The sequence below is a fragment of the Streptomyces sp. NPDC002573 genome, assembly GCF_042889625.1.
GTDB classification, from domain to species: Bacteria; Actinomycetota; Actinomycetes; order Streptomycetales; family Streptomycetaceae; genus Streptomyces; species Streptomyces gibsoniae.
In genome coordinates this window covers 1-109,159 of the sequence record NZ_JBIARC010000015.1, presented here as the reverse complement: position 1 = coordinate 109,159, position 109,159 = coordinate 1, and the positions used below count along the sequence as shown (strand labels likewise).

Annotated in this window: 117 protein-coding genes and 10 pseudogenes (1 of these 127 cut by a window edge); 55 read left to right on the top strand and 72 right to left on the bottom strand. The window is 69.3% G+C overall.

Going from position 1 to position 109,159, the window contains the following annotated elements:
- The 5 genes from ACFYX0_RS17000 to ACFYX0_RS16980 all read right to left on the bottom strand — a co-directional run.
- Positions 1–268, bottom strand: the 5' portion of a protein-coding gene (locus tag ACFYX0_RS17000) for a GNAT family N-acetyltransferase (protein ID WP_388970989.1). Its footprint begins 128 nt before the window's first position; the window shows 268 of its 396 coding nt (coding positions 1–268); the start codon lies at positions 266–268; its stop codon lies off the left edge, out of view.
- Between the two features lie 46 nt (positions 269–314).
- On the bottom strand, positions 315–806 hold the full coding sequence (locus ACFYX0_RS16995) for a hypothetical protein (protein WP_388970987.1): 492 nt from the start codon (positions 804–806) through the stop codon (positions 315–317).
- Between the two features lie 76 nt (positions 807–882).
- Positions 883–1,515 (bottom strand): TetR/AcrR family transcriptional regulator, encoded by a 633-nt coding sequence (locus ACFYX0_RS16990; RefSeq protein WP_388970985.1) that lies wholly within the window; start codon positions 1,513–1,515, stop codon positions 883–885.
- Between the two features lie 81 nt (positions 1,516–1,596).
- A complete protein-coding gene (locus ACFYX0_RS16985; protein ID WP_388970983.1) occupies positions 1,597–2,784 on the bottom strand; it encodes an MFS transporter in 1,188 nt (395 codons plus the stop codon).
- Positions 2,774–3,199, bottom strand: a complete 426-nt coding sequence (locus ACFYX0_RS16980) for a heme-binding protein (RefSeq protein ID WP_388970981.1) — start codon at positions 3,197–3,199, stop codon at positions 2,774–2,776. Before ACFYX0_RS16980 ends, ACFYX0_RS16985 begins: the two co-directional genes overlap by 11 nt.
- A gap of 309 nt (positions 3,200–3,508) precedes the next feature.
- On the opposite strand from ACFYX0_RS16980, the gene ACFYX0_RS16975 reads away from it, so the two are divergent.
- Positions 3,509–4,567, top strand: a complete 1,059-nt coding sequence (locus tag ACFYX0_RS16975) for an ABC transporter permease (protein ID WP_388970980.1) — start codon at positions 3,509–3,511, stop codon at positions 4,565–4,567.
- A 23-nt stretch (positions 4,568–4,590) separates the two neighbouring features.
- On the opposite strand, the gene ACFYX0_RS16970 is transcribed toward ACFYX0_RS16975, so the two are convergent.
- Positions 4,591–4,926, bottom strand: coding sequence for a hypothetical protein (locus tag ACFYX0_RS16970; RefSeq protein ID WP_388970979.1), 336 nt, complete (start codon positions 4,924–4,926; stop codon positions 4,591–4,593).
- Between the two features lie 119 nt (positions 4,927–5,045).
- On the opposite strand from ACFYX0_RS16970, the gene ACFYX0_RS16965 reads away from it, so the two are divergent.
- A complete protein-coding gene (locus tag ACFYX0_RS16965; protein ID WP_388970977.1) occupies positions 5,046–5,582 on the top strand; it encodes a helix-turn-helix transcriptional regulator in 537 nt (178 codons plus the stop codon).
- Positions 5,583–5,740: 158 nt separating this feature from the next.
- On the opposite strand, the gene ACFYX0_RS16960 is transcribed toward ACFYX0_RS16965, so the two are convergent.
- A complete protein-coding gene (locus ACFYX0_RS16960) occupies positions 5,741–6,421 on the bottom strand; it encodes a class I SAM-dependent methyltransferase (RefSeq protein ID WP_388970974.1) in 681 nt (226 codons plus the stop codon).
- Positions 6,422–6,501: 80 nt separating this feature from the next.
- On the opposite strand from ACFYX0_RS16960, the gene ACFYX0_RS16955 reads away from it, so the two are divergent.
- Positions 6,502–7,062: a hypothetical protein gene (locus tag ACFYX0_RS16955; RefSeq protein WP_388970972.1), complete on the top strand. Its 561-nt coding sequence runs from the start codon at positions 6,502–6,504 to the stop codon at positions 7,060–7,062.
- Positions 7,063–7,177: 115 nt separating this feature from the next.
- Entirely contained in the window at positions 7,178–8,398 is a 1,221-nt protein-coding gene (locus ACFYX0_RS16950) for an AAA family ATPase (protein WP_388970970.1), read from the top strand.
- Here ACFYX0_RS16950 and ACFYX0_RS16945 read toward each other — a convergent pair whose 3' ends face one another.
- Entirely contained in the window at positions 8,399–9,157 is a 759-nt protein-coding gene (locus ACFYX0_RS16945; RefSeq protein ID WP_355916605.1) for a DUF4142 domain-containing protein, read from the bottom strand. It lies immediately after the preceding gene.
- Between ACFYX0_RS16945 and ACFYX0_RS16940 the strand changes: the two genes are divergently transcribed.
- Positions 9,138–9,905: an alpha/beta fold hydrolase gene (locus tag ACFYX0_RS16940; RefSeq protein WP_388970968.1), complete on the top strand. Its 768-nt coding sequence runs from the start codon at positions 9,138–9,140 to the stop codon at positions 9,903–9,905. The genes ACFYX0_RS16945 and ACFYX0_RS16940 overlap by 20 nt on opposite strands.
- 26 nt (positions 9,906–9,931) lie before the next feature.
- Here ACFYX0_RS16940 and ACFYX0_RS16935 read toward each other — a convergent pair whose 3' ends face one another.
- Positions 9,932–10,849: a glyoxalase gene (locus ACFYX0_RS16935; RefSeq protein WP_388970966.1), complete on the bottom strand. Its 918-nt coding sequence runs from the start codon at positions 10,847–10,849 to the stop codon at positions 9,932–9,934.
- Positions 10,850–11,327: 478 nt separating this feature from the next.
- On the opposite strand from ACFYX0_RS16935, the gene ACFYX0_RS16930 reads away from it, so the two are divergent.
- On the top strand, positions 11,328–13,238 hold the full coding sequence (locus ACFYX0_RS16930) for an amidohydrolase (RefSeq protein WP_388970964.1): 1,911 nt from the start codon (positions 11,328–11,330) through the stop codon (positions 13,236–13,238).
- 83 nt (positions 13,239–13,321) lie between these two features.
- Positions 13,322–13,972 carry a hydrolase gene (locus ACFYX0_RS16925; RefSeq protein WP_388970962.1) on the top strand — a complete coding sequence of 217 codons (651 nt, stop codon included), beginning with the start codon at positions 13,322–13,324 and terminating at the stop codon, positions 13,970–13,972.
- A 275-nt stretch (positions 13,973–14,247) separates the two neighbouring features.
- Here ACFYX0_RS16925 and wrbA read toward each other — a convergent pair whose 3' ends face one another.
- The gene (gene wrbA, locus ACFYX0_RS16920; protein ID WP_311699579.1) at positions 14,248–14,865 is read right to left on the bottom strand and encodes an NAD(P)H:quinone oxidoreductase; all 618 of its coding nucleotides are present in this window, start codon (positions 14,863–14,865) and stop codon (positions 14,248–14,250) included.
- Positions 14,866–15,117: 252 nt separating this feature from the next.
- Here wrbA and ACFYX0_RS16915 point away from each other — a divergent pair, with 252 nt between their 5' ends.
- Entirely contained in the window at positions 15,118–16,209 is a 1,092-nt protein-coding gene (locus tag ACFYX0_RS16915) for a hypothetical protein (protein ID WP_388970960.1), read from the top strand.
- A gap of 86 nt (positions 16,210–16,295) precedes the next feature.
- Complete coding sequence (locus ACFYX0_RS16910; protein WP_355916623.1) at positions 16,296–16,916, top strand: TetR/AcrR family transcriptional regulator; 621 nt, start codon at positions 16,296–16,298, stop codon at positions 16,914–16,916.
- 54 nt (positions 16,917–16,970) lie between these two features.
- Here ACFYX0_RS16910 and ACFYX0_RS16905 read toward each other — a convergent pair whose 3' ends face one another.
- Together ACFYX0_RS16905 and ACFYX0_RS16900 are read right to left on the bottom strand one after the other, a co-directional pair.
- The gene (locus ACFYX0_RS16905) at positions 16,971–18,152 is read right to left on the bottom strand and encodes a YbfB/YjiJ family MFS transporter (protein WP_388971067.1); all 1,182 of its coding nucleotides are present in this window, start codon (positions 18,150–18,152) and stop codon (positions 16,971–16,973) included.
- Between the two features lie 196 nt (positions 18,153–18,348).
- Complete coding sequence (locus ACFYX0_RS16900; protein ID WP_388970959.1) at positions 18,349–18,651, bottom strand: muconolactone Delta-isomerase family protein; 303 nt, start codon at positions 18,649–18,651, stop codon at positions 18,349–18,351.
- Between the two features lie 163 nt (positions 18,652–18,814).
- Between ACFYX0_RS16900 and ACFYX0_RS16895 the strand changes: the two genes are divergently transcribed.
- The 3 genes from ACFYX0_RS16895 to ACFYX0_RS16885 all read left to right on the top strand — a co-directional run bounded on the left by ACFYX0_RS16895 (position 18,815) and on the right by ACFYX0_RS16885 (position 21,203).
- On the top strand, positions 18,815–19,738 hold the full coding sequence (locus tag ACFYX0_RS16895; protein WP_355916629.1) for a LysR family transcriptional regulator: 924 nt from the start codon (positions 18,815–18,817) through the stop codon (positions 19,736–19,738).
- 268 nt (positions 19,739–20,006) lie between these two features.
- Positions 20,007–20,720, top strand: coding sequence for an SDR family NAD(P)-dependent oxidoreductase (locus ACFYX0_RS16890; RefSeq protein ID WP_388970957.1), 714 nt, complete (start codon positions 20,007–20,009; stop codon positions 20,718–20,720).
- Positions 20,721–20,813: 93 nt separating this feature from the next.
- Positions 20,814–21,203: an SgcJ/EcaC family oxidoreductase gene (locus ACFYX0_RS16885; RefSeq protein WP_388970955.1), complete on the top strand. Its 390-nt coding sequence runs from the start codon at positions 20,814–20,816 to the stop codon at positions 21,201–21,203.
- Between the two features lie 77 nt (positions 21,204–21,280).
- On the opposite strand, the gene ACFYX0_RS16880 is transcribed toward ACFYX0_RS16885, so the two are convergent.
- Both ACFYX0_RS16880 and ACFYX0_RS16875 read right to left on the bottom strand, forming a co-directional pair.
- Complete coding sequence (locus ACFYX0_RS16880; RefSeq protein WP_388970953.1) at positions 21,281–21,664, bottom strand: hypothetical protein; 384 nt, start codon at positions 21,662–21,664, stop codon at positions 21,281–21,283.
- A 248-nt stretch (positions 21,665–21,912) separates the two neighbouring features.
- Positions 21,913–22,725 (bottom strand): TetR/AcrR family transcriptional regulator, encoded by an 813-nt coding sequence (locus ACFYX0_RS16875; RefSeq protein WP_388970951.1) that lies wholly within the window; start codon positions 22,723–22,725, stop codon positions 21,913–21,915.
- A 123-nt stretch (positions 22,726–22,848) separates the two neighbouring features.
- On the opposite strand from ACFYX0_RS16875, the gene ACFYX0_RS16870 reads away from it, so the two are divergent.
- Positions 22,849–23,238: a VOC family protein gene (locus tag ACFYX0_RS16870; RefSeq protein WP_388970949.1), complete on the top strand. Its 390-nt coding sequence runs from the start codon at positions 22,849–22,851 to the stop codon at positions 23,236–23,238.
- A gap of 69 nt (positions 23,239–23,307) precedes the next feature.
- Here the strand turns inward: ACFYX0_RS16870 and ACFYX0_RS16865 are convergent, their stop codons facing one another.
- From ACFYX0_RS16865 to ACFYX0_RS16795, 15 genes and pseudogenes are all read right to left on the bottom strand, one after another.
- Entirely contained in the window at positions 23,308–24,786 is a 1,479-nt protein-coding gene (locus tag ACFYX0_RS16865; RefSeq protein ID WP_388970947.1) for a protein kinase, read from the bottom strand.
- Positions 24,787–24,894: 108 nt separating this feature from the next.
- On the bottom strand, positions 24,895–25,692 hold the full coding sequence (locus ACFYX0_RS16860) for a PIG-L deacetylase family protein (RefSeq protein ID WP_388970945.1): 798 nt from the start codon (positions 25,690–25,692) through the stop codon (positions 24,895–24,897).
- A gap of 189 nt (positions 25,693–25,881) precedes the next feature.
- Complete coding sequence (locus ACFYX0_RS16855) at positions 25,882–26,040, bottom strand: hypothetical protein (RefSeq protein ID WP_388970942.1); 159 nt, start codon at positions 26,038–26,040, stop codon at positions 25,882–25,884.
- Positions 26,041–26,070: 30 nt separating this feature from the next.
- Complete coding sequence (locus tag ACFYX0_RS16850; RefSeq protein WP_388970940.1) at positions 26,071–26,961, bottom strand: methyltransferase domain-containing protein; 891 nt, start codon at positions 26,959–26,961, stop codon at positions 26,071–26,073.
- Entirely contained in the window at positions 26,958–27,275 is a 318-nt protein-coding gene (locus tag ACFYX0_RS16845) for an NUDIX domain-containing protein (protein ID WP_388970937.1), read from the bottom strand. Before ACFYX0_RS16845 ends, ACFYX0_RS16850 begins: the two co-directional genes overlap by 4 nt.
- Before the next feature lie 318 nt (positions 27,276–27,593).
- A complete protein-coding gene (locus ACFYX0_RS16840; RefSeq protein WP_388971065.1) occupies positions 27,594–28,556 on the bottom strand; it encodes a PDR/VanB family oxidoreductase in 963 nt (320 codons plus the stop codon).
- Positions 28,557–28,612: 56 nt separating this feature from the next.
- Positions 28,613–29,962: an SCP2 sterol-binding domain-containing protein gene (locus ACFYX0_RS16835; RefSeq protein WP_388970935.1), complete on the bottom strand. Its 1,350-nt coding sequence runs from the start codon at positions 29,960–29,962 to the stop codon at positions 28,613–28,615.
- Positions 29,963–29,981: 19 nt separating this feature from the next.
- Entirely contained in the window at positions 29,982–30,650 is a 669-nt protein-coding gene (gene lipB, locus ACFYX0_RS16830; protein ID WP_388970933.1) for a lipoyl(octanoyl) transferase LipB, read from the bottom strand.
- 14 nt (positions 30,651–30,664) lie between these two features.
- On the bottom strand, positions 30,665–31,687 hold the full coding sequence (locus ACFYX0_RS16825; protein ID WP_388970931.1) for an NAD(P)H-binding protein: 1,023 nt from the start codon (positions 31,685–31,687) through the stop codon (positions 30,665–30,667).
- Positions 31,688–31,865: 178 nt separating this feature from the next.
- Complete coding sequence (locus ACFYX0_RS16820; RefSeq protein WP_388970929.1) at positions 31,866–32,897, bottom strand: alpha/beta fold hydrolase; 1,032 nt, start codon at positions 32,895–32,897, stop codon at positions 31,866–31,868.
- A 30-nt stretch (positions 32,898–32,927) separates the two neighbouring features.
- Positions 32,928–33,628 (bottom strand): annotated as a pseudogene (locus ACFYX0_RS16815) (SDR family oxidoreductase).
- Positions 33,629–33,721: 93 nt separating this feature from the next.
- Positions 33,722–34,015 (bottom strand): hypothetical protein, encoded by a 294-nt coding sequence (locus tag ACFYX0_RS16810; RefSeq protein WP_388971076.1) that lies wholly within the window; start codon positions 34,013–34,015, stop codon positions 33,722–33,724.
- Positions 34,016–34,076: 61 nt separating this feature from the next.
- Positions 34,077–34,196: pseudogene (locus tag ACFYX0_RS16805) on the bottom strand (TrmB family transcriptional regulator); the annotation flags it as partial.
- Positions 34,197–34,359: 163 nt separating this feature from the next.
- On the bottom strand, positions 34,360–36,465 hold the full coding sequence (locus tag ACFYX0_RS16800) for a SpoIIE family protein phosphatase (RefSeq protein ID WP_388970927.1): 2,106 nt from the start codon (positions 36,463–36,465) through the stop codon (positions 34,360–34,362).
- A gap of 230 nt (positions 36,466–36,695) precedes the next feature.
- A pseudogene (locus ACFYX0_RS16795) lies at positions 36,696–36,994 on the bottom strand (enoyl-CoA hydratase-related protein); the annotation flags it as partial.
- Positions 36,995–37,227: 233 nt separating this feature from the next.
- Here ACFYX0_RS16795 and ACFYX0_RS16790 point away from each other — a divergent pair.
- Complete coding sequence (locus ACFYX0_RS16790) at positions 37,228–37,797, top strand: TetR/AcrR family transcriptional regulator (protein ID WP_388970925.1); 570 nt, start codon at positions 37,228–37,230, stop codon at positions 37,795–37,797.
- Between the two features lie 82 nt (positions 37,798–37,879).
- On the opposite strand, the pseudogene ACFYX0_RS16785 reads toward ACFYX0_RS16790, so the two are convergent.
- Positions 37,880–38,408, bottom strand: a pseudogene (locus ACFYX0_RS16785) (TetR/AcrR family transcriptional regulator).
- Positions 38,409–38,514: 106 nt separating this feature from the next.
- Here ACFYX0_RS16785 and ACFYX0_RS16780 point away from each other — a divergent pair.
- Entirely contained in the window at positions 38,515–39,330 is an 816-nt protein-coding gene (locus ACFYX0_RS16780; RefSeq protein WP_388971063.1) for an oxidoreductase, read from the top strand.
- Between the two features lie 347 nt (positions 39,331–39,677).
- Here ACFYX0_RS16780 and ACFYX0_RS16775 read toward each other — a convergent pair whose 3' ends face one another.
- From ACFYX0_RS16775 to ACFYX0_RS16760, 4 genes are all read right to left on the bottom strand, one after another.
- Positions 39,678–40,085 carry a hypothetical protein gene (locus ACFYX0_RS16775; protein WP_388970924.1) on the bottom strand — a complete coding sequence of 136 codons (408 nt, stop codon included), beginning with the start codon at positions 40,083–40,085 and terminating at the stop codon, positions 39,678–39,680.
- Entirely contained in the window at positions 40,082–40,933 is an 852-nt protein-coding gene (locus ACFYX0_RS16770) for a hypothetical protein (protein ID WP_388970922.1), read from the bottom strand. The genes ACFYX0_RS16775 and ACFYX0_RS16770 overlap by 4 nt, the downstream gene beginning before the upstream one ends.
- Positions 40,934–41,058: 125 nt before the next feature.
- Positions 41,059–41,325, bottom strand: coding sequence for a hypothetical protein (locus tag ACFYX0_RS16765; protein WP_388970920.1), 267 nt, complete (start codon positions 41,323–41,325; stop codon positions 41,059–41,061).
- A 209-nt stretch (positions 41,326–41,534) separates the two neighbouring features.
- Complete coding sequence (locus ACFYX0_RS16760) at positions 41,535–42,206, bottom strand: TetR/AcrR family transcriptional regulator (RefSeq protein WP_388970918.1); 672 nt, start codon at positions 42,204–42,206, stop codon at positions 41,535–41,537.
- 59 nt (positions 42,207–42,265) lie between these two features.
- On the opposite strand from ACFYX0_RS16760, the gene ACFYX0_RS16755 reads away from it, so the two are divergent.
- Positions 42,266–43,240 (top strand): hypothetical protein, encoded by a 975-nt coding sequence (locus ACFYX0_RS16755; protein WP_388970916.1) that lies wholly within the window; start codon positions 42,266–42,268, stop codon positions 43,238–43,240.
- Here ACFYX0_RS16755 and ACFYX0_RS16750 read toward each other — a convergent pair whose 3' ends face one another.
- The 7 genes from ACFYX0_RS16750 to ACFYX0_RS16720 form a co-directional block, all read right to left on the bottom strand.
- Entirely contained in the window at positions 43,241–45,682 is a 2,442-nt protein-coding gene (locus ACFYX0_RS16750) for a site-specific integrase (RefSeq protein WP_388970914.1), read from the bottom strand.
- Complete coding sequence (locus ACFYX0_RS16745) at positions 45,679–46,020, bottom strand: helix-turn-helix domain-containing protein (RefSeq protein WP_388970912.1); 342 nt, start codon at positions 46,018–46,020, stop codon at positions 45,679–45,681. Before ACFYX0_RS16745 ends, ACFYX0_RS16750 begins: the two co-directional genes overlap by 4 nt.
- Positions 46,020–47,141 carry a tyrosine-type recombinase/integrase gene (locus ACFYX0_RS16740; protein ID WP_388970910.1) on the bottom strand — a complete coding sequence of 374 codons (1,122 nt, stop codon included), beginning with the start codon at positions 47,139–47,141 and terminating at the stop codon, positions 46,020–46,022. The genes ACFYX0_RS16745 and ACFYX0_RS16740 overlap by 1 nt, the downstream gene beginning before the upstream one ends.
- A gap of 64 nt (positions 47,142–47,205) precedes the next feature.
- Complete coding sequence (locus ACFYX0_RS16735) at positions 47,206–48,660, bottom strand: site-specific integrase (RefSeq protein ID WP_388970908.1); 1,455 nt, start codon at positions 48,658–48,660, stop codon at positions 47,206–47,208.
- Positions 48,644–49,453, bottom strand: a complete 810-nt coding sequence (locus ACFYX0_RS16730; RefSeq protein ID WP_388970906.1) for an NUDIX domain-containing protein — start codon at positions 49,451–49,453, stop codon at positions 48,644–48,646. The genes ACFYX0_RS16735 and ACFYX0_RS16730 overlap by 17 nt, the downstream gene beginning before the upstream one ends.
- Positions 49,454–49,674: 221 nt before the next feature.
- The gene (locus tag ACFYX0_RS16725) at positions 49,675–49,923 is read right to left on the bottom strand and encodes a hypothetical protein (RefSeq protein WP_388970904.1); all 249 of its coding nucleotides are present in this window, start codon (positions 49,921–49,923) and stop codon (positions 49,675–49,677) included.
- Positions 49,910–50,224 (bottom strand): DUF6400 family protein, encoded by a 315-nt coding sequence (locus tag ACFYX0_RS16720; protein WP_388970902.1) that lies wholly within the window; start codon positions 50,222–50,224, stop codon positions 49,910–49,912. The genes ACFYX0_RS16725 and ACFYX0_RS16720 overlap by 14 nt, the downstream gene beginning before the upstream one ends.
- Positions 50,225–50,430: 206 nt before the next feature.
- Between ACFYX0_RS16720 and ACFYX0_RS16715 the strand changes: the two genes are divergently transcribed.
- Both ACFYX0_RS16715 and ACFYX0_RS16710 read left to right on the top strand, forming a co-directional pair.
- Entirely contained in the window at positions 50,431–50,937 is a 507-nt protein-coding gene (locus ACFYX0_RS16715; RefSeq protein ID WP_388970900.1) for a DUF6584 family protein, read from the top strand.
- 125 nt (positions 50,938–51,062) lie between these two features.
- Positions 51,063–51,272 (top strand): hypothetical protein, encoded by a 210-nt coding sequence (locus tag ACFYX0_RS16710; RefSeq protein WP_388970898.1) that lies wholly within the window; start codon positions 51,063–51,065, stop codon positions 51,270–51,272.
- Position 51,273: 1 nt separating this feature from the next.
- On the opposite strand, the gene ACFYX0_RS16705 is transcribed toward ACFYX0_RS16710, so the two are convergent.
- Positions 51,274–51,885, bottom strand: a complete 612-nt coding sequence (locus ACFYX0_RS16705) for a hypothetical protein (protein ID WP_388970896.1) — start codon at positions 51,883–51,885, stop codon at positions 51,274–51,276.
- A complete protein-coding gene (locus tag ACFYX0_RS16700) occupies positions 51,885–52,622 on the bottom strand; it encodes a MerR family transcriptional regulator (protein ID WP_388970895.1) in 738 nt (245 codons plus the stop codon). Before ACFYX0_RS16700 ends, ACFYX0_RS16705 begins: the two co-directional genes overlap by 1 nt.
- A gap of 125 nt (positions 52,623–52,747) precedes the next feature.
- Here ACFYX0_RS16700 and ACFYX0_RS16695 point away from each other — a divergent pair, with 125 nt between their 5' ends.
- Positions 52,748–53,335: a TetR/AcrR family transcriptional regulator gene (locus tag ACFYX0_RS16695; protein ID WP_388970893.1), complete on the top strand. Its 588-nt coding sequence runs from the start codon at positions 52,748–52,750 to the stop codon at positions 53,333–53,335.
- 114 nt (positions 53,336–53,449) lie between these two features.
- Here ACFYX0_RS16695 and ACFYX0_RS16690 read toward each other — a convergent pair whose 3' ends face one another.
- From ACFYX0_RS16690 to ACFYX0_RS16665, 6 genes are all read right to left on the bottom strand, one after another.
- Complete coding sequence (locus ACFYX0_RS16690) at positions 53,450–54,307, bottom strand: alpha/beta fold hydrolase (protein ID WP_388970891.1); 858 nt, start codon at positions 54,305–54,307, stop codon at positions 53,450–53,452.
- Positions 54,308–54,472: 165 nt separating this feature from the next.
- A complete protein-coding gene (locus ACFYX0_RS16685; RefSeq protein WP_388970889.1) occupies positions 54,473–55,288 on the bottom strand; it encodes an alpha/beta hydrolase in 816 nt (271 codons plus the stop codon).
- A 305-nt stretch (positions 55,289–55,593) separates the two neighbouring features.
- Positions 55,594–56,889, bottom strand: a complete 1,296-nt coding sequence (locus ACFYX0_RS16680) for a VWA domain-containing protein (protein WP_388971061.1) — start codon at positions 56,887–56,889, stop codon at positions 55,594–55,596.
- Positions 56,890–56,960: 71 nt separating this feature from the next.
- The gene (locus tag ACFYX0_RS16675) at positions 56,961–57,821 is read right to left on the bottom strand and encodes a MoxR family ATPase (RefSeq protein ID WP_355916677.1); all 861 of its coding nucleotides are present in this window, start codon (positions 57,819–57,821) and stop codon (positions 56,961–56,963) included.
- Positions 57,822–57,964: 143 nt separating this feature from the next.
- Positions 57,965–58,096: a hypothetical protein gene (locus tag ACFYX0_RS16670; RefSeq protein WP_388970887.1), complete on the bottom strand. Its 132-nt coding sequence runs from the start codon at positions 58,094–58,096 to the stop codon at positions 57,965–57,967.
- A 100-nt stretch (positions 58,097–58,196) separates the two neighbouring features.
- A complete protein-coding gene (locus tag ACFYX0_RS16665; RefSeq protein ID WP_388970885.1) occupies positions 58,197–58,682 on the bottom strand; it encodes a carboxymuconolactone decarboxylase family protein in 486 nt (161 codons plus the stop codon).
- A gap of 173 nt (positions 58,683–58,855) precedes the next feature.
- Here ACFYX0_RS16665 and ACFYX0_RS16660 point away from each other — a divergent pair, with 173 nt between their 5' ends.
- A complete protein-coding gene (locus ACFYX0_RS16660; RefSeq protein WP_388970883.1) occupies positions 58,856–59,785 on the top strand; it encodes an RNA polymerase sigma-70 factor in 930 nt (309 codons plus the stop codon).
- A gap of 54 nt (positions 59,786–59,839) precedes the next feature.
- Here ACFYX0_RS16660 and ACFYX0_RS16655 read toward each other — a convergent pair whose 3' ends face one another.
- From ACFYX0_RS16655 to ACFYX0_RS16640, 4 genes are all read right to left on the bottom strand, one after another.
- The gene (locus tag ACFYX0_RS16655) at positions 59,840–62,707 is read right to left on the bottom strand and encodes an FAD-binding and (Fe-S)-binding domain-containing protein (protein ID WP_388970880.1); all 2,868 of its coding nucleotides are present in this window, start codon (positions 62,705–62,707) and stop codon (positions 59,840–59,842) included.
- Between the two features lie 25 nt (positions 62,708–62,732).
- Positions 62,733–63,908: an anhydro-N-acetylmuramic acid kinase gene (locus tag ACFYX0_RS16650; RefSeq protein ID WP_388970878.1), complete on the bottom strand. Its 1,176-nt coding sequence runs from the start codon at positions 63,906–63,908 to the stop codon at positions 62,733–62,735.
- A gap of 88 nt (positions 63,909–63,996) precedes the next feature.
- Positions 63,997–65,583 (bottom strand): sodium:solute symporter, encoded by a 1,587-nt coding sequence (locus ACFYX0_RS16645; RefSeq protein ID WP_355916689.1) that lies wholly within the window; start codon positions 65,581–65,583, stop codon positions 63,997–63,999.
- Positions 65,584–65,591: 8 nt separating this feature from the next.
- Complete coding sequence (locus tag ACFYX0_RS16640) at positions 65,592–66,593, bottom strand: N-acetylglucosamine kinase (protein WP_388970876.1); 1,002 nt, start codon at positions 66,591–66,593, stop codon at positions 65,592–65,594.
- Positions 66,594–66,808: 215 nt separating this feature from the next.
- Here ACFYX0_RS16640 and ACFYX0_RS16635 point away from each other — a divergent pair, with 215 nt between their 5' ends.
- From ACFYX0_RS16635 to ACFYX0_RS16615, 5 genes are all read left to right on the top strand, one after another.
- On the top strand, positions 66,809–67,756 hold the full coding sequence (locus tag ACFYX0_RS16635) for a MurR/RpiR family transcriptional regulator (protein ID WP_388970874.1): 948 nt from the start codon (positions 66,809–66,811) through the stop codon (positions 67,754–67,756).
- Between the two features lie 60 nt (positions 67,757–67,816).
- Positions 67,817–68,713 carry an N-acetylmuramic acid 6-phosphate etherase gene (gene murQ, locus ACFYX0_RS16630; RefSeq protein ID WP_388970872.1) on the top strand — a complete coding sequence of 299 codons (897 nt, stop codon included), beginning with the start codon at positions 67,817–67,819 and terminating at the stop codon, positions 68,711–68,713.
- 246 nt (positions 68,714–68,959) lie between these two features.
- A complete protein-coding gene (locus ACFYX0_RS16625; protein ID WP_355916701.1) occupies positions 68,960–69,169 on the top strand; it encodes a ferredoxin in 210 nt (69 codons plus the stop codon).
- Positions 69,159–70,532 (top strand): NAD(P)/FAD-dependent oxidoreductase, encoded by a 1,374-nt coding sequence (locus ACFYX0_RS16620; protein WP_388970870.1) that lies wholly within the window; start codon positions 69,159–69,161, stop codon positions 70,530–70,532. The genes ACFYX0_RS16625 and ACFYX0_RS16620 overlap by 11 nt, the downstream gene beginning before the upstream one ends.
- A 30-nt stretch (positions 70,533–70,562) precedes the next feature.
- A complete protein-coding gene (locus ACFYX0_RS16615; protein ID WP_388970868.1) occupies positions 70,563–71,771 on the top strand; it encodes a cytochrome P450 in 1,209 nt (402 codons plus the stop codon).
- 55 nt (positions 71,772–71,826) lie between these two features.
- On the opposite strand, the gene ACFYX0_RS16610 is transcribed toward ACFYX0_RS16615, so the two are convergent.
- The 3 genes from ACFYX0_RS16610 to ACFYX0_RS16600 form a co-directional block, all read right to left on the bottom strand.
- Positions 71,827–72,462, bottom strand: a complete 636-nt coding sequence (locus ACFYX0_RS16610; protein WP_355916710.1) for an alpha/beta hydrolase — start codon at positions 72,460–72,462, stop codon at positions 71,827–71,829.
- 177 nt (positions 72,463–72,639) lie between these two features.
- A complete protein-coding gene (locus ACFYX0_RS16605) occupies positions 72,640–73,185 on the bottom strand; it encodes a DUF302 domain-containing protein (protein ID WP_388970866.1) in 546 nt (181 codons plus the stop codon).
- 328 nt (positions 73,186–73,513) lie between these two features.
- The gene (locus ACFYX0_RS16600) at positions 73,514–74,122 is read right to left on the bottom strand and encodes a CGNR zinc finger domain-containing protein (protein ID WP_388970865.1); all 609 of its coding nucleotides are present in this window, start codon (positions 74,120–74,122) and stop codon (positions 73,514–73,516) included.
- A gap of 86 nt (positions 74,123–74,208) precedes the next feature.
- Between ACFYX0_RS16600 and ACFYX0_RS16595 the strand changes: the two genes are divergently transcribed.
- Both ACFYX0_RS16595 and ACFYX0_RS16590 read left to right on the top strand, forming a co-directional pair.
- On the top strand, positions 74,209–75,006 hold the full coding sequence (locus ACFYX0_RS16595) for an MBL fold metallo-hydrolase (RefSeq protein ID WP_388970863.1): 798 nt from the start codon (positions 74,209–74,211) through the stop codon (positions 75,004–75,006).
- 6 nt (positions 75,007–75,012) lie between these two features.
- Positions 75,013–75,177 carry a hypothetical protein gene (locus tag ACFYX0_RS16590; protein WP_388970861.1) on the top strand — a complete coding sequence of 55 codons (165 nt, stop codon included), beginning with the start codon at positions 75,013–75,015 and terminating at the stop codon, positions 75,175–75,177.
- Here the strand turns inward: ACFYX0_RS16590 and ACFYX0_RS16585 are convergent.
- On the bottom strand, positions 75,163–75,750 hold the full coding sequence (locus ACFYX0_RS16585) for a TetR/AcrR family transcriptional regulator (protein WP_388970859.1): 588 nt from the start codon (positions 75,748–75,750) through the stop codon (positions 75,163–75,165). The genes ACFYX0_RS16590 and ACFYX0_RS16585 overlap by 15 nt on opposite strands.
- A gap of 375 nt (positions 75,751–76,125) precedes the next feature.
- On the opposite strand from ACFYX0_RS16585, the gene ACFYX0_RS16580 reads away from it, so the two are divergent.
- The 4 genes and pseudogenes from ACFYX0_RS16580 to ACFYX0_RS16565 all read left to right on the top strand — a co-directional run.
- Positions 76,126–77,079, top strand: coding sequence for an alpha/beta hydrolase family protein (locus tag ACFYX0_RS16580; RefSeq protein ID WP_388970857.1), 954 nt, complete (start codon positions 76,126–76,128; stop codon positions 77,077–77,079).
- A gap of 142 nt (positions 77,080–77,221) precedes the next feature.
- A complete protein-coding gene (locus ACFYX0_RS16575; protein WP_388970855.1) occupies positions 77,222–78,064 on the top strand; it encodes an LLM class flavin-dependent oxidoreductase in 843 nt (280 codons plus the stop codon).
- Between the two features lie 224 nt (positions 78,065–78,288).
- Positions 78,289–78,663, top strand: coding sequence for a hypothetical protein (locus tag ACFYX0_RS16570; RefSeq protein WP_388970853.1), 375 nt, complete (start codon positions 78,289–78,291; stop codon positions 78,661–78,663).
- A gap of 195 nt (positions 78,664–78,858) precedes the next feature.
- Positions 78,859–79,200, top strand: a pseudogene (locus ACFYX0_RS16565) (ArsR/SmtB family transcription factor); the annotation flags it as partial.
- A gap of 261 nt (positions 79,201–79,461) precedes the next feature.
- Here the strand turns inward: ACFYX0_RS16565 and ACFYX0_RS16560 are convergent.
- Complete coding sequence (locus ACFYX0_RS16560; protein WP_388970852.1) at positions 79,462–79,959, bottom strand: GNAT family N-acetyltransferase; 498 nt, start codon at positions 79,957–79,959, stop codon at positions 79,462–79,464.
- 88 nt (positions 79,960–80,047) lie between these two features.
- Between ACFYX0_RS16560 and ACFYX0_RS16555 the strand changes: the two genes are divergently transcribed.
- From ACFYX0_RS16555 to msrA, 3 genes are all read left to right on the top strand, one after another.
- Positions 80,048–80,644: a hypothetical protein gene (locus ACFYX0_RS16555; RefSeq protein ID WP_388970851.1), complete on the top strand. Its 597-nt coding sequence runs from the start codon at positions 80,048–80,050 to the stop codon at positions 80,642–80,644.
- 54 nt (positions 80,645–80,698) lie between these two features.
- Positions 80,699–80,863, top strand: coding sequence for a hypothetical protein (locus tag ACFYX0_RS16550; RefSeq protein WP_388970849.1), 165 nt, complete (start codon positions 80,699–80,701; stop codon positions 80,861–80,863).
- Between the two features lie 85 nt (positions 80,864–80,948).
- Positions 80,949–81,461: a peptide-methionine (S)-S-oxide reductase MsrA gene (gene msrA, locus ACFYX0_RS16545; protein ID WP_311700287.1), complete on the top strand. Its 513-nt coding sequence runs from the start codon at positions 80,949–80,951 to the stop codon at positions 81,459–81,461.
- A gap of 175 nt (positions 81,462–81,636) precedes the next feature.
- Here msrA and ACFYX0_RS16540 read toward each other — a convergent pair.
- Positions 81,637–81,795: pseudogene (locus ACFYX0_RS16540) on the bottom strand (DUF4291 family protein); the annotation flags it as partial.
- Positions 81,796–81,812: 17 nt separating this feature from the next.
- Positions 81,813–82,232 carry a MerR family transcriptional regulator gene (locus ACFYX0_RS16535; RefSeq protein ID WP_388970847.1) on the bottom strand — a complete coding sequence of 140 codons (420 nt, stop codon included), beginning with the start codon at positions 82,230–82,232 and terminating at the stop codon, positions 81,813–81,815.
- A 91-nt stretch (positions 82,233–82,323) separates the two neighbouring features.
- Here ACFYX0_RS16535 and ACFYX0_RS16530 point away from each other — a divergent pair, with 91 nt between their 5' ends.
- Complete coding sequence (locus ACFYX0_RS16530) at positions 82,324–82,803, top strand: hypothetical protein (RefSeq protein WP_388970845.1); 480 nt, start codon at positions 82,324–82,326, stop codon at positions 82,801–82,803.
- A gap of 383 nt (positions 82,804–83,186) precedes the next feature.
- Here the strand turns inward: ACFYX0_RS16530 and ACFYX0_RS16525 are convergent.
- From ACFYX0_RS16525 to ACFYX0_RS16515, 3 genes and pseudogenes are all read right to left on the bottom strand, one after another.
- Positions 83,187–83,282: pseudogene (locus ACFYX0_RS16525) on the bottom strand (IS5/IS1182 family transposase); the annotation flags it as partial.
- Positions 83,283–83,395: 113 nt separating this feature from the next.
- Positions 83,396–84,361, bottom strand: coding sequence for an alpha/beta hydrolase family protein (locus ACFYX0_RS16520; protein ID WP_388970843.1), 966 nt, complete (start codon positions 84,359–84,361; stop codon positions 83,396–83,398).
- A 362-nt stretch (positions 84,362–84,723) separates the two neighbouring features.
- Entirely contained in the window at positions 84,724–84,867 is a 144-nt protein-coding gene (locus ACFYX0_RS16515) for a hypothetical protein (protein WP_388970841.1), read from the bottom strand.
- 384 nt (positions 84,868–85,251) lie between these two features.
- Here ACFYX0_RS16515 and ACFYX0_RS16510 point away from each other — a divergent pair, with 384 nt between their 5' ends.
- Complete coding sequence (locus ACFYX0_RS16510) at positions 85,252–85,800, top strand: DUF1062 domain-containing protein (RefSeq protein ID WP_388970839.1); 549 nt, start codon at positions 85,252–85,254, stop codon at positions 85,798–85,800.
- 83 nt (positions 85,801–85,883) lie between these two features.
- Here ACFYX0_RS16510 and ACFYX0_RS16505 read toward each other — a convergent pair whose 3' ends face one another.
- Positions 85,884–86,432 (bottom strand): YciI family protein, encoded by a 549-nt coding sequence (locus tag ACFYX0_RS16505; protein WP_388970837.1) that lies wholly within the window; start codon positions 86,430–86,432, stop codon positions 85,884–85,886.
- Between the two features lie 499 nt (positions 86,433–86,931).
- Between ACFYX0_RS16505 and ACFYX0_RS16500 the strand changes: the two are divergent.
- The 7 genes and pseudogenes from ACFYX0_RS16500 to ACFYX0_RS16470 form a co-directional block, all read left to right on the top strand.
- Positions 86,932–87,606 (top strand): annotated as a pseudogene (locus tag ACFYX0_RS16500) (MFS transporter); the annotation flags it as partial.
- Between the two features lie 109 nt (positions 87,607–87,715).
- Positions 87,716–88,399, top strand: a pseudogene (locus tag ACFYX0_RS16495) (NAD(P)-dependent oxidoreductase); the annotation flags it as partial.
- Positions 88,400–88,652: 253 nt separating this feature from the next.
- Positions 88,653–90,327: pseudogene (gene ctaD, locus ACFYX0_RS16490) on the top strand (cytochrome c oxidase subunit I).
- A gap of 3 nt (positions 90,328–90,330) precedes the next feature.
- Positions 90,331–90,891: a hypothetical protein gene (locus ACFYX0_RS16485; protein WP_388970835.1), complete on the top strand. Its 561-nt coding sequence runs from the start codon at positions 90,331–90,333 to the stop codon at positions 90,889–90,891.
- 108 nt (positions 90,892–90,999) lie between these two features.
- A complete protein-coding gene (locus ACFYX0_RS16480) occupies positions 91,000–91,437 on the top strand; it encodes a glutaredoxin domain-containing protein (protein ID WP_388970833.1) in 438 nt (145 codons plus the stop codon).
- A 91-nt stretch (positions 91,438–91,528) separates the two neighbouring features.
- A complete protein-coding gene (locus ACFYX0_RS16475; protein WP_388970831.1) occupies positions 91,529–92,302 on the top strand; it encodes a class I SAM-dependent methyltransferase in 774 nt (257 codons plus the stop codon).
- Positions 92,303–92,436: 134 nt separating this feature from the next.
- Positions 92,437–93,084, top strand: a complete 648-nt coding sequence (locus ACFYX0_RS16470; protein ID WP_388970829.1) for a tetratricopeptide repeat protein — start codon at positions 92,437–92,439, stop codon at positions 93,082–93,084.
- Between the two features lie 117 nt (positions 93,085–93,201).
- On the opposite strand, the gene ACFYX0_RS16465 is transcribed toward ACFYX0_RS16470, so the two are convergent.
- Positions 93,202–93,582, bottom strand: a complete 381-nt coding sequence (locus ACFYX0_RS16465; RefSeq protein WP_355914169.1) for a hypothetical protein — start codon at positions 93,580–93,582, stop codon at positions 93,202–93,204.
- A gap of 288 nt (positions 93,583–93,870) precedes the next feature.
- Positions 93,871–94,989 carry an FAD-dependent oxidoreductase gene (locus ACFYX0_RS16460; RefSeq protein WP_388970827.1) on the bottom strand — a complete coding sequence of 373 codons (1,119 nt, stop codon included), beginning with the start codon at positions 94,987–94,989 and terminating at the stop codon, positions 93,871–93,873.
- 53 nt (positions 94,990–95,042) lie between these two features.
- On the opposite strand from ACFYX0_RS16460, the gene ACFYX0_RS16455 reads away from it, so the two are divergent.
- On the top strand, positions 95,043–95,735 hold the full coding sequence (locus ACFYX0_RS16455; RefSeq protein ID WP_388970825.1) for a TetR/AcrR family transcriptional regulator: 693 nt from the start codon (positions 95,043–95,045) through the stop codon (positions 95,733–95,735).
- A 99-nt stretch (positions 95,736–95,834) separates the two neighbouring features.
- On the opposite strand, the gene ACFYX0_RS16450 is transcribed toward ACFYX0_RS16455, so the two are convergent.
- The gene (locus tag ACFYX0_RS16450) at positions 95,835–96,602 is read right to left on the bottom strand and encodes a class I SAM-dependent methyltransferase (protein ID WP_388970823.1); all 768 of its coding nucleotides are present in this window, start codon (positions 96,600–96,602) and stop codon (positions 95,835–95,837) included.
- On the opposite strand from ACFYX0_RS16450, the gene ACFYX0_RS16445 reads away from it, so the two are divergent.
- Positions 96,601–96,744, top strand: a complete 144-nt coding sequence (locus ACFYX0_RS16445) for a hypothetical protein (RefSeq protein ID WP_388970821.1) — start codon at positions 96,601–96,603, stop codon at positions 96,742–96,744. The genes ACFYX0_RS16450 and ACFYX0_RS16445 overlap by 2 nt on opposite strands.
- Positions 96,745–96,835: 91 nt before the next feature.
- On the opposite strand, the gene ACFYX0_RS16440 is transcribed toward ACFYX0_RS16445, so the two are convergent.
- Positions 96,836–97,429 (bottom strand): TetR/AcrR family transcriptional regulator, encoded by a 594-nt coding sequence (locus ACFYX0_RS16440; protein ID WP_388970819.1) that lies wholly within the window; start codon positions 97,427–97,429, stop codon positions 96,836–96,838.
- A 124-nt stretch (positions 97,430–97,553) separates the two neighbouring features.
- Here ACFYX0_RS16440 and ACFYX0_RS16435 point away from each other — a divergent pair, with 124 nt between their 5' ends.
- From ACFYX0_RS16435 to ACFYX0_RS16425, 3 genes are all read left to right on the top strand, one after another.
- The gene (locus tag ACFYX0_RS16435) at positions 97,554–98,663 is read left to right on the top strand and encodes an FAD-dependent oxidoreductase (protein WP_388970817.1); all 1,110 of its coding nucleotides are present in this window, start codon (positions 97,554–97,556) and stop codon (positions 98,661–98,663) included.
- A gap of 524 nt (positions 98,664–99,187) precedes the next feature.
- Entirely contained in the window at positions 99,188–99,364 is a 177-nt protein-coding gene (locus ACFYX0_RS16430) for a hypothetical protein (protein WP_388970815.1), read from the top strand.
- 25 nt (positions 99,365–99,389) lie between these two features.
- On the top strand, positions 99,390–99,560 hold the full coding sequence (locus ACFYX0_RS16425; protein WP_388970813.1) for a hypothetical protein: 171 nt from the start codon (positions 99,390–99,392) through the stop codon (positions 99,558–99,560).
- Positions 99,561–99,688: 128 nt separating this feature from the next.
- Here the strand turns inward: ACFYX0_RS16425 and ACFYX0_RS16420 are convergent, their stop codons facing one another.
- Positions 99,689–100,045 carry a cupin domain-containing protein gene (locus ACFYX0_RS16420; RefSeq protein ID WP_388970811.1) on the bottom strand — a complete coding sequence of 119 codons (357 nt, stop codon included), beginning with the start codon at positions 100,043–100,045 and terminating at the stop codon, positions 99,689–99,691.
- A 614-nt stretch (positions 100,046–100,659) separates the two neighbouring features.
- Here ACFYX0_RS16420 and ACFYX0_RS16415 point away from each other — a divergent pair.
- Both ACFYX0_RS16415 and ACFYX0_RS16410 read left to right on the top strand, forming a co-directional pair.
- Positions 100,660–101,163, top strand: coding sequence for a hypothetical protein (locus ACFYX0_RS16415; RefSeq protein WP_388970809.1), 504 nt, complete (start codon positions 100,660–100,662; stop codon positions 101,161–101,163).
- A 709-nt stretch (positions 101,164–101,872) separates the two neighbouring features.
- Positions 101,873–102,190 carry a nitroreductase family protein gene (locus ACFYX0_RS16410; RefSeq protein ID WP_388970807.1) on the top strand — a complete coding sequence of 106 codons (318 nt, stop codon included), beginning with the start codon at positions 101,873–101,875 and terminating at the stop codon, positions 102,188–102,190.
- 80 nt (positions 102,191–102,270) lie between these two features.
- Here ACFYX0_RS16410 and ACFYX0_RS16405 read toward each other — a convergent pair whose 3' ends face one another.
- Positions 102,271–102,693, bottom strand: a complete 423-nt coding sequence (locus ACFYX0_RS16405; RefSeq protein WP_388970805.1) for a pyridoxamine 5'-phosphate oxidase family protein — start codon at positions 102,691–102,693, stop codon at positions 102,271–102,273.
- Between the two features lie 153 nt (positions 102,694–102,846).
- Positions 102,847–103,695 (bottom strand): sensor histidine kinase, encoded by an 849-nt coding sequence (locus ACFYX0_RS16400; RefSeq protein ID WP_388970803.1) that lies wholly within the window; start codon positions 103,693–103,695, stop codon positions 102,847–102,849.
- 100 nt (positions 103,696–103,795) lie between these two features.
- Between ACFYX0_RS16400 and ACFYX0_RS16395 the strand changes: the two genes are divergently transcribed.
- From ACFYX0_RS16395 to ACFYX0_RS16380, 4 genes are all read left to right on the top strand, one after another.
- Positions 103,796–104,881: a glycoside hydrolase family 88 protein gene (locus ACFYX0_RS16395; protein WP_388970802.1), complete on the top strand. Its 1,086-nt coding sequence runs from the start codon at positions 103,796–103,798 to the stop codon at positions 104,879–104,881.
- Positions 104,882–104,995: 114 nt separating this feature from the next.
- Complete coding sequence (locus tag ACFYX0_RS16390; protein ID WP_388970800.1) at positions 104,996–105,469, top strand: carboxymuconolactone decarboxylase family protein; 474 nt, start codon at positions 104,996–104,998, stop codon at positions 105,467–105,469.
- 40 nt (positions 105,470–105,509) lie between these two features.
- Positions 105,510–105,893, top strand: a complete 384-nt coding sequence (locus ACFYX0_RS16385; protein WP_388970798.1) for a DoxX family protein — start codon at positions 105,510–105,512, stop codon at positions 105,891–105,893.
- A gap of 10 nt (positions 105,894–105,903) precedes the next feature.
- The gene (locus ACFYX0_RS16380) at positions 105,904–106,827 is read left to right on the top strand and encodes an RNA polymerase sigma-70 factor (RefSeq protein WP_388970796.1); all 924 of its coding nucleotides are present in this window, start codon (positions 105,904–105,906) and stop codon (positions 106,825–106,827) included.
- Positions 106,828–106,899: 72 nt separating this feature from the next.
- Here ACFYX0_RS16380 and ACFYX0_RS16375 read toward each other — a convergent pair whose 3' ends face one another.
- Positions 106,900–107,766, bottom strand: a complete 867-nt coding sequence (locus tag ACFYX0_RS16375) for an MBL fold metallo-hydrolase (RefSeq protein ID WP_388970794.1) — start codon at positions 107,764–107,766, stop codon at positions 106,900–106,902.
- Positions 107,767–108,098: 332 nt separating this feature from the next.
- On the opposite strand from ACFYX0_RS16375, the gene ACFYX0_RS16370 reads away from it, so the two are divergent.
- Positions 108,099–108,947, top strand: coding sequence for an MBL fold metallo-hydrolase (locus tag ACFYX0_RS16370; RefSeq protein WP_388970792.1), 849 nt, complete (start codon positions 108,099–108,101; stop codon positions 108,945–108,947).
- Positions 108,948–109,159 lie beyond the last annotated feature (212 nt).

Sequence of the window (109,159 nt, the reverse complement as noted above, 5' to 3'; positions counted from 1 at the left end):
CACGCTGCTCGGCGAGGTTGGCGCAGTCCGTCCAAGCTTGCAGCCGTTCGGCCCTGGTGTGGTCGAAGAGGTGCTCGGCCAGCAGTCGCTGGGCCTGGGTGCCTATGCCGCGCCCGTGTGCGGCCGGCACGAGGCCGATCGCCAGGGTCCAGCAGGTGGAGGTGGCGGGCCGTCCCCAGGTGCTGGCGAACCGGCCCGCGATCCCGCCCATGGCCACCTCGAACGCCTCCCGCCACCGGACGGGATCTATGTTGTGACCTGCGGCCACCGTCTTGTCGTTCGTCCACACAACTCGCGATAGGCAGTCCCACGGCTTACTTCGGAAGCGTGGAGGCCTCGCCGACCGCGGCGAGCAGTTCGAAGGGGAACTCCCGATCCGCTTGGCCGAGGGTGAGCCCGAGCCGGCGACCAGCAGACGGCACCTGCCACATCTGCATGCTCCCAGCAAGGTTGCACAGGGAGCTCAGAGGCTCCGGCGCCTCGATGTCTGGGTGCTCCGGGTTGTCGAGCCCGAGATAGGGCCACAGATCGACCACGGTCGGACTGCCCCAACGCCCAGCCGGCACCGTGACCAGTGCGGTGAGGTCCGCCTCCAACTCCTCCTCTGCCGCTGTGAACGTCTCCGGATCAGGAGCGTCCCAGAAGTCCCGGCTCTGCCGGAGATCAGCGATGTGATACCCGGGGCCGCCCCATCCGAACTGCGTCTCCGACTGGCCTTCCTGTTCGGGGAACGGCAGAGCAATCAAGGCATCGATGATCGACAGTTGCTCCTCAGCGGAGCCTGCGGACCGAGGCTGGATCGGCATGGCCGGAGTGTAGGGCCAGTGACAGATGTCGTGCCCATCCACATCCCTCCAGCAAGATCACGATCTACAGCGGGAGCTAGTCCGCAGGCGGCGCGGAGGAGGCCGGCTCTTCCGTCTCCTCCGGTCCCTCCCACAAGCTGAGGGTGGCACGTACGGTCCCTTCGAGGTCCGCTCTGCTGTGACCGCCCTTCGCCTGCACCGCCATTCCCTGGAACAGGGTGAGCAGGAGCGTCGCGGTCGCATCGGCGTCGAGCCCCCGCGGCAGCGGCCCGTTCGCGCTCGTCTCGCGCAGCCGCTGACGCAGGGCGGGTCCGATCTGATCGCGGTTGCGGGCGAGTTCCTCGCGAATCACGTCGTTGTCGGGGCCGCAGGCCAGCGCCGCATTCGTTTCCAGGCACCCGGGCGGAGTCGTCTCCCCGGTGTGCAGCGTCGCGAGGCCGTAGAGAAGTTTCTCCGCGATGCGCCTGGGCGTGGTCTCGGCCAGCGCTGCGACACGGAAGTCGAGGTAATCCGAGCGGTAGAGCTCCAGGGCGCGCCGGAACAGTTCCTCTTTACTGCCGAAAGTCCGGTAGAGGCTGGTTCTGCCCATTCCGGTGACTTCCGTAAGCACAGTCAGGGAAGCCCCCTCGTATCCGTACTTCCAGAATGCGAACAGCGCATTCTGGAGAGCCTGTGCTTCAACGAAGGTCCGCGGCCTGGACAACTTCACTGCCTTTCTCCGGCGCGCCTCCACCTGGACGACCCATGAACCCGGCCTGGGGAATCGGGCGTTGCGCGACTCCCTAGGATATCACTTGGTAACTGCCTCCAAAGCTGCCGGGTGAACGGTGTGCGGCTTGAGCGCAAAACCGGTGACGGCCGCCGCCGTCAGGGCCAGGGAAACGGCCGCCCAAGGAGTGGCCAGCACTCCGGCGTCCTCGAGTACCCGTCCACCGAGGAGCGATCCGCCCGAGATCCCCAGGTTGAAGGCGGCGATGTTGAAGCCGGACGCGGCACCCACCGACTCGGGCACCTCGTCCTCGGCGACCATCACCACTCCGGCCTGCACCACCGGGTTGATCGCGAAGCCGAAGAATCCCCAGACCGCGAGGTTGACGATGACGGGAACCGTCGAATGGGCCGTGGCGGGCAGCAGTGCCAGCGACGTGGCCAGGCCGAGCAGCACCACGATGACGGCCCGCTTGGTACCGAGGCGGTCCGCAAGTTTTCCTCCCCAGAAATTGCCGATGACGGTGGCAATTCCGAAGAAGACCAGTCCGACGTTGACCATGCTCTCGCTCACGCCCGTCACGGACGTGAGCAGCGGGGAGACGTAGGTGAAGACCACGAAATTGGCGCCGAATCCCAGCGCGGTGATGAGATACATCGTGACGAGCCTGCCATTTCGGAGCAGCCTCAACTGGGAGAGCAGGCCGGCCGGCGGTGTGTGGGAAATTCTCGCGGGCAGAAGCAGCACCAGGGAGATGACGCTCGCCGCAGCCAGTGCCGTCACGACGAGGAAGGGAACTCGCCAGTCGAGCGTCTCGCCTATCCACGAGCCCAGTGGCACACCCAGCACCATGGCGACGGTCAGACCGCCGAACATGACCGCCACGGCCCCGTTCGCCTTTTCCCGTGGGACGAGCGAGGAGGCGACGGCCGCGCCGACACTGAAGAAGACGGCATGGGCGAAGGCCGTGATGACGCGCGCCGCGAGAAGCGCTGCGAAGCCGGGCGCGAAGCCCGCCGCCAGGTTCCCGGCAAGAAAGATGACCATCAGCCAGATGACGAGCCTACGGCGGTCGACCCGCCCCGTGAGGGCCGTGAACAGAGGTGCGCCGATCGTGATCGACAAGGCGTAGAGGCTCACCAGGAGTCCGGCGGTGGGGACGCTGACCCGCAGATCCTCGGCCATCGACGGAATGAGTCCGACGATCACGAACTCGGTCGTGCCGATGGCGAATGTCGAGACAGCCAGGGAGAGGACACTACGCGGCATCGCCGAGCGACTCCCTCGCGCGCGAGGCGGCGGCCTCGGCGATGATCTCGTCCTCCGCCACGGAGGCACCGGAGATGCCGATCGCCCCGACGACCGCACCGCCGGCATCCCTGATGACGACTCCGCCACCGAAGTTGATCAACCCGCCATTGGTGTGCTCGACCATGTAGCTGGGGCCGTCGGGGTGGGCCACCCCGCCGAGGGTCGCACTGTCGGACTCGAACAGCGCCGCCGTACGCGCCTTCCGGTGTGCGGCGTCGACGGTGCCGAGGATCGCCCCGTCCATGCGGAGGAACCCGGCCAGGTGGGCCGCCCTGTCACACACGCTGATGTTGACCGGCGGGAACCCCCGTTGCAACGCCTCCTCCTTCGCGGCGGCGATGAGCTTCTCGATGAGTGCGGCGCTGAGCGTCACGATGTTCCTTCGGATCTCGAATCATTTGGTACCGATCGGTTCCAAACTCTAAAGTTGCGCTTCGGTGCACGTCAAACGGTTCGGCCGCGCCTGCGTGCGCTGGCGCGTCGGCGCGTCGGCGCGTCGGCGTGACGCCGCGATCTACGGGGGCCGGTGAGCTGTGACGCCAATGAGGCCGGCGGCGGTGTGCGGCGCCGCAAGGAGGCGGCGGCGACACTGCAGGAAAGGGTGGCGTCTCGTCCGCACCGTCCCGCCGCCACCCGTGAGAGTGGGAGGGGGAGTTGGGGTGGATGATCTAATCTATCCGCCATGCCTGATTTGCCGCATGGTGTGCACGGTCGGCCGCCCACCCCGGCGGACCGCTGGACCGCCTTCCGGGAGTCCCCCTACCTCCCGGCGACCGTGCTGGTGCTGATCGTGGCATCCGTGGCAGGGCTGTTCGCCGGTTCCTACACCTATGCGATGGCCAACCCGACCCCGCACACCGTTCCCATCGCGGCCATCGGCGCCTGGGACCAGGAGCAGGGCCGACGTTTCATCGCCGAGATGGAGAAGGGGCTGTCCACCTCACTGAAGGTGAGCGCCTACGACAGCTACCGAGCGGCGAAGGAGGCCGTGGACGACCAGACGGTGTTCGCCGTGCTCGACGTCCCTTCCCATGGGGACGCCATCACCTTGGATGTCTCCGGCGCCTCCGGGGCGTCCGTGGCCCAGGTGCTGACGGCAACGGCAGCAGAAGTCGGCAAGGCTACCGGGGTGCCGGTCACCGTTCGCGACATCAAACCGCTGCAGAGAGGTGATCCGCGGGGACTGGCGATCTTCTACATCTCCATCGCGGCCGTGATCATCGGCTTCGTCGGCGCCATCCAGTTGAACGTGCACGCGCGTGCGCTCATGCCATGGGAACGTATTGCCTTCATCCTCGTCTACGCCGTGCTCGGCGGATTCACCATCGCCGCGGTGGTGGACTGGCTACTGGGCTCCCTGAAGCTGCCCTTCGTCGAGTCCTGGTCGATCCTGACGCTGACGATGTTCGTGTCGGGCACGGTCTTCACGATGTTCAACACGCTGGTCGGGCGCTGGGCCTTACTGCCGACGTGGGGACTGATGGTCGTACTCGGCAACCCGTCCTCGGGCGGTGCCGTCTCCTGGCCGCTGCTGCCGTCTCCCCTCGGTGTCATCGGTCGTTGGCTGCCGCCCGGGGCCTCGGTGAACGCCCAGCACACCGCCGTCTACTTCGCCGGCCACCAGCACGCCTTCCCCTTCCTGGTGCTGGCCGGCTGGGCGGTTCTCTCCGGCACCGTCTTCTTCGTCTGGCGGCACTGCCATGCCGGTGGTCGTCCGGCCCCGTCCCATGCGGCGCCCTGATGCGCTTCAGTGGCTTGCCGAGATCAGGCTCGTGGCGTGCCCGCTCCGAATTCGGCAATTGCTTCGAAAAGGTAGAGTGATTGCTGGACGAGGTCCTCGCGTGAGGTCTGGATGACGCCGTCGACCCAGTTGAGGAGAATTTGATTCACGCCCCCGACCACGGCCATCGACATGGCTGTGGTATTGATTTCCGGGTCGTGCCATCCCTCAAGGAGCAGCGATTCCACCAGGCCTGCCAAGTGACGCATTCCGTGTCGGCGTTCACTTGCCGCGAGCGGACCGGCCGAGAGAGATTCGATCAGCTTGACGCGACTCCTTCGGGGGTCGTCGGTCACGCCGCGGGTCAGGACTTCGAGCATGCCACGTGCCCTGTCACGGCGGGTGCCGCCGACGTCGAGGGCCTCCCGGCGGCGACACCGATATGCGGATCGTCTTTCTCGCGCCGTCCCTCGCCCGGCTCATACCGGACCATCCCGCCGTGTTCCTTGCCTCCGACCTCGCCCGCGAGGTCCTGCTCGTCCTGACGGGCCCCCACAACTACGACGACTCTGCGCCTGACTACAGCCGCTCCGCGCGCCTTCGCCTCCTTCGAGTCCTCGTCGATGAACTCCGCGAAGCACCCGAACAGCCACTGCACCTGCCGGAGCCGCGGGACGACCGACTGCAAGCCATTGCCCGGATGCTGTACGAGCAGCCGGCAGACAACGCCACGCTCGCCGAACTCGGAAAGACGATCGGAGTCAGCACCCGCACCCTCAGCCGACTGCTCCGCAACGAACTCGGCATGACCTTCTATGAGTGGCGCACGCAGCTACGCATCCACCACGCGCTCGTGCTCCTCGCCGACGGCCACGACACCATCCAGACCGCCTACGCCTGCGGATGGGCCAACCCCAGCAGCTTCATCGCAGCGTTCACCGACATCGTCGGAACGACCCCGAGCCGCTACCGAACCAGTCGCCGGACCACCGCCAGCGCATCTCAACCCCCGACGGTGGTCAAGCCCTCGGGTTGATTTGTACTCGCACCCCCTGGCCGATGTGGTCCGCTGTGGGACAGGAGATGACCCCTGTGTGCCTCGCGATCGAGGCGAACCCCGACGATGTCGAGTTGCGGGCAACCGATCCGGATTGGTCGTACGGCCCTCGTCGTCACGCCGGAACCACGGATGCCTCAGGAGGCGGGAACCGCACGCACCCATGTCCGATCGTCCGTCAGGTACTTGTCGACCACCAGGCCCGCCCCTGCCAGCGCCTCCTCGAACACTTCCTTCGTCAGCGGCCGGGAGAGGAACGTCTGCGTCCATGCGGAGACCGGAAACTCATACTCCGCACGTACGGAGTGCGCTCCGTCGCCGACCGGCTCCGACGACACGATCCGCACGGTGAAGCCACTTGGGTCGACGCGCTCGCGAGGCAGGTTCGTATGGTAGTCCTCGCCCTCGCGCTGAATCAGTACACAGCCGCCCGGAGCGACATGCCGCCGACAGGTGCGCAAGAGGGCCTCCCGGACCTCGATGTTTCCGGCGTGCACCAGGAACGACGCCAGCATCACCACGTCGAACGTCTCACCCAGGGCGAGGTCCTCGATCGGACTGCACACCGTGCGCGCCCCGCGGACGCGCTCCAGCATCTCCGAGGACTCGTCCACCGCAGTCACCGTGAACCCCCGCTCCAGGAGCGGGTGGGTCACCCGCCCCACACCACAGCCCAGTTCCAGGATGCGCGCACCCGCCGGCACCGCCGCGACGATGACATCCGGCTCTGCCCCGACCGGAAGCCGCGCATACAGCTCGACCGCGCAGCCGTCGGGGGTGATCGCACCGGGTCCCGTCCCCTGATGTCCTGCTCGCATGTTCAGGCCCATGCCCGTCCAACGAGGCACGCCCTACGACAGTTCCTGCCGCTGCCACCGCGGGGTGCCGTGGGAGCCGCGTGAGGCTGCATCCGGGCGGACGCGTCGAGCTGGGAGGACGGCAGCAGGTCGTCCGCGCGCACGACGTCTGTGCGATGCACGAGGAGTCGGCCCGCGCCTATGGCTGGTCCGGAACAGGCGGGTCGCAGGCCGTGGTCATCGACGCGGAGCGGCTGGGAGTGCCCGTCGACGTGGTGCTGAGGGCGTCCTTTCGGCTGCGCCTGAGTCCGCTGCACGATCTGGTGCCCGGCCATCTGCGCGGGCTGTGGCACGACCCGGCTCGGCTCGAGACCGATCCCGGCGCGCCCGCCCTGGCGAGCGCCACCACGGACCTCGTCCGAGCACTGCTCGTCTCCGCCGCCCACGACGCCGGGGAGCAGCCGACCAGGGCGGCCATGAACGACGTCCTTGTCACCCGCATCCTGGCGTATCTGCGCCGGCACCTGAGCGAATCCGACCTGACTCCCGAGCGCGTCGCCGCGGAACATGCCATCTCGCGACGCCATCTCTATGCGGTGCTCAGCGGGGCGGGCATCAGCCTCGAGCAGTGGTTGACCAACGAGACTTTTGACCTGCCGTGAGGAACGCATGCTCCAGCGTGCAGGGAACCGGTCGCCCTGCCCCGGGCACCCTGCGCAGCGGCTCAGGATGGTGGCCTCGGAGGGACGCCGGTGTCAGGGAGGGGGGAAGCGGCCCGTGCGGTACGGCACTTCTGCGACGTACGTTCTGCTCGAACCGGACCGGCTCGGCCGCGGTGCGGAGTGGACGGTCGTGCGCGAGACGGTCGTGAACGGCGCGGAGCGAGGACGCGGCCTGTGGCTCCGCGGCGAGCCCGGAGTCGGCAAGACGGTGCTCCTGGAGCAGACGGGCCGATACGCCGCGGCACAGGGGATGCGAGTGCTCAACGTGAGCGGCGCGGAGGCCGAGAGGAACCTTCCGTTCGCCGCATTGCACCAACTGCGGTGGTCCCTGTGGGAGCACGTGGACGAGATCTCCGGTCCGGGACGGGCGGTGCTGTACCGGGCACTGGAGATGGGGGACGCCGAACCGGCTCCCTCGTACACCGTGTCCGCCGCCACCCTTGAGCTGCTGGTCGCGGTGGCACGGCGGCAGCCCCTGCTGATCGCGATCGACGGCATGCACTGGCTCGACGCCTCCAGCGCGGAGGTGCTGCACTTCCTGCAGCTCAGACTTGCCGCCGTACCGCTCGTCATGGTGGCCACGCTCCGGGAGGGAGCCCTCAGCGGACGGGACACCTCCGGCGTTCGAGTCCTGGACGTCCGGCCGTTGCGCGAGGGGGCGGAAGCGCTTCTGACGGAGCGGCATCCCGGCGCGCCCGCCATGACACGCACCAGAATTCTGCGGGAAGCGGCGGGCAACCCGCTCGCTCTGGTCGAGCTGCCGTCCCAGCTCGGCGCGCCAGAGCGGTACGGTCAGCCGCCGCTGCCCGACCACCTGCCGCTGGGGGAGAGGCTGGAACGCGCCTTCGCGCACCGCGCCGAGGCCCTTGGTCCTGCGGTGAGGGCCGAAACCCGCGACCTCCTCGACGCGACCGCCGCCCGTCTGCTCGCCGCGCCGAGCATGGAGCTCATCCGCGCCGCGATCGCGGCGGAGCCGGACACGCCCTCGCTCGCCGTGGGGACCCTGCACGAGACGCTCGGCCTACGCATCCTCGAGTACATGCGAACGCATCTCGCCGAGCGGGACCTCACCCCCGCCCGCGTGGCCGCCGCGCACCACATCTCGGTGCGCCATCTGTACTCCGTACTGGCCCGAAGCGGCGTCGGATTCGGCGAGTGGGTGGGCACGCAACGGCTCGACGCCTGCCGTCGCGAACTCTCGGACCGCCCCCGCGCCTTCGAAAGGGTGGGGCGGTCCTGCGTGAGACCCCGTGGACGGGATGAGCTCCTGCCCTGATCAGCCGACTGCCGGGCTGGGCGCCGGGGAGGTGGTGGCCGCCGGGGCGGCCGTGTTCACGTTCAGGTCCGGGCGGGGCGTGAGGACGACCATCGGCGCGCCCGGCTGGGGCGCGGGCGGGGTGAGCTGGTCCTTGGGCAGCTTCGGCGGGGTGCTCTGCTGGAAGAGGACCTGGTCGAAGTTGACCGTGCCGGTCTTCTCCAGCACCGTGATGTGGTCGAGGACAGTGTCGTTCGCCAGGTCGGCGAGCTGGCGCACCATGGTGTTCTTGGTGGTGGCGCGGATCTTCGCGATGGTCGGGAAGATCTGGCCGTGGGTGACCCGCATGATGTTCGCGGCGGTGTTGTCGAACTCCTTGCCGTTCGCCGCCGCAGAGGTCGCCACGAACTGCTGCTGCTGCGGGGTCGCCTGGTTCGGCAGGGTGATGCCCAGTTCCGGGGCGATCTTGCGGCACATCGCGTCGAGTCCGGCGTGGCCGACGATCAGGTGCTTGCCGGCCTCCCTCATCTCCGGCGTGGACCCCTTCTTCAACGCGATCTCGCCGAGCGGGTACTCCCACAGGCCGGCCGAGCGCACCTTGACCACGAAGTCACGGTCCGCCTCGGTCAGCGGACCGTAAGGGGTGTTGGCGATGACGCGGTCCGGAGAACTCGACGTGGTCTGGACGCCGAGCATGGCGGGGTAGGCGAGGGCGGTGAGGGTCAGACCCAGCGCACCCGCCACAAAGACGGTTCCTGCCATGTTCCGGGAGATGGGCATGATTGCCTCCAGGCGTGAGCGGCTTGCTTCGCCAGGAAGTACGTACGGACTTCAGGGATGGATCATCGTTCTGAAAAAATCTGGAAAAATCTCGGGAGGCTGTGCGGAGCGTCCGGCGCTGGTCCTGGTGCACGGTACCGGGCAGGGCGGGCGGATGTGGCGACGCCAGCTCGATGCGCTGTCCGATGACTTCCACCTCGTCGCACCCGATCTGCCGGGCTTCGGCGGCGCACCGGGGCCGTTCAGCTTGCCGGCGGCCGTGGAGTGCGTCGCCGAGATCGCCCGGCGTCCAGGACCTGTTCACCTGTGCGGCCACTCTCTCGGGGCGATCGTGGCGGCACGGACGGCAGCTGAACACCCGGACCTCATCGCCCGGTTGGTTCTGTCCGGTGGCCCCGAGATAGCACCGGGCAGGACGTCGCCACGGCGGCTTCGGCTCGAACGGCGTCGTCCAGGCCGGCTGGTCCGCGCGGTCTCCGACCTGCCCGATCGTGCCGGGTGGATCGACGTGCTGGACGCGTTGGAAGCGAGTGACCTGTCCCAGGTACTGCCGAGGATCGCCGCACCCACGCTCGTGCTGTGCGGAAAACGGGATCGCGGCAGCCTGCCGGACGCCCGACGCGCCGCGGCGGCCATCCCGGGGGCCCATCTGTCCGTCGTTCCGCACGTCGGGCATCTGATGCCCATGACGGCGCCGCGTGCGTTCAATGCCATCGTCTGTGCGTTCCTCGCGGACGGGCACCAGTAGACCCGTGCGTAGCGCCGGTCGCAGCGCTAATCGTGGATCTCGGCGATGTAGCCCCCCGGGAACTGCACGATGGCGCTGCCATGACCGGCCGCGGAGCGCGGCCCCCAAAGCACCTTCGCTCCGCTCGACTTGGCCTTGGCCAGCGTGTCCGCCAGGTGCGTCACCTCGTAGCCGGTGACCTCTCGCCCGAAGGGATACGGCAGGTGCCCGTCGGTCACCATGATGAGGGTCTTCCCGAAGGGGGAGGACAGGCTGATCCGCCGGTACGTCTTGCCGGGCAGACCGATGTCACCCGCGTCCGCACGCCGGTTGTCCGAGACGACCGATCCGCCGGTGAACCTCACATAGGAGCGCAGGTAGGCGTCGACCGCGTCGGCCGAGACGTACACCCGGTTCTCCGGCACTGTCGCAAGCGGCGGGTACGACGGCGCGGTGGTGTGCCAGTAGACCTGCGTGTTGATTCCGCCGGGGAACTGGATGACCGCGTCCCGCCCGATGGGGTCGGAGAACGGGGAGACGAGGAGATGCGCGCCGCTGGCCCGCGCGTGCCGGATGCCGGCGTCGAAGTCCTTCAGCAGCCAGCCGGTCCGTTCAGCCCCGAACGGGTACGGGACGGGCGTCTGGAAGTCGAAGACCGACAGGGTTCCGACGGGCGAGAAGATGAGCCGGGACTTGGTCCGGCTGGGTGTGGGGGTGACACCGGTGACCGTGACGGCGGTGTTCGTCCCGCCGAAGGTCGCCTTCCAGCTGGCGGTGAACACAGCCATCTTGCCGGGTTCGACATACACGTGTGTCGTGTCGTACTGAGGGCCGACGGCGATCTCGCTGGGAGCGCTCAGCCCGGCGCGGGGAAGGGTCTCCGCCGAGGTGGCGGCCGCTGGGACGACAAGCAGGGCGGCGGAGAGTGCGACGGGGAGGACGTGAGCGAGAGCGCGGTCTCTCATGGCTGCCTGCTCCTCTGGGCCACAAAGGCTGTCAGGATTCCTGCTGGGCGATTCCTTCCGGGCGCGGCGCTCAAGAAGGGCGAGCCGTGCTCGCGGCGCGCCTGCGTACACAACGGGGTCATGTACTCACCCACCGTAAACGCCGGTGTCCGGTGACGCATCTCTGACCGATTCGGGCCTCCGTCGGTCGGTGCCAGGAGGCGGACAGGTGGCAGTTCGCACGGGCGCGGCTAACATCCCAGTAGGCGCCTTTTACTGGTGTCTCCATTGATATTCACCTGTATGGAATGCACTGTCGAGGCCTCTCTCTCGACGTCGACCGGAGCCTCGATGTCTCTTCGGTCTCTTCGGTCTTGTCGGTCTCTTCGCCCGGGCGTCCGGAACCGCTGACGTGCGGCGGACATGACCTGCGCCCGATCGTCGAAGGCCGGCCCGTGCAGCACGTACTGCAGCGGTCACAACCCGTCCGGAGATGCACATGATCAACGCCATGCCGGTCGACGGCATCGCTCCCGATCCCCGCACCCGCGAACCGGCCGACCTGGTCATCCGCAACGGCCGCGTGCACACCGGAGACACCGCCCGTCCGGCCGCCGCGGCCCTCGCGATTCGCGGCGGCCGTATCGTCGCCGTCGGTGACGACCAGGACATCGCCGGCTTCGTCGGGACCGACACCCGGGTGGTGGACGCACTCAACCGGAGGATCATCCCCGGGCTCAACGACTCGCATCTGCATGTCATCCGAGGCGGTCTGAACTACCTGCTCGAACTGCGCTGGGACGGCGTCCCCTCACTGCGCACGGCCTTGTGGATGCTCCGCGACCAGGCCGGACGCACCCCCAGAGGCCAATGGGTGCGCGTCGTGGGCGGCTGGACCGGCGAACAGTTCGCCGAGCGGCGGCTGCCCACCGTGGCGGAGCTCAACGCGGCGGCCCCGGACACCCCTGTCTTTGTGCTGCACCTGTACCAGTCAGCCATTCTCAACCGGGCCGCAGTCAGAGCGGCCGGCCTCACCAAGGACAGCGTCCCGCCTCCCGGGGGACAGATCGTCCGCGACCACGCGGGGGAGCCCACGGGTCTTCTGCTGGCCGCCCCCGCCGCAGGCCTGCTGTACGCCACCCTCGGCAAGGGGCCCAAGCTGGACGAGGAACAACAGGTCGGCTCCACCCGGCACTTCCTGCACGAGCTGAACCGGCTGGGCCTGACCAGTGCCATCGACGCAGGCGGCGGCTTCCAGAACTTCCCCGAGAACTACGGGGCCGTCATGAAGCTGGCCGAGCAGGGCCTGCTGACCATGCGCATCGCCTACCACCTGTTCCCGCAGACCCCCGGCCAGGAACTGGATGACCTGCGGCGGTGGATCGGCATGGTCCGGCCCGGCGACGGCGACGAGTGGCTGCGCCTGAACGGAGCCGGGGAGAATCTCGCCTGGTCGCCCGCGGACTACGAGAACTTCACCGAGCCGCGACCGCTACGGCCGGACCCCGCCGACAGCGAACTCGAAGCGGCGGTACGCCTGTTGCTCGACAACGGATGGGGCTTCCGGCTGCACGCCACCTACGACGAGACCATCCGCGCCAACCTCGACGTGTTCGACAGGGTGGCGGCGGACGGTGGCTTCCCGCGCGGTGTGCCCTGGTTCTTCGACCACGCCGAGACCGTCTCCGAGACCAGCCTCGACCGGATCGCCGCGCTGGGCGGCGCCCTGTCCGTCCAGAACCGGATGATGTTCCAGGGCACGGCCTTCGCCGACCGCTACGGCGCGGCCCAGGCGTCGCACACCCCGCCCATCCGCAAGATGCTCGAGCGCGGCCTGCGGGTCGGTGCCGGCACCGACGCGACGCGGGTGTCCAGTTACAACCCGTGGCTGGCCCTGGAATGGCTGCTCCGCGGACGCACCATCGGCGGCAGACAACTGGCGTCCGCCGAGAACCGGGTCGACCGGGCGACGGCCCTGCGGATGTACACCGTCGCCGGCGCCGAACTCACCGGCGAGGCCGACGTCAAGGGCGTTCTCAAAGAGGGCTGCTACGCCGACCTGGCCGTGCTGTCGGAGGACTACTTCTCCGTACCGGAGGAGGACATCTCGCACATCGAGTCCCTGCTGACCGTCGTCGGCGGACGCATCGTGTACGCCGCGGGCGAGTTCGAGGGACTGGCCGCGCCCCTGCCCGGCGTGGAGCCGTCCTGGAGCCCGGTGGCGTACTACGGCGGTTACCACCACACGATGTTCCCGAGCCCCCCTTCCGGGGTGAACCAGGCGCAGTCCGTGGTCGAGGCCGCCGCCGCGTCCGAGGAACACCGTCAATGGCGCATCGTCCGAGGCTTCGCCGACGACAACGGCGCCTCTGCCGCCGGCGAGGTCTTCGACCCCTGTTTCGTCCTGTGACAGCGCCACCGCGAGGCCGCCGACGAGACGGCGAGCCGGAGCGGTGACCGGCCCGTCCACACCCAGCCGGAAGGCAGAGCCCCATGGTGAACATCCAAGACGTCAAGCCCGATCCCGCCCCGTCTCTGCTGACTCCACAGGACAGCGTCGTGCTGCTGGTGGACCATCAGCCGCAGATGTTCTTCGGCACCACCAGCGCCGACCGCGGCGACATCATCAACGCCACCGTGGGTCTGGCCAAGGCCGCCAAGGTCTTCGACGTCCCCGTCGTTCTCACGACGGTCGCGGCCAGGACCTTCTCCGGCCCCCTCCTCGGCCCGCTGGCGGACCAGTTCCCCGGTGTGGAGCCCATCGACCGCACCACGATGAACTGTTGGGAGGACGCACGGGTCGTCGACGCGGTCAAGGCGACCGGCCGCCCCAAGATCGTGATGGCGGGCCTGTGGACCGAGGTGTGCATCGCGCTCGCCGGCCTGTCCGCCAGAGCACAGGGCTACGAGGTCTACGTCCCCACCGACGCCTGCGGCGGTGTGTCGCTCGAAGCTCACGAGAACGCCTTGCGACGGATCACCCAGCACGGCATCGTCACGACGACCTGGCTGACCACCATGCTCGAATGGCAGCGGGACTGGGGCTGCACAGAGACCTACGACGCAGTCTCCGAGGTCGTCATGGAGCACGCCGGCGCCTACGGACTGGGTGTGGCCTATGCCCACTCCATGATCAAGCAGTAGGTCCGGCTCCCCACGCCGCAACGGCCCAGCGCTGCGGCAGCACGGCGGCCGGCTCACCGGCTTCGACGGGGAGGTCGAGGAGAGGACGCGGGCCATGGTGGAGTCCGCGACCTCGCGCAGGGTCTCCCACTATCTGCCGGCACGGACGGCCGGCGGGTCATGACCCGCCGGCGCGCACCCACGCACCGCCCGACCGCGCCGAGCACCCCGCCGACGCACGACCGCGCCGACAGGGAGAGTGCCCCTGTCGGCGCGGACGCGGTGCTGAGTACGGCTCAGGCGGAGAGACCGGCCTTGAGGGCCCCGGCGATCTGGATGACGCGCTCGGCCTGGTGGCGGGCGGAGTTGCGGGTGTCGTCGCCGATCGGGTTGTTGCCCTGGGCGTCGACGTGCGAGGTGCCGTAGGGGTTGCCGTCGACGAACTTCACCGGGTCGGTGTAGCCGGGGGAGACGATGATGCCGCCGAAGTGGTGGATGGAGTTGTACAGCGCGAGGAGCGTGGACTCCTGGCCGCCGTGGGCGGTGGCGGTGGTGGCGAAGCCGCTGTAGACCTTGTTGGCGAGCTTGCCCTGGGCCCACAGGCCGCCGAGGGTGTCGATGAACTGCTTGAGCTGCGAGGCGATGTTGCCGAAGCGGGTCGGAGAGCCGAAGATCACGGCGTCGGCCCACTCGACGTCGGCGGGGGTGGCCACCGGGATGCCGGCGCTGGCGGCGGCGTGGGCGGCCCACGCCTCGTTGGAGGCGATGGCCGCCTCGGGGGCCAGCTCCGCGGCCTTCAGCAGCCGAACCTCAGCCCCGGCCTTCTCTGCCGCCGCGCTGATCTCCTTCGCGATCTCGGCGCTGAAACCGGTCGAGGAGTAGTAGATGACCGCGAGCTTGACGGGGGAAGTCACGGGGGTGGTCTCCAATCCAGCAGTGCTGTCTGTGTTGCGACGGAAAAAGCCCATGGTGCGTGGCTAGCTTTCGTTTGAACTGTGCATCTCAGAAATCAAGGAGATGTGCGCTTGCGGCGCATGGTTGAAGGCTAAACCATCAAGCCGTGTGGTGCAACATTCAACTGAATTTGAATTTGTGTGCGGAGTGTGCGCGGACGGTCACTGTATGGTTGACGTCCTGCCGGGCCGTGGCCTTCGGAGGGAGGACTGTTGCGCGTCCTGATCGGCATCGTCGGGGCGCTGGTCGTCCTGGGGACGTTCTCCTCGGTGCTCCGGACCCTGGTGATCGCGCAGCCGACCCGCTCCAGCTTCACGCGGATGCTGCACAAGATGGTGTACGTGCCGTTTCAGTTCCTGGCGGACCGCTGCCGTACGCCCGAGGGCAAACACCGTGCGCTGACCCCTGTGGCGGCCGTGTCCATCCTGTTCCATCTGATCGGCTGGCTGATCGCCCTCTGGCTGGGCTATGCGATGCTCCAGGTGGCGATCAGCGGTTACGGCGTCCTGGACGCCCTGCGGGAGACGGGAGTTGCCCTTTTCACGCTCGGATTCGCCAGTGGCCGTCGGGTGGGCCTGACCGTTCTCGACTTCTGTGCCGCCGCGACCGGCCCGATCGTCATCGGCCTCCAGGTCGGCTATCTGCCGACCCTCTACGGCGCGTACTCCCGCCGGGAGGCCGAGGTGACCATGCTGGGGGCACGGGCCGGCAGCCCGTCCTGGGGGCCGGAAATCCTCGCCCGCTACGGGCAGGTCGGGCTCACCGGCAGCATGAGGGAGCTGTTCCGCAACTGGGAGCGCTGGTCGGCCGAGGTCAGTGAGAGTCACACCAGCTATGTCATCCTCAGCCGCTTCCGATCCCCTCGCTGCGACCGAAGCTGGATCGTCTCCTTGCTGGCCGTCATGGACGCCGCCGCCATGCAACTCGCCCTCAACCCCGGCCGCCCGCAGGCGGAGGCCCGCCTCGCGCTGCGGGCCGGCTTCGGCTGCCTGCGCGACATCGCCGACGTCTGGCGCATCCCGTACGAGTCCGACCCCTCGCCCGACACGGCCATCCGCCTCACGTACGAGGACTTCGCCGCGGCCGTGGCCCACGTGAAATCGAACGGCTACTCCGTCGAACGCACCCCCGAGGAGGCGTGGCCGCACTTCCGGGGCTGGCGCATCAACTACGAACACCTCGCCTACCGGTTCGCCTACGTCCTCGACGCCGTCCCCGCCCCCTGGTCCGGCCCCCGCCGCACTCTCATGGAGACCGTCGCCCCCGTCACCCCGGTCGACCGCAAACCGAGCGCTTCCCACTGAGCGTCCAGGTGGCCGACCGGTGCACCCCGCGACCTGACTAGCCGACCGGTCTAGTAATAGGGCTGTACGGGACGTACACTCCCCCCATGGGACGGACCAGCGACGCGCGGGAGAAGATACTCGGCGCCGCGCAGTCACTCATCGAGCTGCGTGGTTACTCGGCCTTGGGCGTGGCCGAGATCTGCAAGGCGGCCGGGGTGCCCAAGGGCAGCTTCTACTACTTCTTCGAGTCCAAAGAGGCTCTGGCGCTGGCCGTCATCGACGAGCACTGGACCGGCCAGAGAGCCGCGTGGACGCGCATTCTGACCGGCGACGCGCCACCGCTCCAACGGCTGCGCCGGCTGCTCGAAGAGACGGAGGCCGAGCAACGTGTCGGCAAGCAGAGCTGCGGGACGGTCTCGGGCTGTCTGTTCGGGAACCTCTCCCTGGAGCTGAGCAACCAGACAGAGGCCATCCGCTCCCGGCTTCAGCAGATCTTCGATGCGCAGGTGGACATGGTCGACGCGGTCGTCGTCGAGGCCCGGCAGCGTGGCGAGGTCGCCGTGACCGACACCCGGGAAGCCGCGCGGTCCGTGGTCGCGCAGCTGGAGGGCCAGGTGATGTTCGCCAAGCTGTACAACAACACGGACCGGCTCGGCCCCCTGTGGCCCAACTGCCTGGCCCTGCTCGGCGGACGGCCGACGCAGGAGGCAGTGGCCGGCGTCTGAGGCCCGGTCCTCGCCTGCGCGATTGCTCCCGGCGGCTGCGGCGGCCAGGTTTCCTCAGGCCTGGCCCTCGTCCGGTACGGGGAGGGTGTACGCCGGTGCGGACTGCCCCACCTGTCCGGCAGACCGTGCCGCCGGGGTCCGTTCTACGTCCGGCATCGTGTGGGGGAAGCCGACGCGGAGCACGGCGGCGGCGACCGCGGCGGCCAGGACCACCACCGAGGCCAGGATCAGGGCCTGGTGGTAGCCGTGGTGGAGCAAGGGGGTGACGGCCAGCGGGCCGAGGATCTGGCCGACGGAGTAGCCGGCCGTCAGCAGCGCGACCGACCGCGGGAACCGCAGATGGGCGCCCGCGGCCAGGGCGAGGGTGCTGACGCCGATGAACGTCGCGCCGAACAGGACCGCGGAGACCAGCGCGGCCGGCACCCCGCCGACGACGGCGGGCAGGGCGATGCCTACGGCCTGGATGACCAGCGCGGTGAGCAGCAGGCCGGGGCGGGACCAGCGACGCCCGAGCCATGCCCACAGTGCCGAGGACGGCACGGCGGCCAGTCCGGCCAGCACCCAGGCGCCGCTGCCGACCCAGCCCGGGGAACCCTGTCCGATCGCGGCGACGAGGAAGGTGCCGGCGACGATGTACCCGATGCCCTCCAGGGTGTAGCTGATGAACAGAGCGCTGAACCAGCGGTGTACCCGCGTCCTGGGACGTGAGCCCGTCTCACCGCCGGAGGGTGCGGGCGCTTCCTCGGGACGCAAGGTCCAGCAGGCGACGGCCATGAGCGCGCAGAGCGCGGCCGAGGCCCACCAGGCGGCGCGCCAGTCACCGAACGCACGCAGGAAGAGGACGACCAGTCCGGACAGGGCGATCCCGGCGCCGACGCCGCCGAAGGCCCAACCGGTCAGGTGGGCGGGGTGCTGCCTGAGGTGGCCGAGCAGGGAGTTGACCGCGATGACGAAGATCAGGGCGCTGGTGATCCCGGCGAGCAGCCGGAGCGCGAGCCATACGGCGGTGCTGTGGACGGTGGGCATCCCCGCCAGAGTGGCGGTCAGTACCACCAGGGAGACGCGCAGGAGCAGACGGGAGCGGACCAGCGCCGGGACGAGAATCCCCGCGAGCGCGCCGACGAGGTAGCCGACATAGTTGGCGGTGGCCAGATTCGCACCGGCACTCGCGGACAGCCCTGCCTGCGCGTGCATCAGCGGCAGGATCGGCGTGTAGACGAACCGGCCGACGCCCATGCCCGCCGCCAGTGCCGCGGCGGCCTGGGCCGCGTGGCCGCGCGGCGAGTGCAGCGGGCGGTGCGGACGAACGGACGACAGGCCCAAGGCCGGCGAACTCATGTGGATATCCCTCTGACGCGGTGCGGATCTTGGTTGATGAAGGCCTTGGCGCGGCAGCCATGGATGTCGGCGATGGCCGCGGCACCGGCGCCGGTCACTGCGTCGCGCCGACGGTGTCCGGGTCGTTGGGGTGGGGCACCAGCGCGGTGACAGTGAAGGTCATCCAGGACCGGAGCGGCAGCGTGCCGAGTACCTTCTCGTGCAGCTCGGCCTCGTCGGCGGCCCGCCAGATGCCGATGCTGCGCAGCTCGCCGACCGGACGCCACAGCCGGTACAGATGGCCGGAGGCGGCCAGTTCCGCCGCGCGGACGGCCTCGGCGGCCCGGCGCCGCCCGACCTCGTCCTCACCGACGCCCTCGGGGATGGTGGTGGTGATCTGAACCAGGAACTCTGGCATCTCCTCGCTCCTCTCGGATCCACACCGGAGTCACTGGATCCGCGTCGTCGGGCCGTCCGGCCCCGTCCTCGCCTTCGTGTCTCCATCCTGGCCCTGCCACCAGGGACGTTGCCACGACCGGTGCCCTCCTTGCTGATAGGTGACACCTCCCAGCGCGCGTAGCATGGCGGGCGTGGAGCTTCGCCAACTCAGGTATTTCATCGCGGTGGCCGAGGAGCTGAACTTCGGCCGGGCCGCCGCGCGGCTTCTGATCGCGGGCCCTTCCCTCTCCCAGCAGATCAAGGCCCTCGAACGCGACCTCGGGGTGCGCCTCTTCGACCGCGATCGCCGCTCGGTGTCCCTCACTCCGGCCGGTGCGGAGCTGCTCCCGCACACCCGTGCCCTGCTGGAACGGGCGGATGACCTCCAGCGCCGCGCAGGCCGGCTGTCCGGCTCCGAACCGGTCCGGCTCGGCTACGTCAACTGGCTGCCCGGAGATCTGACCGTACGTACCTCCGCTGCGGCTCAGATCCACATCGACGCCTGGGTCGCCCCCTCGCACACCCAGGCAGCCCGGGTGGCCGACGGCAGCCTCGATCTCGCGGTGTGCTGGGTACGGGCCGAGGACGTGGAACGGCACCGCCTGAACGCCCGGCTCCTCGGCGCCGATCGGCTCTACGCCGTTGCCAAGGGAGACGACACCAGCCCCGTACAGGCCCGCGACACCGCGGTCCTCCTCGACGACGACATCACGTCCTGGTCCTCCTGGAACGTCTACGCCGAAGAACTCGCCCGTGACACCGGAGCCCGAGCCGTGCCCATCTCGGACGGCGGCATCACCGGCCCGGCCTTCTTCGACCACGTCCGCCGCTGCGACCGTCCGATCATCAATTCGCCCAAGGGGCAGACCTGCGCGCTCCCGGCCGACCTGGTGCGACGCCCCGTCGTCGCCCCCGAGGTCTACTGGACCTGGTCCCTGGTCCGGCGCGAGGACGAGACCCGCGCGGCGGTCGTCGCCGCCATGGACGCCCTGTGTGACGGCGTCGCGGACCTCGGCATACACACCGCCGACGCCTGGCTGCCCGCCGGCGACCCGTACCGGCAGTAGGGGCCGGGTCCCCGCTGACGGAAGCCCGTTCCACGGCGCCGACGCAGCCCCTCCGTGCCGATGCGATCCGTGGTCCTCCACCTGCGACGTCCTCACCTGCACTGAGAGCCACGGCCTCTCAGACGGGAGGAATCGAGTCCCAGCGCAGGGGCCGACAACCGTTGCCTCGCGGTCGCACGGCTGCCTATCGTCGAATAGTCGACCGGTCGGCTAGTGATTCTTCCTCCGGTCCTGAAACAGTCCTCCCACCTCGAAAGTGAAGATCACCGTGAGCATTGCGCAGCAGAAGGTCGCCGTCATCACCGGCGCGTCACAGGGCATCGGCGCCGGACTGGTGGACGGCTACCGGGCACTCGGGTACGCGGTCGTCGCCACCTCCCGCACCATCGCACCCTCGGACGACGCGGAGGTCGTCACCGTCCAGGGGGACATCGCGGATCACTCCACCGCCGACCGTGTCATCTCCGCCGCGGTGGAGCGGTTCGGCCGGGTCGACACCCTGGTGAACAACGCGGGCATCTTCGTCGCCAAGCCCTTCACCGACTACACCCTCGACGACTATGCGGCCGTGATCGGCGTGAACCTGAACGGTTTCTTCCGCATCACTCAGCTGGCGGTCGAGCAGATGCTCGCCCAGGGCGGCGGTCACATCGTCAACATCACGACCAGCCTGGTGGACAGCGCTGACTCCAAGGTGCCCTCGGTGCTGGCCTCTCTGACCAAGGGCGGCCTGCAGTCCGCGACCAAGTCCCTCGCCATCGAGTACGCCCGCCGCGGCATCCGCACCAACGCGGTGTCGCCGGGCACCATCAAGACCCCCATGCATGCCGAGGAGACCCATGAGTTCCTTGCGGACCTGCACCCGGTCGGCCGGATGGGCGAGTTGAGCGACATCGTCGACGCCGTGCTCTACCTGGAGCAGGCCCCGTTCGTGACCGGCGAGATCCTCCACGTCGACGGAGGCATGAGCGCGGGCCACTGAGCCGGGCGCAGCCCCGAACCGGCCGGGCGGCACCACAGCCGCCCGGCCGCCCGCCCCGCCCCGACCTCGAACTCGCCCGACCGGAGGGATCCGATGTACAACACGACAGATGCGGGCTGCGAACCGGTCCTGCGCCAGGTGCTCGACCAGTGGAAGGACGCCATCGAGAGGCACGAACCCCAGCGGGTGGCCTCCGTCTTCACCGAGGACGCGATCTTCCAGGGACTGCGCCCCTACAGCGTCGGACGGCCGGGCGTCGCGGAGTACTACGACTCCCAGCCCCTCGGAATGACGCTCGACTACCGGATCCTCGAAACCAGACGCCTCGGCGAGGACCTCGTACTTGGCTATCTGGCCGTCGACTTCATGTTCGTCGACCGTCCCACGAAGAGACTCAACCTCGGCGTGCTGGTCACGCGCGTCCAGGACCGCTGGTACATCAGCCACTACCAGGTGTCCGGCCCCCTGCCGGACCACGGCTGAGTACGTACCGGCCGCTGATGTCGGGGGGTGGCTCCCCGCTGACCGCCAGCGGGGAACCACCCATTGTGCCGGGTCGGTCAGGCGTTGGCGCAGATCGCGTACACCGTGATGCCTACGCTGGAGTAGTTGTTCTGCCGGCCCAGGCCGACCCAGCCCGTTCCGTTGTCGGTGGGGAAGCTGCCGACCAGAATCGCGTCGTTGCCCTGAGCCTCGGCGCCGCCGCCGATGACCCTCTTGCCCGCCGGGCAAGAGACCGTGCGGCGTTGGAAGTTGGGCACATTGGCGCCGGGGAGCCTGACGATCTGGTAACCGTCCACGGCGGCGGCCCGTGCCGGACCTGCCTTGCTCGCCGTGATCTGGTCGGTGGCGGACTCGCCGGTGGTGGCCTGGGCAGCCCATCCGAGTCCGGATACCAGGGCCAGGGCCAGTACGCCCGCGCCGATCGCCTGCTTGCCTCGCATAGGTGTCCTTATCGTCCTGTGGGGTTCCGAAGACGGGAGCCCCTTCGCTGACGATCGTCTCGGCGTCGGACGGCAGTTGGGCCATAATTCGGCCCAAACGCACCTAAGGGGCGAACAGGGGGCAGAAGGGCGTACATAGGCGGACGTATGACGAGGTGAGCGCGCTACAACGAGGCATGTGCGCTATCGCCGCGCACGCCTCTCATCACGGGACGACGGTGGCCTGGCCAGGGTGCGACGGGGCCGGTTCATGAGGCGTCGGCGTCGCGTTTGCGCGCCGGCGCGTTCGCGTCCGCACTACGGCCTTCGTCGATGAGTGCGGTGAAGGCGTCGAGGAGGCGTTGCAGGCCGAAGGTGTACGCGTGATCGGGGTCGTAGGCGCTGCCGTGTGCGGCGCCTGCCGCCGCTCCGACGCGGACGGCCGTGGGGTAGGCGTTCTCGTCGAGGACCCGGGCCAGGGGCGGGGCGTTCACCTCCCACCACTGCTGGTCGTTCATGGCGCTGTCGTGCTGGGCGGCGCGGGCGTCGGCGGCTGTGCGGGCGCATGCCTGGACGAAGGTGAGCAGATAGGTCAGGCAGTCGTCCATCTCGACGTCGCTGAGGCCCAGGCCGTCGAGTGCGGACAACTCGTGCTCGTACTTGCCCATCAGCCCCGGCCCGAGCGGAGGCCTGGCAGTGGACACGGCCGCGGCCCAAGGGTGCTGTTCGAAGAGGGCCTTGTTCTCCTCGGCGACGGCCATGACGCGTCGGTGCCAAGCCTGTCCGGTGGTGTCCGTACGGGGCATACGGGCATAGGCGGCGTCGAGCATGAGGTCGAGGAGTTCGGCCTTGCCGGGGACGTAGGTGTACAGCGTCATGGGCACCACGCCGAGTTCCTGGGCCACTCGGCGCATGGTCACCGAGTCCAGGCCCTCGGCGTCGGCGATCGCGGTGGCTGCCTCGACCACCGCGTCCACGCTCAGCCCGCGGCGTGGACCGCGTCGGCGGTCGGGGGCGGAGCGTCGCCACAGCAGTTGCAGGGTTCGGGCCGGGTCGCCCGCGCTGGTTCGTTCCGTCGGCACGGGGACAATCTTCTCGTACGAAATCTCTGTACGTTGTATTCTATACGACGTACAGAGATGTGCGATGCGCAGAGTGCACGTGCCACCGGGCATCTGAGACGCGTCACCTCTGAAGGAGTCCCCGTGAAGGTCACTTCCAGCGCCGTGTCGCTCAACGTCGACGACGTCCCCGGCTCCGCCGCCTTCCTCCTCGAACACTTCGGCTTCCGAGAGGAGATGAGCGCCGACGGGTTCGCGTCCCTGACGCGTGACGACGTGGGCATGAACGTCCTGTTTCTGCGGCGAGGGCTGGCGACGCTTCCGGCGGACCAGCGTGAGGAGCACGCCGCGGGTCTGATCCTCGCCTTCGTCGTCGACGACCTCGAAGGCGAACTGGCACGCCTGCGCGCCGAAGGCGTCACGATCACCATGCCGTTGACCGAAGAGGAGTGGGGCGAGCGCGCCTTCCAGGTCCGCGACCCCAACGGCGTCATCGTGCAGCTGGTCGACTGGAACGCGGCCGCCGGACGCTGAGCCGACCAACTCCACTGCCCGCCAGACCGTACCCGGAGGACGTCGGGCCTTCCGCGCCGACGGGGTGGCTCAGCGCGGTCGTGCGCCTGCTACGAGGCGGTGCCATGTCGACGGACGGCCCTCGGCAACGGCTCGCCCGGCGTCGGCCCGACGCCGGGCGAGCCCGACGGCCTCCCACACCAGGGCGGCACCGGCCACCAGAGACAGCAGCAGATAGAAGACGAACAGCTTGTGCAGGTCGTCGAGGAAGTACCAGACCGATGCGGTGGCGCTGAACCAGAAGGCGACCAGTGAGCCGCCACCGCGCTCCCGGCTGCGTGCCGCGCCGACGAGGCAGCAGACGGCGGTCAGCCCCAGCAGGGCTGCGATGCCGACGTACGAGTGGTCCCACCCGTCGTTGGCGCGCCGCAGTTCGGAGTTGACCGCCACGGCCTCGGCCACCGGCCCCCAGCCCACCGCGCACGACAGGCGTGCCGACCACGGAAGCGTCACCACGCCCAACACGGCGGCGGCGACGGCCACGTGGCCGAAGTGGTCCGTCTCCACCAACTCGCCACGCGCGCACAGCCACGACAACAGACAACCGAGCACGGCCAACGCGCCCTGGGCCGAGGGGCGCAGCGATATCCGGAACCGCTCCCGCAGCGGGGTTCGACCGTCGGAGAGAGGAGCCGGGCCAACAGGGGCGGCGGCCTGGACCGTCGGCATGGCCGCCTGTGCGAGGGCGTCGGCGAGCGCCGCACGCATCTGCCCGGCGTCGGCGAACCGCTCCTCCGGGTCCTTGCGCAGGGCGCGCTGGATCACCGCCTCCACGGCCGGCGGTATCTGCGGCCGGAGCTGCGACACCGGCTCGGGTTCGGCGGACAGGTGCTGATGCATGACGGCGAACGGTGAGGCACCACGGAACGGCGGCCGGCCGCTGAGCAGTTCGTACAGCAGGCACCCCATCGCGTACAGATCCGCGCGGTGGTCGACCTCCGCCCCGTTGATCTGCTCGGGCGAGAGGTACGCGGGTGTGCCGATGGCCGCACCGCTGCCGGTGATGCGGGTGGCGGCTTCGGTGAATGCCTTCGCGATACCGAAGTCGAGGACCTTCACGCTGTCGGGCCCGGCAAGCATGATGTTGGACGGCTTGATGTCCCGGTGCACGATGCCGCGCTCATGACTGTGCCCCAGCGCGTCCAGTACCGCGCACGCCGCGTTGATCGCCTCCACGACGGGCAGCGGTCCGTCGCGGAGGGCCTCGGCGAGGGTGGTGCCCTGCACGTACTCCATGACCAGGTAGGGCCGTGGGCCGTCCGGGTCAGGCTCCTCGCCGACGTCATGGATGGTGGCCACGGCCGGGTGGTTCAACGCGGCGGCCGCGTGTGCCTCACGCCGGAAGCGGGCTCGCGACTGAGGGTCGTGGGCCAGCGCGGGGGAGAGCAGCTTCACCGCTACGGTACGCCGGAGCCGCTGGTCCACTCCTCGGTGGACCGTTCCCATACCGCCCTGCCCGAGCCTCTCGATCAGCTCGTACCGGCCACCGAGGACCGTGTCCCGCCCCACTCGCGCCTCCCCGTACATCGCGCAACCGGACGCAGCTTACGGTGTGTGCAAGCGGTGGCCTGCGCCGAGGGTGGGACGGCGGGTCTGCTGCATGTGCCCCGGAACGCGTCAGGCTGTCAGCCTCTCCAGGCCACGGCCTGTGGGCGCGACCTCCAGTCGTGTGTAGTACTCCGTGGCGAGGATCCGTCGCCGAGCCTCGGCCGACAGACGGGACAGGATGCCGGGGAGCGGGCGCTCGCGAGCCACTTCGCTTCGGTGCGCCAGGATGGCGGACCACTTCTGCTCCAGCCACGGACGCACGTCGACCGTGGCGGTCACCCACTCGTCCGGCACGCCGAGCACGGACTTGCCGACCCGGGTCATGAGCCCGCCCAGCTCGGCAACGCCCGAGTGCGGATGCGTGGCCAGGTAGAGCGCGCCGGGCTGCCACGGTTCCCCCGCATCGGGGTACCGGTGCTCAAGTCCTGCGGCCTGCACGGCGAGCAGGGTCACCCGGTGGGTGTGTACGTGGTCCGGGTGGCCGGACAGACCGCCGTACGCATCGTGGGTCACGACGATGTCCGGGCGGACCTCACGCAGGTGCCGCACGAGCTTCTCGACGGCCTCGTCGAGGGGAGCGTCGCAGAACCGTGCCCGACCGGGCGCCGACTCGGGTACCCGGGCGTCCGCGTACCCCAGCAAGCGGGGCTCACCGGCTCCCAGAATGCGCAGGGCGTCGGCGAGTTCCGCGGCACGATGGCTGCCCGAGGCCCAGGTCGCGGTGACAACGGCGGTGCGTGCTCCCGCGTCGGCGTGCTGCGCGAGCACGCCGCCGGCGACCAGGGACTCGTCGTCCGGGTGCGCGAAGACCGCGAGCAGGCTCGGTGGTTGTGAGGGGGATGAGGGCGACGAAGGGGATACGGTCACAGGGCGAAGCCTCTCTCGTGGCACCAGAGGTGCGCGAGTGCCAGCCCGGTCGGGTCACCGTGGGCTCCCGTCGGCGCGCACCGGCGGCTCGACGAGCTGCCAGGACAGTCGGCCGCAGCGCGTGGCCGCCCGCTGTGCGCCGCCCGGGTCGATGACCAGCGGATAGCTGCCGGGCTCACCGGCCCCACGCTACCGGACAGCGACGTCCTGGATCTCGTCCCAGATGTCACGGGGTCCGGAGGTGGTGACGGCCCACAGACCGGTGCCGTCGGGCCGAACCCGCAGCCATGAGCCGCAGCCGGGCGCACCGATCACCAGCTGATCGGGCCTGGCGCCGAAGTCCCGCACCAACCCGCCGTACAGATGGCCCACGGCCAGCTACAGGCCCCGCGCGGTGTCGGCCGGCGGGGCAGTACGGCTCCGCCGAGTCGTACGGCCCGGCTCGCCGGCGATCCGTTCCAGGAACGCCCGGCTGAGAACGATCCGCTCCATGCCGTGCCCGGCACGGTGCGCGAACTCAACGGCCCGAAGCTCCGCCGCGATCCGTCCGTCCGGTTCCCGGGTGACGACCGCAAGCCCGGGCCACGACGGGGACGCGGTGGTGACGTGCAGGAGGAGGCGGCCTCCGGGAGCAAGCTGATCGACCAGCGCATCCGGCACGCGAGGCACCGCGAACGACACGAAGATCCGGTCGTACGGCGCGGAGGAGGGCAGGCCCTCTTCACCGGCGCCGCACACCACGGCCGGCCGGTAGCCGAGTTCGCCGAGGCGCGTTCTGGCTGCGTCCACGACGTGCCGGTCCCTGTCGAGGCTGACCACGCCCGCGTCCCCGCACACATGACACGCCACCGCGGCGGTCACCCCCGCGCCCGTGCCCACGTCCAACACCCGCTGTGCCCACCGCAGTTCCAGCTCCTGCAACAGCGAAGCCGTCACACTCATCACCGTCGACATCGACGTGATGGACCCCGTCGACCGGGCACCGCGTGTCCGGCCCAGGATCGGCTCCCCGTCGTGCTGGATCAGCACACTGCCCCCGCCGTACAGCACGGCGAGAAGCTCCTCCCGGTCCCGGGGCGTGGCCCAGTCCAGCAGGTCCCACCGCGGCGGCTGTTCGCCGGCGGCGCTGCGCCGGACGTACGCCTGCGGAATCAGCACCTCGCGCGGCAGCGCCAGCAGGGCGTCCCGCACCGGGCCCTTCCCCAGGGCCCCGGACCCCGCCAACTCGGCGACCATCTCCGCCCGCGCGGCGACCGGATCCGGGGTCACCGTGCTTCCCAGCCCATCTCCGTGTACAGCCGACCCGCGCGGATTCCGTCGATCGCCGCCCGGGCGTAGGGGACGAGCGGCTCGGGCAGTGCGTCCGGCCGCCACCACTGCCAGGTGAGGCACTTGTCGGGCTCGCGCAGCTCCGGCGTGCCCTCCCAGCGGCGGGCCCGGAAGACCAACTGCAGCCGAGGCCGGCCGCCCGGCGTGTGGACGAGGTGTACGGCGTGCACGAACTCCACGTCGGCGGGGGCGATGACAAGGCCGGCTTCCTCGAGGGCCTCCCGGACGAGACAGGAGACGGCCTTCCCTGTCAAGTCAGTGTGATCAGGCTCGGTGGAGGAACTGGCACGGTAGTCAACGTGCCTCGTCCCACCGAGGGGTACAGGCGCTGCCTTCAGTGGATGCTCAGCCCAGTGCATTCAGGAAGACAGCGCCGTGTCCTGGTTAGGGAAATCTCCGCTTCCGGAGGCTCGCCCGCCACTGTTCGATGCGGCGGATCAGTTCACAGGGAGCGGGCTCGCGCCCCGTGCCTGCCCTCCGGTGGCGACTGCCCAAGGGGGCTGACGCCCTGGCGTAGCGGCCTTCAACGATCGGAGAAGCAGCTGCAGCATCCGGAATGGTTCTCCAGTGGATCAGAGGTCGAGGACCAGGCGGTCGCCTTTGGCTCGGGAGACGCAGATCATCATGGTGTCGCCTGCGGCGCGCTCCTGGTCGTCCAGGACCGAGTCGCGGTGGTCGATCTCGCCGGACAGCACCTTCGTCTCGCAGGTTCCGCAGATTCCCTCCTTGCAGGAGCTCATCACCGGCACACCGGCAGCCTCGACGGCCTCAAGAATGGACATGTCCTCAGAGACCATCAGCTTCCTGCCGGACTGGGCCAGCTCGACCTCGAAGCTGCTCTGCGGGCCGGCCGTGACATCCTGCTTCGGGGCGAAGCGCTCCAGGTGCAGAGATCCGCTCGGCCACTTCTCGCAGCCGGCCTCGACCGCCGCGAGCAGCGGTTCCGGACCGCAGCTGTAGACGGCTGTCTTCCGTTGCGGCTTGCCGAGCAGCGAGGGAAGGTCCAGCAGCCCGTATTCGTCCTGCGGCCGCAGGCTCACCCGGTCTCCGTAGGCCCGCTGCAGAGTCTCACCGAACGCCATCGAAGCTCGGGTGCGGCCCCCGTAGACGAGGCGCCAGTCGGCGCGGGTCGCGTTGACGGCTGCCACCATGGGCAGGATGGGGGTGATCCCGATTCCGCCTGCGATGAACAGGTAGTTTTTGGCCTTCACGAGCGGAAAGTCGTTGCGTGGCCCGCGGATGCGTACCGACTCACCTTCCGTGAGCACGTCGTGCACGTAGCTCGACCCGCCGCGACTTTCCGGTTCACGCAGCACCGCGACCTGAAGACAGGACCGGTCCCCCGGGTCCCCGCACAGTGAATACTGCCGGACCAGGTCGGCCCGCAGTACCAGATCGATGTGGGCTCCCGGCTGCCATTCCGGCAGCGGACGTCCCTGCGGGTCGCGCAGCGTCAGCATCACGACACCTTCGGCCATCGTTTCCTTACGTTCCAACACGAGGTCGAGCTCGGCTTCGGTGCTAAGTGTGCTCATGATCGGCCTTCCATTTCTTGCGGTGATGATTCGGTGATGCGTCCTTTTCTGAGCGATCAGGACGGGAAGCAGCGGCCGAAGTCGCGCAGGAGTCGGGGTGAGCCCTGCAGCTTGATCTGCCGGCGCACCAGTGCCCACGCCAGCAGTGACGGATTGCTGAGGAATCGCAGCCAGGTGCGCGTGTCGGCGGTGATCCTGAGATCCGGCTCACCGTGATGTCCGTCGGTGACATCGAGTTCGCGGTCGCGGATGGTCACGGTGATCTGCCTGGACTCGTCGCCGGTGAAGGTGAAGTGATAGGTGGCGGACATGTCCTTGGCCTGTTCGCGCTGAAAGATCAGCGGCAGGCCCTCCACCAGACCGTCGATGCTGTTCGCGCGCAGGCTCATCGCGACATGCTTCGTGCGCTTGTTGGGGAACCGGTCGGCCACCTGCTGTTCGGCGTCGGAACCCGGGACGACGTAGACGGTCTCTTCTTTGTCCATCAGTGGGCGCACGACCTGGGTCAGATGTGCCTTGCGATCGTCCAGCCAGGGGCCGATGACGTCCTCGCCGGCCGGGCAGACCGACATGCAGTAGGCGGCTTTGTAATTGGCGCCGAAGGAGAGGCTTTGCCACATGGACGCGCTCTCGCTGTCGCTCACTCGCGAACGGTAGTCGTGGGCGTTACGGCTTTCGGCGACCTGTTCGGCCCAGTCACCGAAGCCACCCATGAACTCGCGGTAGTTGTGTGTGTAGCAGGCGGAGAAGTTGAAGTGACCGTCGGAGGCGATCGCCCCGGTCGGGCAGGCTGTCACGCACAGCTTGCATTCCAGGCAGGGGTTGTACTCGATGGGCCGGGTGTATTCGCTGACCTCGGCGTCGATGAGGATGGTGCCCAGCAGGATGAAGTTGCCGAATTTGGGGTGGATGACGTTGCGGTGGATTCCCATCTTGCCGAGCCCGGCAGCCACGGCAACCGACTTGTGCGAGACGACCCATGTTTTCCTGGGGAACTTGTCCATCTCCATCGGAAAACCCATCGCGGGGTTGAGGGCGCGCACGCCCATCGCCTCCAGCTTGCCCACCACTTGCCGGCCGACCTCGTTGGAGTGGTCGCCGGTGTGATGGAATTCCAGGTTGGCGACCGAGCGCGAGGGAGTGCGGATGTTCTCCCGGTTCATTCGGGTCACGAAGCTGATCAGCACTCGGACACCCGGCAGCGCGGCTTCCAGGTCTGCTCGCTGGTCGGCGATTTCCGGTCGGTCGATCTCGACGAAACCGACGTCGTCCGCACCCGCGTCGAGACAGAGCTGCCGCAGCCAGGACGCGTCCAGTGGCTCGGCGGACCGGGTGACGCCGCGGTCGTGCCGCTGGCGGACTTTGACGACGGTGGGATGGTCGTCGAGCTTGTTCTTGCTGGCCATCGTGCGTCCTTTCCTGTTTCTAACCTGGTGTCAGGTGTGCAGTGACCGCTTGTGCGACGGTGTCGCGCACCTCGGTATGGGTGGGGGTCGGCAGGCCGCGTTCGGTGGCGAGTTCGGCCAGTGAGGTCATCCGGACGCCGGGCAGGGCACAGGCGGTGAAGGTGGTGTAGACGCTCAGGTCGGGGTCGATGTTGAGGGCGAAACCGTGGCTGGAGACGCTCCCGCTGATGCGCATGCCGATCGAGGCGAGTTTGCGGTGATCGGGGGTCCACGCGCCCACCAGGCTCTCGGACCCCGGCGGCGTCTCGCGGCGGACCGCTGGGAAACCCAGGCTGTCCAGTGCGTCGATGAGCGCCTGCTCGACACGGCGGATCAGCCCACGGGGGCCGAGCTCGCGCACGTTGAGTACGAGGTAGCCGATAAGCTGGCCGGGACTGTGGTAGGTGGCATGTCCGCCACGGTCTGTCTGCACCAGGTCGATGGGCGAAGCCGCGTCGGGCAGTTGGCTGTTCGGCGTCCGGACGGTGTAGGTGATCACCGCAGGATGCGTGAGCAGGAAGAGCCGGTTGGCGCCGAGTCCCTGTTTGCGCTCCTCAACCCAGCGGGCCATGTCCGCCTGCGCCGCCGCGTAGGGTATTTCTCCCAGGTCGACGCGTTCCAACTGCCGGTGTGACGGTTGTTCACCCACGGATCTCGGCAACATCACCCCTCGTCCCCTCCCTCATGACCGCGGTTCGACCGCTCGGCGACTCGGCCAGTCGCCAGTTTCTGGATACTCGGATGGTTCTGCAGCGCCCACCGCACGGTCTTCGGCGCGCGCCCGAGCAGGGTTTCCAATTGGTCGGTGACGCCGCGGTATCCGCCACCGCCGACCAGCCGGGCGAGGGTCTTTATGTGCTCCGCGGTGTGCGGAAACTCGGCCAGGGCGGGGTCCACGTAGGTCTCGTTCCAGGTTTCGACCTCTTCGGGCACGGCGATGACCTGGCGTCCCAGCACGGCCCCGAAGTCCTCCGCGAACCCGTGCATGTCCTTCAGTTCCGGACCGGTGAGCTCGTAGGACTTCGAGATGTGCGGCGCCGGGTCGGCCAGGATCTTCGCGCACGCCTCTGCCACGTCGTAGCCCGCGACGGGCGCGAAGCGGTGGTGGCCGAAGGGCAGGCGCAGTTCACCGTCGCTCAGCGGGGCCAGGGCCAGCCAGGTCATCAAGGGGTTCTCGACGAATATGGCCGCCCGTATGTTGACGGTCGGGAGGCCGGACCACTCCAGCACCCGCTCGGCGACCCAGTGGGCGCGCTGCTGCGGCGACCAGTTGGCGACGAGTCCGCCGAGCCATGCACGCCGTTCCTCGGCCGGTGCGGTCATCTTCTCGAACGTCATGAACGACTGCTCGTACTCGGACATGTTGACGAAGACCTCGATGTCGCCCTGGGCCCGCGCCGCCGCGGCCATCAGGGTGACGGCGTCGGTGTAGTACGGCGACAGGCTCATGCTGAAGTAGATGCGCCGGACGCCCTTCAGCGCGGCTGTCACGTCGGCGATGGTGAGCAGGTCTCCGACGAAGACCTCGGCCCCGGCCTGGCGGAGCGACTGCGCGCGTTCGTCGTCCTGCCGGACGAACGCACGCACCGGATGCCCTTGGTCGAGCAGCATGTCGACGATCGTTCGGCTCACTCCGCCGATATGACCGGCGGCTCCGGTGATCAGGATGGGATGGCGCTCTGACATGGTGATTCCTTTGTCTGGTTGGAGGTGCGGCTGCATGGAATGGCCGATGCGGCCGGCGATCGTTTTGGGTCGGAAGCGGTCGATGACGGTGAAGCCGCCTGGCTCGATGGCCGCCTCCACGCGTGCCTTGGGCCCTCTGCCCACCGGACTGTGCCGGCCAGGCGGATTCTGCGCAGTGTCACCGGGGCGCGGGGCCGTCGATGTGGGCGAGGAAGTCCAGGAGCGCGGCGTTGGTCTCCGCGGGACGCTCCTGCTGCGTCCAGTGCCCACAACCCTCAAGCACCACCACGTCATGCAGGTGCGGGACAGCGCTCAGCAGGTTGTCCGGCCCGCCCTCGCCTCGGAGCATCTCGCCCAACGAGGGGCCCCCGTCCGGGCTGCGAAATGAGGTGACCATGTCGCGGTCTCCCACCACGTACAGCGCGGGAACGTCGATCCCACGCCCCCGGAATGCGGCGAGCAGTTCGTTGTTGCGCTCGATGTTCCGGTACCAGTTGAAGGCTCCGGTGAACGCCCGCTCGCCGTGGAGAGCGAAGTCCTCGGCGTACGCCTGGATGTCCTCCTCGGTCAGCCAGTCCGGCAGGTCGGGTGAGGCCGGCATGGTGTCCAGCAGGCCCAGACCGTCGGGTATGACCAGCGGGCGGGGCTTGCTGCCGAGCGGGTTGTCGCCCGAGGCGCCGACCAGGAGGCGGCGGAAGGATTCCGGGATGTCCTTGGCGAACTCGGCGTCGGCGACTCCCGGCTGCTGGAAGTACACCTGGTAGAAGCCCTCGCCGTACTGGGTACGGGTGATCGAGGGCGGGACCATCCCGCCGGGCAGGATCGGCGGGACACTGAGCCCGGCCACCGCACGGACCTTGTCGGGGCGCAGCATCGCCGCGGTCCAGGCAACCGGTGCGCCCCAGTCGTGTCCCACGACGACCGCCTGTTCCTCGCCGAGTTCCTCGATCAGGGCGATCACGTCGCCGACGAGGTGGAGGAGGGTGTACGAGGTGACGTCCGGCGGCTGCTCGCTGCGGGCATAGCCGCGCTGGTCCGGGGCGACGACCCGGTACCCGGCCGCTGCCAGCGCCCCGAACTGGTGACGCCAGGAGTACCAGCTCTCCGGCCAGCCGTGCAGCAGCAGGACCAGCGGCCCCTGCCCCTGCTCGGCCATGTGCAGCCTGATCCCGTTCACGTCGACGAAGCGGTGGGTGAGCGAACTTTCCATGACAATTTCCTCGGATTCGGTGAGGGCGTGCTACTTGTTCAACTGCGGGTAGAGGGCCTCCAGATCGGCGGACAGCTGCGACTTGACCCAGCGGGTGGTGTCGTCGGCCAGCACCTCGTGCGCGCCCGCCTCGATGCCGTCGAGGGCGGCTACGGCGACGTCGCGGGGGTCGGCCTTGGGTGCGTCGAGGCCCGCCGTCATGTCCGTGTCCACGTAGGCCACGTGAAGTCCGGTCACCGCGAAGCCGCGCGGCTGCAACTTAAGACGCAGGGAGTTCGTCTGCGACCACAGGGCGGCCTTGGAGGCGCCGTAGGGCGTGCCGTCGGCCAGCCAGGACAGGGCGGAATGGACGTTGAGGATGTGCCCCCGCCATTGCGCTCGATGATCGGCACGAAGGCCCGGGTGACCAGCAGCGGCCCGTAGAAGTTCGTCTCCACGTCACGGCGCACCTCCTCCATCGGTGAGTCGAGGTACGAGGCGCGGACCGAGGCGCCGGCGTTGTTGATCAGGATGGTGACGTCCTGGGCCTGCTCGGCGGCGGCCGTCACGGATGCGGGGTCGGTGACCTCAAGAGCCAGCGGAACGGCACCGGGGTGCGTCACCGTGCGCGGGTCACGCGCCGTGGCGTAGACCTTGCCGGCCCCGCGCCCGTAGAGCTCCTCGACCAGCATCTTGCCGATGCCCCGGCCGCCCCCAGTGACAAGGACAGTGGCGCCTTCGATTGCTGTCACGACTGCCTCCACAAGCCGGAAACCGATCGGTTTCTCTTACCGTAAACCGATCGGTTTTTTCGTGCAAGTCGGGTCATAGTCGTACGAAACGCGTCAGCAGCCATGAGGGAGCGATGACCACACCCGGAGTCCGGCGGAGAGACTGAGGTGGGCCTTGCAGAACCAGAGCATCTCGTCCTGCGCGTAGGTCTGGATCTGCCTCAGGTGCTGGCGCAGGGCCTCGGCCCCTGTGATGACCTCGAGCAACTGGCCGGCGTCGTGCCTGCGCATCGTGTCCTGGTAGGCCTGGATCAGACGAGTGGCCTCGAGCCTGGCAAGCTCCAGCGTGTCGGCGCTCCGCTTGAGCCGGGGAAGCAGCGCCCCGTCCGGGGGAGCGGCCCGGAACACCGGGGGTGCCGTCCGTATGACTTGCGAGGCCTTTGAGGGCCAGTGAGTCGAGAATGCGCGCCGCGTCCGCGTCGGTCAGACCCGCGCGCCGGGCCAGGTCCTCCGTGGTGGCCCGGCCGGACGTGACGAGCAGCCGGTAGACGGACTCCTCCTCGTGCGAGATACCGGCGACCTCCAGCACCACCGACGCCTCCCGGTTCCTGGGCTTCAACGGTTGAATACCGGACTACATGGGAGGTGTGGCACAAGGGGCCGTCGATGCGGCCGGCCCGGACGGGACATGCCGCGACGGCGCGCCGCTCCGCCCCGGCGGGCCCGCGCTGGCGGCCGTGAGGCAGCGGGGGCTACGCCGCCTCCACGGTGTCCATCTCGAACCACACCGTCTTCCCCCGGCCGCTCGGCGAGTTCCCCCAGGAGGAAGCCAGGGCGGACACGATCACCAGCCCCCGTCCTCCCTCCGCCTTGTCCTCGTCGGGACCGAGATCCACGAGCATGGCGGGGTGGGAGTCACTGTCCCGTACCTCCACCCGGAGATGGTCCGGGTACCTGCGCAGACACAGGTCGACGTCGCTGTCCCCGTGGACGAGCGCGTTGGTGACGACCTCCGACGCCAGCACCTCGGCGGGATCGGACAGTTCGGGCAGATGCCAGTTGTCCAGGGACGCGGTGAGGAAATGCCGGGCGCGCCGGACGCCCTGGTAGTCGTGGCGGTGCAGGTGCAGCCGTCTGATGTACTCCTTCACCTCCACCGAGGGGCCTTCGTACCGCAGCAGCAGAAGCGCGGCGTCGTCCGCCCGCGGGGTCCCCCCGACACCGGAGCCCATCAGCCGGTCACCGAGCAGTTCCAGTTCGTCCCCGGAGGCCGCGACAGCCGCTTCCAGCGTCTCCCGGGTCAGCTCGCCACCCCTGCCCGACAGCCCGTCCGTGTACAGAACCAGCAGCGTCCCCGGTTCCAGAGTGAGGATGCCGGGTTGATACGACGGACTCGCCTCGACTCCCAGCGGGACGCCGATGTCGGCGACGGCCGCCGGATACGCGCCGTCAGCGGTTCGGATGACCGGGCGCGGATGACCGGCGCTGACGATCTGGGCCGTGCCGGTGTCGGGGTCGAGCCAGACGCAGCAGCAGGTCGCGAAGTGATCCGTCTCGAAGTCGACCATCAGGCGATTCGCGCGATACAGCACCGTGCTCGGGTCGTGGCCCTCCAGCGCATAGCTGCGTACCGCACTGCTGAGCTGCCCCATCACCACGGCTGCCGCGGTGTTGTGGCCCTCGACGTCGCCGACCACCGCGGCCACGCCGCCGGAGGGGAGCGTGATCAGGTCGTACCAGTCGCCGCCCAGCTCGATCGCGCCACTGGGCGGCTCGTACCGGCTCGTGGTCACCACACCCGCGAGCTGGGGAAGCATCCGAGGCAGCAGGGCCTGCTGCAACTTCTGCGCCAACGCGTGGCCGGCGTCGTACAGCTGGGTGCGTTCGAGTGTCTGGCCGAGCAGCGTCGACAGAGTGGGCAGGGGCGACAGGTGCGTGGCCACCGGGCGCTGCTCCGGTGCGAGCCCGATCGAGCACGTGCCCAGTGCGTGGTCGCCCGCCAGCAGCGGGAGCACGACCCACACGTATTCGTCACGGCCGTCCCCTGTCAGGCGGCCCTGCCCGGACGGCCGGCCCCGCTCTCCGGCCTCGTGGATGATCTGCTGCTTGTGCGCGATGGCCTCGGTTTCCGGGGACTTCGTGCTGACAGAGATTCCGTTGACGGCTTTCAGGTACTCCTTCGAGCAGCCCGACGCGCCCACCACATGGAGCCGATCGCCCTCGATCAGGCTGATGGCCACCGCTCGGGCGCCGAATCCGGACATCAGGCGCTCGATCGTCCGCGCCACCGCGTCCCTCGTATGCACGACCGACATCAGGGAAACGGCCAGCTTGTGCAGGTGAAAGATGAAGGGTGCGCTCCACTCTCCTTCCATCGGGGCGGCCTGGCCGGTCTCCGCAGCGGCACCGCTCTCAGGAGAGACGACCAGCGGAAGCTTCGGAGGAGACAGAGAGACACCGCGGTGGGCAAGGCGGTCCAACTCGAACGAGAGATGTCGGGCTGCTCGGCGCAGGTAGTCCGTCTCCTCCGTCGACGGCTCCTGAACGTCGCGCGGCAAGAACACCACCAGCACACCGAACCGCCGCGCTCCTGCCGCCAGCGGTGCGGCGGCCACGAGGGGCGGAGCAGCCGCGTAGACCCCGAAATCGAGATGCTGTGCCGCTATGTCGTAGGCGCGGTCCGTGCAGATCCGCCCCGTTCGATGGGCCCGGACGGAGGGAAGGGTCAGGTCATCGAGGGGCAGACGCTCGGGTGCGATCAGGCCCAAGGGCGAGGCGACGACCACCGCGGCCGCCAACACCTGATCCCCGGGCGCCGCGAGATAGACGGAGGCGGCCGACGCGTGCAGGTCGCGCATGCAACGGCGAGCCACCGACACGAACAGGTCGTCGCGGCCCGCCGCGTCGGTTGTGGTGCCGGCGCCGGACGACGGCTGAGAAGGGGATGCCGGAGACCGCATGTCACTCGCCCCAGTGCTTCGCAACACCTTCGTTCACGGTACTACGGGCCACACTGCCGGGCCTGCCGGCGTTGGACAGAGGGTCGAGCGGTGTCCGGTCGAGTCGAGCGGTGTCCGGTCGCGGGGTGTCAGCCGAGCGGGTCGGCCGTGCTGCGCAGTGTGTCGAGGACCGAGGCGTACATGCGTGCTTGATGGTGCCGAGGGTCTCGCCGGCCTTGCTCAGCTAGGACTCGGCGATCTCCACGGCGGTAGAACGTACGGCGTCCTCGTCCACCGCCCGGTCGACGATGCCGGCGGCCGTGGCAGCCGACCCGCCGTAGCGGCGGCCGGTGACCATGGCCTCGTGCGCGGTCCCCGGCGCCAGCCGGGACCGGATCAGGGCGGCCATGCCGGGCGTGAAGGGGATGTTGATGTCGGCCTCGGGCAACCCACCCCCGGACGGGGCCACGGTGCGGAGCGGCCCCGGTGTGCGTCACCCTGCGGGACGGCAGGCGCGCACACCATCAGGGCTCGGCGACGGTACCTTTCCCCCGGGGGCCGTCGCCGAGCCTCTGTGCGGCCTTCGGGTGTCCGCTCCGTCGCGTGGGCAGCGCCAGCCGTCCCGGCCAGCCCGGAAACCGATCGGTTTATGTTTCACCCGAATCGAGTTAACCTCACACTATGAGCACCGAAGTAAAGGCAAGTCCCCGAGAGCGACTCCTGGAAGCGGCGGCCACACTTACCTACCGAGACGGCGTCAGCATCGGCATCGAGGCGCTGTGCAAGGCAGCGGGGGTGTCGAAACGCTCCATGTACCAGCTGTTCGAGAACAAGGACGAGCTGCTGGCAGCGAGCCTGGAGGAACGGGCTTCCGCCTTCGTGGCGACACTCCTGCCCGCGGCGGACGATGGCCGTTCACCCCGCGAGCGGATCCTGCACGTCTTCGAGCAGGTGGAACTGCAGGCGGGTGCGCCCGAGTTCCGGGGCTGCCGGTATCTGGCGGTGCAGATCGAGCTCAAGGACCGGAGTCACCCTGCGAGCCGGGTGGCCCACCGGGTCAAGGAAAACCTGAGGGCCTTCTTCCGGGCCGAGGCCGAACAGGGCGGAGCGGATGATCCCGACCTGCTGGCCCGACAGCTCAGCCTGGTCTTCGACGGCGCCAGCGCCCGCGCGGGGATCGGAGCCGACAACCTCACCGGACTCATCGCCCCCACGGTGGCCACCCTGCTCGATGCGGCAGGCGTGCGCTGACGCACCACCTTTTCGAGCAGGCCCCGGCGACCGATGCGCAGGGCTGACGCCGGTCTCCGGCAATCCGGGCAACTGTGACGGATTACGGCTTTGCTTCCCGGCGGTCGAGGGGAAGCCCGATGGTGAGGGTATTGATCAGCATGCCGTGCGCGAGGAAGGCCGTGGCTTCCTCGGCATCTGCGCCCAGCGGCAGGCGCACGGTTTCCCAGCCTGATCCAGTCGGCCCGGACGAGTTCACCGATCTGGTCATCGCCCTGTGCCTCGGCGGCTGCCACGAGGGCGTATCCCTGCATCTGCATCAGTAGCGTTTCCGGCTGCTCGGAGATCAGTCGCGCGTAGGCGTTCGCCATGGCCTGGAGGGCCTGCTCGCTGCCCTCCACCCCTTCGGCGGCGCGCTCGAAAGCTAGCCGGGTGTCTTCCATACTCCGCGTCAAGGCGGCGGCGAAGATCGCCCGCTTGCCCGGAAAGAGCCGGAAGAGGTACGGCTGCGCGACACCGGCGCGATTGGCGATCGACTCGGTGGAGGTGCCGTAGTAGCCCCTGAGGGCGAACTCGGCGACGGCTGCGCGGATGACACTCTGACGTCTCTCCTGCGCGCTGATCCTGCCCATGCCGCCATTCCTGTCTCGCGCCGGTCGGGGGTACTCCCTGGACTTGCAGCCGGAAACCGATCGGTTTACAGTTGTGATCGGTTTCTCAGTGAGTCGGGAATCCATGATGAGTACACATCGGCCGGTGGCACTCGTGACGGGTGCGTCATCCGGCATCGGGAAGGCAGCAGCGCTCGCGCTGGTCGAAGCGGGGTTCGACGTGGTCGGCACAAGCCGCGACACCTCCCGCGTCACCCCGCCCGACGGCGTGACCTTCCTCGACCTCGACGTGGCCAGTGACGCGTCGGCCACCGCCGTGGTCCAGCAGGTGCTCGACCGGTTCGGGCGGATCGATGTCCTGGTCAACAACGCAGGTACGGGCTTGATGGGCGCGGCCGAAGAGAACTCCATCGCGCAGGCCCAGGCCGTCTTCGACGTCAACGTCTTCGGCGTGATGCGAATGGTGCAGGCGGTCCTGCCGCACATGCGGGCCCGTGGACGCGGACGCATCATCAACCTCTCCTCCGTGGTCGGCTTCCTCCCTTCGCCGTACATGGCCGTCTACGCAGGGTCTAAGCACGCGATCGAGGGGTACTCCGAGTCCCTGGACCACGAGATCCGCGAGCAGGGTGTTCGGGCACTTCTCGTCGAACCCGCCTACACCAGCACCGGTTTCGAGGCCAATAGCCCGCGGCCCGACACGCCCCTACAGGTCTACGCTGCCCAGCGGCGCGCCTTCGACGACATGTTGGAGACAGCGATCAAGAACGGCGACGACCCCGCCGTCGTCGCCAAGGTAATCGTCGCGGCGGCGACCGACCCGAAGCCGAAGCTGCGCTACACCGCAGGTCCCCTGGCCGGACGCGCCAGCGCACTGCGGCGGCTCGCACCTGCCAGGGTCTTCGACAAGCAGGTCCGCAAGCTCAACCGGATGGCCGGCTGACGCCTGCCCGCACCCAGCTCACCCACGAGAAAGAGACGCACAGGGCCTGGGCCAGCAGGGCACGGTTCTTGGGCCCCTGGATCCATGATCACGCCCAATCCGCGACACGATCTGGGTGGGACACGGCCTCTGCCGACACAACTGCGCTCTCCCGGCCCGCGACCTCGACCACGAGCTCGGCAACCGGTCCGTCGACATCTCCGCTCGCGTCCAGTCTTCCCGAGCCGAGGACTACGTCCGAGAGTTCAACACCGCCCATGCCCCCTGACGGCGCGAGCCCGCTGTCCGCGAGTTCATCCAGCGGACCCGCAAGGAGCTTGGCGCCGCCGCGTGACGGCCTGCTCTCTTTAATCGCCGGACGGGCGGAGCGGGATGACATTGCCGGGGGCAGGCTGGCCCTGGCTGTCGGGTTGCCGGAGGATGAGGACGGCTGCCGCGAGGGCCATCTGCTCCGCTCGATGCCGGGACGCGGCCTCGGCAGCCCGGGAGTCCCTGAGAGCTTCCTTCAGGCGGACGACCTCTTTGCGAAGCCGCCTTTCGACTTCCGGCGTCTGGTGCGTTTCCGTACGCACCCGCGCGTAGAACTCCTCCTTGAGGTCGGCGTGGCGCTTTTGGAGAGCCATGCGGTGGACACCGGCCTCTGCGGCGAGCGCGACCACTGTGAGGCTGCCGTTGGAGCTGGTGGGCTGGCCGGCCAGGAGGCGGTCCATGGCCGCGCGGATGCGGGAGCGTTCGTCCTCGTGCTGGTGGTTCATGCGATGGCCTCCTCGGCGGACTGGGCAACGGAATCGTGGGCGTCGGCGAGAGCGCGGAAGCGGTTGGCGGTCCTGCGAAACCGCTCACCCAGGGGCTGGGGCACGAGGGCTGCCTTCGCATCGAGCCGATCAGCGTGCTCTCGCGCCGCCTGCGCGTGGCTGTCGGTGCGGACCGCGTTGCCGCAGCCGAGCTGGCAGGCGAACTGGTTGGGTGCCGTCGCCCCTGGGTCCGGATCGCAAAGGGCCGTGTCGCGCTTGAAGGCGCAGATCAGGAACGCGTCTGGGTTGTCGAACAGGACGATGCCGTCGCGGGCCAGGTAGGCGGTGGCCTTCATGGCGAAGGTCTTGGGGACCATGCGGCCCTCGAAACGGGGGGCATGGAAGGTAGCGGTGATGGCCCGGCGGGCTGCCGGGCCAGAGATTCTTTCGCCGGCGGCGATCCGGTCGCGCAGGTGGGCGGCTGTGTCGGCAGCGGCGAGGGCGGTCTCGACGTCGAGTTCGCTGTGAATGCCGCGGCGGCTGCGGGTGCCGTAGCCGCTGGAGGCGCGGGCGTCGAGGACGGTGCGCATGTGGCCGTACTGGATGGCGAGAGCGATCAGTCCACCCGGGCGACGCGCGATGTGCCAGGCCAGGCTGCGACGGAACCTGGACAGGCCGATCGGTCCGTGGGGGTCCTCCGGGATGACCTGGTTCGGCAGGCCCTGGAGAAGGGCTTCATGGTTCGCCCAGGCCACGAAGTCCTCGATCTTCCGGCTCAGGGCTCCGTACTTCAATGCGCCGCGATAGCCGCGGGAGTGGGGGAAGTCGTGGTGCGTCGCGCTGAGAAGGAGTTCGCCCTCGGGGACCATGCGTTCCAGGACGCGGATGGCGTGGACGACGGGCGTGATGGCGACCCAGGGGACTTCGCGCTCTTCTCCGCCGGAGACGTGATGGCCATCGTCGTCCGTGACGTTCTTGTAGTGGTGGCTGCGGATCAGGTGCCGTCTCGGAGTGCCGTCGGGTGCGGGGTCAGGGTCCGGGCAACAGCCCGAGCGCAGGCTTTCCAGCGGCGGGACTGGGCAGCGAACGCCGAGGCAAGCGAGCGCTGCAGCGGCTCCGCGACCGGCAGCTCGGCAAAGTCGTACCTCTGCTCGTAACCGGCCTTGTTGACCACGGTCACGACCAGACCGTCATGAGCCAGCGGATGCGCGACATGGTGGTCAGCCGGCGGCAGGACGGCCCGCCGTCCCCGCCCGCTCACGACGCCACCCCAACGAGGGTGTCGATGTCCTGAATACCCGCCGTCTCCCGGGCCAGCCGGGAGAAGACGCCGTCCAGATTCTCGACGGCCCTTCCCTCGTCGGTGGTCTCGGCTGCCGCGAGGATCGACTCCAGCTGCAGGTGAGCGACGGGGGCTAATGGTGACGTCGGGTATTGGAACTGTCTGAATGCCTCGGCTGGTCTGCGGGGTTACTGGGGGAGCCGTAGCTCCTGCGACGTCTGTTCGGCATCTGCGTGGAGTCCGGAGCAGAGCAGGTTGAATGCCTGGAATGCCGCGGTGGCGACACTGTCGCGGGCGTCCGTGGGTGATTCGCCGGACAGGATGCGTCGTTGTAGTTCGCGCAGGGCTGCCCGGTGTATGCCGGCGATGGCACCTGCGAGGAGTGCGGGCATCAGGTGGTCGGCCGGATCCAGTCCGTTGGCGGTGTTCGCCGGATGTTCGGCCAGGGCGGTCGTCAGCGCGTCCTCGGCGTGTTCGCTGATCTCGCGTTCACGTGCGCGCAGTGCGGCGCTGTCGTGGATGACCTGCCAGAACCGGGGCGCGTCGGGGTGGAGCCCGAGTGTGGGGTCGTCGTGCCGCAGGGCGGTCAGCAGGTCGTTGCGGATGGTCTCCACTGGGCAGGTGCCGGGTGGACGGTTGTGTACCAGTGTGGCGAGATGGCCCTCTACCTCTGCCTGGCGGTCGAAGAAGAGGTCTTCCTTGGCGGGGAAGTAGTTGAACACGGTGTTGGTGGAGACGCCTGCGTGCCGTGCCACCTCGGCGACCGTGACCTGGTCGAAGCCGTGCTTCAGGAAGAGAGGCAGGGCCGCGTCAGCGATCGCCGTGCGGGTCTGCTGCTTCTTGGTCTCTCGAAGGCCCATACCCAGATGATAGTGTCACCACAAAATTGTAGTGACGCCAAGATTTTCGGGGTGGGACCATGACCTTGCACTTTGGCATCTATCCGGGTGGGATCCTGGGGGACGACCAGGGCATCGTCCGCCCGGTCCGCCCGGACCTGCCGGACCGCATCACCGAGGCGCTTGACGCGCTCCAAGGCGACACAGCCACCCTGTTAGTGCGCGCGTACCAGTCGTTCGCCGCCACCGTGACGCCGCTGGAACCGACCACGCCTGCCGACCCCGAGACGTATCTCCAGCGGGGCCGCAAGCTCGACCTCGTGCTGCAGTTCCGTGAGCCGTCCGGCGAGTTGGAGGGGTGGCTGGAGTTCGTCCGCGAGGCCGTCCGCACCGCTGGACCGCACCTGGCATCCGTCCAGATCTGCGAAGAGCCCAACGCCGACCTGCCCGTGGTCGACGGCAGCATCCCCAACGTCCTGAACGCGCTCGTTGAGGGGGTCATCGCGGCCAAGCAGGAGGCCCGGGCCCTGGGGCATAGCCTGGCGGTCGGCTTCAACGCCGTGCCGACCTTCAACCCGGCCGACACCTTCTGGTCCGAGCTCGGCGCCCTGGCCGACGACCGCTTCCGGCAGAGCCTGGACTACGTCGGCCTGGACTTCTTCCCGGACGTGTTCCGTCCCATCGCCGCCGAGCAGTTGGCGGAAGCGGTCACTGCGGTCCTCTCCGCGTTCCGGCGCACCGACCTGCGAAAGGCCGGTATCCCCGACAGCGTCGCGATCCGTATCTGCGAGAACGGCTGGCCCACCGGCCCCGGCCGCAGCGAGCAGCGACAGGCCGCGGTCCTCGAAACCGTCGTGCGGACCGCGGATGCTCTCGCCGCCGGTCTGAACATCGACGGATACTCGTTCTTCGCCCTGCGAGACGCCGACAGTACTGCCGAGGGGATCTTCCACCGCTTCGGTCTTCTGCGCGACGACTACACCCCCAAACCGGCCTTCGAAACATACCGGCGTCTCATCAACGAATTGGGCAATCCACCGGTCGTGCCGTGCTGATCATCGGAGGTCACGTACGTCTTTTCCTTGCTGGTGCGATCGGGTGGCCCGTCGGCTGACCTCGGCGGCGTAAGTGGCCCAGTCGCCCGCGGAGAGCCGTTGCCAGGCGACAGCAACGTCGGTGTGGATGCCCAGGGTGCGGGCGAGGATCGCTGCAGGAATCTCGGTGGCGAGTTGGAAGAGCGCGGTGCTGCGGGCTTGGATGGGACGGATCCCGAGCTGGTTCAGCCGCTGCGTCAGCTGTGTGGTGCTGATCGGCCGTCCGGGCTGGCCGCCGGGAAAGAGCCATGGAGACGGCGCCAGGGCACCGATGGTCGCGTGCCCCTTGCGGTTCGCGGCGACAGTGCGGGCCAGCTGGGCGACTGGCTCAGGCAGCTGAACGGGTGCATTGCCGAGGTGGAGACGTACTTCCTGAGCGCCGACCTCGACGTCCTCGGTGGTCAACCGGTGGATCGCCGACGGCCCTTGGGCATAGAGGAGGAGAAGCAGCCCGGCGAGGCGGTCCTCGGGCTTGAGTGCGTCGTCGTGCAGGAGCCGGCGGGCGACGTTCCAGCGATGTTCGTCGTCGAGTGGCTGAGTGGGGCCGTTCCAGCGGACGGCGGGGACATGGACCGTGGTGAGCTTGTTGGTGCGGGCCCAGCGGATGAAGTGCCCGGCCGTCTGGCGATAGGTGGCCAAGTCGTCGGTGAGCCACCGGTCGAGGTCGGCCTGCCGACAGGTCTCCAGGGCGAGGTCGTGGGCTGTGAGCCAGTTCAGGAAGGCGACGGCCGCGTGGGTGCGCTGACGTGCGGAGTTGAACTGCTGCGGGGTGATGGGGCGGCCGTTGTTGCGTCGGCGAAGCCGCCGGACCAGGTGCCAGACCGTGTAACGGTGCAGAACTCTGCGTTGCTCGGGGTCTGGCTGGGAGGCGAGGAGGCTGGTGAGGAAGCGTTCGAGGCGGACCATGTACTCGTCCCGCTCGGGCAGGGCACCGACGCCGACGAGGACTTGGCGGAGGTGGGCGAGAGGCGGGCTGTCGGGCAGTTCGTCGAGGGCCTCGTGTGTCAGGGCTCGCCGGCCGGACGCGAGGTCGGACAGGACTGGGGAGACGGACGGCTTGTTCAGCCAGCGTCTGGCGGTGATGGGGTGCTCGGTGGTGGCGATGTTGTGCCGGAGGGCTTCGAGGCCGGGGTGGAGGGCATCGGACGGGGGACCCAGCAGCTCGCCCAGGCGCCGGTTGATGAGACAACGGGCGCACTGGCCGGGGTGCGGGTAGTCGGGATCGCTGCAGGTGGGACAGGTGTGCCAGACCTCAGGGGCGGTGCAGTCCGCGCAAAGGGGCTTGTCGAAGGTCCCGGAGACGACCGCCACGACACCTCGGCAGACCGAGCACGGTGCTGAGCGGCGCTGGCAGTCCGGGCACCACGGCCGGCCTGTGGTGCGGGAAGTGCCGCAGGGCCTCTCCTCGCCGCAGATGCTGCACATCGCGGTGGGCAAGGAGGGGCAGCTGGAGCAGAGCGGACCGTCCGGCATACGGGTGTTCACGACCTTTCGCCTGCCGCAGTTGATGCAGGTCTCCAGGTTCGCCGGGTCGTTGACGAGGCAGTTCGGACACAGCGGCCGGCCCTGGTCGTCGCGGGTGGCCGGCTCTCGGCGGGCCCCGCAGCCTGAGCACTCCTCGATGCGGGAGTGGGCGATGCAGGTGCGGCAGACTCGCTGTCCGTCCAGGGGCTTGTCGATGCGTACGACTCTGTGGCAGCCCGGGCAGGACGGCCGGACGATTCCGGCGACGCCGGCCTCGTGCAGCAGGTCGATCAACCGGAGGATCGCGCGGTGGGGTGCGAGGTGGCCGTCCCCGGTCAGCAGGGCGGGGTGGGCTTCCAGGGCCCAGGCGAGCTTCTGCCGGTAGGAGGGGCGGGGTGCCGACCGGCGGACCGCATCAGCGATTACTTCCCTCCCTGCCTGCGTGTCCAGTTCGGCGATCAGGGCGCTGATCACCGCGATGGGATCGCGTCCGTCGGAGTCCGGGCACTTGGCGCATCGCGGTCGCCCGGCCCGGTCCCGCGTAGCGACCCGGCGGTTGTTTCCGCAGGCAGCACAGGACTCGGGTTGCGGTCCGCAGTTCCCGCAGTACCAGTCCTGGCCGCGGCGTTGGAGGGTTCGCATCTGCCTGCCGCATTCGGCGCAGCACGGCGGCGAGATGGCCTGGGCTCCGGCCTCACACAGGGCGATGAGCAGGTCGCCGACGGCCCTGGGCGCGGGCGAGCGTCCGTCGGCAAGCACGCTGGGATGCTCGGCCAGATGCGCCGCGAGGCGGCGTGACTTCGCGCGGCCGCCCGCGACGTAGGTGACCACGGCGCGGATCCGGTCGGGCTCCAGTCGGTGTTCGACGGCCGAGACCAGGTCCACGATCATCCCGATCGGATCAGAGACGGCCCGCTCGGGGTGCCCGGGTGCGGTCACGGCCGCTCGGCACCGCGGATGCGGGCCCGTTTGGGCCGCAGGTCACCGACACCGGTCTCGGCGCCAACGGCCTTCTTGTTTCGGGTGGTTGATCCGGCTCCGGCTGCGGTCACGGGCTCGATGAGGTCGTCCATGGTGCAGTCGAGGATGTCGAGCAGGGCCATGAGGATCTTCAGGCTGAGCCGCTCGGGGCGCTCGACGACGAGCCGGTAGACCTGGCTGGAGGACAGGGTGATGCCGCGTTCGTCCAGCAGCGGGATGAGGTCGGTGGTGGAGAAGAGGCCGCGGTCGGCCATGACCTTGCGCAGGTGCCATTGGTAGTCGAGCTTGGCGGCCATCAGCGGTCCTTGTCTGCGGAGGTCGGGGCGAGCGCGGGAGCAAGTGCCTTGTGGAGCATGGTGTTCATGAAGTCGTCGCTGACGTGGGTGTAGATGGCGGTGGAGCTGTCATTCTCGTGACCGACTTGCTGCTGCAGAAACCGCCGGTCGACCCCGTCCTCCGTGAGGTGGGTGACGTAGGCGTGGCGAGCGGAGTGGACGGTCAGCTCCTTCGGGAGCTTCAGGGCGTCACGGTAGGCGACGAACCGGGCGTTGATCTCCGCCGGCTTGATGCGGCCGCCCCGCTCGGTCACCCACAACGCGGGGTGGTCCTCGCAACCAAACCGGGGACGTACGTTCTCCACGTAGTCGGCGACCGCCTCCACCGCCCAGTCCATCACCGACAGCACGTTGCGACGACGCGGGGGCTGGCCCTTCTTTGCCTTGCCGTAGCGGACGTTGAGCGTGCCGTATCGTCCGAACTGCGGAGCCTTCGCATTCCGTCCGAAGTCGACCACATCCAGCTTCGACGTCTCGGTCCGGCGCAGCCCCCACCCGTAGATGACCTTGAAGAGCGTGGCGTCGCGGTAGGCAGCGAGGGCTCCCTTGCGCTTGGCCCGGACCGCCCGTTCGACCTGGTCGTCGGCGTAGTCGAGGAAGCGCTGAATCTCCTCGCGGGTGAACGGCCTCGCCTCGGGGCAGCCCTCGTAGTCGTTGAGGTGGGCGATGGTGTTCCACTCGTGGCAGATGGCCACGGGGTGGGTGCCGAAGGCGTCCTCGCAGGCCACCGCCCAGCCGTAACGGCCGTCGATCAGGAACTCGCTGAACAGGCGCAGGCTGCCCTGATAGCTGCGGATCGTGGACGGCGCGAGGTGCTTCTCGCTGGTCAGCCATAGCGACCACTCATCCACGTGGCCGGGCGTCCAGGCCCACGGGTATTCGTTGGTGTACTCCAGAAACCGGCGTATGAGCCGTTCCCGGGCGGTGACCGTGTCCTCGCGGAGCCCGCGGGCGGCCTGCTGGGCCCGCCAGCCCCGCAGCATCGCCTCGACCATCGCGTCCTGCGGACGCAGCTGGACCACCCCGGAGACCAGCTCCAGATGAGCCGCACCAGCCAGGTCGGCACGTCGCTGAAGACCCACTTCCGCCCTCCCTTCCGGAGGGCAAATCCTGCATCAGATGGGATCTGATCACCAAACCCGCAGCTCAGGCTGCCAAGCTGTAGGAGGATGGAGCCCTCTCCGGACGCTGCCCTGACCTCGCGACCTGCAACCTCTCGCCCGTCTGATGCAATTCCCGAGGGTCAAGGTAGTGCCGCTTCGTCGTTTCCACGTCCGCGTGGCCCAACAGCACCTTGACCAGCCACCACGGGTCGCCGAACAGCTGGGCGAAGTCCCGGCGGTCCTTCCTCGTGAGTCCGTAACGGGACTCGAACAGCTCGTTCAGCAGAATCAGCATGTAGAGCGCGAACGAGTGCCTGGCGGAGTGCGGCGTCGCGTACGGGCTCCTGCCTCGAACCTCGGCCAACCGGAACTCCCGCTTGACCGCCCGCTCTTTGGCGGTGAGCAGAACTTCCTCACACCGCAGGTTGGCGTTCCTGAACACGCCGTTCCACCGGTCCGGGACCATCGGCAGTCCCTCCTCGGTCAGCCACAACCACACTGGCTCCGGCCCGTCCGGACCTTCCAGGAACAGCCACTGCCGCTCGCGCCAGCCCAGAAGGCTCAGCTCGCGACCACTGACGACACCGTTTGAGTCCACCCACTCGACCTTCGGCTTCAAGCCGTGCGACACCTTCGTGACCAGCCGCATCGCCGGCAGACGGTCGTAGCGCCCCTCCGCCTGGGCCCGTTGCACCGCCCACGCCCGCTCCGACTCCATGTAGCTCTCGACTTGGCCGACCGCATCGACCGACGCGTAGAAAGTCCGGCTGTTCTTCGACCTGGTCAACGCACCCGCAATGCGGCCGTGCAGATAGCGGCCGTGACGCAGGCGCTGGGTCAGCAGTTCGAAGGTCAGCAGGGCCCCGCCTTCCTGCCGTCGCAAGCCAGAGCTGAGCAGCAGCTGCACGAAGCTGGTGTTGCGCAACTCGGTCCGAGACTCCCACCCCGGCACCGCGAGCCCGGCCCGGGTGTGGCCGCGCAGCCCGATGTCCGACCACAAACCCCAGGTCCGCGGTGTAAGCCACGACACCCTCGCGCTGACCGAGTTCGCAGCCCGGTCCTCGCCCTGTGAGACGTCTACCGGCAGCGGGTAGACCCTGCCCCACTTGAACAGCTTGGTGAATGCCGCCGCCTCCCGGTTCCACTTGGTCCCGCTGACCCGGCCCGGGTTCTCTGGCGCCTCGCACCGCCAGTGCCGGTAGTCCCGCAGATCTTGCTGCGTCGCCCTCCGCCACGGCACTCCGCGTGAGGACAGAAACGTCAGAAGCGACCGGATGTCCGTCGCATAATTCCGCTTCGATTCCCGTTCCAGGCGCTGGAATACGGCGGACCGAACGAAATCCAGCAGGTTCCTGTCCACCACGCAATTCGGGTCTACGAAAACCGGATCGCCCGGCCGCAAGCCGATCCGCGCTACTGCCGCAGGGAGGTCCTGTACGCCCAGGACACCCTCCGGCGGCAGCGTTCCCCACTGCCATGGATCAGGCACCCACACCACACACCACTCGCTCAACCCATGCCTCCCCTGACGCTTGAACACGCCCAAGCATCAGGGAAACCGCGGATTCCTGCTCGCAGTGCCCGGCCAGGAAATGCCAGGTGTTCCCGGCGTACGCGGAGTCGGGATGGCGCAGACCGAGCAGGATCTCGCCCTGCGCGTTCTCCAGGTGGAGATGGACGCCGATGACGTTGGGGACAGCCTTTTGTCCTGTGTCCGGCGCCGGGGCCTGCCCGCGGCCCCCGGGCAGCCGAGGAGCGGCGGCCGCGGCGCTTCGCGGGCCGGACGCCGGCCGGGCGGCATGGTCGCGCACCAGGTCGAGAGTCGAGGGACTCATCCGAAGACGCGGCAGGACCTCCGGGCTGAACCAGCGCAGCATGACCCCCTCGGTGAGGTGGAGGGACTCAGGATCGCCGTTCCAGCGGGCCACGTAGACCTGGATGGTCACGGTCGAGCCGTCGATGCGTGTCGCGTGCTCCACCTGGAGCGGCTCCAGCACCGGCAGATCCAGTCCGGCTTCCTCTCGCAGCTTCCGGCGTGCTGTCTCCTCCAAGGACCGGCCACCGGGCTCACGCCCGCCCCCGAGCAGCGACCACGCTCCTGGCTCCCAGATGCCCGGGCGGTGGTCCCGCAGATGCAGCAGGTATTCACCGGCGTCGTTGACGATCAGCACCGACGCGTCGTCGGGTTCCCGCACGCCCGAGGCGGAGCCGGGCGGGGCGCCAGTGTCGGCACGTACCGGTCCGCCTTCTTGAGCCGAGGCCATCGAGTCCCCCTGGAGCCGCGTGAGCATGTGATGTCGTTCAGCTCAACGACCCGACGCGCCTTTCGAACGCACGTTTTTCAGACGCGCTGGAGTCCGCGTCCCGAGGGGAGGAGGGGAGTCTGTGGGATGCAACGACCCTTGCCGTGTACGGGCGTGCGGCGACGCGATCTTGGCCGAAACGCCGTGCCTGGTCAGCTCGGCGGACCGACCAGCCCTGGAGCGGTTACGCCCACCGGCGCCGTACGTGATCAACGGTTCCGGCGATGTCCCTGATCGTTCGCGCGGGTGGCTCCGAAACCGGACTCGTGTGTCCAGATGTGCGTGCACGACGGGCACTGCAGATGGAGCAGGCTGCCCGTGTTGGAGAGCAGATAGCGCCAGTGCTTGGTGCATGTCTGCCGCTCCTCGCACGCGGCGCACCCGGCCCTGTCGTTGCAGTTCGGACAGGCCACCCAGGCGCGGCGGCCGATGTCCGCCTGAGGGTCAAGAGGCAGCACTGCCGTCCCCCCTCCTGGGCAGCACCCCGGCCGCGACCAGTTCGTCGTACAGACGCTGCTGCTCCTCGCTGAGGTCGGAGTACAGCATGTCGCGCGCCTTGTCCTCGTCGCGCAGCACGGCGACGGGATCCCAGTCGGGGCCGAGGGCGGCGAGGACGTGGGTACGACGCAGCGCCTCGTGCGACGTCAGGTCGACGCTGAAGTCACCGAGCGACGCACTGTCCGGCCGGTCCACGGCGGCCCGACCCTCTGCGGCGGGTTCGTCCGGTTCATTCGGAAGAGTGGGGTCATGGGGGGACATATGGTTGAACGTAGGTAGCCCTTTCCGGTGAGGCAAGGGTGGGTGGGGGAAGTCACAGCACGTCGGGGAGCCGCCGCAGGGGCCGCGCGAAAGCCATGACAACCGTGCGCGTCCGGCACGGAACGTTCCGTTGACGAGTGCTACGAGTCGGCCTGAGCGGTGAAACCCGGTCGACGTCGGGTACTGCCGTACTCGATCATGCGCTTATGCCGCTCACAGACACCCTCGCCCGAGTCGACGCGGACCTCGTCGCCGGTCGGGTTCCCGTCGCGCGTCAGCGCCTGCGTGGGCTGGTGTCGTCCTTTCCGGACGACCTCATGCTGCGCCGCCGCCTGGGCGAGGTGTACCGCCTGTGCGGAGAGCCCGCGGAGGCGGGCCGCTGGATGTATCTCGAACAGGACCGGGACGCAGCCGAGACCACCGCCTTCGAGGCGAGGTACAGCACACCTCCTCAGCGTATGCGGGCCCTTGCCTGGGGCGGCCCTGAGTCGCTGGCCTCGTCGCCCTTCGCCAGAGAGCAACTGGCAGCAGTACGGGCGGCCTGCTCCGACGCCATGGGACATCCCGTCGACTGGGACATGACGCCGCCGGGCCGGCGGGTGGAGAGCAGGGGGAGCGGCTTCGGCGGTTTCCTCGCAGGGGCCGGATGCCTGGTGGCGGTCCTCGCGTTCCTCGCGATCTGGGTGAACGGACTCGTGGCCCTCTTCGACTGACTGGGCGATGTCCCGCGTGAGGTCTCAAAGTTGGTGTGTGCTGCGTTGGCGGGCGGGATGCCAGGGGCACATCGTGGTCAGGCGTGCCGGGCAGTGTCCGGTACATCGCACCCAGGGGAGGGCCCATGGCATGGTGGGTGTTGATCCCGGTGGTCTCGATGATCACCGGCCCGATCGCCCTGTACATCATGACCCGGCACAAGCGGGACACGAACGCCGGCGACGAGCGGTACGAGGAACTCTCGCGGGAGTACACCGCGCTGCTGGAGGAGTCCACCTCCGGTGAACTGCCCAACGGCCGGTCGCGCCACCCCGAGGGCCCCTCGGTCGGCTGACTCACCCAACCCGCGTGAGCGCGGCGACCGCTCCGCGCGGGTCGTCCGCGTGAAACCGGAGCGTACGGGCGAAGGCCTTCACGCCGAGCGGTCGCACGAACTCCACCGGTTCCGTCAGCTCCACCGTCACCGTGGTCTGGCTGCCCACCGCCAGGTCCAGCACGCCGTCGGTGTGCAGCTGCAGCAACCGTCCGTCGGGGTAACGCCGTTCGACCCGGGCGGCGGCGATGGCGGCGGGGGGAACCGATAGGTCGAACAGTGCGCCGTAGCGTATGCGCAGCGAGCCGTCCGATCCCACGACGTGTGGACGGACCACACAGGACGCGTGCAAGGCGAGGATCAGCAGCACACCGTAGACATCCACGACGAGCAGGGCCGTGTCAACGAACGGCCATGGGATCACCAGTGCCAGCATGACCGTTTCGATGACGGAGACGAAGAGCAGCCCGTACATCATGGCCGTCTGGGGCGCGGTGTAGGCGACGGCCAGCGCGCCGTCGGGCACCTGGTGCCGGCGGCGCAGCACCCACAACGCGAGGCTGTGCAGGGCCCGGAGCTCGTGTACGACAAATCGGCGCGCGAGCATCGCCGCTCGGGCGGTCCGCGGACTCATCACGGCCTCCGGTGCATCCGGGCGGTGAGTGTCTGCATCACCCTACGCACTACCTCGGCCTGAGCGGGCGGGTAGTCGGCGAGCAGCGCTTGTCCGAAGCCCGTCGCCACCGGGCCGATGTACGGGATCTCGGCCAGCACCTCGTCCGGTACGGCGGCTGCCATCTCGTCGGCCAGCGCCGCGATCCGTGGATCGTCCGCCGCGGCCCCGTCCAGTTCGTCCAGCCGCTCGTACAGCCGGAGCACGGCCGGGTCCTCGGCCAACGGCCGCAGAGCGGCATACACCGCATCCCCGCCGACCGCGGTGTCCAGCAGGGACAGATGCTCGCGGTCCTTGGCCGCGGCGGGCGACGCGGTGGTGGGCGCACTCTTCAGAAGTTCGACGAGGGCGGGGGAGAGCGGTGCGTCCGCTGTGAGCGGGCCCTCCAAGAGTGCCGCCAGCACCCTGCGGCGCTCCTGGATCTCACGTTCCTGCCGGGCGAGGTCGGCGTCCAACTCACCCAGCACCTCGGCCAGTTCGCGCCCGGCGTCGTCAGCGAGGACGTCCCGTACCTCCTCGAGGGGGAGTCCCAGCTCGGTCAGCCGCCGGATCCGGGCCAGCAGAACAGCGTCTCGGAGGCTGTAGCTGCGATATCCGTTGGCCTGCCGCCGAGGCTCGGGCAGGAGGCCGATGTGGTGGTAGTGCCGTACGGCCCGTGGGGTGATTCCGGCGAGCGCGGCGATCTCTCCGATGCGCATGGTGCCAGTAGAAACCCTGCCGCTACGACAAGGTCAAGCACGGCCGCGGCCCGCCGTGCCCCCGCTGACCTGCACCTCCAGCGAGGCCCCCGCCCTTTGGATAGAACGTTCCGTATACTGGCTGTATGTCGAAGGTGAAGGGTTTGTCCGGGACAGGTCGCCGGTCGGAGGCGCGTGAGCGGCTGTTGAGCACGGCGAGTCGGCTCTTCTACACCGAGGGCATCCGGGCGGTCGGTGTCGACCGTGTGATGGCGAAGGCCGAGATCGCCCGCGGCACCTTCTATCGGCACTTCGAAGGCAAGGACGACCTCGTACGGGCCTACCTCGAAGCGACGGATCAGGACATCCGCGACCGCCTGGGCGCCGCCAAGGAAGAGATCGGCGATTCGTCCGCCTTCCTACAGGCCGTGGCGCACGGCATCGGGGAGGAGCTGTGTGGCGCGGGCTTCCGCGGATGCCCGTTCATCAACGCGGCCGCCGAGTACCCGGAGCGGGACAGCGCCGTCCATCAGGCGGTGCTGGCGCACCGGGCCTGGTTCCACCAGGTGCTCCAGGAGGCCTTCGAGCAGACGGGCGCGGCCGACCCCGCCCGGTCGGCCGAGGCCATGGTGGCCATGCGCGACGGTGCGATGGTGGCCGGCTACCTGAGCGATCCGCAGAGGGCGAACGACACCCTCGTCCACGGCGTCGCCGCTCTGCTGGCAGCCGGCTGACCGCTCAACCGCCTCCCCCCGGGTGTGCCCGACGCGCACACCTCTTCTTCCGCCACGGACGGGGACGGCCTCCGCCCGGTCAGCAGGGGGCGGAGGCCGTGGGGCGAGCCGGGATCACTTGGTGTGGGCGGCCTGCTCCACGAGATGCGTCACGGCGCCCGGGTCGGTCAGCTGGACGGCGTGCGGAGCGTTGACCTCGATGGTGTGGGCGTTCGCGCGCGACGCCATGAACCGCTCCGCGGCGGGGGGGATGGCGTGGTCGGCGCGAGCGACGAGGTACCAGGAGGGAATCGTCTTCCAGGCCGGAGTGCCGGACGGTTCACCGAGCGCCTGTGCGGTGATCGGGCGCTGGGTGGCGGCGAGTTCGGCGGCACGGGCCTTGCTGAGCCGGTTGCTGACGAACACATCGCGGTACTTGTCGGGCTTCAGGTACAGGTCGACGCCGGTGGTGCCGTCCGGCTGGGTGAAGGGGACGGCGTTCAGGGCGGTGGGGACGGGCGCGGCGGGGTCGTCGCTGAGGTGGCTGCCGGGGAACTTGGCGCTGATGGCCACGGCGCTCTCGCCCTTGTCCGGGGCGAAGGCGGCGACGTAGACAAGTGCCTTGACGTCCGGGTTGCCGGTGGCGGCGTCGGTGATGACGGCGCCGCCGTAGGAGTGGCCGACCAGGATGATCGGACCGTGGATCGTCTTGAGGTAGTCGGCCAGGTAGGCGGCGTCGCTCTTGAGGCCGCGCAGCGGGGTGGCGGGGGCCGTGACCGTGTAGCCGTCGGCCTGCAGCTGCTTGACGACTCCGCTCCAGCCGGCCGAGTCGGCCCAGGCGCCGTGGACGAGGACGACGGTCGGCTTGGCGGTGGCCGCGGCGGCGTGGGCGTGGTGGCCGGGGGTCGCGGAGGCGGTCGTGGCGAGGCCTGCGGCGAGGGCGAGGCCGGCCGCGCCGAGGGCGGCCAGGTGGACCGGGCGATGGGTGAACACAGGTTTCTCCTTGGATCGTGAGGACGGCGGACGGCCTGTGCGGCCGCCAGGAGTGAACGCGGGCAGGTCACGCTGTCCACGGGGGAGGGCATGGGGCGGTACCGGCCAGGGGAGGGGGCCCGCCCCACGCGGCTTGGGGGCGTTCAGCGCGGGCGGAGTGGACTGTCAGACGCGGCTGAAGCCGTGGTGGGCCGCCCAGTTGAGCGCGTAGTCGGCGACTTCTTCCCAGCCGTCCTGGCCGAGGATGAAGTGGGTCCGGCCGGGGAACTCCTGGTACTCGGTGACAGCCGGGGACTTGCGGTACAGACGCAGGTTGGCCTTGTTCACCTTCGGCGGCACGATGTGGTCGGCCGCGCCGGCGATGAACAGCAGGGGAGCACGCCGCCGGTTGCGGAAGTCGACCTTCGTCGCGGCACGGGGGTTGAAGTTGCCGAAGGCGCCCTGGAAGAGCACGCGAGCCGATCCGGGCACCTGGTAGCGCTCATAGACGGCGGCCGACTCCTCCTTGCTGAGCGTGTTGGTGAAGGCGTAGTGGAACTGCTCCGGCGTCAGGGCGATGGCCTTGTTCTTGTTGGCGGGATTGCCGAGCACCGGCCAGGCCGACTTCAGCGTGGAGTAGGGCAGCGGGAGGACACCCTTGACGGGGCCCGAGTCGATGGCGACTCCGGCACTGCCGAGGCCGCGGTCCAGCAGGACCTGCGTGATGGTGCCGCCGAAGGAGTGCCCGATGATGACGGGCGCCCGATCCAGCGGGCGGATGATCTCCTCGTAGTGGGCGATCACCTCGCGCAGGCCCACTCCCGCGATACGGGAGGGGTCGCGCCGTATCTCCTCGACCTCGCCTTCGAGCCCCGGCCAGGCGGGTGCGATGACCCGGTATCCCTGTGCCTCGTAGCGCTCGGTCCATTTCTCCCAGCTGCGTGGGGTCATCCAGAGCCCGTGGATCAGCACGACGGTGCGGGCCGGGGAGGTGCCAGTCATCAGAACTCCAGGAACTAGATAGAACGTTCTGTTCACTCTTCAAGGTACGCTACGCCTGGCCGTTGCCCGAGGCAAACGTGAAGAGGTGGGGGCTGCGTCACATCGCGGGGTCCGGGTGCCACGGAGGCACCGCACACACGAGAAGAGGGCGATCGGCCACGGCTTGCGTGCCGTGCGTGACGCAGCCGACAGCGGACACCGTGTCGGACAGAGGGGCCTGCGGCGCCGGTCGGACAGAGGGACCTGCGGCCCGGTCGGACAGAGGGACCTGCGGCCCCGGTCGGACAGCTCCTGGCAGGGCCAGGTCAGATCGGCAGCAGCCGGGAGATGATCGCGCTGAGCTGCCGCGCGTTGCGGCACTCGTACATCTCGACGACACCGGCGTACTCCGGTGCGGCCGAGTCGCCCGTGCCCCACAGCGAGCGCGGCTCGGGGTTCAGCCAGTAGACACGGCGGGCTCGTCCGCCGATGTTCCGTACGGCCGGCAGATTGGGGTCACCCATGTTGGTGCGGGCGTCGCCGAGGACGAGAACGGTGGTGCGCGAGCCCACGGCGTCGGGGTAGCGCTCGGTGAACTCGCCGAACGTGGTTCCGTAGTCGCTGCTGTCGTGCCAGCCCGTCAGCGTCGCCTCCGAGCGGATCCGGGCGCTCAGGGCGCCGGGATCGGCGGCGCCGTGCGCCAGGATCCGGGTCACCTCGTCGACCTGGTTGACGAAGGCGAACACCCGCACCTTGCTGAACTGGTCGTGCAGTGCCTGCACCAGCAGCATCGTGAAGTCGGAGAAGCCCGACACCGAGCCCGAGACATCGCACAGCAGCACCAACTCGGGCCGGGCCGGGCGGCGCCGGCGCAGCACGGGCCGTATCGGCACGCCACCGGTCGACAGCGACCCGCGCAGTGTGCGCCGCAGGTCGATGGTGCCGCGGGCGGCACGTCGGCGGCGGGCGGCCAGCCGGGTGGCCAGCTTGCGCGCGAGCGGCTGAACCACCCTGCGCAGCTCGGCGAGTTGATCCCGGCCGGCGAAGAGGAAATCGACCCGGTCGGCCGTCGTGGCCACCGCTCGTCGTGCGATCTCGTCCGGGCCGCGCCGCTCGGCGACACGGCGCCGCGCCTCCACGGCGACCTGCTGACGGAACGCCTCGATACGCCGGCGGACCTCGTCCTCCAGCAGCCGGTCGGTGAAGCCCGCCACGTCCTGTTGTGCCCGGATGCTGTCACGGACGCGTGCCATCAGCGTCTGCGGGCGGAGCCGGTCGAGTGTCTGGTACGACGACCAGCCGTCCGATCCCGGCGACGATCCGTACCCGCCGAAGCCGTCCACCGCCTCCACCGCCAACCGGGCCATCGCGGCTCGGTCGTCGGCGGCGAGCGCGTCCGCGAGGCGGCCCCGCAGCTCCTCGCGGTCCGCCGGGGCATCACCGGTCCGGACCCCGACGCGGGCCGGAAAGTACACGTCGAAGACGGCGTCGAACACCCGCCGCTGTCCCTCGCTGTGCAGCAGCGCGGCCGCCAGCCCTTCGCGCAGCAGCTCGCGGTCCGCCAGGCCGAGGAGCTCAGCGGCCTGTGCGGCGTCCACGGTCTCGCCGGTGCCGATCCGCATGCCGTGCGAGCGCAGCGCGCCGACCAGACCCGTCAGCCGCCCGGCGACACCCGTCGACGGGGCGGGGGCGCTCACACGGCGTCCAGGTCGAGCTTCGCCGCAGCCTTGAGGATGTCCTCCTGATGCTTGAGGACCACACCGAGGGTCTCGCGCACGAGGCTCTCGTCAAGGGCGCCGGCGTCGAGCGCCAGCAGGGTGCGTGCCCAGTCGATGGTCTCGGCGACCGAAGGGACCTTGCGCAGATCCATCTCGCGCAGCGCCCTGACCACCCGCACCAGGGACTCGGCCAGGAGTCCGTCGATGCCCGGAACCTTGAGCCGGACGATGCGACGCTCCAGCTCCTCCTCGGGAAAGCCGATGTGCAGGAAGAGGCAGCGGCGGCGCAGCGCCTCCGACAGCTCGCGGCTCGCGTTCGAGGTGAGGACCACGAACGGGCGCCGGGTCGCCGTCACGGTCCCCAGCTCGGGGACCGTGACCTGGAAGTCGCTGAGCACCTCCAGGAGCAGCCCCTCCACCTCGACGTCCGCCTTGTCGGTCTCGTCGATCAGCAGCACCTTGGGGTCGTCCCCACGGATCGCGCTCAGCAGCGGACGCGGCAGCAGGAACTCCTCGCTGAAGATGTCCGTGCGTGTCTCGTCCCATGTCTCGTCACGGCTCGCGCTGATGCGCAGCAGTTGCTTGGCGTGGTTCCACTCGTACAACGCCCTGGACTCGTCGATGCCCTCGTAGCACTGCAGCCGGACCAGCTGTGCCTCGGCGACGTGGGCGACGGCCTTGGCGAGTTCGGTCTTGCCGACCCCGGCGGGGCCCTCCACCAGGAGCGGCTTGCCGAGCCGGTCGGCCAGGAACACCGTCGTCGCGACCGCGGGGGACGCCAGATAGCCGGTTTCTGCGAGGCGCGCGGAAACATCGTCGACGGATGCGAAGAGCAACGGGGCCTCCAGCTGGGCACGAAACAGGTCCAGTACTATCTAAGCGCTTGCTCACCGGTTCTGTCACGTGTGAGGAGGGCCATGCGCACCCGGCGGCGGATTCCCGCAGCCCCGAAGGCGACGGGAATCCGCGCGGATCCGTGTCAGTGCAGCGCCGGCGGCCCTGCCTGGGCGGCCGTGCCCCAGTCCGACGGCTCGGTGCCGACCGTGAGGGCGAGCGACCGCATCCCTCGCACCATCCCGAAGGGCACGGCGGCGCCGGGGTAGGTGTTCACGGTGGTTGGGTGCGGCTGGTGGGCGCCATGGTCGCGCCCGGACATGCGAGGGCCCGGCCCGGATCGAACGATCCCGGGCCGGGCCGGACTCGTCCGCCGGTCAGTCGGCCATGGCGGCGAACATGCCGGGTTCGTAGGAACCGCCCCGCTGGTGCACGATCACGGCAAGCCGGTTGGCGGCGTTGATCATGGCGACCAGGGAGACCAGCGCGGCAGTCTGGTCGTCGTCGTAGTGCTTGCGGACCTGGGCCCAGGTCTCGTCGGACACGCCGTCGTGGGCGTCGGCGAGCCGGGTGCCCTGCTCGGCGAACGCCAGCGCGGCCCGCTCGGCCTCGCTGAACACGGTGGACTCGCGCCAGGCGGCGACCTGGTGGAGCCGGACCGCGGTCTCACCGGCGGCTGCGGCCTCCTTGGTGTGCACGTCGACGCACCAGCCGCAGCCGTTGATCTGGCTGGCGCGCAGCGACACCAACTCCTGCGTGGACTTGGGCAGCAGCGACTGGGCGATCACCAGGCTGGCGTTCCCGAGCCGCTTGGCGAACTTGGCGGCGATCTCGTTCTCGGACAGGTTGAATCGAGCGTCCATGACGTCGTCCCTACTTGTGGCGTGGCACTGAACGAACACGAGATGCTGGCGACCCGCCCCCTGTGACGGGACGGTGGTGTGACGTGCGCCACCCTGCCGGGGTGTCACAAAGCTGTGGGGCGCGGCGTCTTGTGCGCGTGGCACCGTCGGGAGCGAACAGGCAGGAGCAGCCGGTGGAGAACGAGCGCGCACAGGACACGGCGGGTCAGCCGGTGGGCGGTGGACGCACGGACCCCGCCACCGAGGCGTTTGTCGCCCATCGCAACCTGCTGTTCACCGTCGCCTACGAGATGCTCGGCTCGGCCGCCGACGTGGAGGACGTGCTGCAGGAGACCTGGCTGCGCTGGGCGGGTGTCGATCTCGGCACCGTGCGGGATCAGCGGGCGTACCTGGTCCGGATCGCCACGCGCCAGGCACTGAGCCGGCTGCGCACGCTCGGCCGCCGCAAGGAGTCCTACGTCGGTCCCTGGCTGCCGGCACCGCTGCTGACCGCCCCGGACGTGGCCGAGGACGTCGAGCTGGCCGACAGCGTCTCGATGGCGATGCTGCTGGTGCTGGAGACACTCTCGCCCGTCGAACGGGCGGTGTTCGTGCTGCGCGAGGTGTTCGACCTCGGGTACGACGAGATCGCCGAAGCCGTCGACAAGAGCCCGGCCGCCGTCCGCCAGATCGCGCACCGGGCACGGGCCCATGTCGCGGCGCGCCGCCCGCGCGGAGTCGTCTCCCCGGCTGAGACCCGGCACGCGCTCGATGCGTTCCAACGGGCCGCCACGACGGGCGACTTGCAGGGCCTGCTCGACATCCTCGCGCCGGATGTCGTCTTCCTCGGCGACGGCGGCGGGATCAAGCAGGCCTTCCCGCAGCCCGTCGTCGGGGCCGACAAGGTGGCCCGACTGCTGGCCGCCGGGCTGAACAGGGCCACCACGGCGGCGCTGCGCCCGGCCCAGGTCAATGGCTACCCGGCGCTCGTTCTCCGGCTCGACGGAGAGATCGACACCGTCGTGGCGGTGCGCATCGACGACGGACTCATCACCGGGCTCTACGCCGTGCGCAATCCCGAGAAGTTGTCGCACATGCACCAGGAGACCACCCTGCGCCGCTGAGCGCGGGGTGCTCGGAGCCGCGCGAACCCCGCGCCTCCATGGCGCGGGACGGGGTCACGCGGTGGCCTCGTCGAGGAGTTCGAGCACATGCCGGTAGGGCCGGCCGGTGGCTCGGGTCATGCCCATCTCGCAGGTGCGGTTGCACGAGGCGTACGCGTCGAAGTCGCCCGCGGTGATCTCGGCGGCCTGGGCGGCCGTGGCCGCGGCGGTGACCTCCGGGTGCAGCAGACCGCGGTCCCCGGCGAAGGCACAGCAGCCCCAGCTGTCGGGCACGGTCACCTCGGCGCTGACGGCGGCGGCAACGGCGCGCAACGAGGCGTCGATTCCGAGGTGGACCGTGGAGCAGGTGGGATGGAGGGCGAGACTGCCCAGACGGCGGGGCGCGGGCAGGGCGGGCAGGATGTGTTCCGCCGTGAAGACGACGCTGTCGACGAAGCGCAGCGCGGTGAAGCGGGCGCGGTCGGACTCCGGGAGCGCGTCGGCCAGTTGCTCCAGACCGTGGGTGCAGGAGGACGCGTCACAGACCACCGGCAGCCGTCCGCCGTCACTGGCGTCCCACAGCGTCTGCAGCGTGCGGGCGGCCATGGTGCGGTGTCCGGCGGTGTAGCCCTTGGACTGCCAGGGTGTGCCGCAGCACAGGCTCGACAGCTCGTCGGGCACGCTCACGGGGACACCCGCGCGTTCGCAGAGCCGCAGGAACGCGGCAGCCGCACCGCCGGAGGTGCCCTCGGGGGCGAAGACGCTGCCGATGCACGCGGCGAAGAACACCGCCTGCGCCTCGGCGGGCCGCCGAGGCGCAGGGCGGGCGGGGCCGCCGCGGGGGATGTCGCCGGCCCAGGCCGGAACGAGCTCCGCCGCTCCCGCCTTGCGGATCGCACCCGTCGCGGCACGCAGGACGGGCGCGGGCACGACGTGCGCGGTGTTCAGCGCGGCGCGCACTCCGGTGACCGCCCTGCTCCAGTGCCGGGCGGCCGCGGCGCCGGCCCGCTGGGCCGTGGGGCTGTGACGCTCGGCGCGCAGACGTTTCATGACCGCGCCGGTGTCGATGGTGACCGGGCAGGCGGTCACACAGAGGCTGTCGGCCGCACAGGTGTCGACCGCCGCGTAGGCGTAGTCGGCTTCCAGGGCGGTGCGGCGTTCCTCGTCGCCGGCGGCGGTGGCCAGCGCGATCTCCCGTTGCAGGGCGATGCGTTGACGGGGCGTCGTCGTGACGTCCGCGGTCGGGCAGACCGGTTCGCAGTAGCCGCACTCCACGCACGCGTCGAGCGCCGGATCGACCTCGGGGACACTCTTGAGGCTGTGCAGGTGGGTGGCCGGGTCGTCGGTGAGCAGCACCCCGGGGTTGAGGACGCCGTGCGGGTCGCACAGCCGCTTCAGCTCGACCATGACCTCGTACAGCTCGTCGCCGTACTGGCGCCGCACGAACGGGGCCATGGCGCGGCCGGTGCCGTGCTCGGCCTTCAGAGTGCCGCCGGCGTCCAGGACGAGGTCCACCATGGCATCGGTGAAGCGGGCGTAGCGCTCGGTCTCGGCTCGGGTGTCGAAGTCCTGGGTGAGCATGAAGTGCAGGTTGCCGTCCCGGGCATGGCCGAAGATCACCGCGTCCTGGTAGCCGTACCGGCCGAACAGACCGATCAGGCCCTCGCAGGTGCCGGTCAGCCGCTCCATGGGGACCGCGATGTCCTCCAGCAGCGCGGTGGTACCCGGGCGGCGCGCCCCCGCCACCGCGGTGTACAGGCCCTTGCGCAGATGCCACAGCCGCGCGCGCACCCGTGCGTCGCGGGTCAGTGCGGTGCCGGCGACGGCGGGCAGACCGTCCAGGACCGGCTGGGCGGCGGCCACGGTCGCGTCCAGCGCCTCGGCGCTGTCCTCGGCGAACTCCACCAGCAGCGCGGCATGTCGCTCCACACGCAGACCGTGCAGTTCGTCCACGGGGTCGGGGGAACGCTGCGCCACCCGTAGCGACGCGGCGTCCAGCAACTCGGCGGTGCGGGCCCCGGCGGCCAGCAGCCCCGGCAGCGCGTCGGTCGCCTCGGCCAGGCCGGGCAGGACGAGCAGTCCCGTGGCGGTGTGGGGGAGCAGCGGCACGGTACGGAAGACGGCCTCGCCGACGAAGCCGAGGGTTCCCTCGCTGCCGATCATCAGATGGGCGAGCATGTCTACCGGGTCGGTGTGGTCCAGGAACGAGTTGAGGCCGTAGCCCATGGTGTTCTTCATCGCGAAAAGCCGCTCCACGGCGGCCCGGGAGGCCGCCGAGTCGCGGACCCGGTCCCGCAACCGCAGCAGTCCGGCGTGGAGTTCGGGCTCCCGTGCCCGCAACGCCTGGTCCGCGTCCCGGTCCGCGGTGTCCACCACGGTGCCCGACGGCAGCACCAACTGCAGCGACTCCATGGTGCGGTAGGCGTTGTCGCTGGTGCCGCAGTTCATGCCGCTGGAGTTGTTGGCGACCAGTCCGCCGATGGTGCACGCGGACTCGCTGGCCGGGTCGGGGCCCAGCCGGCGCCCGTACCGCGCGAGCCGCGCATTGGCTTGACGTACCGTCAGTCCCGGCTGAAGCCTGATCCGCAGGCCCTCGTCCAGGACCTGTGCGGCGCGCCAGTGGCTGCGGACGTCGACGAGGATGCCGTCGCCGCCCGCCTGCCCCGCCAGGCTGGTGCCGCCCGAACGCAACGTCAGCGGTACCCCCGCCCGGCGCGCCCCCGCCATCAGCGCACCCACTTCGGCCGCCGACGCCGCACGTACCACCGCCTGCGGAGTGAACAGATACGGGGAGGCGTCGTGGGCCACCGCGATGCGGCGGGGCAACTCGGTGGACACCCGCGCCGGGTCGTTTACGCACCCGGCCAGGATCCCGGCCAGGCCGGCAGAGGCCGGATCGTGGGCGGTCGGCGCGGCGGAGGGGGTGACAGCGGGGCTGGTCATGGTTCCTCGGTACGGGGGAGGGCGGTCAGTGGGCGGCGGTGATCCGCAGCAGGCGCGGCGGGCGCGCGGCGGGCTCGGGCAGACGCAGCGGTGACAGACCGGGGGTGATGTTGCCCAGGAGCGCGGCGCGGCGGGCACCCGTACCCGAGGGAAGCGCGCCGGGCAGACCGTTCACGGTGAGGAAGCCCAGCACGGCGAACGCCAGCGCCTCCTTCGCGTCCGACGGCAGCCCCAGTTCGTCGCTGGGGTGCAGCGTCACCTCGGGCAGCTCGTCGGCGATCATGCGCATCAGCACCGGATTGCGCAGGCCGCCACCGGACACCACCAGGCTCGTGACCCAGTGGGCGCGGCAGGCGTCCGCCACCGTGACGGCGGTCAGCCTGGTCAGGGTGGCCAGGACGTCGTCCGCGGCGGGCGTGGGCACCGCCGCCAGCGCCCGGAGCAGATACGGCAGATGGAAGTGCTCCTTCCCGGTGCTCTTCGGCGCGGGTCTGCGGTAGTACGGGTCGTCGAGGAGCGCGGTGAGTAGATCGGTGCTGACCCGGCCGGCTCCCGCCCGGCGGCCGTGCTCGTCGTAGGCGGCGGCGCCATCGGTGAAATGGCGTACCGCGGCGTCCAGCAGCGCGTTGGCGGGACCGGTGTCGAAGGCCAGGGGCTCCGCGCCGGGCGCGACGACCGTGACGTTCGCGATGCCGCCCAGGTTCAGCGCCGCCGGGATGCCCGGCAGCCCCCGCAGAAGCAGGGAGTCGGTCATCGCGACCAGGGGTGCTCCCTGCCCGCCCGCGGCCACGTCCCGGCTGCGCAGATCGGAGACGACCGGAAGCCCGGTGGTTTCGGCGATCCAGGCGGGCTGGCCCAGTTGCAGGGTGCCGCGGACGGTGACGTCCTCCACCCAGTGGTGCAGGGTCTGGCCGTGGGAGACCACCAGGTCCGCTGTGCCGTCGCACAGTTCGCTCAGGGCGCGCCCGGCGGCGTCGGCGAAGGCCTGCCCGATACCGGTGTCCAGCGCGCACACGGCCTGGGTGTTCGTCGTGGCGGGTGGCAGCGTGGCGGCGATCAGGTCGCGCAGTTCGTCCGGGTAGGGGACGGAGAGGTGGCCGAGCGGCCGCATGTGCAGGGCGTCGCCATCCAGCGTGAGGTCGGTGGCGGCCGCCTCGATGGCGTCGTACGAGGTGCCGGACATCAGGCCGATCACACGCATGGCTTCTCCCAGTGAGGATCGCGGGACGGACGGGGTGGGCCCGGGTGCGGGGCCGCCGCCGGTGGACGGCCCCGCACCCGGCGTGTCGTCACTCCAGGCCGGCGCTCGCCGTCAAGCGGTCCGAGCCGGAACCGGACTCCGGCTCACCGCCGGGCAGCGTGACCTCGTTCACCGTCCGCACCTGCGGCGCGCGGTGGAACAGGCTCATCACACCACCCACCACCAGCGTGATCACCACGCCGATCGGCACGAGCCACTGGGCCGCGATCGCGGTGGGCACCGTGGCCCCGGCCACCGTGACGTCGATCTTGACGTCGCGCACGATGTAGGTCATCACCCCGATCGTCACCAGGAAGGCCACGACGGAGTCGACCTGGTTGGCCCGCTTGACCAGCCGTCCCAGCAGGAACGCGCCGAGCAGCGCGCCGTAGGTGTAGCCCGCGATCGTCAGACCGGTCAGATAGACATTGCCGGTGCTGGCGCTGAACGCACACGCGAAGACGGCCATGAGCACCGCCCACACCAGCGTCATCACCCGGGCCAGCTTGAGCAGGGACTCCTCGGAGGGCGTGCTGCGGAAGAAGCTGTGGATGATGTCGGCGACCGTCGAGTTCGACATGGAGTTCAGCGCCGAGGACAGCGAGCCCATCGCGGCGCCGAGGATGCCGGCCACCAGCAGACCGGAGATCACCACGGGCAGGCCGTGCAGGATGAAGTTCGGGTAGAGGTTGTCGGCGCTGGCCAGGCCCAGCTGCTTGAAGTCCTTGCCCTGGTTGTAGGACCACAGCAGGGCGCCGACGAGGGAGAAGGCGGCGAACTGCAGGGTGACGAAGACACCGGAGGCGATCATGGCCTTCTGACCGTCGCGCAGCGAGCGGGTGGCCAGGATCCGCTGGACGATCAGCTGGTCGGAGCCGTGGCTGGCCATCGCGAAGATGGCGCCGCCGATGATCGCGGTGGGCAGGGCGAACGGGCTGGTGAGGATGTGCGCCAGGTCGAAGTTGGTGTCGAACAGCTTGAAGTGGCCCGTGTCCAGGGCGCGCGAGAAGCCGTCGGCGCCGACGTGGCCGGACAGCACGGCGATGGCGAGGATCGCACCGCCCAGGTACAGAGCCATCTGGATGGCGTCCGTCCAGATGACCGCCTTGATGCCACCGAGGTAGGTGTAGACGACCGTGATCACCGTGAGCACGATGATGATGACCCGGTAGCTCGCGTGCACACCGAACTCGTCCAGCAGCAGCTTGATCGGGATCGCGGAGGCGAACAGCCGGACGCCCTCGGCGAGCAGCCGGGTGAAGACGAAGGTCACCGAGGCGAGCCCCTGCAGTTTGAGCCCGAATCTATTTCCCAGGTACTGGTACGCGCTGACGAAGCCGCCGCGCTTGTACAGGGGAATCAGCACGGTGGCCACGACGATGCGGCCGATCACATAGCCGAGGGCCAGTTCGACGTTGCCGAAGCCCTGTCCGCTGTAGGCGCCGCCGGGGACGCTGATGACGGTGAGCACGCTGGTCTCGGTGGCCACCACGGAGAAGGAGACGGTCCACCACGGCATGTGGCTTTCGCCGACGAAGTAGTCCTTCGCCGTTTTCTGCCGTCCGGCCAGGCGCAGTCCGATCATGGCGATGGCGACCAGATAGACGACGATCACCACGAGGTCGAGTTGGCGCACGCTCACTCCTAAGCGACGGCCGGCGGAGTCACCGGCGGGGTAGGGACAGTGGGGTCGGGCGTCGTCCGCCGTACGCGGGCGACGTGGGGTTCGTGCGGTGCCGACGCCTCCAGCGCCAGCAGGCGCGCGCCGTCCAGCGGGTCCCCGAGCGGGGCCCGCAGGTGCAGGGCGTACGGGGAGTCGGTGAGTGCCGCCCGCAGCGGTCCGAGGAGCGGCTCGCCGAGGCCGGTGAGCCCGCCGGTGATGGTGACGGGAAGGGCGTCACCGCCGCCGATCCGGCGGGCGGCGGTGAGCACGGCCTCGCCGAGCGCGTCGGCTGCGGCCCGGACGATCGCGGAGGCGGCGGCGTCACCCGCGGCGGCGGCACGGGCCACGGCCGGGGCGAAGGACGCGGCGGTGCGGGCGGGGTTGCCGTCCCGTCCGAGGGCCGAGGGCAGCCGGTCGGGGTCGCCGAAGCGTGCGACGGCGGCGGCCAGCAGTGCGGTGTCCGGTCCGCGTCCGTCATGGGCGTGCAGCGCGGCCCGCAGGCCCGCCGCGCCGATCCATGCGCCGCTGCCCTCGTCGCCCAGCCAGGGCCCCCAGCCGTCGACGCGGGCGTACGATCCGTCGTCCCCGATACCGATGGCGACGGAGCCCGTGCCGATCGCGAGCACCACGCCTGTGCGGCCTCCGAGGGCTCCCGCGTGGGCGGTGACGGCGTCGCTGGTGACGGCCACCTCGTCCGCGGGCAGGTCGTCGAGGAGCTGGGTGGCCAGTTCGCGGGCCGCCTCCGGGGCGGCGGCCGCCCCCGCCGCGCCGACACAGACAGCCGCCAGCCGGTACGAGGGCTCGCCTTCCAGCAGCGGGAGGACCGCGGCGCGCACCGAGGCACGGGCCGCTGCCACTCCGTTGTCCGCGGCGAGCCCGGGGGCTCCGGGCACCTCGCGGACGCCCTGGGCAGGGCTGTCGCCGGACCACAGCACGGCACGGCAGCCGGTTTTGCCGAGGTCCACCGCCACAGTTGGTGTCATGGGGCACGCCTTCGTGTCTCCAGGGATCCGGCGCGTCGGGCGGTCACGGGGACGGCCGCAGGGCCGGTGACCGGCGCGGATCGCGGTCCAGCGAGTATCCGAAGGCCGACCTCCGAATGTCAATAAGTAACTTTCCGTAGATCTGCACGTAAATTTTTGACGTGCCATCGGGGTGTGATTAATGTGTCGCCCACCCACTCAGGAGGGAACGGCCCATGGCCCGCCAGGAACCACCCCGCACACCGGCCCAGCCGACGGAGGACACCAGCCCCGCCGCGACCCTGGCCCGCATCCGCGCGGCCCTGCCGACCCTGGCCCCCTCGGAACGGCGGGTCGCCGACACCGTCCTCGCCGATCCCGCGCAGGCCTCGGAGCTGTCCATCAGCGCTCTCGGCAAGCGGGCCGACACCTCGGTGGCCACGGTGATGCGCTTCTGCCGTGCCATAGGCATCGCCAACTACCCCCAGCTGCGCCTCGCGCTCGCTGCGGCCGCCGCTCGCGAGCACGCTCTCGGCGGCGAACGCCCGACACCGGGCACCGACATCAGTGCCACCGACACGCTGGACGAGATCGTCAAGAAGATCATCTACAACGAGGTGCGCGCCCTGGAGGACTCCGGGGCCGGACTGGACCTCCAGGCGCTGGGCCGCGCGGTGGACGCGGTGGCGGGAGCCCGGCGGATCGACATCTTCGGCGTCGGCGCCAGCGCGTTCGTCGGCCAGGACCTGCACCAGAAGCTGCACCGGATCGGCCACATGGCCTTCATCTGGACCGACCGGCATGCCGCCCTCACCGCCGCCGCCCTGCTCGGGCCCGGCGACGTCGCCCTGGCCATCTCCCACTCCGGGGAGACAGAGGACACCCTCGAACCCCTCCAGGCCGCCGCCGAACGCGGTGCCACCACCATCGCCCTCACCAACGTCCCGCGCTCCGCACTCGCGCAGAGCGCGGACCTCGTGCTGACGACATGTGCCCGGGAGACTCCCTTCCGCTCGGGCGCGACCGTCAGCCGCATCGCGCAACTCGCGATCATCGACTGCTTGTTCGTGGGCGTGGCACAGCGTTCCTACGACGCCACGACCGCGGCGCTCGAGAAGACCTACGGGGCCATCCAGCGCCGCAGGCGCCCGCAGTCGCAGCGCCGCTCACCGGCCGGCGACTGACCGCCTCCTCTGCCTCTCCCTCAGCACCCTCAGCACCACCCTTGAAAGGACGACCGCGCCGTGGACCTCAGCACCCTGGGCACCGAGACCCGCAACGAGCGGACCGCCGAGCTGGACCGCATGCCGGTCTCGGAACTGCTCTCCGTCATGAACGCCGAGGACCAGACCGTCGCCCTCGCGGTACGCGACGCCCTCCCGGAGATCGGCGTCGCCGTCGAGGCGATCACCGAGTCGCTGCGGCGGGGCGGACGGCTGATCTACATGGGCGCCGGCACCAGCGGCCGCATCGGCCTGCTCGACGCCGTCGAGTGCCCGCCCACCTTCGGCACCTCGCCCGACCAGGTGGTGGGCCTGCTCTCCGGCGGCCCCGGCGCCTTCGTCGTCGCGGTCGAGGGGGCCGAGGACGAACCCGCGAGGGCGGTCGCCGACCTCGACGAGATCGGCGTGGACGACAAGGACACGGTCGTCGGCCTCGCCGCCAGCGGCCGTACCCCCTACGTCGTCGGCGGCCTGAAGCACGCCGCCGCCAAGGGGGCCGTCACGGTGTCGGTCGCCTGCAACCGTGACGCGGTCATCAGCCGCTACGCCGACATCCCGATCGAGGTCCCCACCGGCCCCGAGATCCTCACCGGGTCCACCCGGCTCAAGGGCGGCACCGCCGAGAAGATGGTCTGCAACATGCTCTCGACCGCGTCCATGGTGCGCCTGGGCAAGGTCTACGGGAACCTCATGGTCGACGTCCGCGCCAGCAACGACAAGCTCGTCGACCGCGCTCGCCGGATGGTCGTCCAGGCCACCGGCACCGACCCCGACTCGGCCGCCGAGGCGCTGCGGGCGGCCGGCGGCCACGCCAAGACCGCCATCGTCATGCTCCTCACCCACTCCACCGCCGAGGAGGCCGCCCGTGCTCTGGAAGGGGCCGCCGGCAACACCCGCGCCGCCATCACGGACATCTGACCGGTCGCCTGCTGCTGACGGGGCGTGACCACTCTCTTGGGGGAGTGGGACGACGTCCCGTCGCCGGCCCCCGCACGCTGGGCGTTCCCTGCGGCGCTGCGGTCCGCCGGCCCGCCGACGTCCGCGTTTCTCCCTCCCGTGAAGTCCTCCTCCCGCCCCGCCTCCGACGTGGTGGCCAGGCGAGTGTCCGATTTCTCCCTCACCCTGTAGACGCAGGAGGGGCGAGACGACGGAGGGAGTGGCGGGATGCAGATCGTTGTGGACCTCGCGGTCTGCCAGGGCTATGCCCAGTGCGTGTTCCTGGCACCGGAGGTGTTCCGGCTCCACGGGGACGAGGCGTTGCTGTACTCGCCGACGGTTCCCGACGACCAGCTGGAGCGCGTCCGCCAGGCCGCGGCGGCGTGCCCCGTGCAGGCCATCCTCGTCGGCGAGGAGGTGAGCGCGGGTGACCGATGACCTGCGCAAGGGCCGGATCGTGATCGTCGGCGCGTCGCTGGCCGGGTTGAGGGCCGCTGAGACACTGCGCGAGGAGGGCTTCACCGGTTCACTGACCGTGGTGGGCGACGAGGCCTACCCGCCCTACGACCGGCCGCCGCTCTCCAAGCAGGTGTTGCTCGGCCAGGTCGCGGCGGACACCACCGCGCTGCCGATGCGCCGGGATCCGGACGCCGAGTGGCGACTGGGGGTACCGGCCACCGGCCTGGACCCCCTGGGCCGGCGGGTGCTGCTGGCCGATGGAGACGAACTGCCCTACGACCGGCTGCTCATCGCCACCGGAACCCGGGCACGGCCCTGGCCCAACGCGGAGGAGGGCGCCCTGGACGGGGTGTTCACCCTGCGCACCCGTGACGACAGCGCGGGACTGGCCGAGCGACTGGCCGCCGGGCCGCGTCGGGTGCTGGTCATCGGCGGCGGCTTCACCGGTTCGGAGATCGCCTCGGCCTGCCGGGAACGGGGCCTGGAGGTGACCGTCGCCGAACGGGGCCCCGGCCCGCTGGTGGGGGCGCTCGGCGGAACGCTGTCGAAGCTTGCCGCCGCGATGCACCGGGGCCACGGGGTGGATCTACGGTGCGGGGTCACGGTCACCGCCCTGCACGGCGACGGCAGCGGCCGGTTCGTCGGCGCGGACCTGTCCGACGGCAGCAGCGTCGAGGCGGACGTGTGCGTCGTCGCGCTGGGAGCGGTGCGCAATATCGAGTGGCTGGCGGAGTCCGGCCTTGCGGCGGGCCCGCGCGGGCTCGCCTGCGACGCGGGGTGCCGGGCCTTCAACATGTACGGGATCGTCACCGACGACGTCTTCGCGGCCGGTGACGTCTCCCGCTTCCCGCACCCCTTGTTCGAATACCAGATGCTCTCCTTGGAGCACTGGGGCAACGCCGTCGCCCAGGCCGAGGTCGCGGCCCACAACATGGTGAATCCGGGACCGTTGAGGCGCCCCCACCTCACGGTGCCCGTCTTCTGGTCGAGCCAGTTCGGACTCAACATCAAGTCCGTGGGCGTCCCCTCCTTCTCCGACCACGTGGTCATCGCGCAGGGCTCGCTGGAGGCGCGCCGACTAGCCATGGTCTACGGCTACCGGGGACGGATCACCGCCGCGGTCACCGTCAACATGGCGAAGTCGCTCGACTATTACCAGCACCTCATCGAGACCGCTGCCCCGTTCCCGCCCGGACCCGGCGCGGCGGACCGTCCGATGGCGGCCGAAATCCCGATTCCCTCCGACGTGCCGGATCCGAAGGGGCTCTCCCACGGCCCCACCGTCGCGCTCACCGGCTATCTGCCGGACCGCCGGCTGACCGTGGTGCAGCCGCGAGGCTGACCCCCGCCACCCGCCCCGAGGAGCCACACCATGACCGCGGACACCCTGCTGGAACGGATCACCGACTACGCCAACCGCCACAACCCCTACCCGTTGTACGCGGAACTCCGCGAAGCCGGGCCCGTGGTGCGGCAGGCGGACGGCAGCTATCTGATCGGCGGATACCACCACGTCGCCGCTCTGCTTCACGATCCGCGGCTGAGCGCCGATCCCCGAAGCCGTCCGGCCACAGCAGGGGGTCCGTACACGGAAGGGGGGAAGCCGCCCTTCCTGCGGCTCGACGACCCCGAGCACCACAGACTGCGCACCCTGGCCATGCGCCCGTTCGGCCCGCCGCACAGCCCCGGTCGGGTCGACGCCCTGCGCGGCCAGATCGCCGACATCACCAGGGAACTGTTCGAGTCGCTCCAGGACCGCGAGCAGATCGACCTCGTCGACGACTTCGCCTATCCGCTGCCCGTCACGGTCATCTGCCGACTGCTCGGTGTGCCACGCGAGGACGAAGCGCAGTTCCAGACATGGTCCGACGCGCTCGTCGCGGCTGCCGACGTCAGGGCCGGAGCGGACACCACCGAGCAGGACCGGGCGGGCCAGGAAGCGCGGCTCGAGATGGGCCGGTACCTGGTGGACCTCGCCGAACAGCGTCGGGCCCAGCCGCGCGACGACCTGCTGTCCGCCTTCATCAACGAACCCGACCCGGACGCGCGGCTCACCCACGAGGAACTCGCGGAGACCGCCATCCTGTTGTTCATCGCCGGACACGAGACCACGGTCAACCTGATCACCAACGGGGTCCTGACCCTGCTGCGCCTCCCCGACCAACTGGACCGGCTGCGCCGCGATCCCGACCTGCTGCCCAGCGCGGTGGAGGAACTGCTGCGCTACGAGCCCCCGGTCCATATGCGCGAGCGCTACCCCCTCGCCGACATCGAGGTCGCGGGCACCACCCTGCCCGCAGGCAGCACCGTCGTGCTGGGGCTGGCCTCGGGCAACCGGGACCCCAGGCGGTTTCACGAACCCGATCGGTTCCACCCCGACCGTCCGGACAACCAGCATCTGGGCTTCGGCAGTGGTGTCCACCTCTGCTACGGCGCACCGCTCGCCCGCATCGAAGCCCAGACCGCACTTCGCGTCCTGATCCCCCAGCTCGGCACAGCGGCCCTGGCCCAGGACCCGCCCCCGTACCGGGAGAACGCCATGCTCCGCGGCCCCCGTCACCTCCTCCTCCAGCTCCGATGACCACAGGAACCTGATGCCTCGTCAGGGCCGGTGAAGGCCGATGAGGCAAAGTGGATCAAGCCATGCCCGCGAGGTCGACCAGGTGCCGAGCCGTGCCGGCGGGATCGACGATCTGATGGAGGTGCGCGCCGGGCAGATGCGCCACGCGCCAGCCGCGCCGGTCCGCCTCGGCGGCAAGGTCGTCGTACGGAGGGCCGAACAGCAGGTAGGAGCAGGGATGGTCGTCCCAGCCGTCGGGGACCGGGATGCGCTGCTCGTAGTAGGACAGCGGCAGGGTGGGCTGCTCTTCGACGACCGTCTGCCGCACCGCGGGATCGGTGAACATGGGCGCGACATCTGTGTCGTCCCACCAGTCGGTCCAGCGCGGCAGCCTGCCGTTCACCGCCATCGGGCGGAGGAACTCCAGCAACTCGGGTGAGGCGACAGGGGTCGTTCCGCTCCGGGCCGGCAGCGCGGCATCGACGAAGGCGGAGCTGGCCACCGGATGGTCGAGCCCCGAGCGGATCAAGGGGAGAAACAAGCCCGCGTTGCTGTGCACCACCAACGTGACCGGGCTGCCTGCCGAGACCTGCCGCAGATCGTCGCGGACGGCGTCCACCACATGAGGCCAGAAGGGCGGAGCGCCGAACCCTGCCTGCAGCAGCGACGGCACCCGCACCTGGTACCCCGCCGCTGTCAGGTGTTCAGCCACAGGGTGCCAGGTCGAGGGGCCCACGGACGGACTGTGCACAAGAACGAAGATCGGCTTCACAGGACGATCCTCGCCCGCATGCCACGGGAGCCGCGACACTCTTGGCCGACAGCAGAACGCTTCGCTGCGAAGAAACCCACGCGACGAGATACAGGCCCTGGAACACCGAACGAACCGTCATGAAGGGTTGGGCTTCGTCTCGTGACCCGTCGTGGTGAAGGCATCGGCCGCATCGACCCCGCAGACCCGCAACACGTCGACCACGATGCGATCCAGATCTTCCCCGACTTCGGTGACCTCAGGAATGCCGAGGCTTGCGAGCTCGTCACTCGGCCGGTGCATCGAGAACACTGCATTACCGTCGGCGTCGCTGTGGATCAGCATCCGCAGAGGCGCATACAGCAGGACTCTCGGGTCATGACGAAACATGGTCTCGGCGATGACATGGTTGCCCGTCAGATACTCCATCGACCTCGTGGAATGCCCTGCGACGCTCAAAAGCTGGGTGCCGTTGATCCGGGCGTAGCGCATCAGATCATGGGGTGCGTTCACGGCGGTTGCGGCGCGAACGCTGTCCCAGCTACCCCCGGTCTCCGCGATGCGCTCCATGGGACTCGGATCGAATGCGGGTGCCGCCTTCTCGAATGCGGCCACAAAGTCGTCGTAGGCGATTCCCGTGGGGATTTCGATCCGGGTCACGGTGTGGCTCTGCTGACGTGCCATGCGATTGCTCCCTATTCCTGGCGCCGGGCTCCGTTTCCCTCCCCTTGCCTACGGAGCCGGTCCTCGCTGCGGAAAACGCATTCGGTCGCCCTATGCATACACCAAGACTGCGGGAAAGGTCGCTCACGAGGGTCACGGGCCTGCGCGGGCGTGCGCGAGTCCGCCCGCCACCGCTGTACGCACTCGACGATCGTGCCGTGGTCAGAAACGTCGGCCTGGCGTAATACAAGCATTCCGGGTCCTCTCGGTTCCGTGCCTCAGTGAAGCGCTCTGAGGTGTCAGATCATCACGCATGCCGGCCCGGCCACGCCTGGAAGTGGCCGGCCTTTCACTGGGCGGCGCGATGGCGGGCGTAGTGGCGGGCTACGCGGGCGCGGTCACCGCAGCGGGTGGAGCACCACTGCCGCTTTGCGTGCCTGCGCAGGAACAGACGGATGCAGTCGTCAGCCGCGCATGCTGCGAGGGATGCCGCGGGGGAGTGGCACAAGAGGGTGAGGGTGTCCGTGGCGAGAGCGGCCAGGGCTCGGGTGACGGGATCAGGCGACTGATGGCGGTCTTCACGCTCCGGCTGTCCGGAAGCGGGCCAGCGCAGCGAGGACACGTTGGGTGCGGCGCGCAACGCGGCGTTGAGGGCCTCGACGGCTTCCGGCGATGGTGCGTCGTGGTCCACGGCCGCGGTCAGCAGGGTGCGGATGGCCGAACGCAACTGCCGGACGTCGCCGTCGCGTGAAGCGTCGAAGTCCGCCTCCTGCGCGATCAGTTCGTGCCGGTGCAGCCATGGGGCGACCGCGCTCGGGTCGGGCAGCGCGTCGTCCGGCAGACCACGCCGCAGGATGACGGTGTTCGCCAGAGCGAGCGCCACCGAGTCCGCCTCACCGGGAGCGGGGGGTAGGGGCGGGACGGCGGTGACAGGGGACTGCGTCGGCTTCCTCTCCATGGGTCTAATGGTAACGGTTGACAGTATCCATTAGAAGTGGCTAGCTTCTGCGCACTCGTCGATCACTCCCAGCGAAGGAGTCAGCCGTGCAGACCCCGGAACAGCCCCCGTTCGGCGTGCGTGTCCGCGCAGTCGGAGGGCCCACAGCAGTCATCGAGATCGGTGGCCTGAGACTGCTCACCGACCCCACCTTCGACGAACCGGGTTCCTACACGGCCCCCTCCGGTTCCGTGCTCACCAAGACCGTCGGCCCCGCGACAAGCCCGGACCAAGTGGGCCGCGTCGACACCGTTCTGCTGTCCCACGACCAGCACGCCGACAACCTCGATGCATCAGGCCGCGCCTTCCTGCCGACCGTCCCCCTGGTCCTGACCACGCCGAGCGGCGCCGGACGGCTGGCCGGGAACGCGCATCCGCTGGCGCCTTGGGACCACATCGACCTCGAACGCCCCGGCGGTGCCCCGCCGCTGACCGTCACCGGTGTGCCCGCCCGCCATGGGCCGGTCGGCTGCGAACCGGTCTGCGGAGAAGTCACCGGCTTCGTCCTCACCGCGCCCGACCTGCCGACCGTGTACGTCAGCGGGGACAACGCGTCTCTGGACGCGGTACGGCGGACAGCCGAGCGCTTCGGCCCGGCGGACATAGCGCTGATCTTCGCCGGTGCCGCCCGCACCGGTGCCGTCGACGGCGCCCTGCTGACCTTCGACAGCGATCGAGCCGCCCAGGCTGCCCAGATCCTCCAAGCCCGCCACGCCGTGCCCCTGCACTTCAACAGCTGGCGCCATTTCACCGAAGGCGACCAGGAGTTGCGCGCCGCTTTCGCCCGTGCCGGACTCTTCGACGGGCTGACCGTACTCGCGCCCGGGGACAGTGCCGGGTTCTAGGGAGGAGTGGGAGCCGAAGAGGTGATGCGCGATCCGCCCGCAGCCTTCGATCGGGTGGATGGCGACCACGGCATCGCCGCCCTGGACGCGTTGCTGGACCAGGTCCTCGCCTGGAGCAGCCCCCTCGCCCCGCTGCGATCCGCTTCCGCGGTCACGTCACGGCCGTCGTAGTCCAGCGATGAGGAGCTCGACCAGCCGACGTGCGTCGTAGCGGGGATCGTGGTCGGCGCCGATGCACAGGTTCCCGACGCCGCGCATGAGCTCGTAGGCATCCACGTCGGGGCGGATCTCGCCGGCGACCGCTGCGGCTTCGAGCAACTGGGCGCACACGGGCAGCAGGCGCTCGAGGAAGTAGGCGTGCAGCGCGTCGAAGCCGGCGTCGTCGGACTGCAGTACGGCAGCAAGTCCGTGCTTGGTCACCAGGAAATCGACAAAGAGATTGATCCAACGCCCTAGAGCGGCATGCGAAGTCGCGCAACTCGCCAGCAGGGCCGGACCGGCCTCGGCACACGCTTCGATCTGATGCCGGTAGACGGCGATGATGAGATCCGCCCGTGTCGGGAAGTGGCGGTAGATCGTCCCCATCCCGACGCCGGCCTTGGCCGCGATGTCGCGTACCGGCGCTTCCACGCCCGACGTGACGAAGACCGCGGCGGCCGCGTCGAGCAGTGTCTCCTTGTTGCGGCGGGCGTCCGCCCGCTTGGGCCGGGCCGCGTGACCTGTGCCCTCGCCGCTGTCATTCATCGCGCCCACTCCCTCCGCTACCGAGCCTGCTGATCGGAACAAGGTCCGTCTCGTTATCGGAGTAAGGTTCCGTTTGCCCATGATGCCAGAACAGGGGCGGGCCACCAAACCGCGCACTGTCTCCGTCCGCGCGGGTTCCGATTCCCCGGGGTGCGCAGACGCCCGCGCTGGGACTGTTCTTCCCTCGACTCGCCGTTGGCCGACGCGGCCGCTCCTGCCGACCGCTCGAGTGCCCGGCGCCGGCCTCCACCCACCCCCCTGCACGGACCCGCGGATTCACCGCTTGCTAAGCGGAGCTTTGTTCCGTATCGTTTCGGAACGACGCTCCGTTTAGTGGTGTCAATCGACGTCACAGGGCTGGAAGGAAGACCCTCTATGAGCGAATCAGCCATGGTGCTTACGGACGCGGCCACGAGTGCCTCCACTCCGGTCGTCTCGATGAAGCCGGTGGTGCTGTCGGTCCCGGGCCGTGGTGAGGACCTGCAAGTGCGGGTGTCGGCACCCGCGACAGGGAACGAACTGCCGATCATCGTCTTTTCGCACGGCTTCGGCTGGTCAATGGACGGCTACAGCCCGCTGGTCGACTTCTGGGCCTCTCACGGCTTCGTGGTGATTCAACCCACCCATCTCGACTCCAGGACGCTGAACCTTTCCCCGGACGATCCCCGTACGCCCCTGATCTGGCGTTTCCGAGTCGAGGACATGAAACGCGTCCTCGACCAGCTCGACCTCGTCGAAGCCTCCGTCCCCGGCCTCGGCGGGCGTCTCGACCGAAGCCGTGTCGCCGCAGCCGGACACTCCTGGGGCGCTCAGACGACGAGCATGCTGCTGGGCGCGCGCGTCCTCGATCCGGACGGCGGAGCCGGAGAGGACATGTCCGATCCCCGGATCAAGGCTGGTGTACTGCTTGCCGCGCCGGGCCGGGGCGGTGATGACCTGACTCCGTTCGCGGTCGAGCACCTCCCCTTCATGAACCCGGTCTTCGCCGACATGACCACGCCCACCCTCGTGGTCGCCGGGGACCGGGACCAGTCCCACCTGTCCGTTCGGGGGCCGGACTGGTTCACCGACCCGTACTTCTTGAGCCCGGGCGACAAGAGCCTGCTCACTCTGTTCGGAGCGGAACATTCGCTCGGCGGAATCCCCGGGTACGCCGTCACGGAAACGACGGACGAGAGCCCCGAACGCGTCGCCCTGATCCAGCGGCTCACCTCGGCCTACCTGCGCAGTGCGCTCGACCCTCAGGACCCCAGCTGGTCGGCGGCGAGCACGGAAGTGGCGCGGAGCGCCGATCCGTTGGGCCGAATCGAATCCAAGCGAAGCTCATAGAAACGCTGTCGCTTTCTGTCGGTGGCGCACCCCAGCCGGCGCGCTACCGGTGCTGAAGGGAACCAACAACTTCATGCCGCACACGTCACCGCACACATCACCACACACACATCCGCACACGTCTCGGCCTCGCTTCGGGATCATGACTGCCCCCTCGCAGGTCGAATACCACGACGTCCTGCGGGTCTGGCGCGAGGCGGACACCATCCCGGAGATCGAGCATGCGTGGCTGTTCGATCACCTGCTGCCGATCGGCGGGGACCCCGGCGGACCGACCTACGAAGGCTGGACGCTGCTCTCGGCCCTGGCCGCCCAGACCCGGCGACTGCGTCTGGGCGTGATGGTGACCAGTAACCGTTTCCGGCCGCCCGCGATGCTGGCCAAGATCGCCACGACCGTCGACATCGTCTCCGGTGGTCGGCTCGACTTCGGTATCGGCGTCGGCTCACGCCCCAGCCATCCCCTGGCCCGGCGTGAGTACGAGGCGCACGGCCTGCCCTTCCATGGCACCGCACACGCCGTGGGGAGCCTCGCAGAGGCCTGCACGGTGATCCGACGGATATGGACCGAACCCGAACCGTTCGACTTCCACGGCACTCACCACCATCTGACGGGAGCGTTCGGCAATCCCAAGCCCGTCCAGCACCCACACCCGCCGATCCTCATCGGCGGACGCTCGTCCGCGACCCTGCGCGTGGTCGCCGAGCATGCCGGCCTCTGGAACATTCCGGGCGGCGACATCGACGACGTCGTCCGCCGCAGCGCACTGCTGGACCGTTACTGCACCGAGATCGGTCGCGACCCCGCCTCGATCACCCGCTCGATCCACCTGCCCGTCTCCTACGACCACCCCCGTGACACCCGGAACGCGATCGGCGACGCGGTCGACGCCGGCTTCCGGCACATCGTCCTCGGACTACCGGCGCCCTATCCCGCCCACGTCGCCCGGTGGGTCACCGACGAACTCATCGACCCGTCGACCTGAGCATCCACGAGACTGTCCCGGCCCATTACCGCGCAGCACATACGTTCCGTTCAGAAAAATGAAGGGCCGCGTGTAGTCGTAGAACTGTCCAAACGTGGCACTCTTCGGTCAACGGGCGTCACTCCCGAAGACCTCCCCCCGAGCATCCGAGATGCGCGCCTACGGTGCGATCACTGGGCGGGTCACCGCTGTCCCGCCGCAACGGACGATCAAGGGGAGAAACCATGGCGAGTGTGGACGTGTCGCTGAAGGAGATGATGACCGGGGTCGAGGGGGCGCTGGGCGCGGCGGTCGTCGACTACACCAGCGGTATGGCCCTCGGGACCCTGGGCGGAGGCAAGGATCTGGATCTGGCCATCGCCGCGGCCGGGAACACCGACGTCATCCGCGCCAAGGTGCGCACCATGGAACAGCTGGGCTTGAAGAGTGAGATCCAGGATGTGCTGATCACTCTCGGCGACCAGTACCACCTGATCCGCTTGGTCACCGGTCGCAACGGTAACGGTCTGTTCCTTTACCTGGTTCTGGACAAGTCCCGTTCGAATCTGGCGATGGCCCGCCATCAGCTCAAGCGCGTCGAGGAACAGCTTGAGGTCTAGGCCTTCGTGACCTGGGCCGACGTGCGCCCATGATGTGAAGACTTCTTCAAGTCACCACATCAGTATGATTCCAATTCGTGCATGCGCGCGGCCGAGTGCGAGAAGGATCAGCTGTGCACCGCACATTCCGTGGTGGTGCCCTCCGGGGCGCCACCACGTCTGGACCGTCCCCGAAGCGGCAGGGAGCGAGCACCCATGCAGGTCCCCCTCTATCAGGCGAAGGCAGAGTTCTTCCGCATGCTCGGGCACCCCGTGCGTATCCGAGTCCTGGAGCTGCTCCAGCATGGTCCGGTGCCCGTGCGCGATCTGCTCGCAGACATCGAGATCGAGCCGTCCAGCCTCTCCCAGCAACTGGCCGTGCTACGGCGGTCCGGCATCGTCGTGTCCATCCGGGAAGGGTCCACGGTCCGCTACGCGCTCGCCGGTGGCGATGTCGCCGAACTGCTGCGCGCGGCCCGCCGTATCCTCACCGAACTGCTCGCGGGCCAGAACGAACTGCTCGCCGAACTCCGGCAGACCGACGGCTCCGCTCCTGCCCCCGGTCAACACCCCAAGGCAGAGTCTTCACGCGCCACCACACTGTCGAGGACGGTTGATGACAGGGCGGACCACAGCCAGAGCGACAGGTACGCACGTGTCAACTCCGATGAGAGTTCCCGCCTTCGTGTCACGGGCTCGTTGCCGACGTGCTGATCTTCGCGGCTGCCGCCGCCAGTTCACCGGCGCGGGCCCGGGGGACCGAGATGGAGCGCTTGGGCCAGGGGAGGGGAACGGCGTGGTCCGGGGCCTCTACGGCCATCAGCACACTCGCTCGTATCCGACCTGCTCCAGAGGGTTCCCATCGCCGAAGTCGTGCGTTCGTGCGGCGCCGTTCTCGGTGAAGCCGCACTTGGTGTAGAAGCGCCGCGACTGTGGGGTGTCGCGCAGCGTCCACAGGTGGACCCGCGTGAACCCGTCGGCCCGCAGACGACTCAGTGTCTCGGTCATCAACACGGCAGCGACACCGCTGCCCCAGCCGTCGGGGTGGTTGTAGAAGCTGTGGATCTCGGCCAGCCCTGGCCGGGTGGAGGACGGCTCGAAGGCGGAGAGCGCCAGCGGACGGTCGTCGTGTTCGGCCAACAGGATCGTCAGTTCCCCCTGCGCGACCCTCGCGTGCCAGCGCGTATGCCTGCTCCGTACCCCTTGAGCGGCGAACTCCGGGGGGAAGAAGGGCGCGTAGACCGCCTCCCACGCCGCAGCATGGATCTCCCCGAGCACGTCCCCGTCGCCAGGCCCAGCACTCCGAACCTTGATCATGCGACCACCCTATCCGCTCGACCGACAGCTCCCCGTAGGGCTAAGTTGGCGGCGCACACCACCGCTGATCAGCCTCGGAGAGCAGTGCATGTCCTCGTTGGACGAGTTGCGGGCCCTGCTCGGTGAACCCCCTCACCGCCAGGTGAACACGGACGACTGGGACGAAGCGGAGGCGTACATAGGTTCCGCCTTGCCCGCTGATTTCAAGAAGTTCCTGGATGCCTACGGCGGCGGGGTCATCTCGGGCGAGCTGGTTGTCTTCCACCCTCGTGGTCCGGGCCGGCTGCTGGAGCGCATGCACAGGACACATGAGTTGTTCACCGAGCGTCGGGACCAGGCCCTCAGCCATGGCGATGCCGAGAAGTTCCCGTACGCCTTCCATCCCGAACCCGGCGGGCTGATCTCCTGGGGATACGACCACAGCGGTGACGAGCACTTCTTCCTGCCCTCTGCCTCGGGCCCGGACCGGTGGAAGATCGTCACGATGGTCCATGAGGAGGGTTGCGAGACCTTCGACGGCTCGTTCTCGAGCTTCGCCCTGGCGTCCGTGAGACGGCTGCTCGACGTGGGCCGGTACCACGGCATCGATCCCGAGGCCCTGGAGTTTTTGGAGCCGGAGGATCTGGAGGAACTGGTTCTCGCCGGAGAGATCGGCCCCGTGCAGCCGAGCTTCGAGCCGCTCTGAGCGGACCGGCCATGGGCGACCGGGCTCCGACATGCCGGGTGACTCAGGTGCTCCGTGATCGGGGAACAGATCTTCGGCTACGGTGCCTGCCAGTACCTGGTGGAGAGCACCCTCGATGTGCCCCTGACCTCGCAGATCACGGACGCAGGCACGGTCGAGCGAGTCCCTCGTGGGGCGGGGTGGGCGGGCACGGAATTCCTGGGCACCCGCCCTTGCTGATGAAGCCAGAGACTATGGGATGCAGGCTGTATGTGTGCCGAGCAGCCCGAGTGAGCCAGGCGACAGATATTTGGAGGGGCCGAAAATGGCAGCGCAGACGCAGAGGGCCGTGCTGGCGGGCGGATGCTTCTGGGGGATGCAGGACCTGATCCGCCGGCTCCCGGGCGTAGAGGCGACCCGGGTCGGATACACCGGGGGTGACGTGCCGAACGCTACGTACCGTAACCACGGTACCCACGCGGAGGCCATCGAGATCGTCTTCGACCCCGAGAAGACCGACTACCGCGCGATCTTGGAGTTCTTCTTCCAGATCCACGACCCGAGCACCAAGAACCGCCAGGGCAACGACATCGGCCTCAGCTACCGCTCGGCGATCTACTACGTGGACGACGAGCAGAAGCGGGTCGCCGAGGACACCATCGCGGATGTGGACGCCTCCGGACTGTGGCCGGGCAAGGTCGTCACCGAGGTGGAGCCCGTCGGCCCCTTCTGGGAGGCGGAGCCCGAGCACCAGGACTACCTGGAGCGTTACCCCGACGGCTACACCTGCCACTTCCCGCGCCCGGGATGGCGGCTGCCCGCCCGCGCCGAGGGCTGACCGAGCACCGGCGGCCCGCGACACGGTGGGCTGACCGGGGACCGTCCGGGTGCGTGCCACATGCACCCGGGCCGTCCCGACCGCGGGACGTGCCCTGCCAGGAGCTGCTGGGCCTTCCCGCTGACGTGGCTCAGTCTCCGGCCCCGGAACGCATAACGCCGACGCACTGTCGATGCGCGTGGATCGTGTGGGCGAGCGGGGTCATGCCGGTGATGGAGGTGATCCACTCGTCGGCGTGGAGATGTGCGGCTTCGCCGGCGAGGCCGAGCTGGAGCGACCGGTGGGGAAGCGGCTGAAGGTGCAGGTCGGGGCCCCATTGCACCCGGGCCGGAGCCAAACCCGTTCAGTCGGCTATTCGGCTGGTCGCCGCACGCCGGTTGGAACAGGGTCGCTTCCGACTTCTGCCTCGGCGGGCAGGCCGGCTGCCCGCAGTGGACATCCAGTGCCGACGCGCGTGGCCAGGTCGGCCCGCAGGGTGGTCAGTTCGGCGATACGGGTGTCGATGACCTGAAGCTTCTCCTCGAAGAGCGTGGACAGTGCTTCCGCGGTATCCGGCGCTTCGCGCAATGTCTCGCCGGTCCGTGCGATCTCCGCCAGGGAGAAACCCAGTGCCTGCGCAGTGCGGATGTACTGGAGCCAGGCCACGGTCTCGGGGGGAAAGTCGCGATACCCGTTGGGCAGACGCCGACCTGTGACAAGGCCGACCTTCTCGTAGAACCGGATCGCGTCTCTGCTCATGCCTGCCTGCGCGGCAAGCTCACCGATGCGCATGCCCCTCCAGCGATATCGGGCTTGACCTTGGAGCGTACTCCACTGTTTAGCGTGAGGGCATCGCTGCCACGAGACCAGCAGGAGCCTCATCGTGAGCCGTCTTCGCACCCCTACGCACCCTGCCTACCTCCGCGTCGTACGCGCGAGCGCTTGGTACGACCTGGTCGTCACCGCCGGATTTGCAACTCCGTGGACCTACGCCCTGGTACACAACACGCTGTCGTCGTGCGGCAACGCACTCGGGCTTGGCGCTCTGCCCGAACTCGACCCGTGGCAGATCCTGTTCGCCAATCTGATGGGTTCGGTGGTGGTCGTCTGGGCCGTTCTGCGCATCGTCAGGCCATTGCCGGAGCACGGACTGTTCGACGGCATCGCGCGTGCTCTGTTCGCGACGTGGCAGGCGTACGCACTGGCCCACGGTGTGTCGCGGCTTGTGTGGCTCTTCTTCGGCGTCGAGGTGGCATTCGGCGTCCTCCAGCTTGTGCCGTGGAGATGGGGCCGAAACGCGGATCTCGTGGGCAGCGACGCAGGCCCGGCTGACGGACGCCCGCTCGGCACAGCGAGTCGGTGACGTGCTAGGCCCTGTCGTCAAACTCCCGGCTGCCCTGCGACGCCATGCACGCTCCCCCGCGCTCGACTTCGCTCGCGCGGGCGGTGCCCCCACCGCCGCACCGGGCGAAATCCGACGTAGATCCAGTACGAGGGCTTCCGCCCGGCACTGCCCCAAGCTCTTCGAGCAGGGGGTACCCCCGGAGCACGCTCCCCCACTCTCGGCTTCGCTCGAGCGGGAGGGGCCCCCACGTCGCCGCAGAGCCCGCCCTCCGGGCGGACGACGGCAGTTTGACGACAGGGCCTAGCGCACCCACCCGTGCCGCTCAGCGGTGAGCGTGTCGGGCTTCCCGGTCTCACTGGCGTGCAACCGCGCCCTGGTAGCCCTTGTCGGCCCAGCAGTTGACGCCCCGAGTAGAAGGGCCGGTCGGCGGCGACCCGGTCGATCGGCAGCAGTGTCCCGTCCAGCAGGACGAATGCTTTCATCGATGCCGTCCGGACCTTCTTCCTCGTACGTACCGAACGGGCCCGCCCGGTCGGGGTGCTGCCGGGGGCGGGCGTCTGCCTGCGGCGGGGCCGCAGGCAGACGGTTTGAGGGCGTCCGGCGCCGGTCGCTATCCGGCGATGTGCTCGATCTCGGGGTAGTGCGGCGAAGCCCCCCACAGCAGATGCCCGGTGTCCGGTCGGCCGCGCAGCTGGAGATCGAAGAAGGCCCGCACGGTCGCCCGTACGGCAGCCACCGCCCGGTCGGCGGGGATCGTGCCGATCTGCAGCGTCTTGCGCACCGCTTCGGGGGCCTGAGGTGCAATGGCCACGACGTCGGTGAAGCAGTTGTGGTCGGCGTCCGCGAGCCGCAGACAGCGGTGCCAGTCGCTCAGATGCGCCCAGAACGGCGGCCAGGACCCGTCCTGGTTCAGGCCGTCGTGGACCGCCGTGTCCATCAGCAGGAACGGCCGGTCTAGGCCGTGCTCGACCACCGGCCCGTACAGCGCGCCGTCCAGATCGATACCGGCCCGCACCCGCTCGTCCAGATGCATCACGGACGCCGAGGCGGCGCCGCCCCGGGAGTGCCCGAAGACGCCGGCCCGCGTGAGGTCCAGCGTCCCGCGCAGCCCGCGCGGGAGTGGACGGCCTTCGGCGTCGGGGTTGCCGCCCCGCTCCAGCACCGTCAGCTGGTCGAGGACGAACCGCAGATCGGCGGTCCGCACCGCGACCGCTGCCGTGCGGGCCTCGTCGCTCGCGTCGTCGGGCCGGTTGACGATCAGGCGGCCGTCCGGGAACTCCACCTCGCCCGAGTCGTAGGGATGGTCGACTGCGGCCACGACATAGCCCCAGGACGCCAGTTCCTCGATGACCAGCGTGTTGAAGGTGCGGTCCGACTGGTAGCCCGGTGAGTGGAGCAGCACCGGACGGCGGCCCGGCCGGACCGGCGCGCGGTCCGCGCTGTGGGTTACCGGGAGCGCGTAGCCGTCCACCGCGCCTCCGAAGCGGACCTTCAAGGCCCGCTCGGCACCCGCGGGCAGCCAGGGCAGCATCGCACGGTCACGCACGTCGTCGGCCGGGTACGTTACGGTCACCATCACCTCGCGCGCCTGCCCCGACCAGGGTCGGTCCGCGACGGGTCGACCAGGTGCAGCTCTACGGCGCCCACCGGCGCGGGACCGGTCGGCCCGGCCAGCCGGATGGGGATGAGACCGGCCGCCACCGCGGGCGTGGACACCGACAGGGGAGCGGCGACTGCGGCGGCTACTGCGAGGCCACCGGCTATGAGGGAACGGCGATTCGGGCGTACGGGAGGCACTGCGCTCCTTCCGTGGCCGGACCCGAGGCGCACAGCGAAAACGGTAAAGGGAACGCCATCGTCCGGCCTGCTCATCGTCAAGTTTCTTAAATTCTAGATCACTTGGCGTCGGAAGCCAGATCATTTATCGGTTCTCACCGTTCAGCTACCGGCGAATGCCGACACCGTCGCTCTCGCCGCCGTCTCCACCAGTGCGATGCCCTTCGCCTGGCTCCCGGTGCCCTGCGACGGCCCCGCCACCAGACAGTCGGTGTCGTCCACCGTCACCCGACCGATGCGGTTCACGTCCCATAGCAATGTCGTGTCTTGTCGCCCCGCACCAACGGCCCCCGCCCCGGCCGTCGTGGGTGTTGGCGGCGGAGATGCCGATCGAGAGGGCAGATCGCTCCGTTCGGTGATCAAGTGGACCTCCGAGCCGTTCTTACCCCGGTCTACGGGATTCGGGCCAGTCAGGACCCCCGTTTGGAACAACTCCCTGAGGCGGGCGCTCGAAAACCAGTGGAACAGCGCCGCTGTGCGCCATTACCGTGCTGCCGAACCAAGTCGTCTAGTCAAGGACGTGCCGTTGTACACCCTGTGAGACCTCCCGAGCGCTGATTCGTCGCGCGTCGCGTATGTGCGCCGCGCTCCTTTCTGCTGCGGATTTCTCACTGAAACCGGTGTACTTCTGTGCTCAAAATCTGGGTGGTCGCGCCCACCTGCCTGCCGCTCGTTCTCCGTCGTTGCCACGCGTGCGCGTCCGAGCGCTTCCGGGCAAGCGGCAAATTCCGCGTCAACGCAAACCAAAAGCTCATCGACGCCTGGCTCCTCACGCTCTGTACCGCTTGCGGGGAAACCGCAAAGCTCACGGTCCTGGAGCGGATGAATGTGCGCTCCGTACGACCTGACCTGCTGGACCGGTTGCATGACAACGACCCGCACCTGACAGCTGAGTTGCTCCAGGATCCGGTCGTGCGGCGCCGTAATCGCATCGCCCTCGACTGGGACAACGCCTGGCGCCTCGACACCGGCGGAGCGGATCACCTGGACCGCGAGTTGATCGACGTCTCGGTCCGCTTTGCGGCGCGGATACCTGTCCGGCCGGTCCGACTGATCGCTGAAGGTTGTGGTCTTTCACGGGCCGAGGCCGAGAGACTGATCGCGGAGGGGAAACTCGTCTCGGCAGTCCGGCTGAGCGGCAAGCTCTCCGGAGACTTCACCTTCACGCTCAAGCGCTGAGCTCTCCTCCCACCTGGGGCCTGTCCGGCAACAACCGCCGGACAGGCCCTAGCCGGGACCGTCGGTGACGGGATCACGGTTGTTTACGGCCGTCCGCCGAACTGCCAGTTGTGTACCTCGATGGCGGCGTACCGATCCTTGGTCAGGACTGCGCGTGCCGTCTCCGGGTCCGGCGCGCGGACCAACACCGCCGTACCCAGCCAGGCGGCACCGTTGTCGGACAGCAGCGGCCCGTACGCGATCAGCTGGTCCCGATCGGCCGGCACCGCGAGGTCGGCGGCCTGCCCCGAGCCGAGCCCGAGTACCAGGTACCGGTTGCCGCCGGTCCGGCCGCCGGGGAAGTCCCACATGGTGCGCCCGAGCGTGTTGTGCCATCGACGCAACAGCACGTCCCGGTACACGCCGGCCTGGTAGTTGGGCTCGTCGAAGGCGAACGCGCGGGCGGCGGCCGGATCGGGCAGGTCGACGATGTGCACGCTGCCGGTAGGTGTGTCTCCGTCGTCGGCGAGGGTCGGGCCTCGGGCGATCATCTCCTTCGCGTACCGGTCCATATAAGACCAATGCTCTTCCAGCAACTCGTCGCGCAGTGCTACGGAGTCGACCCGGTCGCGGTGGTAGCAGAGGAACTCCATGGCCACAGGGTCTCTTCCAGGGGGTAGCCGGGTCGAGCGGGTTTCCGCGGTCGCGTACGCCGCCACGGCCGACGGCGGACCGGCCCGAGGCGATGGCCACGACGCCGATCGGCCAATCGCCATACGGTGCCGCGCTTCACGCTACGACTTCGGAGCGCACGTCTCGGAGCGCACGTCCCTCTGGAGACGCATGGCCCCGATCCGTATCGCGATGGACATCATTCACCCCAGCGACGAGAACGGCTGCCCACAACACAGCAAGATTTCTGCCCGGTGATGGAGTCGGTGCGGGGCGCGTGCCCCCTCTCCGCGCCAGGACTGGACGGTTCCAGGCGGCGACCACGGTTCGGTCATTCGGGCACCGACGACCGAGGTGGGCCGCCCCGCCGGGCAGCGAACAGGACTCGCCGTGCCATCGGCGAACTACCGTTCCCTGCTGCGCACCCCGGGCGCCGCAGCCTTCTTCCTGCCGGCATCGCTCGGACGCGTCGGCGTCGCGATGACCAGCCTAAGCATCGTCTGGCTCGTACACAGCCACACCGGCACCTTCTCCGCGGCCGACCTGGTCGGCGGCGGGTTCGCGGTGGCCGAAGCCCTCGGGGCACCGCAACTGGCCCGGCTCGTGGACCGGTTCGGACAGACCCGGGTCCTGCCGCCCGCACTCCTCGCCCACGCCCTCGCGGTGGCCGTCCTCGTGTCCCTGGTCGCCGCGGATGCCTCTGACGCACTCCTGACCCTGGTCGGTGCGCTCGTCGGGGCCGGCGTTCCGCAGCTCGGCGCGATGTCCGCGGCACGCTGGGCGGCACTGCTGCGCACCGGCCGAGCGGCTGAACTGCCCACCGCCTTCGCGCAGGAGTCCGTCAGCAACGCGGTCGGCTATCTCGTGGGCCCGACGCTGGTCAGCGCACTCGCTGCGGCCGGGCATCCCGTGGTCGGCACGGTGCTGGCCGCCTCCTTGTCGGTCGCCGGCGGTCTGGTCCTCGCGGCGCAGCGCGGCAGCGCGCCCGCGCCGACGGTCGCCGGCGCGGCGCGCGCCCGTAAGGACCGGTCTCGGTCGTTGCTGCGCGGTGAAGTCTTCCTACTGATGGGCCGCAATCCCGCCATCGGGGTCTTCTTCGGTGCCATGCAGGTGTCGGTGACCGCGTTCGCGGTGGAGCACGGCGCACCGAGCACTGCGGCCCCCATCTTCGCCGTCTCCAATTGCAGCGGCCTGCCGGCCGGATGGCTGTACGGGCTGCGCCGATGGCGTGCCGCACACCCGGTGCAACTGGTGGGCGTTCTAGTTCGCCTGGGCGCTCGCCCTGGCGGTCAATCGTCGTATCGTCCGCGCCGCGTACCGCACCCGCGAGTTCGACTTCCGGCTCGACGGTCTGATGGGCCGCGATCTGCGAGGCCGGACGGCCGGGGTCGTGGGCACGGGGAAGATCGGGACCGCGTTCGCCCGGATCGCCCACGGATTCGGGATGCGCCTGCTGGGCTGGGACATCGTGGAGAATCCCGACTGTCTCGCCCTGGGGATGCAGTACGTTCCGCGCGAGCGGCTGTTCGCCGAGGCGGACCTGGTCAGCCTGCACGTACCGCTGCTGCCGGACACCCACCACCTCGTCGACGCCGAGGTGCTGGCGCTGATGAAGGACGACGCGATCCTGATCAACTCCAGCCGCGGCGGGCTGGTCGACACCGACGCCCTGGTGGAGACGCTGCGCGCGGGACGGCTCAGCGGTGTCGGCCTCGACGTGTACGAGGAGGAGGCCGGAGTGTTCTTCCTCGACAAATCGCTGGAAGTGATGACCGACGATCGCCTCGCCAGGCTGATGACCTTCAGCAACGTCCTGGTCACCTCGCATCAGGCGTACTTCACCAGGGATGCCGTCGGCCAGATCGTCCGGACCACCGTGGCCAACATCGAGGACTACTGCGCCGGCCGCTCCGGCGACAACGCGCTCGTCCGCCCCGACACAGCCTGATCTCTTCCGGCCCCGCGTCCAGCCGCGCTCGGGTGCCCGTTCTCCTCGCCGCGCGAAGAGGGGTCGTAGGGCCCCATCCGAGCGCTGCTCAGGGGCTGTTCGGCCCTATCCGGCCCAGGTGCCCCTCCGGCGATCATGAGGCGGCGGCCGGGAAAGGCCAGGTTCACACGCGCACCTGCGGCACTTCCCGGCTCGTCGTCGACACGGCAGAAGGGGAGGACACCGTCCGGTGGACGAGATGCAGGAACAGCAGATGGGGGGCGTACGGCCGAGGGACGTGGCGGCGGCCCCCGTCGCCGTGGGGACACCCCGGCGAGCGGGGACCACGGCGGGCGAGCGGCCGTCGTGGACGGAGTGGCTGACGACCACCGACCACAAGAGGATCGGGACGATGTACCTGGTCACCGCCTTCGCGTTCTTCATCGTCGGCGGTGTGATGGCGCTGCTGATGCGTGCGGAGCTGGCCCGGCCCGGACTCCAGATCATGTCGAACGAGCAGTTCAACCAGGCGTTCACGATGCACGGCTCGATCATGCTGCTGATGTTCGCGATGCCTGTTCACCGGCTTCGCCAACTGGATCATGCCCTTGCAGATCGGCGCCCCCGACGTGGCCTTCCCCCGTTTGAACATGCTCGCCTTCTGGCTCTTCTTGTTCGGTTCGTCGATCGCGGCCTTCGGCTTCCTCACCCCGGGCGGGGCCGCCGACTTCGGCTGGTTCCTGTACGCCCCTCTGTCGGACGCGGTCCACTCGCCGGGACTCGGCGCCGACCTGTGGATCATGGGCGTGGCACTGTCCGGGTTCGGCTCGATCCTCGGCGCGGTCAACTTCATCACCACGATCGTCTGCATGCGTGCGCCGGGCATGACCATGTTCCGGATGCCGATCTTCACCTGGAACGTGCTGCTGACCGCCGTGCTGGTCCTGATCGTGTTCCCGGTCCTGGCCGCGGCGCTGTTCGCCCTCGAGTGCGACCGCAAGTTCGGCAGCCATGTCTTCGACGCGGCCAACGGCGGGGCGCTGCTGTGGCAGCATCTGTTCTGGTTCTTCGGCCATCCGGAGGTCTACATCCTGGCGTTGCCGTTCTTCGGCATCGTCTCCGAGGTGATCCCGGTCTTCAGCCGGAAGCCGATGTTCGGCTATATGGGCCTCATCGGTGCCACCATCGCCATCGCCGGTCTCTCCGTGACGGTGTGGGCGCACCACATGTACGTCACCGGTGGCGTCCTGCTGCCGTTCTTCTCCTTCATGACCTTCCTGATCGCGGTGCCCACCGGGGTGAAGTTCTTCAACTGGATCGGCACGATGTGGAAGGGCTCGCTGTCCTTCGAGACGCCGATGCTCTGGACCGTCGGCTTCCTGGTCACCTTCGTCTTCGGCGGTCTGACCGGGGTGATCCTGGCGTCACCGCCGCTGGACTTCCACGTCTCCGACTCGTACTTCGTCGTCGCGCACTTCCACTACACCGTCTTCGGCACCGTCGTGTACGCGATGTTCGCGGGCTTCCACTTCTGGTGGCCGAAGTTCACCGGCAAGATGCTCGACGAGCGCCTCGGCAAGATCACGTTCTGGACGCTCACGGTCGGCTTCCACCTCACCTTCCTGGTCCAGCACTGGCTGGGCATGCCCCGCCGCTACGCCGACTATCTGGCGGCCGACGGCTTCACCGCCCTCAACACGCTGTCCACGATCGGCGCGTTCCTGCTCGGCCTGTCGATCCTGCCGTTCTTCTACAACGTCTGGAAGACCGCCAAGTACGGCAAGCCGGTCGAGGCCGATGACCCGTGGGGATACGACCGTTCCCTGGAGTGGGCGACCTCCTGTCCGCCGCCGCGCCACAATTTCGTCGAGCTTCCCCGCATCCGCAGTGAGTCCCCTGCGTTCGACCTGCACCATCCGGAGGTCGCCGCACTCGAGGCGGCGAGGTAGGCCATGCCCCAAGCCGTTCTCGCCCTGGGAGTCGCGACCGTGATCGCGTCGGGCTGTGTCTGGTACCTCCCGGCGGTCGCCGACCTGCGCGCGGGAGCCGACCGGCCGGCCTCCCACCGCAGAGCCGCGGCTGCCTGCCTCAGCGGCTGGACCACGGCCGGGATCGTCGCGGTGCTGCTGTTCGTCTCGGAGGCGTGGTGGATGCCTTCCGCGGTGGCCGCGGCGGGTGCCGCCGTCACGACGGGCCTACGGGCACGGGCGGCCGTACAGCGCCGCCGTGAGACGCGCGAGGTGGCACGCGAGTGGGCGGAGTTGCGCCACGACCAGCGACCACCCGGCAACGGACGTGCCGGGAAGGTCGTCGCCGTGCTCATCGGTATCGGACTGGCTGCCGCAGTGGCCGCAGCGACCCTCGCGCTGGTCGCAGGACGCGAGGACGGGAGGAACTGGTGGCCGGTCGCTTCCATTTCTTCCGGGGTCGTCGGGCTGTTCCTGACCATCGCCGCCGTGTACGGGTGGGGGCGCCGGCGGCGCGTTGACGCGAGCGGTCGCCGCCGGTCCTGACCCGTGAGGTCGCCCTCTTGCACCAGAGGCCATGGCGTTCGCCGTTGCTCGGCGGCGGCGATGCGGAGGAAGCGCGAGCACCCCGACTCATCGGTAGCCTGGGTCCTCATGACGCGCGCTTGGATCCTGCCGATGCTGCTCGTGCTCGGCGGCTCAGTCATGGCGACGGTACTGACCTGCGAGGGGAGCCCCGGCACAGCCGCAGCTGTCCTGCTGGCGTTCGTGCTGCTGGCAGGCGTCAACTCTCCCCTGATCTTCCCGAGATCGATCGGCGCACAGGAGGCACAACGCCGCAGCGCGGCCGACGGCCGGCCGGTCGTCTTTTGGCGGCCCGGCTGCACATACTGTCTGCGGCTACGCGTCCGACTGGGCCGCAGCGCCAGCCAGTTGCATTGGGTCGACATCTGGCGTGACCCGGCCGGGGCGGAAGCGGTGAGGGCGGCCAACGACGGCAATGAGACCGTGCCGACTGTCGTCGTGGCGGGGCGGCCGTACGTCAACCCGGATCTGGAGTGGGTTCGCGAGCAGCTCTCGCCGCCTGCGTGAGGGGAGCGGCGCCCTGTCAGAAGGTCTCGGGCAGGCCCGGAGGCATCGTCAGAGCCTGTCCGGCGGATCATGTGACTACTAGGCTGCGACGATGGAACGCGTGACCGACGTGCCCGAGCCCTTCACCCGGTATGCAGATCGGGCCCGGGAGAATGACTACGACAGTTTCGCCGAGGCGTACTCGGCGGAGAACGAGAACAGCCTCGTGAACGCGTACTACGAGCGGCCCGCGATGCTGGCCCTCGTCGGAGACGTGGCCGGCCGTCGGATCCTGGACGCCGGCTGCGGCTCGGGTCCCCTGTCCGCTGCACTGCGCGACCGCGGTGCCGTCGTCACCGGCATCGACGCCAGCGCCGGGATGCTGGTGCTGGCCAGGCGGAGGCTCGGTGACGACATGGCCCTGCATGTGGTCGACCTGAAGGACCGCCTGCCGTTCGCCGGCGGTGCGTTCGACGACGTGGTCGCGTCGCTGGTGCTGCACTACCTGGAGGACTGGGGGCCGACGCTGGCCGAGTTGCGACGAGTGCTCAGGCCCGGCGGGCGGCTGATCGCGTCGGTGGACCACCCTTTCGTGGCCTACACCTCCGAGGATCCTCGGCCCGACTATTTCGCGACCACCAGCTATACCTTCGAGTGGACGTTCAACGGGCAGTCCGTCCCGATGAGGTTCTGGCGGCGGCCGTTGCACGCGATGACCGATGCCTTCACCACCGCCGGCTTCCGTCTCTCCGCCATCAGCGAGCCACAGCCCGACCCGGCCGCCCGTGAACTGTTCCCCGACGGCTTCCAGGACCTTTCGACGAAATCCAACTTCCTGTTCTTCGTCGTCGAGGTACCGCCGTCGGCTGACGACTCGCACGCGTAGCCGGGCGTGGATCACGAGCGGAGCCAGAGTCGGATCGAGGTGTTGAGTACGGCCGTTCAAAAATTTCCCGTCTTCCGCCGAGGGCGCGGAGATAACCTCGGCGCTGCCATCGTCTGACGGGGAGGGGCAGAAGTATGCAAGAGCAGGACTGGATCGAACGTGCGGGAGACCTGTTCGAAGCGGCGATGTTCGGCGGGGACATCTCCGCGCTGGACCGGTCCGATGACGTGCTGGACGCGGTCGAGGCGCCGTTGTACATGGCGCGGGGCAAGGTACTGCACGTCCGCTTCCTGAACGACCGCGAACAGAACGGCCAGGAACTGGTGCTGTTCGAGCGCGCGGCCGAGTTGTACGAGCGGCTGGGGGACGCGTCGGGTGAGGCGGACGCGTTGTTCTGGGTCGGCTGCTGGCACCAGGTGGTCAAGGGTGACGACGCCACCGGCAGGCCCTACTTCGAGCGGTCGTACGCGCTGGCCAAATCCGTCGACGACCGAATGACGATGTCTTACGCGATTCGCCATCTCGGCTTCGCCGACAGAGACGCAGGCCACGTCGATCAGGCCCGCGAGCGTTTGACCGAATCCGTGACACTGCGCCGGGAGATCGGCTTCAGGCCCGGGGAAGCGGCCGGGCTGGTGGCACTGGCCCACCTCGCGGCCGAGACCGATGACCCGTCGGCGGCGCTCCACCACCTCGACGAGGCCCAGTCGGTCGCCGAGAGCTGCGGTGCCAAGGCCGTCCTGGGGTGGATCGAGCATGCCCGTACGCTCATCCGCTCCTAGGTTCCCGTTGTCCGGCGGTGATCGGCACCGACAGTGGCTTCGGCCCGCGAGACCGGTGAGCTCGCATGTTGATGTGGGGCGTATGCGTGGATGTCATCAGGCGACCGTGACCGTGTGTCAGTGTTCTGCGGCATGATGCTCGCCATGAACACCGAGATACTCGTCGACGTCTGGAAGCGCCTTCTCACCGATCCCCGGAAGTCGTGGGTACTGTTCGAACATGGCACCTGTGTCGTGCTGACCGCCCCCGATGGTGACCTTGCTGAGCAGGCCACGAAGATCCTCGGTGAGTTCGGTCCTGTTCATGCAGGCTCTCCGGCGGGCGACTTCGGAGTGATCAACGTCAAGGATGCCGACGGGTGGGTGGTCACCGGTCACCACCAAGACGTCCTCACGTATGTCGGGCCCGATGAACCCAGGGGTCAAGAGGACTTCGCTGTCGGACTGTGCGGACGTTCCAAGCGCCATCAGGACGGCACCGAACTGCGTGTCGTCCATGTCGAGGACAAGTGCGGCTCGTCGGATCCTGCGTAAGCAGGTGGCTGCGGCTGTGGCTTGGTGATCGCCTGGGGCGTATCGGTTCCAGGTCCCGCCGGCTTCGGTGACGAGGTGGGTGGTGGTCTTCTCGTGGTGGCCGAGGGCCCGAGCGATCACGGGTGCGGGGGCTCGGAGGAACAGTTGGCGGATCGCTGAGGCTCGGCCGAGCGGGTCGGCCTGCCGGTATTGGGCCGTACTGCCCGTGAAGCCGTGGCGAGCTGTCAGTGCTGGTGCTCTCGCGCTCGGCAGTCAGGATGGCTGGACTTGGTCGAAGAGGGCGAGGGCTTCGGCGGGGTCCGCGCTCACCAGGCGTTCCAGACCGGCGGTCGTGATCTTCGCCCACCTGCCGGCCCGTGCCCACATCTGTTCCTCGAAGGCGCGGGCGGCCTCGTCCAGATCTCCAGGGCCGGTGGCGATGGACTCGGCGAGTTCGGCGCCTTCCAGCATCGCTAGGTTCGCGCCCGCCCCCAATGGCGGCATCAGATGGGCGGCGTCGCCCAGTAGCGTCACCCCGGGGACGTGGGCCCAGGTGTGGGACACGGGCAGGACGTAGAACGGGCGGTGGACGAAAGCGGTGCCCTGGCGGAGGAGGTCGAGGACGGGAGCGGCCCAGCCGTCGAACAGGGCCAGCAGGCTCGATCGCACGGCCTCGGCGTCGGCCAGGTCCAGGTCCGTGTGCCAGTCCAGCGGCGCGCGGAACTTGGCGTACACCTTGACGTGGCCGCCGCTGTTGCGCTGGGCGACGAGGGAGCGGTTCACGCCGTACACCGCCACGGAACCGTCGCCGATCAACTTGGCGAGGTCAGGGTGGCGGGTGTCGACGTCGTCGAGGGAGGTCTCGACCGAGGTGACGCCGGTGTAGTGCGGCGTCACCGACGAGACTGCCGGGCGGATCCGGGACCAGGCGCCGTCCGCGCCGACCACGAGGTCGAACGTCTCCTGTCGCCCGTCCGCGAATTGGACCAGTACGCCATCCCGGGTCCCCGGCACCACCTGCGTCACGCCCCGCCCCCACCGGACGTCGAGAGGGCCGAGCAGCAGGTCACGGAGTTGCCCGCGGTCGATCTCGGGATTGGCCCGGTCGTCTGGACGGGGCCGCCAGTCGCGCAGCACGGACCCGTCCGCGCCCAGGATGCGCATGGCCTGCCCCCCGGGACGGGACAGCGCCTGGAACTCCGCCAGCAGCCCCGCCTTGTCCAGCGCGAGCTGGCCCAGCCCTTCGTGCAGGTCCAGCGTGCCGCCCGGCGGGCGGGCGTCGGGGGCGGGCTCGCGTTCGAGGACGGCGACGGGGTAGTCGTGGCGGTGCATGACACGAGCGAAGGTAAGGCCGGCAGGGCCGGCTCCGGCCACAGCGATGCGGTGTCTCATGTCGATACACCGTATTTTACCAGTACGGTGCATCGCAACAGTACGATGTGACCATGACTGTGTGGGACCGGCCGGAGCCGCCGACTCGCCCCGTGCCGCTCGACCGGGAGCGGATCGTCGCCGCCGCCATCGCGCTGGCCGACGAGGGCGGGCTGGAGGCGGTGTCGTTGCGCAAGGTCGGCGCCCGGCTGAACGCCGGTCCGATGCGGCTGTACGGATACATCTCCACCAAGGAGGAGCTGTTCGACCTCATGGTGGACGAGGTCCAAGCCGAGATTCTCCCCGAGGAGCAGCCCGGTGACTGGCGGGAGGCGCTGCGCATCCTCGCCCACCGCACCAGGCAGGCCGCTCTCCGTCACGAATGGCTGGCCGACCTGCTCGGCCGTCGCCCGAGCCTGGGCCCGAACGGCCTCGCCGTGACCGAGGCCACGCTGTCCGCCCTCGACGGCCTCGCCGACATCGACACCGTCATGCGCGCCGTGGAGACCGTCAGCGCCTACTTCACCGGCGCGATCAGGCGCGAGATCGCGAACCTGCGGGCCGAGCGAGCCACGGGCCTGTCCAAGCGCGACTGGCAGCGCGCCTCCGGCCCGCATGTGACGAGAATGCTGGCCACGGGCCGCTTCCCGGCGCTGACCAAGGCCGTGCACGACGGCACGGACGTGGACGCCGAGGAATCCTTCGCGACCGGCCTGGACTGGGTCCTCGACGCCGTGGCCGCCAAACTCACCCGGCCGCCGGCGTGACGCTCGGCTCTTCTTGCCGCATGTGAGCGAGGTCGGGGTCGGTGTGGCTTGATGCCCTGCGGCGACAACGGCTCGGCCGCGTCGACGTTCGGCGAGGTGCTACTGCTCGTAGCGCCGACGCGCGAGATGGACGGTGATGTCGGCGACGATCTCGACCGTCTCAGGGAGAACCTGCATCATCTGGCCGAACACCTGCTCTCGCTCCGAGTTCGGCAACATGAGATAGGCCGAGACGGTTGAGAGTTGGCCGATGTACTCGCAAGCGCTCATCGTCAAGCGCCGTTCGACCAGGCGCTGTTGAACATCGGTGAACGACTCGGACCGTTGGAGCTCCGTACCGGGCCACTGCATGGCATGTGCCGGAGGCGTTCCGTCTGGGGAAGGAATCTCGTCGCTCTCCAGGAACGGCGCTCGAGCCGCGCGAACGGCCTCATCCACCGCCGGGTCAGCCAGCCCGATCGGCCCGCCGCACGAGGCGAACACGGCACCCGGCTCCAGCAGCGCGGCCATACGTGACCACCGCTCGTCCGGCTTCGTCCAATGCAGTGCTGCCGCCGCATAAACCAGTCCGTACCGCTCACCCAGTTGCAAGTCCTCGAACGAGGCTTGCACTGTCCTGACGCTCGCCGGTACGTGCTTGCGTAGTTCGGCGAGCATGGCCTCGTCAGGCTCGGTCGCGGTGACCGTGATTCCCCGTCGAGCGAACAGGCGGGTTGCTTTGCCCGTCCCGGCGCCGATCTCGAGGGCGGTCCGAACCGGCTGATCCGCGTACGCCAGCACCATGTCGAAAAGCTCCACGGGATAGCCCGGCCGGAACCGTTCGTACGCTTCCGCCATCGCTCCGAAGCTCAGTGCGCGATCAGCCATGCCGAGCATCCTGACACGATCTGCGTCGCAGATGCTCGGCCGTTTCACCCGCGGGCCTCGCCTTCCCCAGGCCGTTCAGGCCCTGCGCCGCCGTACCATCGCCACCGGCAAGGACACCTTGGGCCGCGACTACGAGCGCTGATCTGACGGATGGTCATGTCGATGCTCCGGAGAGCGTGCACCGCATCCGAGTGCACCGTATCCGCGCACACCGGGCCTCCTCGCAGGCCGGGTCAGCTACCCGGATGGGAGGCTGCCCAGCCGTGTTCGAGCAGCGCGAAGGCCTCGTCGGCGGCTCGGCGCGGTTCGGCGTGCTGCAGGATGAGGCTGCGGGCCTCAAGGGCGAAACGGGCCAGTGCGGCGCAGCTGACGTCGTCCTCGGGCGCACCTACAGCCTCGGCGATGGCCCTCGTCAGGGCCGCTTCGTGGCGCGTCCACATGCGATGGGCGTAGTCGCGCAGCGCAGGGGTCTCCTGCACCAGGCGCGTGAAGTCGGCGAACCGCGGGTCCGCGGCATGGACGGCGTGTTGGCTCTGCTTCAGCAGGAGGTGCTCGCGCAACGCCTGCGGGATCGACTGACCCGGGGGCCGCTCGCGCACGGCGGCGACGAGAGCTGCTTCCAGGTCGTCGTCCTGGTCGAAGACCAAGGCTTCCTTGCCGGAGAAGTGCTTGAACAGGGTGGTCACCGAGACGTCGGCGGAGTCGGCGATGTCTTTGACACTGACCTGGTCGTAGCCGCGCTCGAGGAAGAGCTCAAGTGCGGCGTCGGCCAGGGACTGACGGGTCTGGGCCTTCTTGCGCTCGCGGCGCCCGGTCGGTTCGGTCACTCGCACACCATACCTCGAAGTGTATCCGCTACGAAAGTTTAGTCATTGCACTTATTTAGCGAGTGTGCTTTCTTGGTGATGCCGGGCCTCCCGGCGGCTCACCCGCCTCCCGAAGGACACTCCCTTGAACTCTGCTCGTGATCCCCGCATCGCGATTGTCGGCGCCGGCCTCGGCGGCCTCACCTGCGCCCGAGTCCTCCAGCAACACGGCCGCTCCGTCACTGTCTTCGAACGCGAGGCATCTGCCGACGCCCGCCCGCAGGGCGGCACCCTCGACATGCATGCCGACACCGGTCAGGCCGCACTGCGTTCGGCCGGGCTCCTCGACCGATTTCACGCCCTCGCCCGCCCCGAAGGAGATGAGTGGCGGGTGCTCGACTTCGCCAACGCCGCCCTCCTGGCGCAGCAGGGGCCTTCCGCCGCCGGCGGTCGGCCGGAGATCGACCGTGGTCAACTGCGCGATCTGCTCCTGGACTCGATCACCGAGGGCACGGTGCGGTGGGGCCGTGCCGTCAGCAGGGTCACCTCACTGGGGGACGGCACCTGCCGGCTGCTCTTCGGTGACGGCACCGCCGAGGACTTCGACCTGGTGGTCGGTGCCGACGGCGCCTGGTCACGCGTCCGCCCGGCCCTGTCGCACGCAGCACCCGGCTACACCGGTGTCACCTTCGTCGAGACCGGATTCGACCACTGCGACACCCGCCATCCCGACCTCGCGCGGCTGGTCGGCAACGGATCGATGCTGGCGAAGGGCGTCGGCAGGTCCTTGGTCGCCCAGCGCAACAGCAACGGCCACATCCGTGCCTACATCGCGCTCCGTGCGCCGGAGGACTGGCACGTGGCCGCCGGTGTCGACCTCGGTGACCAGCGGGCCGTACGGGCACACCTGCTGAGGATGTTCGACGGCTGGGACGAGAGCCTGCGCTACATCCTGCGGAACAGTGACAACGGGTTCATCAACCGGTCCCTGTTCGTCCTGCCCGCCCCGCACATCTGGGAGCACGTTCCCGGCGTCACGCTGCTCGGCGATGCCGCGCACCTGATGCCCCCGGTTGGGCTGGGCGCCAATCTCGCCATGCTCGACGGCTCCGACCTCGCCCACACCCTTGTTACCGAATCCAGCGTCGGCGACGCCGTCCGCGCCTACGAGAGCATCATGCTGCCGCGCTCGATCGAGGCCGCGACGGGCAGCGCGCAGGGACTCGACCACCTCGTTCCCGCGACGGCCTCCTGAGCAGACTCCACCGTTCCCGTCCCCGTCCCCGGCGGCCGCACCCGACTCGCCCGGCGTCCGGTCCGACCGTCCCTGCTCTCAGGGAACGTCGGCCCTACTGGACACGACGGCGCCGACGGCACGATCGAGGGGCCGGACGGCTCCCTGTGCCGGGTCCCGGCTGTGACGGTGAGTGCCCTCCGTTCACATACAGCTCTGCAAAGGAGAGCCATGCTTTCGCCCGAGTCGGCCGCAGTCGTTCGTACCACCCTGCCCGCTGTCGGCGGGGCCCTGGACGAGATCACCGCACGCTTCCACGGCACCATGTTCGCCGATCGGCCCGAGCCCGGCGACCGGCTGCGGCGCATCACCGTCAAGCGGGTGGCGAGTGTGGCGGAGACCCCCGAGGGTGAGGTGTCCAACCGGCTCCACCGCATCGTAGGAGTCGGTGACCAGCTCACCCTGTCGGCACCCTTCGGCGACGTGGTCCTCGACGACGCCGACACCCGCTGCTGCTGGTCTCCGCCGGCATCGGCTGCACCCCCATGGTCGCCATGCTCGAACACCTCGCTTCCATCGGCTCCACCCGGCCGGTCCATGTCCTGCACGCCGATCGCACGCCGGCCGACCACGCCCTGCGTGCCGACACCCGCCGTCTGGTGGAGGAGCTGCCTGACGCGCGAGCAGAGTTCTGGTACGAGGTACGAGCAGAACGCAAGTGACGAAGCCGGCTCTCACACGGGTCTGATGGACCTCGACGGCCTGGATCTGCCCACCGATGCCGACGTGTATCTGTGCGGCGCGCTCCCGTTCATGCGCGCGGTCAGCAGCCAACTGATCGGGGTCGGTATCCCCGCACGGCGTGTCCGCTACGAGGTGTTCGGCCCCGACCTGTTGCTGGCCCACGCCGAGGGTTGATTCCGTGAGACATGTGGGGGCGGGTCGTGCCGACGATCCCGGCGCGGTCCGCCCAGCCTCGCGCAAGGCGCCTTGAGTGATCGCCGTGCCCTGCCGAGTGCTACGGATCCCTGAGACAGCCGATCCGGTCAGCTGTCAGCTGTCGGCGGGGCCATTGGGGCCGTCGGGTGTGCGCCGGGCAGCATGGTCAGCAGCTTGACCGTGGGCTCGGTGGCGCGGACGGTGTGCGGTAGCCGGGGCGGCAGGTGAATCCAGCTGCCGGGCCGAGCCACGGCCGTCTCCTGGTCGAGCACCAGGTCGAGGCGGCCCTGGACGACCTGGATCACCACGGGCAGGGGCGAGGTGTGCTCGGTCAGTTCCGCTCCGGTGGCGAATGCGAACCCGATCACGCGCAGCCGGTCGTCGCGGTACAGGACGCGGCTGAGGGTGCCCTCCTCGGGCGGCGGAAGCTCGGCGGCCAGGTCTTCGATCACGGTGGCGGTCATACTGCTGTCTCCTGACGCCCCATCAGGCGGCGAGGACCCACCGATGCGGGCCCGACACCAGGGTAGGGAGACTCCGGCCGGCAGCCGGTACGGGGACGCCTCGTGTCGGAGGTCGGGAATCGGGGGCCGGCGAGCACCGGCAGTTGGTGCAACCGGCTTGCGCGGGGACACGCCCGCCGACGCCACTCCTGTAAGCCGTAGGCCTGAGACACTCAGTGACATATCGGGCGGCGACGCGGAGGAGAGAGCCGTGGTTACGGCGGTGCGACGGAGCAGGCCATGCTTGAACTGGATCTCCGGTCCGTCGCCAACACCGCGCACCTTCCCATGGTCTTCGACGCGGTCGACCGCGCCATGCTGCTACTCGCTCCGCAAAGCCACCCCCAGCCGCCTGCTCTCACCCAGACCGAACTGCGCACCCCCGGCCTCCCCAATGGGGCGTACGTGCTGTGGGCCCCGATGCCAGGCGGCTGCCCCTCAGCCGACGCCGACCGGGTCCCCCGCGGGTGCCCGCGCGGACCTCGGACGTCGACGCACCCCGCGCCCACGCCACACGTCGTATCCGCAATGGCAACGAAGCAACCCAATCACAACGAAGCAACAAGGAGCACCTCATGGACAGAGCGCACCGCTGGACCGGCGCGCTGGTCGGTACCGTCGGCGCGGCCCTTATGGCCGCCGGCCCCGTCATGCTTGTGCAGGGCCGCAAGGGCCGGAAGGAGATCCGTAGCGAGCTGGCCGCCCAGAAGATCAGGTTCCCCGGCCACGGGCTGCCGGACCACTTCACCCCTTTCGCGGGGCAGAGTGTGGAGACCGGCCCCCAGGCCCACGCATACGCCGAACTGATCAAGGACCATGTCGTCAAGGCGACCGGCGGCCGCACCTACTCCGAGATCACCGAAGAACTGCACGCCACCGGGAACGACGACGAGAAGCTCGCCGAGCTTCGCCAGACCGCCTTCATGGGTGAGACGCTGCGCGGCTCGCTGCTGTCCGCCTACCAGGCCTGGCACCTCACCACGCTGGTCACGGGCCTGGGAGGCGCGCTGACCGGCCTCGGCGCGGCGCTGGTGGCCACGGCGAACGTCGTGGGGGCGAAGCCGCGCCGCGCTGCCTGACGGGCCCGGCCACGACGCCTGGCGGGCCATCCGGCCCTCTCGCGCTCGCCGGAAGAGGGACATCCGGTCCCTGAGGACGGGCTCATGGGCCGTCGCGCCCAGGCAGTTCGATGCCGAAGACTGACTGCCGACCGATCCGGAGAAATCCCGTGTCCGACCGCGCCGAGCGCCCGTGAGGCTGTCTCCATCGCCATCCCCCGTGGCGGGCACCGCGCACGGGCCGGATCGGTCACCGTCCGGCCGCCCGCCACGTCTGCCCTGACCCCCCGGGCGGTCGGACGCGTGATGCGTACCCGTTCTGCGCCGATGTCGGGGCAGTGGGCATGGTGGAGGTGAGCAGGCAGTGGGCGCCGTCAGCCTCTGGTCGTGGGTCCGGTTTCTGCACGTCACCGGGGTCGGCGGTGCTGGGGGTCGGCGGGCAGCTCGCTCTGAGTGCAAGGGCGTCACCCGGGCCTCGCTCGCGGAACCGGCAACGGGCGCACGCCGGCGGTCGAACCCGGCCCGCTCCTGGTCGTCATGCTCGCCGCGGCCGCACACGGTGTCGCGCGCACCAGGGGCCGCCCGGAACTGGCCGGACCCTGGCCCTCGTCTCCCCGGCCGGTTCACCGCGCGTCGTCCTGCTCGCCGCAGCGCTGCCCGCCACATGAGCGGCGACGCCCCCACTTTCCCGCGGCCTGCCGCGTCGGTGATGTCTGACGAGAGAGGAACCATGGTGCGTACCCCTGGCCTGGATGCGGCGGCTCTGGAGGTGCTGCTCGCGGCGGCCGTGGCGGCGCCGTCCAACCACAACACGCAGCCCTGGCGCTTTCGGGTGGACCCGGACGACCAGCTCCTGGAGGTTCGTGCGGTGCGGGAGCGGCAGCTCTCGTCGGCCGACCCCGACGGACGCGCACAGCATCTGTCCGTGGGCGCGGCCGTGTTCAACCTCCGGCTCGCCGCCGAGCGCGCCCACGGGGAGGCCGTGGCACAGGTGGCGGACGGGGCCGACGCCCAACGTCCCGTGATCCGTGCCGGATCGGCGACCTGAGTCGGCCCGGTCCCATCCCACCCGTGTTCCGAGCGACAGGTCCACAACCGCCGAGCTGTGCTCACCCTTCGCGACCCAGGTCAGTCCGTGCTGTGAGGCACCGTGATTTCCCGTCCGGTGACCATCTCGGACTCGATGCGTACGAAGACCCCCTCGCCCGTGACCACCCAGGAGCGCGGGCCGGTCCGTGACAGCCGTTCGTGCTCGGCAGGGTCGGTGACCACGGTCGCCAGGCCGGTGACGACCACACTCCAGCCGGAGCGGGCCACGGCGTCGAAGTCGTCGGTCTCGAAGGCCACCACGGCCCCGTCGATCGCGCGGACGAGGTCCGAGTTCGCCGGGGTACGCAGGAGCACGGAGGAGTCGGTGTCGAGAGAGAAGTTGACCGGGAGCACCGCGGGCAGCGCCTGGCGGGTGTACACGACACGGCCGACCGGCACCTTGGCCAACAGCCGCAGGCACTCCTGCCGATCGAGCGCGCGGAAGCCGTCGTTGTGGAACATCGGTCCATGCTCCCTTGTGCCACAGCGGCTCGGTTAGGGCCGGATGGCCCTTGTCGCATGGCCCCTATGGCCAGCCTCGTTCTACGGTCCGTCTCGCAGGTCGCCGGGGCACATTCCGGCGGCAGGGCCTGTGCTCTGCCTGGGCGGGAACCGTCAGGCTGATGCGGCGAGCGGAACGCCCCACTCGACGACGGTGCCGCTCGGTCGGTTCGAGGACAGGGTGAACGTGCCGCCCATCTCCTCCGCACGCCGGCGCAGGTTGGCCAGGCCGCTGCGGCGGTCGGCCGTCGGGTCGATTCCGCGGCCGTTGTCGGCCACGCGCAGCGTCAGGGTGGTGTCGGTGACCTCGACGCCGATGTCCACGGTGGTGGCGTTCGCGTGCCGGGCGGCGTTGGACAGTGTCTCGCCGAGCACGGCCAGCAGTTGCTCGGCCTGCCCGGCGGACACGGCCGTGTCCAGCAGTCCGCTCATGCGCAGTGCCGGGGCGAAGCCCAGCGACCCGGTGGCGCGTTCGGTGGCCGCCACCAGTTGGGCGCGCAGCCCGCTGCCGCGACGCGCCTGATCGTGCTCGCGCAGGGCGTAGACGGTGGAACAGACGATCTTGATGGTGTCGTCCAGGTCGTCCACGACCCGCTCGATCCGTTCGCTCACCTCCGGCCGGTCGGCGACTCGGCCCAGCGTGGACTGGAGTGACAGCGCGCCGGCGAACAGCCGCTGGATGACCAGGTCGTGCAGGTCTCGGGCGATCCTGTCGCGGTCGTTGAGCACGATCATGTGCTCCACGTCCCGCCGATGATCGGCGACGTCCAGGGCCAGCGTGGCCTGGTTGCCGAACCCGGTGACCATGTCCACCACGGCGTCGGCGAAGTGGGCGCCGCCCGGTACGTTCGCGACCTGCAGCACTCCGCGGACGTGCTCCCGGGTGCCGAGCGGTACGAGGAACGCCGGTCCGAGCTCCACCACTGAGGCGCTGCCGCCCTCGGCGCGCGGGTCGGCGCTCACGGAGTCGCTGGTAACCTCACCGGCATGGGCCGCGGAGGCGCCCGGTCACCAGGACCCGGCCTCGACGGCACACACGCTGCGTGCGGCAGCCGACTATGCGGTGGAGAAGTTGCGTGCCGTCGCACCGCGCGTCACCGCCTTTCCCGTCGCGACGAAGTTCGAGAAGTGGGTCTACTCCCAGGACGGCGACTGGGTGGGAGGGTTCTGGCCGGGGACGTTGTGGATGGCGTACCTGTACAGCAAGGACGACGTGTTTCGAACGCTGGCCCTCGACTCGGCCCGCAGACTTGCTCCGCGCCGGCATGACACCACCACCCACGACCTCGGTTTCCTCTTCTGTCCGTCGTGGGTCACCGCCTGGCGGCTGACCGGCGAGGACAGTTGGAGCGCGGGTGCCGTGCAGGCGGCCGAGTCGCTGATCCAGCGGTACAACCCGCGGGGACGCTTCATCCGGGCATGGGGAGCACTCGGCGACCCGAACAACGCGGGCCGGGTCATCATCGACACGATGATGAATCTCGATCTGCTGGCCTTCGCGAGCCGGCAAACAGGTGACGAGAAATACCTCGGCGTCGCTGTGGAACATGCCAGGACGGTGCAGGAGACCTTTCCCCGCCAGGACGGATCGACGCCCCACGTCTACGACTTCGACCCCGACAGTGGCGCACCGATCGGCCCCAACACGGTCCAGGGCTACAGCCCCACCTCCTGCTGGTCACGCGGGCAGGCCTGGGGGATCTACGGATTCACCACCATGTACCGCCGTACCGGCGACAAGCAATTCCTGTCCACGGCGCGCAAGCTCGCCGACTACGCGGTGGGAACGTTGGGCGAGGACAACGTGCCCGTCTGGGACTACCGCGCACCGCAACAACCCCACGACATCAAGGACGCCTCGGCGGGCGCCGTCATGGCGTGCGGGCTGCTCGACCTGTCCACCGCCACCGGCAGACGCGAGTACCGGCAGGTGGCGGTGCGGATCCTCACCGCGCTGTCGGAGACCTGCCTGACGAGGAAGTCGGCCCGCGCCGAGGCGATAGTCGCCCGCTGCACCCGCAACCGGCCCGCCGAGGACGGAATCGAGGTCTCCCTGCCCTACGCCGACTACTACCTGCTGGAAGGCATCCTGCGCCTGCTGCAACCGCAGGACGTCGACCGGGCAATCGACCTGTCGATGCGGCCCTGACCAACCACCCTGCGCCGGCGGCGGGGAGACGCGGGTCACATTCGTCCATGTCACAGGCGGCCGGGCTACCTCGTCTCGGGGGTGTAGCGACACACGACCGCAGAGGAGCACTCCATGGACGCGCGACTGAACTACTTCGCCACCCCGACCGCCGGCAAGGCCCTCAAGCACTTCATGTCGGCGGGCAAGGCGCTCAAGGAATCGCCGCTCCCGGCCGAGACGCAGGAACTGGTCGCGCTGCGCGTGAGCCAGATCAACGGATGTGCCGTCTGCATCGACATGCACACCAAGGAGGCCGCCGCTGCCGGCGAGACCTCGGTGCGACTGAACCTGGTCGCGGCGTGGCGGGAGGCCACGGTCTTCACCGACGCCGAGCGAGCCGCGCTGGAGCTGGCGGAGGAGGGGACCCGGGTTGCGGACGCCGCCGGCGGGGTCGGCGACGAGGTGTGGGCGAACGCTGCCGAGCACTACGACGAGGAGCAGCTCACGGCCCTGGTCGTCCTGGTCTCCTTCATGAACTCGGTGAACCGGTTGAACATCATCACCCGGCAGCCGGCCGGCAACTACCAAGTGGGGCAGTTCCACTGAGCGGTGGAGGGGAGATGCCGAGCGACAGGAGTGTGACCTCATGAACCTCGCACTGTGGATCGGTGCCGGACTGCTGGCCGTGATAGCCCTCACCGGCGGCATCAGCAAGACATTCGTGCCCAAGGGGAAACTGGCCGCGGTCCAGGGCGGGGGATGGACCGACGACGTCGGCGTCGGCTTCGTCAAGACCCTCGGTGCCCTCGAACTTCTGGCTGCGGCGGGCCTGATCCTGCCCGCCGTGGTCGACATCGCAACGGTTCTGGTACCGGTGACCGCCGTGTGCTGGGTCCTGCTGATGGCCGGCGCGATGATCACTCACGGCCGACGCGGCGAATCCACGTATGTGATGCTGAACTTGATCTATCTCCTGCTTGCAGCGTTCGTGGCATGGGGCCGCTTCGGCCCCGGGTCCTTCACCGGCTAGGGGGTTCGGCATGAGCAAGGTCGAGGAGTTCGAGGAGCTGCGGCCGCTGCTGTTCTCCATCGCCTACCGGATTCTGGGCAGCGTGGGTGAGGCCGAGGACGCGGTGCAGGAGACATGGCTGCGCTTCGACGGCTCGGCGACCCGGGCCACGTCGACCAAGGCCTTTCTGTCCGCCACGGTGACGCGGATCGCGATCGATGTGCTGCGCTCCGCGAGGGTGAGGCGGGAGGAGTACGTCGGGCCCTGGTTCCCCGAACCGCTGCTCGCCGACCCCTACGAGGACCCGGCTCGCTCGGCGGAACTGGCCGACTCGGTGTCGATGGCGGCGCTGTTGCTCCTGGAGCGGCTCAGCCCGCCGGAGCGATCGGTGTTCGTACTGCGGGAGGTGTTCGGCTTCGGATTCGACGACGTCGCCTCCGCGGTGGGGCGGTCGGAGGCGGCGTGCCGGCAACTGCTGGTGCGGGCACGGCGGCACATGCAGGCCGGGCGGCCACGGTTCGAGGCGGACCGGCAGGAGCAGCAGGAACTGGCGACGCGGTTCCTCGACGCTCTCCGCGAAGGCGACGTCGTCGGCCTGCGGGATCTGCTCGCCGCCGACGTGTCGATGGCCGGGGACGGCGGCGGCAAGACCCCGCAGCTGGCCAAGGCGGTCGTCGGCGCCGAGAACGTGGCCCGCCTGCTGGCCTCCGTCTTCCCCTTGATGGCCCGGATCGACGTGACGTTCGAGCCGCACGACGTCAACGGCCAGCCCGGCGCGATCTTCCGCGTCCGGGACGGCAAGGTGCTCCACATCCTGGCCCTCGAGGTGCTCGACGGACAGATCCAGACCATCCGCGCGGTGATCAATCCCGACAAGCTCGGCCACCTCGGGCCCGTCGCCGACGCGTGGGCCGTCGACCGCGAGGTGAAGCAGGCCCGTCGACGGATGAACTGACTGGCCGTCGCCGCTCCCGAACGACCCGCGCAACGGCGGCTCGTACGGTCAAGTCGGCTTTCCCCGCTGCGCCTACTGGTCAGCGCCCAGCAGCCCGACCGCTCCATACCACACGGGACCCGGGTTGAGCAGATCCGGGTAGAGCCCTGTCATCCGGTCGAAGAACTCGCGGGCGGTCGGCTTTCCGTTGAGCAGCCGCACGACCTCCAGCAGGTACTGCCGGGTCTGGTCGAGGATGGCGGGATCGTCGGGGAGGTCCTTGTTCTTGTGGCCTGCCACGACGAAGCGCGGCTCGAGCGCGGCGACGCGATCGATGGCAGCGAGCCAGGCCTGCAGGCCGCCGTCGCCGCCTTCGAGGATGTACTGGTGCACCCCGTTGTAGGCGACATCGCCGGCCACCACGAGACCGAGGGACGGTACGTGCAGGACGGACGTCTCGTCGGTGTCCGAGTGCCCGACCTCGACGGCCTGAACGACGTTGCCTTCCAGCAGGAAGCCGTCGGCGGGAATGGGCTGGGCCAGCACCGGGCTGTCGGGGATCAGGCCGGGGAAGCTCGGGTCCCACATCTTCTGGCGCCCCTCGGTGGCCTGCTGGTGCATGACCTCGATGGTGCCGCGGGTGGCGTAGACCGTGACGCCGGGGAACCGCTTGACGAGCTCTGCGGTACCGAACCAGTGATCGCCGTGCCCGTGGGTGGAGTAGATGTGGGTCAGGCGCTTGCCGGACCCTGCCACCCAGTCGCCGACCCTCTCGGTGTGTTCACGGGTGAAAGGAGGGTCGACCAGTACGGCCTCTTCCTCTCCGAAGATCAGTGTCGACGTCAGCGGCGAGGAGACGAGCCGGTCGCCGTTCGGCAGGCGCTGGTCGCCTGCCCGGGGTGTTCCGTCCGAGACGAAGGTCTCGTACGCCAGAGAGCCGGGCGCGGCTGCTGCGGTCATGGTGGCGCCTCCTTGAAGGGCAACGTGGTCCACGCGTTCGTCTGCCCACGTTCTCGCGGTGGACCGTCGCCTAGGCGTGCACCTGGTGAAGTAGGCGTAATGTTTTTGATTATGTCGCCATCTTACAGGCGGCGTGTCAGTTGACATCTCCAAGCTGCTAGAAGCTGGGGTCTTTCCCTCACTTACGACATAAATGTCAAGGAATTGACTACGTCGTCCACCGGGCGTACTTTCGGCTGGAGAAGCAGACAGGCCAGACAGCAGTCATGTGCATGCGCGTGGCTGATCGGTCGCAGATCTCGAGGCTGCCTCACAGCCCCAAAGGAGCATTCATGCCTGGAGCGCAGCTGAGCTGGAGCGTCCATGTGGCGCCGTCGATCCCCACCGAGATCGCGGACCTGCCGCCCGATCTCCCCAAGCGCATGTGGTCGCCCATCACGGCCACGCTGATCATGGGCGAGCGCGATGCGGTTCTGGTCGACGCGCTCATGACCGTCGAGCAGGCCGGCCGGCTGGCCGACTGGGTCGCGGCCAGCGGCAAGAACCTCACCACGATCTACGTGACCCACGGGCACGGCGATCACTGGTTCGGGCTGGGCACGCTCCTCGAGCGCTTCCCGGGAGCGCGCGCGGTCGCGACTCCGGCTGTGGTGGAGCAGATGAAGAAGCAGATGGCGCCGGAGTTCGTCGCGTCGTTCTGGAGCACGCGCTTCCCCGGGCAGATCCCGGACACCCTCGTGGCCGCAGAGCCGCTGGCCGGAGATCGGCTGCGACTGGAGGGGCACGACCTCGTCGTCGTGGGACTGGGACACACGGACACCGACGACACCACCTGCCTGCACGTGCCGTCGATCGGCTTGGTCGTAGCCGGGGACGCCGTCTACAACGATGTGCACCTCTACCTCGCCGAATCGCCCGCCGAGGGGCGTCGAGCCTGGCTGCACGCGCTCGACACCATCGCCGCACTGGACCCTGAAGCGGTGGTCGCGGGACACAAGAACCCCGACCGTCCCGACGACCCGAAGACGATCGACGAGACCCGGCGCTACATCCACGACTTCGAAGCGATCGCGGGGCGCACCACGACGACTCTCGACCTCTACCGCGGCATGCTGGAACTGCATCCTGACCGGGTCAACCAGGGCGCACTGTGGGGTTCGGCCAGGTCCGCGAAGGGCTGAATCTCGCCATAGTGCGCCAGTCGCCGACCGCAAGGGGTCGAGCAGACCGGCCACCAGGCCGAAGGCAAGGCGATGGGTGTCAGCGCGATGCCTGACTCGGTCTCATATCCTCACGTGCCATCCCTGATCTTGCGTGGGTATCCCCGGCTTCAGCCGGGGAGGGAAACGCATCCTCGGACCGGAGGCGCGCAGCGCCGGAGTTCGCTGCGTCT

Coding starts and splice junctions, on each gene's coding strand:
- ACFYX0_RS16450 (WP_388970823.1), bottom strand. CDS start 96,602: ATGGCTGATCGCGCACTGAGCTTCGGAGCGATGGCGGAAGCGTACGAA.
- ACFYX0_RS16745 (WP_388970912.1), bottom strand. CDS start 46,020: ATGGCCGCCAAGCTCGACTACCAATGGCACCTGCGCAAGGTCATGGCC.
- ACFYX0_RS16420 (WP_388970811.1), bottom strand. CDS start 100,045: ATGACCGCCACCGTGATCGAAGACCTGGCCGCCGAGCTTCCGCCGCCC.
- ACFYX0_RS16625 (WP_355916701.1), top strand. CDS start 68,960: ATGCAGATCGTTGTGGACCTCGCGGTCTGCCAGGGCTATGCCCAGTGC.
- ACFYX0_RS16940 (WP_388970968.1), top strand. CDS start 9,138: ATGTTCCGGGAGATGGGCATGATTGCCTCCAGGCGTGAGCGGCTTGCT.
- ACFYX0_RS16425 (WP_388970813.1), top strand. CDS start 99,390: ATGGACCTCGACGGCCTGGATCTGCCCACCGATGCCGACGTGTATCTG.
- ACFYX0_RS16715 (WP_388970900.1), top strand. CDS start 50,431: ATGCCGCTCACAGACACCCTCGCCCGAGTCGACGCGGACCTCGTCGCC.
- ACFYX0_RS16945 (WP_355916605.1), bottom strand. CDS start 9,157: ATGCCCATCTCCCGGAACATGGCAGGAACCGTCTTTGTGGCGGGTGCG.
- ACFYX0_RS16445 (WP_388970821.1), top strand. CDS start 96,601: ATGCCGAGCATCCTGACACGATCTGCGTCGCAGATGCTCGGCCGTTTC.
- ACFYX0_RS16480 (WP_388970833.1), top strand. CDS start 91,000: ATGACGCGCGCTTGGATCCTGCCGATGCTGCTCGTGCTCGGCGGCTCA.
- ACFYX0_RS16465 (WP_355914169.1), bottom strand. CDS start 93,582: ATGGACGACACGCAGTTCGGTGCCGTCCTGATGGCGCTTGGAACGTCC.
- ACFYX0_RS16835 (WP_388970935.1), bottom strand. CDS start 29,962: ATGGCCAGCAAGAACAAGCTCGACGACCATCCCACCGTCGTCAAAGTC.
- ACFYX0_RS16730 (WP_388970906.1), bottom strand. CDS start 49,453: ATGCTCACGCGGCTCCAGGGGGACTCGATGGCCTCGGCTCAAGAAGGC.
- ACFYX0_RS16560 (WP_388970852.1), bottom strand. CDS start 79,959: ATGATCAAGGTTCGGAGTGCTGGGCCTGGCGACGGGGACGTGCTCGGG.
- ACFYX0_RS16970 (WP_388970979.1), bottom strand. CDS start 4,926: ATGCTCGAAGTCCTGACCCGCGGCGTGACCGACGACCCCCGAAGGAGT.
- ACFYX0_RS16755 (WP_388970916.1), top strand. CDS start 42,266: ATGACCTTGCACTTTGGCATCTATCCGGGTGGGATCCTGGGGGACGAC.
- ACFYX0_RS16685 (WP_388970889.1), bottom strand. CDS start 55,288: ATGACTGGCACCTCCCCGGCCCGCACCGTCGTGCTGATCCACGGGCTC.
- ACFYX0_RS16885 (WP_388970955.1), top strand. CDS start 20,814: ATGTACAACACGACAGATGCGGGCTGCGAACCGGTCCTGCGCCAGGTG.
- msrA (WP_311700287.1), top strand. CDS start 80,949: ATGGCAGCGCAGACGCAGAGGGCCGTGCTGGCGGGCGGATGCTTCTGG.
- ACFYX0_RS16930 (WP_388970964.1), top strand. CDS start 11,328: ATGATCAACGCCATGCCGGTCGACGGCATCGCTCCCGATCCCCGCACC.
- ACFYX0_RS16640 (WP_388970876.1), bottom strand. CDS start 66,593: ATGACACCAACTGTGGCGGTGGACCTCGGCAAAACCGGCTGCCGTGCC.
- ACFYX0_RS16430 (WP_388970815.1), top strand. CDS start 99,188: ATGGTCGCCATGCTCGAACACCTCGCTTCCATCGGCTCCACCCGGCCG.
- ACFYX0_RS16900 (WP_388970959.1), bottom strand. CDS start 18,651: ATGCCAGAGTTCCTGGTTCAGATCACCACCACCATCCCCGAGGGCGTC.
- ACFYX0_RS16905 (WP_388971067.1), bottom strand. CDS start 18,152: ATGGGCGTCGGCCGGTTCGTCTACACGCCGATCCTGCCGCTGATGCAC.
- ACFYX0_RS16505 (WP_388970837.1), bottom strand. CDS start 86,432: ATGGAGTTCCTCTGCTACCACCGCGACCGGGTCGACTCCGTAGCACTG.
- ACFYX0_RS16385 (WP_388970798.1), top strand. CDS start 105,510: ATGAACCTCGCACTGTGGATCGGTGCCGGACTGCTGGCCGTGATAGCC.
- ACFYX0_RS16650 (WP_388970878.1), bottom strand. CDS start 63,908: ATGCGTGTGATCGGCCTGATGTCCGGCACCTCGTACGACGCCATCGAG.
- ACFYX0_RS16370 (WP_388970792.1), top strand. CDS start 108,099: ATGCCTGGAGCGCAGCTGAGCTGGAGCGTCCATGTGGCGCCGTCGATC.
- ACFYX0_RS16895 (WP_355916629.1), top strand. CDS start 18,815: ATGGCGGGCGTGGAGCTTCGCCAACTCAGGTATTTCATCGCGGTGGCC.
- ACFYX0_RS16405 (WP_388970805.1), bottom strand. CDS start 102,693: ATGTTCCACAACGACGGCTTCCGCGCGCTCGATCGGCAGGAGTGCCTG.
- ACFYX0_RS16665 (WP_388970885.1), bottom strand. CDS start 58,682: ATGGACGCTCGATTCAACCTGTCCGAGAACGAGATCGCCGCCAAGTTC.
- ACFYX0_RS16700 (WP_388970895.1), bottom strand. CDS start 52,622: ATGCGCATCGGAGAGATCGCCGCGCTCGCCGGAATCACCCCACGGGCC.
- ACFYX0_RS16380 (WP_388970796.1), top strand. CDS start 105,904: ATGAGCAAGGTCGAGGAGTTCGAGGAGCTGCGGCCGCTGCTGTTCTCC.
- ACFYX0_RS16780 (WP_388971063.1), top strand. CDS start 38,515: ATGAGTACACATCGGCCGGTGGCACTCGTGACGGGTGCGTCATCCGGC.
- ACFYX0_RS16575 (WP_388970855.1), top strand. CDS start 77,222: ATGACTGCCCCCTCGCAGGTCGAATACCACGACGTCCTGCGGGTCTGG.
- ACFYX0_RS16410 (WP_388970807.1), top strand. CDS start 101,873: ATGGTGCGTACCCCTGGCCTGGATGCGGCGGCTCTGGAGGTGCTGCTC.
- ACFYX0_RS16825 (WP_388970931.1), bottom strand. CDS start 31,687: ATGTCAGAGCGCCATCCCATCCTGATCACCGGAGCCGCCGGTCATATC.
- ACFYX0_RS16790 (WP_388970925.1), top strand. CDS start 37,228: ATGAGCACCGAAGTAAAGGCAAGTCCCCGAGAGCGACTCCTGGAAGCG.
- ACFYX0_RS16415 (WP_388970809.1), top strand. CDS start 100,660: ATGGACAGAGCGCACCGCTGGACCGGCGCGCTGGTCGGTACCGTCGGC.
- ACFYX0_RS16760 (WP_388970918.1), bottom strand. CDS start 42,206: ATGGGCCTTCGAGAGACCAAGAAGCAGCAGACCCGCACGGCGATCGCT.
- ACFYX0_RS16775 (WP_388970924.1), bottom strand. CDS start 40,085: ATGAACCACCAGCACGAGGACGAACGCTCCCGCATCCGCGCGGCCATG.
- ACFYX0_RS16535 (WP_388970847.1), bottom strand. CDS start 82,232: ATGCGCATCGGTGAGCTTGCCGCGCAGGCAGGCATGAGCAGAGACGCG.
- ACFYX0_RS16985 (WP_388970983.1), bottom strand. CDS start 2,784: ATGCCGCGTAGTGTCCTCTCCCTGGCTGTCTCGACATTCGCCATCGGC.
- ACFYX0_RS16680 (WP_388971061.1), bottom strand. CDS start 56,889: ATGCGGATCGGCACCGGCGAGACCGTGGACGCCGCACAGGCCGCTGAG.
- ACFYX0_RS16580 (WP_388970857.1), top strand. CDS start 76,126: ATGAGCGAATCAGCCATGGTGCTTACGGACGCGGCCACGAGTGCCTCC.
- ACFYX0_RS16390 (WP_388970800.1), top strand. CDS start 104,996: ATGGACGCGCGACTGAACTACTTCGCCACCCCGACCGCCGGCAAGGCC.
- ACFYX0_RS16770 (WP_388970922.1), bottom strand. CDS start 40,933: ATGGTCCCCGAGGGCGAACTCCTTCTCAGCGCGACGCACCACGACTTC.
- ACFYX0_RS16600 (WP_388970865.1), bottom strand. CDS start 74,122: ATGGAGAGGAAGCCGACGCAGTCCCCTGTCACCGCCGTCCCGCCCCTA.
- ACFYX0_RS16880 (WP_388970953.1), bottom strand. CDS start 21,664: ATGCGAGGCAAGCAGGCGATCGGCGCGGGCGTACTGGCCCTGGCCCTG.
- ACFYX0_RS16995 (WP_388970987.1), bottom strand. CDS start 806: ATGCCGATCCAGCCTCGGTCCGCAGGCTCCGCTGAGGAGCAACTGTCG.
- ACFYX0_RS16710 (WP_388970898.1), top strand. CDS start 51,063: ATGGCATGGTGGGTGTTGATCCCGGTGGTCTCGATGATCACCGGCCCG.
- ACFYX0_RS16720 (WP_388970902.1), bottom strand. CDS start 50,224: ATGTCCCCCCATGACCCCACTCTTCCGAATGAACCGGACGAACCCGCC.
- ACFYX0_RS16800 (WP_388970927.1), bottom strand. CDS start 36,465: ATGCGCGACCTGCACGCGTCGGCCGCCTCCGTCTATCTCGCGGCGCCC.
- ACFYX0_RS16705 (WP_388970896.1), bottom strand. CDS start 51,885: ATGAGTCCGCGGACCGCCCGAGCGGCGATGCTCGCGCGCCGATTTGTC.
- ACFYX0_RS16470 (WP_388970829.1), top strand. CDS start 92,437: ATGCAAGAGCAGGACTGGATCGAACGTGCGGGAGACCTGTTCGAAGCG.
- ACFYX0_RS16485 (WP_388970835.1), top strand. CDS start 90,331: ATGCCCCAAGCCGTTCTCGCCCTGGGAGTCGCGACCGTGATCGCGTCG.
- ACFYX0_RS16910 (WP_355916623.1), top strand. CDS start 16,296: ATGGGACGGACCAGCGACGCGCGGGAGAAGATACTCGGCGCCGCGCAG.
- ACFYX0_RS16555 (WP_388970851.1), top strand. CDS start 80,048: ATGTCCTCGTTGGACGAGTTGCGGGCCCTGCTCGGTGAACCCCCTCAC.
- ACFYX0_RS16655 (WP_388970880.1), bottom strand. CDS start 62,707: ATGACCAGCCCCGCTGTCACCCCCTCCGCCGCGCCGACCGCCCACGAT.
- ACFYX0_RS16460 (WP_388970827.1), bottom strand. CDS start 94,989: ATGAGACACCGCATCGCTGTGGCCGGAGCCGGCCCTGCCGGCCTTACC.
- ACFYX0_RS16615 (WP_388970868.1), top strand. CDS start 70,563: ATGACCGCGGACACCCTGCTGGAACGGATCACCGACTACGCCAACCGC.
- ACFYX0_RS16820 (WP_388970929.1), bottom strand. CDS start 32,897: ATGGAAAGTTCGCTCACCCACCGCTTCGTCGACGTGAACGGGATCAGG.
- ACFYX0_RS16605 (WP_388970866.1), bottom strand. CDS start 73,185: ATGGCACGTCAGCAGAGCCACACCGTGACCCGGATCGAAATCCCCACG.
- ACFYX0_RS16925 (WP_388970962.1), top strand. CDS start 13,322: ATGGTGAACATCCAAGACGTCAAGCCCGATCCCGCCCCGTCTCTGCTG.
- ACFYX0_RS16935 (WP_388970966.1), bottom strand. CDS start 10,849: ATGAGAGACCGCGCTCTCGCTCACGTCCTCCCCGTCGCACTCTCCGCC.
- ACFYX0_RS16635 (WP_388970874.1), top strand. CDS start 66,809: ATGGCCCGCCAGGAACCACCCCGCACACCGGCCCAGCCGACGGAGGAC.
- ACFYX0_RS16570 (WP_388970853.1), top strand. CDS start 78,289: ATGGCGAGTGTGGACGTGTCGCTGAAGGAGATGATGACCGGGGTCGAG.
- ACFYX0_RS16840 (WP_388971065.1), bottom strand. CDS start 28,556: ATGAGCACACTTAGCACCGAAGCCGAGCTCGACCTCGTGTTGGAACGT.
- ACFYX0_RS16975 (WP_388970980.1), top strand. CDS start 3,509: ATGCCTGATTTGCCGCATGGTGTGCACGGTCGGCCGCCCACCCCGGCG.
- ACFYX0_RS16520 (WP_388970843.1), bottom strand. CDS start 84,361: ATGGTGACCGTAACGTACCCGGCCGACGACGTGCGTGACCGTGCGATG.
- ACFYX0_RS16475 (WP_388970831.1), top strand. CDS start 91,529: ATGGAACGCGTGACCGACGTGCCCGAGCCCTTCACCCGGTATGCAGAT.
- ACFYX0_RS16455 (WP_388970825.1), top strand. CDS start 95,043: ATGACTGTGTGGGACCGGCCGGAGCCGCCGACTCGCCCCGTGCCGCTC.
- ACFYX0_RS16695 (WP_388970893.1), top strand. CDS start 52,748: ATGTCGAAGGTGAAGGGTTTGTCCGGGACAGGTCGCCGGTCGGAGGCG.
- ACFYX0_RS16960 (WP_388970974.1), bottom strand. CDS start 6,421: ATGCGAGCAGGACATCAGGGGACGGGACCCGGTGCGATCACCCCCGAC.
- ACFYX0_RS16585 (WP_388970859.1), bottom strand. CDS start 75,750: ATGAATGACAGCGGCGAGGGCACAGGTCACGCGGCCCGGCCCAAGCGG.
- ACFYX0_RS16375 (WP_388970794.1), bottom strand. CDS start 107,766: ATGACCGCAGCAGCCGCGCCCGGCTCTCTGGCGTACGAGACCTTCGTC.